This window comes from Nocardia sp. CA-151230 (genome assembly GCF_050942175.1).
Lineage (GTDB): Bacteria > Actinomycetota > Actinomycetes > Mycobacteriales > Mycobacteriaceae > Nocardia.
In genome coordinates, this window is record NZ_CP192061.1 from 3,412,476 (window position 1) to 3,524,550 (window position 112,075).

Annotated in this window: 116 protein-coding genes and 2 pseudogenes (2 of these 118 only partly in view); 70 read left to right on the forward strand and 48 right to left on the reverse strand. The window is 66.5% G+C overall.

Annotated features, from left to right (window positions below; all coding sequences use genetic code 11):
• Window positions 1-495, reverse strand: the 5' portion of a protein-coding gene (locus tag ACQP1O_RS15745) for a DUF1152 domain-containing protein (protein ID WP_433566521.1). It extends 471 nt beyond the left edge of the window; the window shows 495 of its 966 coding nt (coding positions 1-495); it begins with the start codon at window positions 493-495; its stop codon lies off the left edge, out of view.
• Between the two features lie 71 nt (window positions 496-566).
• Entirely contained in the window at window positions 567-1,382 is an 816-nt protein-coding gene (locus ACQP1O_RS15750) for an alpha/beta fold hydrolase (RefSeq protein WP_433566522.1), read from the reverse strand.
• 173 nt (window positions 1,383-1,555) lie between these two features.
• Here ACQP1O_RS15750 and ACQP1O_RS15755 point away from each other — a divergent pair, with 173 nt between their 5' ends.
• Window positions 1,556-2,104 carry a TetR/AcrR family transcriptional regulator gene (locus ACQP1O_RS15755; protein WP_433566523.1) on the forward strand — a complete coding sequence of 183 codons (549 nt, stop codon included), beginning with the start codon at window positions 1,556-1,558 and terminating at the stop codon, window positions 2,102-2,104.
• A gap of 133 nt (window positions 2,105-2,237) precedes the next feature.
• On the opposite strand, the gene ACQP1O_RS15760 is transcribed toward ACQP1O_RS15755, so the two are convergent.
• The 6 genes from ACQP1O_RS15760 to mptB all read right to left on the reverse strand — a co-directional run bounded on the left by ACQP1O_RS15760 (window position 2,238) and on the right by mptB (window position 8,802).
• Window positions 2,238-3,389 (reverse strand): serine hydrolase domain-containing protein, encoded by a 1,152-nt coding sequence (locus tag ACQP1O_RS15760; protein ID WP_433566524.1) that lies wholly within the window; start codon window positions 3,387-3,389, stop codon window positions 2,238-2,240.
• Window positions 3,390-3,608: 219 nt separating this feature from the next.
• Complete coding sequence (locus tag ACQP1O_RS15765; protein ID WP_433566525.1) at window positions 3,609-4,259, reverse strand: class I SAM-dependent methyltransferase; 651 nt, start codon at window positions 4,257-4,259, stop codon at window positions 3,609-3,611.
• A gap of 64 nt (window positions 4,260-4,323) precedes the next feature.
• Complete coding sequence (locus tag ACQP1O_RS15770) at window positions 4,324-5,301, reverse strand: COX15/CtaA family protein (RefSeq protein ID WP_433566526.1); 978 nt, start codon at window positions 5,299-5,301, stop codon at window positions 4,324-4,326.
• A 110-nt stretch (window positions 5,302-5,411) separates the two neighbouring features.
• On the reverse strand, window positions 5,412-6,194 hold the full coding sequence (locus tag ACQP1O_RS15775) for an ABC transporter permease (protein WP_433566527.1): 783 nt from the start codon (window positions 6,192-6,194) through the stop codon (window positions 5,412-5,414).
• Window positions 6,191-7,123 (reverse strand): ABC transporter ATP-binding protein, encoded by a 933-nt coding sequence (locus ACQP1O_RS15780; RefSeq protein WP_354846689.1) that lies wholly within the window; start codon window positions 7,121-7,123, stop codon window positions 6,191-6,193. The genes ACQP1O_RS15775 and ACQP1O_RS15780 overlap by 4 nt, the downstream gene beginning before the upstream one ends.
• Entirely contained in the window at window positions 7,120-8,802 is a 1,683-nt protein-coding gene (gene mptB, locus ACQP1O_RS15785; RefSeq protein ID WP_433566528.1) for a polyprenol phosphomannose-dependent alpha 1,6 mannosyltransferase MptB, read from the reverse strand. Before mptB ends, ACQP1O_RS15780 begins: the two co-directional genes overlap by 4 nt.
• A gap of 164 nt (window positions 8,803-8,966) precedes the next feature.
• Between mptB and ACQP1O_RS15790 the strand changes: the two genes are divergently transcribed.
• The 6 genes from ACQP1O_RS15790 to ACQP1O_RS15815 all read left to right on the forward strand — a co-directional run bounded on the left by ACQP1O_RS15790 (window position 8,967) and on the right by ACQP1O_RS15815 (window position 13,893).
• Window positions 8,967-11,120 carry an MMPL family transporter gene (locus ACQP1O_RS15790; protein WP_433566529.1) on the forward strand — a complete coding sequence of 718 codons (2,154 nt, stop codon included), beginning with the start codon at window positions 8,967-8,969 and terminating at the stop codon, window positions 11,118-11,120.
• A gap of 97 nt (window positions 11,121-11,217) precedes the next feature.
• The gene (locus tag ACQP1O_RS15795; RefSeq protein ID WP_354846695.1) at window positions 11,218-11,487 is read left to right on the forward strand and encodes a metal-sensitive transcriptional regulator; all 270 of its coding nucleotides are present in this window, start codon (window positions 11,218-11,220) and stop codon (window positions 11,485-11,487) included.
• A gap of 61 nt (window positions 11,488-11,548) precedes the next feature.
• Entirely contained in the window at window positions 11,549-11,785 is a 237-nt protein-coding gene (locus tag ACQP1O_RS15800) for a YgaP family membrane protein (RefSeq protein ID WP_433566530.1), read from the forward strand.
• The gene (locus tag ACQP1O_RS15805; protein ID WP_433566531.1) at window positions 11,785-12,180 is read left to right on the forward strand and encodes a DUF302 domain-containing protein; all 396 of its coding nucleotides are present in this window, start codon (window positions 11,785-11,787) and stop codon (window positions 12,178-12,180) included. The genes ACQP1O_RS15800 and ACQP1O_RS15805 overlap by 1 nt, the downstream gene beginning before the upstream one ends.
• A gap of 59 nt (window positions 12,181-12,239) precedes the next feature.
• Window positions 12,240-12,842, forward strand: coding sequence for a TetR/AcrR family transcriptional regulator (locus ACQP1O_RS15810; protein WP_433566532.1), 603 nt, complete (start codon window positions 12,240-12,242; stop codon window positions 12,840-12,842).
• Window positions 12,843-12,873: 31 nt separating this feature from the next.
• Window positions 12,874-13,893, forward strand: a complete 1,020-nt coding sequence (locus ACQP1O_RS15815; RefSeq protein WP_433566533.1) for a zinc-dependent alcohol dehydrogenase — start codon at window positions 12,874-12,876, stop codon at window positions 13,891-13,893.
• Here the strand turns inward: ACQP1O_RS15815 and ACQP1O_RS15820 are convergent.
• Window positions 13,883-14,779, reverse strand: coding sequence for a sigma-70 family RNA polymerase sigma factor (locus tag ACQP1O_RS15820; protein WP_433566534.1), 897 nt, complete (start codon window positions 14,777-14,779; stop codon window positions 13,883-13,885). The genes ACQP1O_RS15815 and ACQP1O_RS15820 overlap by 11 nt on opposite strands.
• Window positions 14,780-14,808: 29 nt before the next feature.
• Between ACQP1O_RS15820 and ACQP1O_RS15825 the strand changes: the two genes are divergently transcribed.
• The 5 genes from ACQP1O_RS15825 to ACQP1O_RS15845 all read left to right on the forward strand — a co-directional run bounded on the left by ACQP1O_RS15825 (window position 14,809) and on the right by ACQP1O_RS15845 (window position 20,738).
• A complete protein-coding gene (locus ACQP1O_RS15825) occupies window positions 14,809-15,240 on the forward strand; it encodes a DoxX family protein (RefSeq protein WP_433566535.1) in 432 nt (143 codons plus the stop codon).
• A 47-nt stretch (window positions 15,241-15,287) separates the two neighbouring features.
• A complete protein-coding gene (locus ACQP1O_RS15830; RefSeq protein WP_433566536.1) occupies window positions 15,288-16,607 on the forward strand; it encodes a cryptochrome/photolyase family protein in 1,320 nt (439 codons plus the stop codon).
• Between the two features lie 116 nt (window positions 16,608-16,723).
• Entirely contained in the window at window positions 16,724-18,466 is a 1,743-nt protein-coding gene (locus ACQP1O_RS15835) for a pyruvate dehydrogenase (protein WP_433566537.1), read from the forward strand.
• A gap of 68 nt (window positions 18,467-18,534) precedes the next feature.
• Complete coding sequence (locus ACQP1O_RS15840; RefSeq protein ID WP_433566538.1) at window positions 18,535-19,104, forward strand: peptide deformylase; 570 nt, start codon at window positions 18,535-18,537, stop codon at window positions 19,102-19,104.
• Between the two features lie 65 nt (window positions 19,105-19,169).
• Window positions 19,170-20,738, forward strand: a complete 1,569-nt coding sequence (locus ACQP1O_RS15845; RefSeq protein WP_433565655.1) for an IS1182 family transposase — start codon at window positions 19,170-19,172, stop codon at window positions 20,736-20,738.
• 311 nt (window positions 20,739-21,049) lie between these two features.
• Here the strand turns inward: ACQP1O_RS15845 and ACQP1O_RS15850 are convergent, their stop codons facing one another.
• The gene (locus ACQP1O_RS15850) at window positions 21,050-22,057 is read right to left on the reverse strand and encodes an LLM class flavin-dependent oxidoreductase (RefSeq protein WP_433566539.1); all 1,008 of its coding nucleotides are present in this window, start codon (window positions 22,055-22,057) and stop codon (window positions 21,050-21,052) included.
• Window positions 22,058-22,186: 129 nt separating this feature from the next.
• Complete coding sequence (locus ACQP1O_RS15855; protein ID WP_433566540.1) at window positions 22,187-23,014, reverse strand: NAD(P)H-binding protein; 828 nt, start codon at window positions 23,012-23,014, stop codon at window positions 22,187-22,189.
• Between the two features lie 146 nt (window positions 23,015-23,160).
• On the opposite strand from ACQP1O_RS15855, the gene ACQP1O_RS15860 reads away from it, so the two are divergent.
• From ACQP1O_RS15860 to ACQP1O_RS15890, 7 genes are all read left to right on the forward strand, one after another.
• Window positions 23,161-24,003, forward strand: coding sequence for a helix-turn-helix transcriptional regulator (locus ACQP1O_RS15860; protein ID WP_433566541.1), 843 nt, complete (start codon window positions 23,161-23,163; stop codon window positions 24,001-24,003).
• A complete protein-coding gene (sufB, locus tag ACQP1O_RS15865; RefSeq protein ID WP_433566542.1) occupies window positions 24,000-25,436 on the forward strand; it encodes a Fe-S cluster assembly protein SufB in 1,437 nt (478 codons plus the stop codon). The genes ACQP1O_RS15860 and sufB overlap by 4 nt, the downstream gene beginning before the upstream one ends.
• Entirely contained in the window at window positions 25,436-26,614 is a 1,179-nt protein-coding gene (gene sufD, locus ACQP1O_RS15870; RefSeq protein WP_433566543.1) for a Fe-S cluster assembly protein SufD, read from the forward strand. Before sufB ends, sufD begins: the two co-directional genes overlap by 1 nt.
• Window positions 26,615-26,676: 62 nt before the next feature.
• A complete protein-coding gene (gene sufC, locus ACQP1O_RS15875; protein ID WP_433566544.1) occupies window positions 26,677-27,450 on the forward strand; it encodes a Fe-S cluster assembly ATPase SufC in 774 nt (257 codons plus the stop codon).
• Window positions 27,451-28,704: a cysteine desulfurase gene (locus ACQP1O_RS15880; RefSeq protein ID WP_433566545.1), complete on the forward strand. Its 1,254-nt coding sequence runs from the start codon at window positions 27,451-27,453 to the stop codon at window positions 28,702-28,704.
• A gap of 3 nt (window positions 28,705-28,707) precedes the next feature.
• The gene (sufU, locus tag ACQP1O_RS15885; RefSeq protein WP_357003409.1) at window positions 28,708-29,181 is read left to right on the forward strand and encodes a Fe-S cluster assembly sulfur transfer protein SufU; all 474 of its coding nucleotides are present in this window, start codon (window positions 28,708-28,710) and stop codon (window positions 29,179-29,181) included.
• Between the two features lie 2 nt (window positions 29,182-29,183).
• A complete protein-coding gene (locus tag ACQP1O_RS15890) occupies window positions 29,184-29,540 on the forward strand; it encodes a metal-sulfur cluster assembly factor (protein ID WP_354846745.1) in 357 nt (118 codons plus the stop codon).
• Window positions 29,541-29,801: 261 nt separating this feature from the next.
• On the opposite strand, the gene ACQP1O_RS15895 is transcribed toward ACQP1O_RS15890, so the two are convergent.
• Entirely contained in the window at window positions 29,802-30,890 is a 1,089-nt protein-coding gene (locus tag ACQP1O_RS15895; protein WP_433566546.1) for an ADP-ribosylglycohydrolase family protein, read from the reverse strand.
• Between the two features lie 153 nt (window positions 30,891-31,043).
• On the opposite strand from ACQP1O_RS15895, the gene ACQP1O_RS15900 reads away from it, so the two are divergent.
• The 4 genes from ACQP1O_RS15900 to ACQP1O_RS15915 all read left to right on the forward strand — a co-directional run bounded on the left by ACQP1O_RS15900 (window position 31,044) and on the right by ACQP1O_RS15915 (window position 33,334).
• A complete protein-coding gene (locus tag ACQP1O_RS15900) occupies window positions 31,044-31,364 on the forward strand; it encodes a cupin domain-containing protein (RefSeq protein WP_433566547.1) in 321 nt (106 codons plus the stop codon).
• Window positions 31,365-31,428: 64 nt separating this feature from the next.
• Window positions 31,429-32,091 (forward strand): transcriptional repressor LexA, encoded by a 663-nt coding sequence (gene lexA, locus ACQP1O_RS15905; protein ID WP_364612887.1) that lies wholly within the window; start codon window positions 31,429-31,431, stop codon window positions 32,089-32,091.
• A gap of 52 nt (window positions 32,092-32,143) precedes the next feature.
• A complete protein-coding gene (locus ACQP1O_RS15910) occupies window positions 32,144-32,599 on the forward strand; it encodes a DUF4189 domain-containing protein (protein ID WP_354846753.1) in 456 nt (151 codons plus the stop codon).
• 111 nt (window positions 32,600-32,710) lie between these two features.
• Complete coding sequence (locus ACQP1O_RS15915) at window positions 32,711-33,334, forward strand: hypothetical protein (RefSeq protein ID WP_433566548.1); 624 nt, start codon at window positions 32,711-32,713, stop codon at window positions 33,332-33,334.
• A gap of 2 nt (window positions 33,335-33,336) precedes the next feature.
• Here the strand turns inward: ACQP1O_RS15915 and ACQP1O_RS15920 are convergent, their stop codons facing one another.
• From ACQP1O_RS15920 to ACQP1O_RS15945, 6 genes are all read right to left on the reverse strand, one after another.
• On the reverse strand, window positions 33,337-34,329 hold the full coding sequence (locus ACQP1O_RS15920) for an SMP-30/gluconolactonase/LRE family protein (RefSeq protein WP_433566549.1): 993 nt from the start codon (window positions 34,327-34,329) through the stop codon (window positions 33,337-33,339).
• Between the two features lie 102 nt (window positions 34,330-34,431).
• Complete coding sequence (locus ACQP1O_RS15925; protein ID WP_433566550.1) at window positions 34,432-34,926, reverse strand: hypothetical protein; 495 nt, start codon at window positions 34,924-34,926, stop codon at window positions 34,432-34,434.
• Between the two features lie 30 nt (window positions 34,927-34,956).
• Window positions 34,957-35,535 (reverse strand): GNAT family N-acetyltransferase, encoded by a 579-nt coding sequence (locus ACQP1O_RS15930; protein ID WP_433566551.1) that lies wholly within the window; start codon window positions 35,533-35,535, stop codon window positions 34,957-34,959.
• Window positions 35,536-35,608: 73 nt separating this feature from the next.
• The gene (locus tag ACQP1O_RS15935) at window positions 35,609-36,517 is read right to left on the reverse strand and encodes a Ku protein (protein ID WP_433566552.1); all 909 of its coding nucleotides are present in this window, start codon (window positions 36,515-36,517) and stop codon (window positions 35,609-35,611) included.
• 47 nt (window positions 36,518-36,564) lie between these two features.
• Complete coding sequence (locus tag ACQP1O_RS15940) at window positions 36,565-37,554, reverse strand: AurF N-oxygenase family protein (protein ID WP_433567696.1); 990 nt, start codon at window positions 37,552-37,554, stop codon at window positions 36,565-36,567.
• Between the two features lie 323 nt (window positions 37,555-37,877).
• Window positions 37,878-38,945: a phosphatidylinositol mannoside acyltransferase gene (locus ACQP1O_RS15945; protein WP_433566553.1), complete on the reverse strand. Its 1,068-nt coding sequence runs from the start codon at window positions 38,943-38,945 to the stop codon at window positions 37,878-37,880.
• A 1,013-nt stretch (window positions 38,946-39,958) separates the two neighbouring features.
• Here ACQP1O_RS15945 and ACQP1O_RS15950 point away from each other — a divergent pair.
• Window positions 39,959-40,690: an SDR family NAD(P)-dependent oxidoreductase gene (locus ACQP1O_RS15950; protein WP_433566554.1), complete on the forward strand. Its 732-nt coding sequence runs from the start codon at window positions 39,959-39,961 to the stop codon at window positions 40,688-40,690.
• A 495-nt stretch (window positions 40,691-41,185) separates the two neighbouring features.
• Here the strand turns inward: ACQP1O_RS15950 and ACQP1O_RS15955 are convergent, their stop codons facing one another.
• Window positions 41,186-41,884: a histidine phosphatase family protein gene (locus ACQP1O_RS15955; protein ID WP_433566555.1), complete on the reverse strand. Its 699-nt coding sequence runs from the start codon at window positions 41,882-41,884 to the stop codon at window positions 41,186-41,188.
• 451 nt (window positions 41,885-42,335) lie between these two features.
• Here ACQP1O_RS15955 and ACQP1O_RS15960 point away from each other — a divergent pair, with 451 nt between their 5' ends.
• A complete protein-coding gene (locus ACQP1O_RS15960; RefSeq protein ID WP_433566556.1) occupies window positions 42,336-42,635 on the forward strand; it encodes a CGNR zinc finger domain-containing protein in 300 nt (99 codons plus the stop codon).
• Here ACQP1O_RS15960 and ACQP1O_RS15965 read toward each other — a convergent pair.
• Entirely contained in the window at window positions 42,604-43,248 is a 645-nt protein-coding gene (locus ACQP1O_RS15965) for a hypothetical protein (RefSeq protein ID WP_433566557.1), read from the reverse strand. The genes ACQP1O_RS15960 and ACQP1O_RS15965 overlap by 32 nt on opposite strands.
• Window positions 43,249-43,493: 245 nt before the next feature.
• Window positions 43,494-43,736, reverse strand: coding sequence for a hypothetical protein (locus ACQP1O_RS15970; RefSeq protein WP_433566558.1), 243 nt, complete (start codon window positions 43,734-43,736; stop codon window positions 43,494-43,496).
• A 266-nt stretch (window positions 43,737-44,002) separates the two neighbouring features.
• Between ACQP1O_RS15970 and ACQP1O_RS15975 the strand changes: the two genes are divergently transcribed.
• The 3 genes from ACQP1O_RS15975 (at window position 44,003) to ACQP1O_RS15985 (ending at window position 46,958) form a co-directional block, all read left to right on the forward strand.
• Window positions 44,003-44,926: a helix-turn-helix domain-containing protein gene (locus ACQP1O_RS15975; protein WP_433566559.1), complete on the forward strand. Its 924-nt coding sequence runs from the start codon at window positions 44,003-44,005 to the stop codon at window positions 44,924-44,926.
• A 1-nt stretch (window position 44,927) separates the two neighbouring features.
• Complete coding sequence (locus ACQP1O_RS15980; protein WP_379470877.1) at window positions 44,928-45,461, forward strand: dihydrofolate reductase family protein; 534 nt, start codon at window positions 44,928-44,930, stop codon at window positions 45,459-45,461.
• A gap of 771 nt (window positions 45,462-46,232) precedes the next feature.
• On the forward strand, window positions 46,233-46,958 hold the full coding sequence (locus ACQP1O_RS15985; RefSeq protein WP_433566560.1) for a tetratricopeptide repeat protein: 726 nt from the start codon (window positions 46,233-46,235) through the stop codon (window positions 46,956-46,958).
• Window positions 46,959-47,279: 321 nt separating this feature from the next.
• Here the strand turns inward: ACQP1O_RS15985 and ACQP1O_RS15990 are convergent, their stop codons facing one another.
• Window positions 47,280-48,218: an alpha/beta fold hydrolase gene (locus ACQP1O_RS15990; protein WP_433566561.1), complete on the reverse strand. Its 939-nt coding sequence runs from the start codon at window positions 48,216-48,218 to the stop codon at window positions 47,280-47,282.
• A gap of 15 nt (window positions 48,219-48,233) precedes the next feature.
• On the opposite strand from ACQP1O_RS15990, the gene sigJ reads away from it, so the two are divergent.
• The 7 genes from sigJ to ACQP1O_RS16025 all read left to right on the forward strand — a co-directional run bounded on the left by sigJ (window position 48,234) and on the right by ACQP1O_RS16025 (window position 54,222).
• Window positions 48,234-49,121 carry an RNA polymerase sigma factor SigJ gene (sigJ, locus tag ACQP1O_RS15995; RefSeq protein WP_433566562.1) on the forward strand — a complete coding sequence of 296 codons (888 nt, stop codon included), beginning with the start codon at window positions 48,234-48,236 and terminating at the stop codon, window positions 49,119-49,121.
• Window positions 49,122-49,310: 189 nt separating this feature from the next.
• On the forward strand, window positions 49,311-49,997 hold the full coding sequence (locus tag ACQP1O_RS16000) for a sensor domain-containing protein (protein ID WP_433566563.1): 687 nt from the start codon (window positions 49,311-49,313) through the stop codon (window positions 49,995-49,997).
• A 482-nt stretch (window positions 49,998-50,479) separates the two neighbouring features.
• Window positions 50,480-50,833, forward strand: a complete 354-nt coding sequence (locus tag ACQP1O_RS16005; protein ID WP_433566564.1) for an SgcJ/EcaC family oxidoreductase — start codon at window positions 50,480-50,482, stop codon at window positions 50,831-50,833.
• Between the two features lie 291 nt (window positions 50,834-51,124).
• Window positions 51,125-51,613 (forward strand): DinB family protein, encoded by a 489-nt coding sequence (locus tag ACQP1O_RS16010; protein WP_433566565.1) that lies wholly within the window; start codon window positions 51,125-51,127, stop codon window positions 51,611-51,613.
• Between the two features lie 336 nt (window positions 51,614-51,949).
• Window positions 51,950-52,756 (forward strand): alpha/beta fold hydrolase, encoded by an 807-nt coding sequence (locus ACQP1O_RS16015; RefSeq protein WP_433566566.1) that lies wholly within the window; start codon window positions 51,950-51,952, stop codon window positions 52,754-52,756.
• Between the two features lie 212 nt (window positions 52,757-52,968).
• Window positions 52,969-53,283 (forward strand): hypothetical protein, encoded by a 315-nt coding sequence (locus ACQP1O_RS16020; protein WP_433566567.1) that lies wholly within the window; start codon window positions 52,969-52,971, stop codon window positions 53,281-53,283.
• Between the two features lie 207 nt (window positions 53,284-53,490).
• Entirely contained in the window at window positions 53,491-54,222 is a 732-nt protein-coding gene (locus ACQP1O_RS16025; RefSeq protein WP_433566568.1) for a hypothetical protein, read from the forward strand.
• A gap of 218 nt (window positions 54,223-54,440) precedes the next feature.
• Here the strand turns inward: ACQP1O_RS16025 and ACQP1O_RS16030 are convergent, their stop codons facing one another.
• Both ACQP1O_RS16030 and ACQP1O_RS16035 read right to left on the reverse strand, forming a co-directional pair.
• Entirely contained in the window at window positions 54,441-55,259 is an 819-nt protein-coding gene (locus ACQP1O_RS16030) for an acyl-CoA thioesterase domain-containing protein (RefSeq protein WP_433566569.1), read from the reverse strand.
• 381 nt (window positions 55,260-55,640) lie between these two features.
• A complete protein-coding gene (locus tag ACQP1O_RS16035; RefSeq protein ID WP_433566570.1) occupies window positions 55,641-56,423 on the reverse strand; it encodes a MerR family transcriptional regulator in 783 nt (260 codons plus the stop codon).
• Window positions 56,424-56,711: 288 nt separating this feature from the next.
• On the opposite strand from ACQP1O_RS16035, the gene ACQP1O_RS16040 reads away from it, so the two are divergent.
• From ACQP1O_RS16040 to ACQP1O_RS16060, 5 genes are all read left to right on the forward strand, one after another.
• On the forward strand, window positions 56,712-57,176 hold the full coding sequence (locus ACQP1O_RS16040; RefSeq protein ID WP_433566571.1) for a hypothetical protein: 465 nt from the start codon (window positions 56,712-56,714) through the stop codon (window positions 57,174-57,176).
• Window positions 57,177-57,374: 198 nt separating this feature from the next.
• On the forward strand, window positions 57,375-58,127 hold the full coding sequence (locus tag ACQP1O_RS16045) for a phosphotransferase family protein (protein ID WP_433566572.1): 753 nt from the start codon (window positions 57,375-57,377) through the stop codon (window positions 58,125-58,127).
• Between the two features lie 306 nt (window positions 58,128-58,433).
• A complete protein-coding gene (locus ACQP1O_RS16050) occupies window positions 58,434-59,438 on the forward strand; it encodes an alpha/beta hydrolase (protein WP_433567697.1) in 1,005 nt (334 codons plus the stop codon).
• Window positions 59,439-59,757: 319 nt separating this feature from the next.
• The gene (locus ACQP1O_RS16055) at window positions 59,758-60,531 is read left to right on the forward strand and encodes a DUF5984 family protein (RefSeq protein WP_433566573.1); all 774 of its coding nucleotides are present in this window, start codon (window positions 59,758-59,760) and stop codon (window positions 60,529-60,531) included.
• A gap of 36 nt (window positions 60,532-60,567) precedes the next feature.
• A complete protein-coding gene (locus tag ACQP1O_RS16060; protein ID WP_433566574.1) occupies window positions 60,568-60,816 on the forward strand; it encodes a hypothetical protein in 249 nt (82 codons plus the stop codon).
• Between the two features lie 20 nt (window positions 60,817-60,836).
• Here the strand turns inward: ACQP1O_RS16060 and ACQP1O_RS16065 are convergent, their stop codons facing one another.
• From ACQP1O_RS16065 to ACQP1O_RS16110, 10 genes are all read right to left on the reverse strand, one after another.
• Window positions 60,837-61,283 carry a PaaI family thioesterase gene (locus ACQP1O_RS16065; protein WP_433566575.1) on the reverse strand — a complete coding sequence of 149 codons (447 nt, stop codon included), beginning with the start codon at window positions 61,281-61,283 and terminating at the stop codon, window positions 60,837-60,839.
• 352 nt (window positions 61,284-61,635) lie between these two features.
• A complete protein-coding gene (locus tag ACQP1O_RS16070; RefSeq protein WP_433566576.1) occupies window positions 61,636-62,397 on the reverse strand; it encodes a hypothetical protein in 762 nt (253 codons plus the stop codon).
• 83 nt (window positions 62,398-62,480) lie between these two features.
• Window positions 62,481-63,113, reverse strand: coding sequence for an RBBP9/YdeN family alpha/beta hydrolase (locus tag ACQP1O_RS16075; protein ID WP_433566577.1), 633 nt, complete (start codon window positions 63,111-63,113; stop codon window positions 62,481-62,483).
• Window positions 63,114-63,129: 16 nt separating this feature from the next.
• Window positions 63,130-64,671: a long-chain-fatty-acid--CoA ligase gene (locus ACQP1O_RS16080; RefSeq protein ID WP_433566578.1), complete on the reverse strand. Its 1,542-nt coding sequence runs from the start codon at window positions 64,669-64,671 to the stop codon at window positions 63,130-63,132.
• 42 nt (window positions 64,672-64,713) lie between these two features.
• Complete coding sequence (locus ACQP1O_RS16085) at window positions 64,714-66,711, reverse strand: acetoacetate--CoA ligase (RefSeq protein WP_433566579.1); 1,998 nt, start codon at window positions 66,709-66,711, stop codon at window positions 64,714-64,716.
• Between the two features lie 30 nt (window positions 66,712-66,741).
• Window positions 66,742-67,320: an RBBP9/YdeN family alpha/beta hydrolase gene (locus tag ACQP1O_RS16090; RefSeq protein WP_433566580.1), complete on the reverse strand. Its 579-nt coding sequence runs from the start codon at window positions 67,318-67,320 to the stop codon at window positions 66,742-66,744.
• 18 nt (window positions 67,321-67,338) lie between these two features.
• A complete protein-coding gene (locus ACQP1O_RS16095) occupies window positions 67,339-68,658 on the reverse strand; it encodes an MFS transporter (protein ID WP_433566581.1) in 1,320 nt (439 codons plus the stop codon).
• Window positions 68,659-68,824: 166 nt separating this feature from the next.
• Window positions 68,825-69,877 (reverse strand): 3-keto-5-aminohexanoate cleavage protein, encoded by a 1,053-nt coding sequence (locus ACQP1O_RS16100; protein ID WP_433566582.1) that lies wholly within the window; start codon window positions 69,875-69,877, stop codon window positions 68,825-68,827.
• Window positions 69,878-69,929: 52 nt separating this feature from the next.
• Complete coding sequence (locus ACQP1O_RS16105) at window positions 69,930-70,841, reverse strand: TauD/TfdA dioxygenase family protein (protein ID WP_433567698.1); 912 nt, start codon at window positions 70,839-70,841, stop codon at window positions 69,930-69,932.
• Window positions 70,842-70,963: 122 nt separating this feature from the next.
• Window positions 70,964-71,938 (reverse strand): quinone oxidoreductase family protein, encoded by a 975-nt coding sequence (locus ACQP1O_RS16110; RefSeq protein WP_433566583.1) that lies wholly within the window; start codon window positions 71,936-71,938, stop codon window positions 70,964-70,966.
• Between the two features lie 320 nt (window positions 71,939-72,258).
• Between ACQP1O_RS16110 and ACQP1O_RS16115 the strand changes: the two genes are divergently transcribed.
• From ACQP1O_RS16115 to ACQP1O_RS16125, 3 genes are all read left to right on the forward strand, one after another.
• Window positions 72,259-73,278 (forward strand): AraC family transcriptional regulator, encoded by a 1,020-nt coding sequence (locus ACQP1O_RS16115; RefSeq protein WP_433566584.1) that lies wholly within the window; start codon window positions 72,259-72,261, stop codon window positions 73,276-73,278.
• A 567-nt stretch (window positions 73,279-73,845) separates the two neighbouring features.
• Window positions 73,846-75,201, forward strand: coding sequence for a TIGR01777 family oxidoreductase (locus ACQP1O_RS16120; RefSeq protein ID WP_433566585.1), 1,356 nt, complete (start codon window positions 73,846-73,848; stop codon window positions 75,199-75,201).
• Window positions 75,202-75,454: 253 nt separating this feature from the next.
• Window positions 75,455-75,892 (forward strand): hypothetical protein, encoded by a 438-nt coding sequence (locus tag ACQP1O_RS16125; protein WP_433566586.1) that lies wholly within the window; start codon window positions 75,455-75,457, stop codon window positions 75,890-75,892.
• Window positions 75,893-75,913: 21 nt separating this feature from the next.
• Here ACQP1O_RS16125 and ACQP1O_RS16130 read toward each other — a convergent pair whose 3' ends face one another.
• Window positions 75,914-77,473: an MFS transporter gene (locus ACQP1O_RS16130; protein ID WP_433566587.1), complete on the reverse strand. Its 1,560-nt coding sequence runs from the start codon at window positions 77,471-77,473 to the stop codon at window positions 75,914-75,916.
• A 90-nt stretch (window positions 77,474-77,563) separates the two neighbouring features.
• On the opposite strand from ACQP1O_RS16130, the gene ACQP1O_RS16135 reads away from it, so the two are divergent.
• The 3 genes from ACQP1O_RS16135 (at window position 77,564) to ACQP1O_RS16145 (ending at window position 80,153) form a co-directional block, all read left to right on the forward strand.
• Window positions 77,564-77,995: a MarR family winged helix-turn-helix transcriptional regulator gene (locus ACQP1O_RS16135; protein ID WP_433566588.1), complete on the forward strand. Its 432-nt coding sequence runs from the start codon at window positions 77,564-77,566 to the stop codon at window positions 77,993-77,995.
• A 149-nt stretch (window positions 77,996-78,144) separates the two neighbouring features.
• Entirely contained in the window at window positions 78,145-79,740 is a 1,596-nt protein-coding gene (locus ACQP1O_RS16140) for an FAD-dependent oxidoreductase (RefSeq protein ID WP_433566589.1), read from the forward strand.
• A complete protein-coding gene (locus ACQP1O_RS16145) occupies window positions 79,737-80,153 on the forward strand; it encodes a 4Fe-4S dicluster domain-containing protein (protein WP_433566590.1) in 417 nt (138 codons plus the stop codon). The genes ACQP1O_RS16140 and ACQP1O_RS16145 overlap by 4 nt, the downstream gene beginning before the upstream one ends.
• Window positions 80,154-80,215: 62 nt before the next feature.
• Here the strand turns inward: ACQP1O_RS16145 and ACQP1O_RS16150 are convergent, their stop codons facing one another.
• A complete protein-coding gene (locus ACQP1O_RS16150; protein WP_433566591.1) occupies window positions 80,216-81,724 on the reverse strand; it encodes a PucR family transcriptional regulator in 1,509 nt (502 codons plus the stop codon).
• A gap of 164 nt (window positions 81,725-81,888) precedes the next feature.
• Between ACQP1O_RS16150 and uraD the strand changes: the two genes are divergently transcribed.
• The 10 genes from uraD (at window position 81,889) to ACQP1O_RS16200 (ending at window position 91,690) form a co-directional block, all read left to right on the forward strand.
• Window positions 81,889-82,404 (forward strand): 2-oxo-4-hydroxy-4-carboxy-5-ureidoimidazoline decarboxylase, encoded by a 516-nt coding sequence (gene uraD / locus ACQP1O_RS16155; protein WP_433566592.1) that lies wholly within the window; start codon window positions 81,889-81,891, stop codon window positions 82,402-82,404.
• Window positions 82,401-82,700 (forward strand): hydroxyisourate hydrolase, encoded by a 300-nt coding sequence (gene uraH / locus ACQP1O_RS16160; RefSeq protein ID WP_433566593.1) that lies wholly within the window; start codon window positions 82,401-82,403, stop codon window positions 82,698-82,700. The genes uraD and uraH overlap by 4 nt, the downstream gene beginning before the upstream one ends.
• A 42-nt stretch (window positions 82,701-82,742) precedes the next feature.
• Window positions 82,743-83,615, forward strand: a complete 873-nt coding sequence (locus tag ACQP1O_RS16165) for an FAD binding domain-containing protein (RefSeq protein WP_433566594.1) — start codon at window positions 82,743-82,745, stop codon at window positions 83,613-83,615.
• Window positions 83,615-84,088 (forward strand): (2Fe-2S)-binding protein, encoded by a 474-nt coding sequence (locus ACQP1O_RS16170; RefSeq protein WP_433566595.1) that lies wholly within the window; start codon window positions 83,615-83,617, stop codon window positions 84,086-84,088. Before ACQP1O_RS16165 ends, ACQP1O_RS16170 begins: the two co-directional genes overlap by 1 nt.
• On the forward strand, window positions 84,085-85,437 hold the full coding sequence (locus ACQP1O_RS16175) for an 8-oxoguanine deaminase (protein WP_433566596.1): 1,353 nt from the start codon (window positions 84,085-84,087) through the stop codon (window positions 85,435-85,437). Before ACQP1O_RS16170 ends, ACQP1O_RS16175 begins: the two co-directional genes overlap by 4 nt.
• Window positions 85,434-87,767: a xanthine dehydrogenase family protein molybdopterin-binding subunit gene (locus ACQP1O_RS16180; RefSeq protein WP_433566597.1), complete on the forward strand. Its 2,334-nt coding sequence runs from the start codon at window positions 85,434-85,436 to the stop codon at window positions 87,765-87,767. The genes ACQP1O_RS16175 and ACQP1O_RS16180 overlap by 4 nt, the downstream gene beginning before the upstream one ends.
• A gap of 135 nt (window positions 87,768-87,902) precedes the next feature.
• The gene (locus tag ACQP1O_RS16185) at window positions 87,903-89,339 is read left to right on the forward strand and encodes an NCS2 family permease (protein ID WP_433566598.1); all 1,437 of its coding nucleotides are present in this window, start codon (window positions 87,903-87,905) and stop codon (window positions 89,337-89,339) included.
• 2 nt (window positions 89,340-89,341) lie between these two features.
• Window positions 89,342-90,481 carry an XdhC family protein gene (locus tag ACQP1O_RS16190; protein WP_433566599.1) on the forward strand — a complete coding sequence of 380 codons (1,140 nt, stop codon included), beginning with the start codon at window positions 89,342-89,344 and terminating at the stop codon, window positions 90,479-90,481.
• A gap of 31 nt (window positions 90,482-90,512) precedes the next feature.
• Window positions 90,513-90,896, forward strand: coding sequence for an allophanate hydrolase-related protein (locus ACQP1O_RS16195; protein WP_433566600.1), 384 nt, complete (start codon window positions 90,513-90,515; stop codon window positions 90,894-90,896).
• Window positions 90,893-91,690, forward strand: a complete 798-nt coding sequence (locus tag ACQP1O_RS16200; RefSeq protein WP_433566601.1) for a hydroxypyruvate isomerase family protein — start codon at window positions 90,893-90,895, stop codon at window positions 91,688-91,690. Before ACQP1O_RS16195 ends, ACQP1O_RS16200 begins: the two co-directional genes overlap by 4 nt.
• Window positions 91,691-91,917: 227 nt before the next feature.
• On the opposite strand, the gene ACQP1O_RS16205 is transcribed toward ACQP1O_RS16200, so the two are convergent.
• Together ACQP1O_RS16205 and ACQP1O_RS16210 are read right to left on the reverse strand one after the other, a co-directional pair.
• A complete protein-coding gene (locus ACQP1O_RS16205) occupies window positions 91,918-92,208 on the reverse strand; it encodes a hypothetical protein (RefSeq protein WP_433566602.1) in 291 nt (96 codons plus the stop codon).
• Window positions 92,209-92,592: 384 nt separating this feature from the next.
• On the reverse strand, window positions 92,593-93,717 hold the full coding sequence (locus ACQP1O_RS16210; protein ID WP_433566603.1) for a lycopene cyclase family protein: 1,125 nt from the start codon (window positions 93,715-93,717) through the stop codon (window positions 92,593-92,595).
• A gap of 88 nt (window positions 93,718-93,805) precedes the next feature.
• Here ACQP1O_RS16210 and ACQP1O_RS16215 point away from each other — a divergent pair, with 88 nt between their 5' ends.
• Window positions 93,806-94,774 (forward strand): proline-rich domain-containing protein, encoded by a 969-nt coding sequence (locus ACQP1O_RS16215; RefSeq protein WP_433566604.1) that lies wholly within the window; start codon window positions 93,806-93,808, stop codon window positions 94,772-94,774.
• Between the two features lie 66 nt (window positions 94,775-94,840).
• Here ACQP1O_RS16215 and ACQP1O_RS16220 read toward each other — a convergent pair whose 3' ends face one another.
• The 3 genes from ACQP1O_RS16220 to ACQP1O_RS16230 form a co-directional block, all read right to left on the reverse strand.
• On the reverse strand, window positions 94,841-95,605 hold the full coding sequence (locus tag ACQP1O_RS16220; RefSeq protein ID WP_433566605.1) for an SDR family oxidoreductase: 765 nt from the start codon (window positions 95,603-95,605) through the stop codon (window positions 94,841-94,843).
• 175 nt (window positions 95,606-95,780) lie between these two features.
• Window positions 95,781-95,993: a hypothetical protein gene (locus ACQP1O_RS16225; RefSeq protein WP_433566606.1), complete on the reverse strand. Its 213-nt coding sequence runs from the start codon at window positions 95,991-95,993 to the stop codon at window positions 95,781-95,783.
• A 251-nt stretch (window positions 95,994-96,244) separates the two neighbouring features.
• The gene (locus ACQP1O_RS16230; RefSeq protein ID WP_433566607.1) at window positions 96,245-96,904 is read right to left on the reverse strand and encodes a TetR/AcrR family transcriptional regulator C-terminal domain-containing protein; all 660 of its coding nucleotides are present in this window, start codon (window positions 96,902-96,904) and stop codon (window positions 96,245-96,247) included.
• A 350-nt stretch (window positions 96,905-97,254) separates the two neighbouring features.
• Between ACQP1O_RS16230 and ACQP1O_RS16235 the strand changes: the two genes are divergently transcribed.
• From ACQP1O_RS16235 to ACQP1O_RS16255, 5 genes and pseudogenes are all read left to right on the forward strand, one after another.
• Window positions 97,255-98,016 (forward strand): N-acyl homoserine lactonase family protein, encoded by a 762-nt coding sequence (locus ACQP1O_RS16235; RefSeq protein ID WP_433566608.1) that lies wholly within the window; start codon window positions 97,255-97,257, stop codon window positions 98,014-98,016.
• 107 nt (window positions 98,017-98,123) lie between these two features.
• Window positions 98,124-98,918 (forward strand): SDR family NAD(P)-dependent oxidoreductase, encoded by a 795-nt coding sequence (locus tag ACQP1O_RS16240; RefSeq protein WP_433566609.1) that lies wholly within the window; start codon window positions 98,124-98,126, stop codon window positions 98,916-98,918.
• Between the two features lie 284 nt (window positions 98,919-99,202).
• Complete coding sequence (locus ACQP1O_RS16245) at window positions 99,203-99,727, forward strand: VOC family protein (protein ID WP_433566610.1); 525 nt, start codon at window positions 99,203-99,205, stop codon at window positions 99,725-99,727.
• Entirely contained in the window at window positions 99,724-100,248 is a 525-nt protein-coding gene (locus tag ACQP1O_RS16250; protein WP_433566611.1) for a carboxymuconolactone decarboxylase family protein, read from the forward strand. Before ACQP1O_RS16245 ends, ACQP1O_RS16250 begins: the two co-directional genes overlap by 4 nt.
• Window positions 100,245-100,370: pseudogene (locus tag ACQP1O_RS16255) on the forward strand (MBL fold metallo-hydrolase); the annotation flags it as partial. The gene ACQP1O_RS16250 and the pseudogene ACQP1O_RS16255, both read left to right, overlap by 4 nt.
• 583 nt (window positions 100,371-100,953) lie before the next feature.
• Here ACQP1O_RS16255 and ACQP1O_RS16260 read toward each other — a convergent pair.
• Window positions 100,954-101,406, reverse strand: a complete 453-nt coding sequence (locus ACQP1O_RS16260; protein WP_433566612.1) for a hypothetical protein — start codon at window positions 101,404-101,406, stop codon at window positions 100,954-100,956.
• A 378-nt stretch (window positions 101,407-101,784) separates the two neighbouring features.
• Between ACQP1O_RS16260 and ACQP1O_RS16265 the strand changes: the two genes are divergently transcribed.
• A complete protein-coding gene (locus tag ACQP1O_RS16265; RefSeq protein ID WP_433566613.1) occupies window positions 101,785-102,285 on the forward strand; it encodes a hypothetical protein in 501 nt (166 codons plus the stop codon).
• A 386-nt stretch (window positions 102,286-102,671) separates the two neighbouring features.
• On the opposite strand, the gene ACQP1O_RS16270 is transcribed toward ACQP1O_RS16265, so the two are convergent.
• On the reverse strand, window positions 102,672-105,068 hold the full coding sequence (locus ACQP1O_RS16270; protein WP_433566614.1) for an MMPL family transporter: 2,397 nt from the start codon (window positions 105,066-105,068) through the stop codon (window positions 102,672-102,674).
• Window positions 105,069-105,228: 160 nt separating this feature from the next.
• Here ACQP1O_RS16270 and ACQP1O_RS16275 point away from each other — a divergent pair, with 160 nt between their 5' ends.
• The gene (locus tag ACQP1O_RS16275) at window positions 105,229-105,807 is read left to right on the forward strand and encodes a TetR/AcrR family transcriptional regulator (protein ID WP_433566615.1); all 579 of its coding nucleotides are present in this window, start codon (window positions 105,229-105,231) and stop codon (window positions 105,805-105,807) included.
• Between the two features lie 312 nt (window positions 105,808-106,119).
• Here ACQP1O_RS16275 and ACQP1O_RS16280 read toward each other — a convergent pair whose 3' ends face one another.
• The gene (locus tag ACQP1O_RS16280; RefSeq protein WP_433566616.1) at window positions 106,120-106,344 is read right to left on the reverse strand and encodes a hypothetical protein; all 225 of its coding nucleotides are present in this window, start codon (window positions 106,342-106,344) and stop codon (window positions 106,120-106,122) included.
• 275 nt (window positions 106,345-106,619) lie between these two features.
• Between ACQP1O_RS16280 and ACQP1O_RS16285 the strand changes: the two genes are divergently transcribed.
• Both ACQP1O_RS16285 and ACQP1O_RS16290 read left to right on the forward strand, forming a co-directional pair.
• Window positions 106,620-106,826 (forward strand): hypothetical protein, encoded by a 207-nt coding sequence (locus ACQP1O_RS16285; RefSeq protein ID WP_433566617.1) that lies wholly within the window; start codon window positions 106,620-106,622, stop codon window positions 106,824-106,826.
• 81 nt (window positions 106,827-106,907) lie between these two features.
• A complete protein-coding gene (locus tag ACQP1O_RS16290) occupies window positions 106,908-107,642 on the forward strand; it encodes a TetR/AcrR family transcriptional regulator (protein ID WP_433566618.1) in 735 nt (244 codons plus the stop codon).
• A 22-nt stretch (window positions 107,643-107,664) separates the two neighbouring features.
• Here ACQP1O_RS16290 and ACQP1O_RS16295 read toward each other — a convergent pair whose 3' ends face one another.
• Window positions 107,665-108,021 carry a hypothetical protein gene (locus tag ACQP1O_RS16295; protein ID WP_433566619.1) on the reverse strand — a complete coding sequence of 119 codons (357 nt, stop codon included), beginning with the start codon at window positions 108,019-108,021 and terminating at the stop codon, window positions 107,665-107,667.
• Window positions 108,022-108,169: 148 nt separating this feature from the next.
• Window positions 108,170-108,508 (reverse strand): histone-like nucleoid-structuring protein Lsr2, encoded by a 339-nt coding sequence (locus ACQP1O_RS16300; protein WP_433566620.1) that lies wholly within the window; start codon window positions 108,506-108,508, stop codon window positions 108,170-108,172.
• Window positions 108,509-108,939: 431 nt separating this feature from the next.
• On the opposite strand from ACQP1O_RS16300, the gene ACQP1O_RS16305 reads away from it, so the two are divergent.
• Both ACQP1O_RS16305 and ACQP1O_RS16310 read left to right on the forward strand, forming a co-directional pair.
• Complete coding sequence (locus ACQP1O_RS16305) at window positions 108,940-109,179, forward strand: transposase (RefSeq protein ID WP_433566621.1); 240 nt, start codon at window positions 108,940-108,942, stop codon at window positions 109,177-109,179.
• Window positions 109,176-109,751 (forward strand): hypothetical protein, encoded by a 576-nt coding sequence (locus tag ACQP1O_RS16310; protein ID WP_433566622.1) that lies wholly within the window; start codon window positions 109,176-109,178, stop codon window positions 109,749-109,751. The genes ACQP1O_RS16305 and ACQP1O_RS16310 overlap by 4 nt, the downstream gene beginning before the upstream one ends.
• Before the next feature lie 525 nt (window positions 109,752-110,276).
• Here ACQP1O_RS16310 and ACQP1O_RS16315 read toward each other — a convergent pair.
• Window positions 110,277-110,618, reverse strand: a pseudogene (locus ACQP1O_RS16315) (helix-turn-helix domain-containing protein); the annotation flags it as partial.
• A gap of 244 nt (window positions 110,619-110,862) precedes the next feature.
• On the opposite strand from ACQP1O_RS16315, the gene ACQP1O_RS16320 reads away from it, so the two are divergent.
• Window positions 110,863-111,108 (forward strand): DUF1330 domain-containing protein, encoded by a 246-nt coding sequence (locus ACQP1O_RS16320; protein WP_433566623.1) that lies wholly within the window; start codon window positions 110,863-110,865, stop codon window positions 111,106-111,108.
• 168 nt (window positions 111,109-111,276) lie between these two features.
• Window positions 111,277-111,423, forward strand: a complete 147-nt coding sequence (locus ACQP1O_RS16325; RefSeq protein ID WP_433566624.1) for a DUF1330 domain-containing protein — start codon at window positions 111,277-111,279, stop codon at window positions 111,421-111,423.
• 146 nt (window positions 111,424-111,569) lie between these two features.
• Here ACQP1O_RS16325 and ACQP1O_RS16330 read toward each other — a convergent pair whose 3' ends face one another.
• Window positions 111,570-112,075: the 3' portion of a protein kinase domain-containing protein gene (locus tag ACQP1O_RS16330; protein WP_433566625.1), read on the reverse strand. 2,779 nt of this gene lie beyond the right edge of the window; the window shows 506 of its 3,285 coding nt (coding positions 2,780-3,285); its start codon lies off the right edge, out of view — the gene reads right to left on this strand; its stop codon occupies window positions 111,570-111,572.

Consider the following 112,075-nt stretch of genomic DNA (forward strand, 5'->3'; position numbering starts at 1 on the left):
GTCGAGCGCCCGCGCCGCCAACAGGCTGGTCACATCCTCGACCGGTGTACCCAATCCGGCTTCATCACCGGTCATCAGGAGATCCGTACCTCCATCGACCAATACCAACCCATCCAGCCGGAGCTCGCGCGCCAACCACGCGTAGGCCGCCCGGACATCGGCGGGCCCGCCTTTGCGAATCAGGAACATCCGATCCGGAAAGCCGTTGTCGCGCAACCACACCGCGAGGTGCTTCTCCGGAAAGTACGCGTCCGCACCCTCGGTCTCCGCGTCGATTTCGAACAGCCCGGGCGCGACCGGCCGGGCCGTGGTCCGCGTGACCGGTGTGAACGTGAGATTCGCCAGCACCACCGACTTGCCCTGCTCCTGCAGCGCGAACGCCACCGGCAATCCACTGAGCACGTCGAACCCGCCCCCGGCACCGGCAACCAGGACCCGCGAGCAATCCCGCAGTCGATGCAGTGCCGGTGTGTCGAACAGCGAGAGCGCACCCATCCGTCGAAGTATTCAGCACTCCCGCCGTCCGTGCCCGATCTCGCGGCCGGATCAGCCGACCGTGCCGCACGTCATTTCGTCGACGGGCCGGCTCCCGGTGTCGCGTACGCGGATTCGATGAATGGGTGGACGATGTCCAGGAACTGTTCGGGGGCGGAAGAGAAGGGCAGGTGGCCGGTGGGGAGGACTTGCAGCTCGGAGCCGGGGATCAGGGCGTGGGCTTTCCTGCCGTAGCGGAGGGAGAGGACGGGGTCGCGGCGGCCCCAGACGATCAGGGTCGGTGCCGCGATTTCGGATGCGCGGCCGGTGAGGTCGTAGCGGGGATCGTTGAAGCTGTGCCACAGGGCGGAGTAGGTGGCGCGGCCGATCTCGGTGCCTGCCACGCGGATCGCGCGCTCCACGACGGCGTCGTCGTGCGGGCTCACGGATTTCATGTAGTTGCGGATGCTGTGCGGCAACCAGCGGCGGGCCATCAGGTTGGAGCCGTAGACGTTGCAGTAGGCCCGGGTCAGCGGCGTCTGCCGGACGAAGCCGCCGGTATTGACGAGGACGAGCCCGGCGACGCGTGCGGGTTGTTCCAGCGCCAGGTGGGCGGCCGCGAATCCGCCGACCGAACTGCCGATGAACACGGCGGGATCCAGCTCCAGTGCCGTGACCACCTCGGCCAGCGTGTCGGCGATCGCGGCGGCGGTGATGGTCGAATTCGGTTCGGACGCACCGTGTCCCGGCCAATCGATGGCGATCACCCGATGCTCCGCGGTCAGCGCCGGGAGGATCGGATCGAAGTCGTGGTGGTCGTGCAGGGTGGCGTGGAGCAGGACCACTGTGGGCCCGGTGCCGATGTCTTCGTAGGCCAGTCGTCCGGCCGACGTGCGCATGATGTGCATACGCAACAACCCTTCATTCGATTGTGGTGACCGGCCGGTCGTTCACTGACCAGTCGGTCGGTCAAGTATGATGCGACCATACAATCGGTCCGAAACACACGCAAGCGGGACGCCGAATCGCCGGTCGCGCAACACAGGGCGAGCCGGCACCGCCCCCGGTGAGGTTGAATCTGATGAATCTGCGGGAGGATTCCGCCGCGCGCACTCGCGCCGCGCTCGTCGACAGCGGCCTGCTGCTGGCCGAGCGGCTGGGACTCGGCGGTGTCAGCGTGAACGTCCTGGTGGCCGAGCTCGGTGTCTCGAAGGGCACGTTCTTCCATCACTTCGGCACCCGCGCCAACTACCTGCTGGCCCTGCATCGCGAATTCCACGAGCGCCTGCAGGCCGTCATCGACTCCGCCACCTCCGGTCTCGCCCCCGGCAGGGACCGTCTCCTGGCGGGATCCACCGCCTACCTCGACGCCTGCCTGCGCGACCGCGGCGTCAAGGCCCTGCTCCTCGAAGCGCGAGCCGAACCCCTGATCGTGGACGAGGTGACGGACCGCAACACCCACAACGCCGCGCTGATCGAAGCCGATTTCCAGGTCCTGGGCTGGCCGCACCCGGAAGCAGGCGCCCGGTTGTGGGTCGGTTTGGTCGCCGAAGCCGCCCTGCTGGAATTGCAGGCCGGCCATGAGCAGGGTTCGGTGCGAAACGCCCTGTGGCAGTTCCTCCCCGCCTGAGACCACCCGGCCCGTCGGTCTCGCCCTCGCCGCGGTGGTCCGCCCTGCGCGCAAAGCCAAACTCTCTGCAATCCTGAGTGCTGGGTTGTCGCGGTGACCCCGGCGTCGATTCCCGCGGCCGATCGACTCGGGCTCAGTCGGCTGCGCAGAGCGCGGTGTCGAATGCCTTCTGAAGGGCAGCGGTGACGGTGGGATCCGAGGGCCGGAGATTGGCGATGAGGGTGACCGCGCGGCCGTCCGGGGTGACGGCGTTGAAGGTTCGGAAGCCGGGGATGGAACCGCCGTGCCCCCACACCTGGATGCCGCACGGCGCGGCGGTGGTGGTCAATCCGAGGCCGTACGAGTAACCCGGGCGGTTGGTCAGCGGTTTCGGATCGGTCCGCATGGCGGCCACCTGCGTCGGAGGCAGCAGGTTCCCGGTGAGGAGCGCACTGAAGAACCGATTCGCATCGGAGCCGGTGGAGATCAGCGCGCCGGCACTGCCCGCCCACGACGGATCGAAACGGGTGACGTCGGTCGGCTTCCCGTCGACCGCCTCGTAACCCTGCGGGTGGGGACTGCGCAGGTCGGTGTCGCCGGCGGCCGGGAAGTAGGTGTCGTGCAGCCCCAGCCGGTCGATGACGCGGTGCGTGACTTCCTCGCCCACCGGGTGCCCGGTCACGCGTTCCACGATCATGCCGACGATGAGGTAATTGGTATTGCTGTATTCGGCTCTCGCGCCCGGCTCGAAGTGCGCGGGCAGGGTCATGGCGCGACGGACCAACTCCGCCGAGTCGAAGTGCATGGTCAGCAGATCGGGCGAATCACCTTGCAACTCGGGCAGTTCCAGATACTCGGGCAGACCGCTGGTGTGCTGCATGAGATTCCGGACCGTGATCCGGTTGCCGTCGATGCCCACACCCTGGACGACGCCGGGCAGGTACCGCTCGACAGGTGCGCCCACATCCACCGCACCCTCCTCGACGAGCTGCATCATGACGGTCGCGACGAACGCCTTGGTATTGCTGCCGACGCGCACGTGCGCGCCCTGCGGAAAGGCCGCGCCGGTAGCGACGTCGCCGACACCCGAGGTCGCACTCCACTCCCGGTCGTGCTCGGTCACGACCACCTGCACCCCGGGAACTCCCGCCGCCACGACCGTGTCCAGGGCGCGCCCGACCTCCGCACGAGCATCGGCCGACAACGGCCCTCCCGGCCCTCGCGCCGCATCGTCACCGCAGGCCCCCGCCGCGCAGACCACTCCGGCGACCGCGGCCGCGGCGGCAATCCGGCGAACGAGCCTCATATGCTCTCCTTCTGGCGTAACGGCCGCGAGCGCTCGACCGGAATGCGCTGCTGTGCAGCAGGATTCGCATCTCGCGGAGGTCAATAACCGGATGGTAGCTCCGAGCAGCGATCCGGGCATCACCCGTAGCGCTCACCCGAGCTCATCCCTGAGGCGTAGCGCTGGTCAGGGAAAACCCGCTGTCCCGTCATGCGGGAGCGAGATTCGATCGGTGCGCCGTCAGAGCCGGTAATGAGAGGCGACGGCGTCCTGGCCGGTGTAGTTCGGACCGGCGTGGGCATCGGCGCCGGCGTAGGTGAATTCCCAGCGGGGGAGGGCCCGGCCGCTGCGGGTGAGGCGGTGACTTCGCGCCGTGTAGGTGAATCCGTTGTGACGCAAGGCGGTTGTCAGACGTCTACCGAGTGGAGCGCCGCCGCTGTCACGGATCGAGGTGGCGTCGAAGTTCGCGGCGAACAGGCCGTCGGGGGTGAGCCAGGAAGACATGCGGGTGAGGGCCGTGAGTTTGTCGCCCACATAGTGCAGGGAGTGGACGCTGGTGATCAGATCCACGGGCTGGTCAGGATGCCAGGCCAATACCGAACCGGTGACGAGGTCGATGCCCGGTCGGGGCGGCCCACCGAAATGGTCCACCAGGTCGAGCCCGATGATCCGGGCGTGACCGGACAGCGTTTCGTCCGCCTCGAACAGGGCGTGGGCGCTGCCGCATCCGACATCCAGCCAGCGCTGGGGTGCGGGACGGGCCGCCAGCCAGACAACCGGGTCGAAGCCGAGTTCGCGACGGTAGGCGGGCAGTCGGCGGTCGCGGTTCATGGCGGAGTTCGCCACTACGGCGGTCTGTTCCAGGTGGGCGTCGTCGAGTAGCGCGGGCACACACGACATCCTGCCGGGTGAGGTCGACGGCGGTGCGGAGCCGCCGACCCCGAGCCGGTCGGATTCAGGCGGCGGCCGTGTCGGCCGGTGCCGGAGCCGAGGTGGGGAGGGGTTCGCGGGTGCGCATGGCGGCCCAGAGGGCGGCCGTGGCGGCGGTGCAGGCGGCAGCCCCGCCGACGTGGACGGCGACCAGGGCGGCGGGCACGTGGGTGAAGTACTGGACGATGCCGACCAGGGCCTGGGAGCACACCAGCGCGATCACCAGGATGAGGCGGTTGCGGATGGTCTTGTTCATGCCGACCGCCGCCAGGCTGCAGGCGAGGCCCACCAGCAGGGCCAGGTAGGCGACCAGGAGTTCGGCGTGCAGGTGGACCAGGGTGACGATCTCGACCTGCAGGCGTTCGACCGGCTTCTCGACGCTCTTGTCACCCGCGTGCGGACCCGCGCCGGTGACCAGGGTTCCCGCGATCAGCGTTCCGGTGAGGGCCAGACCGGACAGCGCGGTCAGCAGCCGCAGGGGCTTGGGAACCTGCACCGTGTCGATGCCCTCGTCGGGTTCGCCGACCTTGGCCCACAGCAGCGTCGCCAGCCACACCATCAGCATGGACGCCAGCAGGTGCACCGCGACCGTCCACCACAGCAGCCCGGTGCGCACGGTGATACCGCCGATCACGGCCTGCAGCACGGTGCCGCCGGGCATCAGCCACGCGTACACCTGGACTTCGCGCCGCCGCCGCGCCCGGGTGACCGCGAGCACGATGGCCGCCGCGGCCAGCGACACCACGAAGGTGAGCATGCGGTTGCTGAATTCGACCACCTGGTGCACCACCGGCACCTCGGCCACCGCGGTCGGCACGAAGCTGCCGGGGAAGCACTGCGGCCAGGTGGGGCAGCCCAGGCCCGAGGCGGTGACGCGGACGACCGCGCCGGTCACCGAGATTCCGGCCTGGGACAGGATGACCAGGAAGGCGAGGAGTCGCTGCACCCGCAGGGAAGGCATCGGGAACAGGTCGGCAAGTCGCTGGAAGGCGCGAGACAGCACGCACCGATGGTAGCGGGGCCGCATTTCGCCCCGTCACCCGCCCTACTACAACGTGTCGTTAAACACCCGGGCGCGGGCGAACTTTCGAGCCGACCGCCGCCCGGACGGCCTCAATCGAACTTGAAGAACCGGGTGGCCAGCCACCCCGCGAGCCCGCCCCAGCCGGCCAGCACCGCGAGCCCGTACCAGTCGATGCTGGTGCGCATCGCCTGCTCCAGGCACTCCGACAGCGCCCCGGACGGAATGATCCGCGCGATCAGGCTCACCGCGTGCGGCAGGTCGTCGGACATGAACACCAGGCTCGCGGTCCCGAGCATGACGAACCACAGAATGTTGGCGAGCGCCAGCACCACCTCGGCCTTGAGCGTCCCGCCCAGCAGCAGCCCCAGCGCCGCGAAGGTCGCGGTCCCGAGCGCGATCACCACCGCGCCCAGCAGCAGCCCGGTCAGCGACGGCCGCCAGCCGAGCGCGAACCCGATGGCCCCCAGCAGGATCGACTGCAGCACCACCACGATCAGCACCGCCGAGCACTTGCCCGCGACAATGCCCCACCGTGGCAGCGGCGTCGCCCCGAGCCGCTTCAATGCCCCGTACCGCCGATCGAACCCGACGGCGATCGCCTGCCCGGTGAACGCGGTCGACATGATCGCCACCATCATCACCGCGGGCACCACCCGGTCCACCCGGTGCTCGCCGAGTCCGGTGACCGGCAGCAGAGTCAGCCCGATCAACAGCGTGATCGGAATGAACATCGTCAGCAGCAGCTGTTCCCCGTTGCGCAGCAACAGGATCAGCTCCATGCGCGTCTGCGCCGCCAGCATCTTGGCGCGCGTGGTCGGCTGCGGCGCGGGGGAGAAGGTGCCCGCCGCGAATCGGTTCACGGTCTCGGTCATCCGCGCAGCTCCCGCCCGGTCAGTTCGAGGAACACGTCTTCCAGCCGGCGCTGGTCGATGCGAATGTCGGTGGGCAGCACGTCGATTCGCGCGCACCACGCGGTCATGGTGGCCAGCACCTGCGGGGTGATGTCACCCTGCAACAGGTACGACCCGGGCGCGGTCTCGCGCGGGGTGAACCCTTCCGGCAGTGCGGCTTCCAGCAGCGACAGGTCCAGTTTGGGCGGCGCGGTGAACGCCAGCCGCCCCTCGGCCCCGTGCGAGGTGACCTCGGCGGGCGTGCCCTGCGCGACGACCTGCCCGTGGTCGATGATCACCAGCTGATCGGCCAGCTGCTCGGCCTCGTCCATCATGTGCGTGGTCAGCAGCACGCTGACCCCGTCGCGGCGCAGCGCGTCGATGAGCTCCCACACCAGATGCCGTGCCTGCGCGTCCAATCCGGCGGTCGGCTCGTCGAGGAACACGATCTCCGGCCGCCCGACCAGCGCGCACGCCAGCGCGAGCCGCTGCTGCTGCCCGCCGGAGAGCCGCCGATACGGCGTCCGCCGAGCGTCTTTCAGCCCGAGCGTGTCCAGCAGCCAGGCCGGGTCCAGGGGATTCGCCGAATAGGAGGCGACGAGATCGAGCATCTCCCCGGCCTTCGACCCCGGATACGCGCCGCCGCCCTGCAGCATCACGCCGATGCGCGGTCGGAGCTGATCGGAGTCGGCGATCGGGTCCAGGCCCAGCACCCGCACGGTCCCGGCGTCGGGAGTCACGAAGCCTTCGCACATCTCGGTGGTGGTGGTCTTGCCGGCGCCATTGGGTCCGAGCAGGGCCAGCACCTGTGCGCGTTCGATATCGAAGCTGATGCCGTCGACCGCGGTGGTCTCGCCGTAGCGTTTCACGACGCCGTCGACGCGTACGGCGGGTCCGGAAGCTGCGGTCACGATGAGACACCGTAAGGCGTGGGCTGCTGTGACCGAGCCGACACCCCCGGCTGATTGCGCCACGGCAGCACATTTCGGGTGAGGAAGATCAGCGACAGGCCCACGATCACGGTGGCGATGGCGGATTCGACGATCTGGAAGACATAGAAGTCCGCGCCGCGCGGCATGACCATCACCGACACCACGACCGACAGCACCACCGCCGGCACCCGGAACGCGGGCCGGTTGGCCCACGCGGCGAGGGGCACGATCGCCCACAGCAGGTACCAGGGTTGCACCACCGGGAACAGCAACACGATCGCACCGAGCGAAACACCCAGCGCGCCGATCGCATTCAAACGCCCGGTCCAGGCGGCGATGAGCATGCGCAGGGTCACGAAGCCCGCGACGAGTTCCGCGATGGGCCGGGTGATGTCGAGCAGGGCGGTGGTGTGGTCGCCGAGTCCGAGCAGCACGCCGCCGAATCCGGTGATGATCCCGACGGCGGTCGGCAGCGAGAGGTAGCTGCGCACGGTGGTGGCGGTGCCGACGGTATTGACCCAGCCGAATCCCAGGCCGCTGGCATAGCTCACCGACAGTGTCGTGACCACGGCGATGACACCGAGCACACCGCCGGCGACGAGTACCGGTTTGAGCCCGCTTCCCCACCGCCGCGCCAGCGCCATGCCCACGAATCCGAGGCTCACCAGGGAGATGATCTTCACCGACGAGGACAGTGTGATCAGCACGGCACCGAAAACCAGCAGCGCCCAAGCCCTTTGATTGAACTGCGGGCAATCGTCGATGGCGCGCAGGCAGAATTCCATTCCCGCCAGCATCAGCCCGAGCATGAGCGCGTCATTGTGCACCCCACCCACCAGGTGGAACAGCACCAGCGGGTTGGCCGCGCCCAGCCACAGCGCGCTCACCCCCGCGATTCCGCAGCGCCGCGACAGCCGCGGCAGCGCCCATACCATCAATGCCACGCCCGCCAATGCCAGCAACCGATGCAGCCACACCCCGAGAATGATGTTGTCGCCGGTGATCTGCGCGATGCCGCGTCCCATCCACAGGAACAGCGGCCCGTAGGGCGCGGAGGTGTCCCGCCAGATGGTGGGGACATTGTTGGTGAGCACATTGTTGAGCCCGAGCCCGGCCACCGGGCCGACCGAATACGGGTCCATGCCCCGGGCCGCGATTTCGCTCTGTGCCAGGTAGGAATAGACGTCGTTGCTGAACATGGGCGGCGCGACGCTGAGCGGAATGATCCACAGCAGCAGCGTCCGATCCATCTGCGAGCGGCTGAGCCGGTGGCGTGGATCCCCGCCCCACCCGCCGACGGCGAAGCGGCCCAGCAGCAGCCACGCCATGATCACCAGGATGGTGCCGATCATGCACATGGCCAGCGTCGAGGTGCCGGCCCGTGCGAAGAACCCGAGCACCCGCATGCCGGAGATCGGATTCTGGTGCACCGGTTGGGCTCCGACACCCAACGCGGACACCGCCATGATCACGGCCCCGGTCGCGCCGAGCAGCCGGATCCGCATCAGTTGCAGGGTTTCGCGCCGGTCCAGGCCGGGCCGGTCGGCGTCGACGCCGTGCAGGACGGCGACGGTGTGATCGGCGGCGGGAACGTCCAGGCCCAGGGCCCGGCGTCCGATATCGATGACTCTGCGCCGCGCGCCTTCCACTACCGCCACAGCTGCGAAGCCTAGTCCGGAGCCGCGGGTCGAACGCCGATCGCATGGCCGTAGCGCGGGTTCGTCCGGTGTGCTCGCAAGTTGCCGATCGGCACCCATACTTGCCTTTGATACCCCGGGGGGTATAGTCGTGACATACCCCAGGGGGTATGGAAGGAAGTCAGATGCGAAGTATCACAGTCGGCGTCGCCGACGCTTCTCCGATCACGACCGCCCCCGGCGGTCTGCTGGGCCGCCTCGGGGCCCGCATGGCCGATCACGCCCGCTGGGTGTTCGGCTTCTGGTTGATCCTGTCGGTCGCCCTCGGTGCGGCCGCGCCCGCGGTGTTCGACTCGCTCGCGGGGGCGGGCTGGCAGGCCAATCAGTCAGAATCCGTGCGCGTCCGCGAACTCGCCCAGGAGCACTTCGGCGGCAATTCGGCCGCGGCGGTGCAGGTGGTGATCCATTCGGACACCGCAACCATGGACAGTCCGCAGGCGCAACGCCTGGTGGGGGATCTCACCGGAATCCTGCAGGCCGACAGTCGATTCGGCGCGATCGTCGCACCGGTGCCGGGGCAGTCGGTCAGCCGCGACGGCCACACCGGCATTCTGCTGGCGGGCGCGAATGCGAACACCGACGAGATGGTTACAGCGGTCACCGACGTCGGCCCGAAACTGCAGGCCCTCTCATCCGACGGCTTCGAGGTCTATCCGACCGGCGCCTCGGCACTGTGGAGCGACTTCAACAAGGCCAATCACGAGGCCATGATGAAGGCCGAGATGTTCTCGTGGCCGGTCACATTGGCGATCATGGTGCTGGCCTTCGGTTCGCTGGTGGCGGCCGGACTGCCGTTGCTGCTGACGCTCACCGGCCTCATCGCCTCGGCGGGCGGGCTGGTGTTGCTGAACCATGTCACGCCGATCTCGGTGTGGGCCATGAACTTCGCCATGATGTTCGCGCTGGCACTGGGTATCGACTACGCGCTGTTCCTGGTCTCCCGCTTCCGCGACGCCATTCGCGGTGACACGCCACCGCGCACCGCCGTCGCCGTCACCATGGCGACCGCCGGAAAGGCGGTGCTGCTCTCGGGCCTGACGGTGCTGGTGAGCCTGTCGGCCGTGCTCGTGGTGCCCGCGCCCGCGGTGCGGACCATGGCGGTCGGCATCATGTTCGCCGTCTCGTTCGTGCTGCTGGCGACGCTGACCCTGCTGCCCGCCGTGCTCGGTGCGCTGGGCCGGCGCGTGAACGCGGGCTCGCTGCCGTACGTGGCCCGGCAGCAGCATCGTTCGCCGGTCTTCGCGAAGTGGGGACGGCTGCTGCACCGCCGTCCGTGGCCGTTCGCCATCGGCTCACTGCTGGTGCTGATCGCGCTCGCGATTCCGGTGACGAGCCTGAAGGTGGCCATGCCGTCCATCCAGGTGGTGCCCGCGGACGCGTCCGTGCGTCAGGGCTACGAGCTGGTCCAGCGCGAATTCGGCCCGGGTGCGCCCGGCATGCTGCAAATCGTGGCCCCCGTCTCCGACGGCGCGGACGTCCAGCGGATCGCGGCCTCGGACAATCGGATTGCGATGGTCACCCCGCCGCAGCCCGCCGCGGACGACAGCGGCCTGGTCATGCTCCAGGCGACCCCGACGGTCGACCCTTCGGATCCGGCCATGGGCGACATCGTCCATTCGCTGCGCGCCGCGCTCCCGTCGGGTGCGCTGGTCGGCGGGGCGGTTGCCGAGAACCTGGACCTGCAGCAGGCCCTGAACGACTACCTGCCCCTGGTGGTCGGCATCATCCTGGCACTCGGGTTCGTGCTCCTGCTGGTCGCCCTGCGCGCCCCGCTGATCGCCCTGCTCGGAGCGGGTGTGAGCCTGCTGTCGACCGCGGCGGCGTTCGGTGTGGCGAAGCTGGTGTTCCAGGACGGCCACGGCGCGGGCCTGCTCGGTTTCACGCCGCAGGGCTTCCTGGACGGCTGGGGTCCGGTGTTCTTCTTCGCCATGATCTTCGCCATCGCCATGGACTACACGGTCTTCCTGCTGGCCACGGCGAAGGAGCACTACGAGCGCTCGGGTGATCCGGAGGTGGCCCACATCGCCGGCATCGCCCACTCGGGCCGGGTGATCGCGGCCGCGGCGGCGGTCATGGTGGCGGTGTTCTTCACCTTCGCCCTGGCCGATCCGCTGCCGCCGAAGGAGATGGGCATCATTCTCGGTGTCGCCGTCCTGCTCGACGCCGTGCTGATCCGCCTGATCCTGCTGCCGGTGTTGCTGCGCCTGACCGGGCACGCCGCCTGGTGGTCGCCGCGCTGGCTGCGCAAGGTGCTGCCGGACATCAGCTTCGCGCACTGACGGGTGGGGTCGTGGGAAAGGGTGAGCCCTCTCTCACGACCCTTCCATACCCCCAGGGGTATACTGGAGTCATCGGACTCAGGGAAGGAACCCTCCAATGATCGGCGACGAAGACAGCATCGCACTGGTCCTCAACCGGCTGCGCCGCGCGCACGGACAGCTTGCGGGCGTCATCTCCATGATCGAGCAGGGCCGCGACTGCAAGGATGTGGTCACCCAGCTCGCCGCGGTCTCCCGCGCTCTCGACCGCGCTGGATTCAAGATCGTCGCCACCGGTCTGCGGGACTGCCTGACCGGGGAGCGGGCCGAGAATTCCGAGCCGATGACAGTCGAGGAACTGGAAAAACTCTTCCTGGCGCTGGCCTGAAGCTCTTCCGGGCGATCCCTGCCGAGCGATCGCCCAGCGCCGGGAGCGAAAGGAACTCAAGATGACCGCGATCCGCCACTGGTCCATCGACCGCATCGTGCCGGGCCTGGCCGGCACGATGGTGCTGCTCAGCCTCGCGCTGGTGCTCGCGTTCTCGCCCTGGTGGCTGCTGCTGACCGCCTTCGTGGCGGCCAATCTGGTGCTCTTCGGGGTCGTCGGCTGGTGTCCGATGACCCTGCTCCTGCAACGGCTGGGCGTGCCCCGAACCGGCAGCCCCGCAACGGAAAGGAATTCGTGATGACCCTCGCCCTGTCGGCCACCCTGCGTACCGATTTCGCCGATGCGGTGCAACGCACCCGGAAGGCCCTGTCCGAGCAGGGCTTCGGTGTGCTCACCGAGATCGACGTGACCGCGACCATGAAGCAGAAGCTGGACGCGGACATGGAGGACTACCTCATCCTGGGCGCATGCAATCCGTCGCTGGCGCACACCGCCCTCGGCGTGGACCGTCGGATCGGCCTGCTGCTGCCGTGCAATGTGGTTGTGCGCGCGGATCGTTCGGACGCCGGCACGGTGATCGTGGAGGCCATGAATCCGGAGGTGATGGTGCAGGTCGCGGGCGATCCGGCGCTGCAAGAGGTCGCCGACTCCGCCACGGAGATGCTGAGCGCGGCCATCGCGGCGCTCGGTTGATCCACTGCCCGAACACGATTCGCGCTGCCCCTGTCGGACCCCGCTCATACTCTGGATGAATGGTGTCCGATTCGAAACGGCGAATCGAGGTGGCTGCGGCCGGGCTGCTCGCCCGGCACGGCTATCACGGATTCGGGCTGAAGAAGTTGAGCGAGGCGGCGGGTCTGCCGTATGGGTCGATCTACCACCACTTCCCGGGTGGCAAGGAGGAGATCGCCGTCTCGGCCATCACCGGCACGGGCGTACTGGTGGGGCGCATGATCCGGCAGGCCCCGGGCGATGTGTTCGGCACCGCGGCAACGCTGTTCGACTTCATGGCCACCAGACTGGCCGAGACCGACTGGGCCGCGGGCTGCCCGGTCGGGACCCCCGCCCTGGACGGCGGCAGCGATGTCGACTCCGTGCGCGCCGCGTGCGTGTCGGCCTTCGAGACGATGACACACGGTTTCGCCGAACTGCTCACCGAGCTGGGCCTGGCACCGAGGGAGGCGCGTGATCTGGCCACCACGGTGGTCGCGGCCTACGAGGGCGCGACCGTGCTGGCCCGGGTGCGCCGCACCGATGAGCCGCTGCACACGGTTTCGGTGGCCATGGCCCGGTTGATCCGGCTGAGTCTCGCGGAAGTCGCTGCTGCCGAGGCGAATTCACCCCAGGGGGGTTGACTGGAAAGAACGTTCTAGCGACGATCGATCCATGAAGCGACTCGTGCTCGACGGCCCGCACGCACTGCGCTGGGAAGACGCCGCCGAACCCACCCTCGATGCCCCTGATCAGGCCCTGGTCCGCCCCATCGCGGTGGCCACCTGCGATATCGACCCCGCGATCCTGCAGGGCCGGTTCCCGCTGGCGGGCCCCTACCCCTTCGGCCACGAGGGGGTGGCGGAGGTGGTGGCCGTCGGCGACGACGTCACCACCGTCCGCAGTGGCGACAAGGTGGTGGTCCCGTTCCAGATCTCCTGTGGCGCCTGCGATTCCTGCCGCCGCGGTCATACCGGCAACTGCACCACCCACCCGTTCATGTCCAGCTACGGCCTCGGCCCGATGGGTGGGCTGAGCTGGGGCGGGCTGTGGTCGGACCTGGTCGCCGTCCCGCATGCCGACGCCATGCTGGTCCCGCTGCCCGCCGGCGTGGATCCGGCGGCGGTCGCCAGTGCCAGCGACAATATCGCCGACGCCTACCGATCGGTCGCCCCGCAACTGGCCGCCCGCCCCGGCGCCGAAGTCCTGGTCCTGAGCGGTCCGGCCGCACCGTCCATCGGCCTGTATGCGGCCGGTCTCGCGGTGGCGCTCGGCTCCGCCCGGGCCGTCTACCTCGACACCGACCCCGAAAGGCTCGCCATCGCAGCCGAACTCGGTGCGGAGCCCGTCGAGGGCAGGCCGACCGACCGGGTCGGCCGATTCCCGGTCACCGTCGAAGCCGCGGGCGGCTCCGAAGCCCTGGTGGCCGCCATCCGTGCCACGGCCAATGACGGCGTCTGCACCAGCGTCAGCGTCCAGACGCAGGATGTCGCCCTGCCCATGCTCGAAATGTATTCGCGCTGCTGCACTTTCCACACCGGCCGGGCGCACGCCCGCCCGTCGATCCCGCACATTCTGGATCTGGTGGCGGCCGGGCGTTTCGATCCGAGTGTGGTGACCACCCGCACCGTGGCCTGGGAGGATTCGATCGACGCCCTGCTCGAGGCACCGGTCAAACTCGTCGCTACGCGCTGAAACCGGATACCGAGAGTGGTAGTCGCGCCAGCGTTTCCGGGTCGGCGAGTACGTCGATCCGGACGATGTGCTCGCCCCCGACGGTGAACGCCATGACCGCCGGCGGCTCGTCGCGGCCGGCGACCAGCGCTCCCGCCCGCCCGTCGACCAGGACCATCGCCGAGAAGTCGGCACGCGCCGCGAACCCGGCCGCGAGCCGCGCCACGATCGGCGCGCCCCGTGCGGTGACCGGCACCGGCCCCGGCGCGGCGGTCCGGTCCGCGGACACCGTCACGTCGGCGGCCAGGACCGCCAGCACCGCGGCGATGTCTCCGGCTCGGACCGCTGCCAGGAACGCCCGCACGACACGGCGTTCCCGCAGCGCGTCCGGCCGCAGCTCGTCGGAGCCGTCGATCACCCGATGCCGGGCGCGGCTGGCCAGCAGCCGGGCCGCGTTCGGGGACCGCTGCAGGATGTCGGCGACCTCGTAGAACGGCACCGCGAACATGTCGTGCAGGACGAAGGCGACCTGTTCGGCCGGTGGCAGCCGCCGCAACAGCACCAGGACCGCCCGTTCCAGTTCGTCGGTGAGTACTGCCTGTTCCTCGGGTTCACCGGCGGTCGCAGCGGAGGGGAGCGGTCCGGGCACGACGTCGCCCAGCGGGCGTTCGGGGTTGGTCCGGCGGGCGCGCAGCCGGTCCAGGCAGATCCGGGACAGCGTGGTGGTCAGCCAGCCGTCCAGATTGCGGATGCCGTCGATGTCGGTGCGGTGCAACCGCATCCATGTCTCCTGGACCGCGTCCTCGGTCTCGCTGGATGCGCCGAGCAGGCGGAATGCCAGCGCGTTCAGTCCGGCGCGCCGCTGTTCGAAACGTTCTACGGGGAATCCCGAGTCGCTGACCGACATGTTTCGCGCTCGCCGAACGTCAGGGTGTCATGACTACACAAACCATCGTCACACGAAAGGCTCTCGACCGCTCGGTGCTCTACTGGACCGCCACCGTGCTGGTCGCGGCGGAACTGGTGGTCGGCGGCTGGTGGGACATCACCCGCTACCCGCAGGCCCGCGACACCATCGTGCACCTGGGCTATCCGGCCTACTTCCTGGTCCTGCTGGGAGTCTGGAAGCTGCTCGGCGCGCTCGCGCTGCTGGTTCCGGGATTTCCCCTGGTCAAGGAGTGGGCCTACGCGGGCGTCGTCTTCGTCGACAGCGGCGGTATCGTCTCGCACCTGACCGTCGGCTATGCCCGCGGCGAGGTGGCCGTGCTCGCGCTGCTGCTCGTGCTCACGATCATCTCGTGGGCGACGCGCCCGGCCGGGCGGAAAGTGCGGGACCAGCTGATAGGTTTCCGGCGGAATCTCCCGTAGAACACCGCGTTTCCATTCGACCCGATCGATCCGAAAGCGAGTGCTCGATGCAGGTGGCGATCGCCCTGTTCACCCGTGACCTGCGGGTGCACGACAATCCGGTGCTGGCGGCGGCCGCGGCGGGCGGGGCGGTGGTGCCGCTGTTCGTGCTGGACCCCGGGATCATCGAGCGAAACCCGGTCGCGCCCAACCGGCTCCGCTTCCTGACGGCGGCGCTCGCGGACCTCGACGCCGAATTACGCGGGCTCGGCGCACCATTGGTGATCCGCCGGGGCCCGGTCGTCGACGAGGTGGCCCGGGTGATCGCCGAAACCGGCGCGACGAGTGTGCAGGTGGCCGCCGATGTCAGCCGGTACAGCCGAAACCGTGAGCGGGAGTTGCGCGTTCGCGCGGGCGAGTCGGGATGCCGGCTGGTGGCGCATCCCGCGTCGGTGACCGTGGTCGACCCGTCGGAGCTGCGTCCGGCCACCGGCCGCGACCATTTCGCGGTCTTCACACCGTATTTCCGCCGCTGGCTCGACACCCCGCTGCGGCCGCAGGCCCCGCGCCCACGACATCTCGCGGGGCCCGACATCGGCGGCGAGCCCGTGCCCGCCTATACGGATCTGTGCGCCGAGCCGACCTCCCCGCACCTGTCCGTGGGTGGCGAGCGCACCGGCCGGAAACTGTTGCGCGACTGGCTCTCCGGGCCCGTGGACCACTACCACACCGACAGCGACATCCTGGCCGGCGCCACCTCCGGCCTCTCGCCCTACCTGCACTTCGGCTGCCTCTCCCCGGTCGAGGTGGTCCGCCGCACCGATCTCGCCACCCCCGGCGGCGAGGCCTTCGCCCGTCAGCTGGCCTGGCGCGATTTCCACCATCAGATCCTCGCGGCCCGGCCGGACCTCGCCCACACCGACTTCCGCCCGCGCCCCACCGCCCCGCGTGACGACCCGCACGCCTTCGCGGCCTGGCGGGACGGACGCACCGGCTACCCGGTCATCGACGCGGCCATGCGGCAACTGCTGGCCGAGGGCTGGATGCCCGGTCGCGCCCGGCTGCTGGCCGCGAGCTTCCTCACCAAGTCGCTGGGCGTGGACTGGCGCCTCGGCGCGGCGCACTTCCTGACCTGGCTGGTCGACGGCGATATCGCCAACAATCAGATGAACTGGCAGTGGGCCGCGGGCACGGGCACCGACACCCGCCCGAACCGGGTCCTCAACCCCATCCGCCAGGCCGAACGTTTCGATCCCGACGGCGAGTACGTCCGTCGCTGGCTCCCCGAGCTCGCGCATCTGCCCGGTGGGCGCATCCACAAGCCTTGGCGCGCAACACCTCCAGTGCCCGGCTATCCGGCTCCGCTGGTGGAGTTCAACGGCATGTGATCGTCGGCCCGACTCGCGATATAGCAACGATGCAGCAATCTGAGCTGTCCGATTTCGGTAGAGTGCGTCGGTGGCCTCCGGTCATGCTCGGTCTCGACACTGCGAACGGAGCGATCATGGGTCGGAATTCGGTCGCCAGTCAGCTGGTCGGCGCCCTCGTCGCCGCCGGGGTCCAACGGGTGTACGGACTGGTGGGGGATAGTTTGAATCCCTTCGTCGACGCGGTGCGCCGGACCGAGGGCATCGACTGGGTGCACTGCCACAACGAGGAGAGCGCGGCCTTCGCCGCCGGCGCGGAATCGGTGCTCACCGGCCGGCTGGCGGTCTGCGCGGCCAGTTGCGGACCCGGCAATACCCACCTGATCCAGGGGCTCTACGACGCGCATCGCAATGGCGCCGCGGTGCTGGCTATCGCCTCGCACATTCCCAGCCGTGAGATCGGCACCGGCTTCTTCCAGGAAACCCATCCCGAGCGACTCTTCGTGGAGTGCAGCCATTTCTGTGAGATGGTCGGCACCCCCGAGCAGATGCCGCGGCTCGCCTACATCGCCATGCAGACCGCACTCGGCCGGCATGGCGTCTCGGTGCTGGTGGTCCCCGGTGACGTGCTCAGCGCGGAGGCCGAGAACCGCGGCTGGCAGTCGGATCTGGTGGCCGAAGCGCCGGCCGTGGTTCCGCCCGCCGCCCAGGTGGACCGCCTCGCGGAGGCCCTCAATGACGCCGACACCGTGGCCCTGTTCGCCGGCGCGGGTGTGCGCGGTGCACACGCCCAGGTCATGAGCCTGGCCGAGCGGCTGCACGCCCCGATCGGCCACGCGCTCGGCGGCAAGGAGTGGATCCAGTTCGACAACCCGTACGACGTCGGCATGAGCGGCCTGCTCGGATACGGCGCCGCCTACGAGGCCACGCACGAAGCCGACCTGCTGCTGTTGCTCGGCACCGACTTCCCCTACGACACCTTCCTGCCGCAGAACGGCCGGATCGCCCAGATCGACCGCGACCCGTCCCGCATCGGCCGCCGCGCCGCCGTCGATATCGCCGTCAACGGTGACGTGGCCACCACCATCGACGCGGTCCTGCCGCTGCTGCACCAGAATCCGAGCCGCGCCTTCCTCGACGACATGCTCCGCCGGCACGCCTCCGCGCTGGAGAACGTGGTGGACGCCTACACCCGCGATATCGACCACCACACGCCCATCCACCCCGAGTACGTCGCCTCGCTCATCGACGAAATCGCCGACGACGACGCGGTTTTCACCGTCGACACCGGTATGTGCAATGTCTGGGCGGCGCGGTACATCAACCCGAACGGCCGCCGCCGCATCATCGGCTCGTGGCGGCACGGCACCATGGCCAATGCTCTCCCGCACGCCATCGGGGCCCAGACGGCCTACCCGGGCCGGCAAGTGATCTCGCTGTCGGGAGACGGCGGTCTGGCCATGCTCATGGGTGAGCTGCTCACCGTCTGGCGGCACCGGCTGCCGGTGAAGATCGTGGTGTTCAACAATTCCACGCTCGGCATGGTGAAGCTGGAGATGCTGGTCGACGGCATGCCCGACTACGGCACCGATCAGGAGCCGGTCAACTACGCCGATATCGCTGCGGCCGTGGGCATTCCGTCGCTGCGGGTGACCGACCCGGCCGGGGTGCGGGCCGCGCTGGCCGAGGCATTCGCCGAGCCCGGGCCGATGCTGGTGGACGTGGTCACCGACCCCAACGCCCTGTCCCTACCGCCACGGATCGATGCCGCGCAGGTCAAGGGCTTCGCCCTGGCCGCGGGCAAAATCGTGCTGGCCGGCGGCGTCGGCCGCATGCTCGACATGGCCCGCAGTAACCTGCGCAATATCCCGCGCCCGTAGCGGGCCGCGAATTCCCGCTGCTGGACCCCGGCGGAAACCGGTCGGCCTGCTTCTGGAAGAAATAGGGCATGGCTGTTCGACCGATCCTCATCGCCGGTGACCCCAGACTGTCCACTCCGGCCGTGCCCGTCACCGAATTCGACGCGGAGCTGGCCGCTTTCGTCGAGGACCTGTTCGAGACGAACACCGCGGCCCGGGGCGCGGGCCTGGCGGCCAATCAGATCGGCGATCCCCGTGCGGTTTTCGTGTACGACCTCATGACCGCCGACGGCCGCCGGCGCGGGCACGTCATCAACCCGATCATCGAGACCTCCGAGATCCCGGAGACCATGCCCCACCCCGACGACGACGCCGAGGGCTGCCTCTCGGTCCCTGGCGAATGGTTCCCGACCGGTCGCGCCGACTGGGCCGAGGTGTCGGGCGTCGACATCCACAACCAGCCGGTCATCGTCTCCGGCACCGGCTACCTGGCCCGCTGCCTGCAGCACGAGACCGATCACCTGCGCGGCCACCTGTACCTGGACCGCCTCATCGGCCGCAATCAGCGCGCCGCCAAGAAGATGATCAAGGCCAATGGCTGGACCGAAGCGGGCCGCTCCTGGCTGCCCGGCCAGGACACCGACCCGTTCCACGACTAGGAGACTGCTGAATAACGTGGCGTGTCGGCCCGGTCCGAAGGACCGGGCCGACACGAATTATTGGGGTGCAGGGTGAGTGTGGGTCGAATCCGGAGTTGATGGACGCGGCGGCGCTGGTGGGGCATCTGGTTCCGGCGGGCAGTGTGTTCGCGTTTCTGGCAGAGCATCGCCGGGAGGTGTTCCCGGCTGCGATGTTCGAGGATCTGTTTCCGAGCAGGACCGGGCGGCCGAGTCTGCCGGGCGAGGTCGCGGCATCGGTGATGGTGTTGCAGGCGTTGCACGATTTGTCGGATCGGGAAACGGTGGCCGCGTTGCGGTGTGACCTGCGGTGGAAGGTGGCGTGCGGGCTGGCGTTGGACGACGCCGGGTTCGATGCGTCGACGCTGACCTATTGGCGTCGGCGGCTGGCGCGATCGCAGAACCCGAACCGGATCTTCGACGCGGTCCGCGCCGTGGTCGCCGAAACTGGTGTGCTGCAAGGTAAAACGCGGCGCGCGTTGGATTCGGTGGTGCTCGACGACGCGGTCGCCACTCAGGACACGGTGACCCAGTTGATCGCCGCGATCCGGCGGGTGCGCCGCGAGGTGCCCGGCGCGGCGGCGGTCATCGCCGCGCAATGCCATGCCCACGACTACGACGATCCCGGTAAACCGGCGATCGCCTGGGACGACACCACCGCGCGGGAAGCACTGGTGTCGGCGTTGGTCAACGATGCGACGGCGGTCGTGAATGCGTTGGCCGGCACCGGATTCGACGACGCAGTGGCCGAGAAGGCGTCGCAGGCGCTGGCGCTGCTGGCGTTGGTCGCCGGGCAGGATGTGGAACCGGCCGAGGGTTCCGACGGCACCGACGGGCGCTGGCGCATCGCGCGCCGCGTCGCCGAGGATCGGGTGATCTCGGTGGTCGATCCCGAGGCCCGCCATGTCCACAAGACTGTGCACAACCGCCAGGACGGCTACAAGGCCCACGTCGCGGTCGAACCCGACACCGGCCTTTTCACCGATGGCAGCCTCACCCGGGGCGCGGGCGGCGACAACCACGAAGCCGTCGTCGGCCTGCGTTTGCTCGCGAGCGAGGATGGCCCTCGAGAAGTGTTGGGCGACAACGCATACGGCACCGGAGACCTGCGCGCCGAATTATCCCAGCGCGGCCATACCGCGATCATCAAACCCGCCCCGCTGCGTCCTGCTGTCGAGGGCGGATTCACTCTCGACGAGTTCACCTTCCACAACGATGCGACCGTGACCTGCCCGAACGGGGTCACCCGCTCGATCACCGCCAAATACAAAGTCGTCTTCGGCATCGCGTGCCGCGACTGCCCGCTGCGAGCGCGATGCACCGCCAGCAAGTCCGGCCGCACCCTGAACCTGCATCGACACCACCGATTGCTGCGCCACGCCCGACGCGACTGGCACGAGCAGCCGGAGTTGGTCGAAACCTACCGGCAGCACCGGCCCATGGTCGAGCGATCGATTTCCTGGCTCGTCGGCCCGAAAGGCCGCTGCCGAAAACTGCGCTACCGCGGCACATCCGCCAACGATCACTGGCTCCATCGGCGCATGGCCGCACTGAACCTGCGACGACTGCTCAACCTCGGCCTCACCAACACCGCCGGAACCTGGGCCATCGCCTGACCCGGCCCACGACCCCGACAGACTCGGCCGGACACCCTCCCGAAGGGCACACCCCAGCCCCCGAGAGCCCCACTCACTCCATCACCAGAAACCAGTGGTGGGTGGCCGCGCTACGCGCGGCCACCCACCAAACCGGGCTTATTCAGCAGTCTCCTAGGTCCCGGTCTCCCTACCGGGTGAATGCATCGGCCTCAACTCCCAGGGTCGATCCTGGACGCTGACAGCGCGAATCCGGCCAGGGCGGTGAGGAATACGCGCGCGCTGCCGAGGGCGTGGGCCGGCCGGCGAGGGTGAACAGGCCAGCGAAGGCTTCAGCGCGTGACGGATTCGCGTGCGTCCATCGCCGCGCCGGTCAGCTCGATCGAGCGCACCCGGTCGTCGATGTTCTGGGCGTGGTGTGCCGTGATGAGTTCGTCGGCCTGGATATCGGCCGCGAAATCCTCCAGGTACGCCACGACATCGGCGGGTGTGCCGACGGCGGTGTACGTGGTCATCCTGGCCAGGTGACGGCCATTGGGCGAGGCCAGGAAGGCGTCGATCTCCTCGTCGGAGAAGTCCATGCCCGCCGCGCCGCGCTTGATGAACGCGCGGGTGCGCGCCCGGTAGGAGATGGTCTTCTGCTCCTCGGCCTGCGCGCGCTCCTCGGCCGCGAACACATTGACTCCGGCCATGACATACGGCTCGGCCAGTTGCTCGGAGGGCCGGAACCGGTCGCGGTATTCGCGGACGGCCTCGTGCAGGGAGTCGGGCGCGAAGTGGGAGGCGAAGGCGTAGGGCAGGCCCAGGTGCGCGGCCAGCTGCGCGCCGAACAGCGACGACCCCAGAATGTAGAGCGGCACAACGCCTTCCGCGCGCGGCACCGCCTGAATGCCCGGAATCCGCGAGTTCCCGGTCAGGTACCCCTGCAATTCCAGCACGTCCTGCGGGAAGGTGTCCGCCGAGGATGGATTACGCCGTAGCGCCCGCATGGTCTCCTGATCGCTGCCCGGCGCGCGGCCCAGCCCGAGGTCGATGCGACCCGGGTACAGCGATTCGAGGGTGCCGAACTGCTCGGCGATCACCAGCGGCGAGTGGTTGGGCAGCATGATTCCGCCCGCACCGAGCCGGATGGTCTCGGTATGCCCGGCCACGTGGCCGATGAGCACGCTGGTCGCGCTGGACGCGATCGAGTTCATATTGTGGTGCTCGGCATACCAGACCCGCTGGTACCCACTGCGTTCCGCCGCCTGCGCCAGCGCGACGCTGTTCCGGAAGCTGTCACGCGCGGTCTGACCGGGCGCGATCACCGCCAGGTCGAGGAGGGACAGTGCGATGGGCATGCTGGCACCGGCTTTCGTGGATGTCGTGGTCTGGACGGCGGGCGCTGTGGCACCCGCACCCAGTGATAATTCGATCGGCATCGAACTTATGCCCGCACCTCCCCGAGCGGCCACCGGGCCACCGGTCGGCTACCGGAATTTCTCCACGTGCTCCGCGGCCCAGTCCCGGACATCCCGCGCCGGCCGGCCGGTGAGGTCGGCCACGGTCGGCGTGACCAGATCCGAGCGTGGCCGGAATTCGGCCATCGACAGCAGTGATTCGATCAGCCGCGCCGGCAGTCCGGCCCCGGTCATCGACTCCCGCGCCGCCTCCAGCGGCAGCGCCTCGAACCGCAGCGAACGACCCAGCACCTCGCCGATCGCCGCGACCTGATCCGCCCGCCCGACCACCCGCGGCCCGGTCACCAGGTATTTCCGCCACGTGTGCGAGTGATCGGTGAGCAGTCGCGCCGCCACGGCCGCGATATCGCCCTCGTGCACCACCGCGCTCGGTGCGACCTCGGTCCCGCGCACCACGTCACCAGCGCGAATCTGCCCCGCCCAGCCCAGCGCGTTGGAGGCGAGGGTGTCCGCGCGCAGCACGGTCCACGGCAGCCCCGAGGCCTCGATGAGCGCCTCCATCTCGGCATGCAACTGCGGAATCAGATCCGATTGCGGCCCTTGGTCGTTCACAGTCGTGGACGACAGATACACGACGCGCTGGGCGTGCCCGGTGAGCACCTTCAGTACCTGCGCCGCGCCCTGCGTCCCGTGGAACGGCCACACCAGGAACACCGAGTCGACCCCGTCCGCGGCCGCGGCCAGGGATTCCGGCTCGGCCAGATCCCCGCCCATCACCTCGACTCCGGGCGGCAGGCCGGCGGTCTCCGGATCGCGAGCCAGCGCTCGTGTCCGCACCCCCGCCGCGACCAGTTGGGCGACTACCTGCCGGCCGACGTTTCCCGTCGCACCCACCACGAGCACACTGTTCACGTTTTCGGAAACCCACCGTGACCGGGCCGAATTTCCGAAATGCCGGGATATCTATGGTGGCCCGAATCACACCCGACCCCATCGCCCCAGGTCGCGAAGATCAGGTCAGGTGACCCTTACTGGAATGAGGGATGGAATTCCGTCACACTGATGTTGTGAAAACCGTGGGTTTGCGGAACGCGGAACAGGCCGGGCACCAACTCGAGGGTGCCCGGTCCGTTGTCGTGCCCGTGCCGGCGGGTGAGGGTCACACTCGGGAAGCCGTCATCAAGCTGCTGCTGGAGGAGGGCCCGATCACCGCGACCGCCATCGGCGAACGCCTGGGCCTGAGCCCGGCGGGCGTGCGCCGGCACCTGGATGCGCTCATCGAATCGGGCGAGGCTCACGCGACGCGGTCGGCGCCGTGGCAGCAGAAGGGCCGTGGTCGTCCCGCCAAGCAGTTCCAGCTGACGGCCACCGGCCGTGGCCGCCTGGGGCACGCCTACGATGACCTCGCCGGAGCCGCCATGCGGCAGCTGCGCGAGATCGGCGGGGACCAGGCCATCACCGAGTTCGCGCGCAAGCGGGTGGCGACCATCGTGTCCGGGGTCGGCGAGCTCGCCGAGCACACCCCGGCCGAGACCGAGGCCAAGGCGGAGGAGATCGCGGACGCGTTCACCGACGCCGGATTCGCGGCCTCGACCCGGAAGGTCGGTGCGGGCGTACAGATCTGCCAGCACCACTGCCCGGTCTCGCATGTCGCCGAGGAGTTCCCCGAGCTGTGCGCGGCCGAGCTCGAAGCCTTCCGGGAGATTCTCGGTACGCACGTGCAGCGCCTGGCGACCATCGCCAATGGCGACTGCGCCTGCACCACGCACGTCCCGCTCGTCGCAGTGCCCCCCATATCGAATACCGCCCAAAAGAATTCCGCATCGACCCCCGTTGCACAGCCCGCAACGACTTCTACAGATGACTCCGGAAGGAGTGCCGAATGACGACGACCACCGACCAGGTGCAGCCGCTGTCCCAGGAAGAGACCATCGCGTCCCTGGGTACCTACGAGTACGGCTGGGCCGACAAGGATGTCGCCGGTGCCAGTGCCAAGCGCGGCCTGTCCGAGGACGTCGTGCGCGACATCTCGGCGAAGAAGAACGAGCCCGAATGGATGCTCGACTTCCGTCTCAAGGCGCTGCGCATCTTCGACAAGAAGCCCATGCCGAGCTGGGGCTCCAACCTCGAGGGCATCGACTTCGACAACATCAAGTACTTCGTGCGCTCGAGCGAGAAGCAGGCCGCGTCCTGGGAGGAACTGCCCGAGGACATCAAGAACACCTACGACAAGCTGGGCATCCCGGAGGCGGAGAAGCAGCGGCTGGTCGCGGGTGTCGCCGCGCAGTACGAGTCCGAGGTCGTCTACCACTCCATCCGAGAGGACCTGGAGAAGCAGGGCGTCATCTTCCTCGACACCGACACCGGTCTCAAGGAGCACCCGGAGATCTTCCAGAAGTACTTCGGCTCGGTCATCCCCTCGGGTGACAACAAGTTCTCCGCGCTGAATTCGGCCGTGTGGTCGGGTGGTTCGTTCATCTATGTGCCGCCGGGCGTGCACGTGGACATCCCGCTGCAGGCGTACTTCCGCATCAACACCGAGAACATGGGTCAGTTCGAGCGGACGCTGATCATCGTCGACGAGGACGCCTACGTCCACTACGTCGAGGGCTGCACCGCGCCGATCTACTCCTCGGATTCGCTGCACTCCGCGGTGGTCGAGATCATCGTGAAGAAGGGCGGCCGCTGCCGCTACACCACCATCCAGAACTGGTCGAACAACGTCTACAACCTGGTGACCAAGCGCGCCAAGGCCGAGGCCGGCGCGACCATGGAGTGGGTCGACGGCAATATCGGCTCCAAGGTCACCATGAAGTACCCGGCCGTGTGGATGACCGGTGAGTATGCCAAGGGCGAGGTGCTCTCCATCGCGTTCGCCGGTGCGGGCCAGCACCAGGACACCGGTGCGAAGATGCTGCACCTGGCGCCGCACACCTCCTCGACCATCATTTCCAAGTCGGTGGCGCGCGGCGGCGGTCGTGCCTCGTACCGCGGTCTGGTGCAGGTCAACAAGGGTGCGAACGGCTCGAAGTCGACCGTGAAGTGTGATGCGCTGCTGGTGGACACCATCTCCCGCTCCGACACCTACCCCTACGTCGACATCCGCGAGGACGACGTGACCATGGGCCACGAGGCCACCGTGTCCAAGGTGTCCGAGGACCAGCTGTTCTACCTGATGAGCCGCGGCCTCACCGAGGACGAGGCGATGGCCATGGTGGTGCGCGGCTTCGTCGAGCCCATCGCCAAGGAGCTCCCCATGGAGTACGCGCTGGAGCTGAACCGCCTGATCGAACTGCAGATGGAAGGAGCCGTCGGCTGATGACGGTCGAGAATGTTGCCGTTGCTGCCGAGGGCCGCGTGCCCGCCGTCAACAAGGGCGAGGTGTTCGCGTCCTTCGACGTGAACGCCTTCGAGGTGCCCTCGGCTCATGACGAGGCGTGGCGATTCACCCCGTTGCGCCGGCTGCGCGGCCTGCACGACGGCACCGCGGTGCGCGACGGGCAGGCTGTCGTCGAGGCGAACACCGCCGCGGGTGTGACGGTCGAGACCGTCGGCCGCGATGACGCCCGTCTCGGTGTCGCCGGCACCCCCACCGATCGCGTTGCCGCGCAGGCGTACTCCGGTTTCGAGCAGGCGACCATCGTGTCCGTCGGCTCGGAAGTCGAAGTGGCCGAGCCGGTTATCGTGACCATCACGGGTCCGGGTGAGGGCAGGACCGCCTACGGGCACACCCAGATCCGCCTCGGCAATTTCGCCGTCGCGAACGTGGTCCTGGATCAGCGCGGCAACGGAACCTATGCGGAGAATGTGGAATTCGTGCTCGGCGACAGCGCCAAGCTGAATGTCACCGTCATCCAGGACTGGGCCGACGATGCCGTGCATGCCACCGCGCATCACGCCAAGCTGGGTCGTGACGCCACCCTGCGGCACACCAATGTCACCCTCGGTGGCGATCTGGTGCGCTTGACCGCGAACGTCCGCTACGACGGCCCGGGCGGCGACGCCGAGCTGCTCGGCGTGTACTTCGCCGATGACGGCCAGCACTTCGAGCAGCGCCTGCTGATCGATCACGGGGTGCCTCACTGCAAGTCGAACGTGCTGTACAAGGGTGCGCTGCAGGGCGATCCGTCCTCCAGCAAGCCGGACGCGCGCACCGTGTGGGTGGGCGATGTGCTCATTCGCGCGGCGGCCGAGGGCACCGACACCTACGAGGCCAACCGCAACCTGGTACTCACCGATGGCGCGCGCGCCGACTCGGTGCCGAACCTGGAGATCGAGACCGGCGAGATCGTCGGCGCCGGACATGCCTCGGCCACCGGCCGTTTCGATGACGAGCAGCTGTTCTACCTGCGCTCGCGCGGTATCAGCGAGGAGGCGGCGCGGCGTCTGGTCGTGCGCGGCTTCTTCTTCGAGATCATTCAGAAGATCACCGTCCCCGAGGTCCGGGAGCGGCTCGAGGCGGCCATCGAGGCCGAGCTCGCCGCTGTCGGCGCTTAGCGGCGAGCCGCTGTCGGATAACAGCCCACTACTTCCCATCCCTGCAAAGGAATTCGAATTCGATGACCACCCTGGAAATCAAGGACCTGCACGTCGAGGTCGCCAACCCGGACGAGAACGCCGAGCCCATCAAGATCCTCAAGGGCGTCAACCTGACTGTGAAGTCCGGTGAGACCCACGCGATCATGGGCCCCAACGGCTCCGGCAAGTCGACCCTGTCCTACGCCATCGCCGGGCACCCCAAGTACACCGTCACCCAGGGCACCATCACCCTCGACGGCGAGAACGTGCTGGAGATGTCGGTCGACGAGCGTGCGCGGGCGGGCCTGTTCCTGGCCATGCAGTACCCCGTCGAGGTCCCGGGCGTCTCGGTCTCGAACTTCCTGCGCACCGCCGCCACCGCCATCCGCGGCGAGGCCCCCAAGCTGCGCACCTGGGTGAAGGAAGTCAAGGAGGGCATGGCCGAGCTGGACATCGATCCGGCCTTCGGCGATCGCTCGGTCAACGAGGGTTTCTCCGGTGGTGAGAAGAAGCGCCAGGAGATCCTGCAGCTGAGCCTGCTCAAGCCGAAGATCGCCATCCTCGACGAGACCGACTCGGGTCTGGACGTGGACGCGCTGCGGATTGTTTCCGAGGGTGTGAACCGTTACAAGGAGCGGGAGACCGGCGGCATCCTGCTGATCACCCACTACACCCGCATCCTGCGCTACATCCAGCCGGACTTCGTTCACGTGTTCGTGGGCGGTCGCATCGTGGCCGAGGGCGGCTCCGAGCTGGCCGAGGAACTCGACGCGAACGGCTACGTGCGCTTCACCTCAGCTTCCGTAGGAGCCTAAATGACCAGCACCGTGGGGACTCTCGACATCGCCAGGATCCGGGCCGACTTCCCGATCCTGAGCCGGACCGTGCGCGACGGAAAACCGTTGGCGTACTTGGATTCCGGTGCGACGTCGCAACGTCCGCTGCAGGTGCTCGACGCCGAGCGGGAATTCCTGCTCGAACACAACGCGGCCGTGCATCGCAGCGCGCACCAGCTCGCCGAGGAGGCCAATGAGGCCTACGAGGCGGCGCGCGCGGCGATCGCGGCGTTCGTCGGCGTCGGCGCGGACGAGATCGTCTACACCAAGAACGCGACCGAGTCGCTGAACGTGGTGGCCTACGCCTTCTCCGACGACCGATTCCCGTACCGCGTCGGGCCCGGCGACGAGATCGTCATCACCGAGCTCGAACATCACGCGAATCTCGTGCCGTGGCAGGAACTCGCGCGCCGGACCGGTGCGACGCTGAAATGGTACGGCGTCACCGACGAGGGTCGCATCGACCTGGACTCGCTGGAGCTGTCGCCCGCCACCAAGGTGGTCGCCTTCACCCACCAGTCGAACGTGACCGGCGCGGTCGCGGATGTCGCCGAATTGGTGCGCCGTGCAAAGGAAGTCGGCGCGATCGTGGTGCTGGACGCCTGCCAGTCGGTGCCGCACATGGCGGTGGACTTCAAGGCGCTGGGCGTCGACTTCGCGGCCTTCTCCGGTCACAAGATGCTGGGCCCCTCGGGCGTCGGCATCCTGTACGGCCGCCGTGAGCTGCTCGAGGACACCCCGCCGTTCATCACCGGTGGTTCCATGATCGAGACCGTGTACATGGATCACTCGACCTTCGCCCCGCCGCCGCTGCGGTTCGAGGCGGGCTCGCAGATGATCTCGCAGGTCGTCGGATTGGGCGCGGCTGTCCGGTATCTGAGCAGTGTCGGCATGGAAGCCGTTGCGGCGCATGAGCACTCGCTCATCGGCGCGGCGCTCGAAGGTCTGGGCGAGATCGAAGGCGTCCGCATCATCGGCCCGACCGAGAACGTGAACCGCGGCGGCGCGGTGTCGTTCCTGGTGGACGGTATTCACGCCCACGACGTCGGCCAGATCCTCGACGACCAGGGTGTCGCCGTCCGTGTGGGTCACCACTGCGCGTGGCCGCTGCACCGGCACTTCGGTATCGCCGCGACCGCGCGGGCCTCGTTCGCGGTGTACAACACCCTCGACGAGGTCGATCAGCTGGTGGCCGCGGTGCGGAAGGCCCAGAGCTTCTTCGGAGTTGCATAGACCATGCGCATGGAGCAGATGTACCAGGAAGTCATCCTGGACCACTACAAGCACCCGCACCACCGAGGGCTGCGCGAGCCCTTCGGCGCCGAGGTGCACCACGTCAACCCCACCTGCGGTGACGAGGTGACGCTGCGCGTGCACATCGACGGCAATGGCGACGTCAAGGACGTGTCCTACGACGGCCAGGGTTGCTCGATCAGCCAGGCGTCCACCTCGGTGCTCACCGACCAGGTCATCGGTCTGCCGGTGCAGCAGGCGCTGAAGGTGGTCGAGGCGTTCGACGAGATGGTCACCGGCCGCGGCACCGTCGAGGGCGACGAAGAGGTGATCGGCGACGGCATCGCGTTCGTCGGCGTCGCCAAGTACCCCGCCCGCGTGAAGTGCGCGCTGCTGGGCTGGATGGCCTTCAAGGACGCCGTGGTGCGGATCGCCTCGGCCGAGGAAGCCAAGAAGACGATGGGCAACGGGGAGTAGAGATGAGCGAAACCGACCAGCAGGCCAAGGAACTCACCCCCGAGGAGATCCAGCACCTCGAGGACATGGAGGAGGCGATGCGCGACGTCGTCGACCCCGAGCTCGGCATCAATGTCGTCGACCTCGGCCTGGTCTATGGCATGACCTTCGAGGACGGCATCGCCAAACTCGACATGACCCTGACCTCTCCGGCCTGTCCGCTGACCGACGTCATCGAAGACCAGTCCCGCAACGCCCTCGTGCGCTCAGGCCTGGCCGAAGACCTCCAGATCAACTGGGTCTGGATGCCCCCGTGGGGCCCCGACAAGATCACCGACGACGGCCGCGAACAGCTGCGCGCCCTCGGCTTCACGGTCTAGCGGGACCGGTAACTCAGCCGACGATGCGGACCGATCCGATTCGGATCGGTCCGCATCGTTGCGTCCGGGTCCTCGACCCATTCGGCTGACTGGAGAGCTTGCGCCGAATCGTCTCGGCGGGAGCAGTCCTCACCGGCCCGGAAGAACTGTCATCGGGGAGGGCGCTGTGTCCTACGGAATCATGCCCTGTGCCGTTGGCCTGGAAGGGATTCGGCGATTCGGTTCGTACGGCCCGGATTTCGTGGACGACACCCTTCCCGATCACTGGTCGAGGCCTCGATCGAGGGGGTAGCGGTCGGCGAGGGCCGTGCGATCGTTGTAGAAGAAGTTGAGGACGAGATCGTCGGCGACCCGGAACAATTCGTCGCGACCCTCGACGGCGGCCACCCATTCCATGGGCAGGGCCTCGAGGCCGTGGATGGCGCCGATGAGGTTACCTGCCACCGCGCCGGTGGAGTCGGAGTCGCCGGAGTGGTTGACCGACAGCAGGAGTCCGGCGCGAATATCGCCGGTGCGGTAGGTGTGCAGTGCGCAGTACACGGCGATGGCCAGACACTCCTCGGCGCACCACCCGGCGCCGATTCGCTCCAGCCGCTCCGGGGTGGGGTCACCCAGGTGCGCGGTGGTGAGGGCGGCGGCGAGGGCGGTGATCGTTTCCGCGCTCGCGGGCATCGGGGCGAGCCGGGAGATGGTGTCCTGCACCGCGATCGGCAGTTCGGTTCCGGACAGGACACTGTCGATCACGATGGCGAGGGCGCCCGCCGCGAGGTAGCCGGTCGGGTGGCCATGGGTGAGCTGGGCGCATCGCATGGCGGCATGGAACGCCCGGTCGGCACCGAATCCTGCCAGTCCGAACGGCGCCGACCGCATCACGGTCCCGCACCCCTTCGATTTCGGATTCACCGGCCCAGGCTCCCCGAACTCCAACGGCGGCACGAACCCTTCGGCCTGCCGCCGCAGCCCGGTCAAGCAGGCATTGCCCGGAGACCGCATGGCATACAGGAATTGATGCCCCGCCAGCCACCCGTCCACATCGGCCGCAGGTTTCTCCTGCTGCTGAGTATCCCGCCACCGCAGGTAGGCGCGTCGCAGCACCGGCGCGGGGTCCGCACCCGGCGGACAGCGCAGCAGCCCCTCGGCGGTGAAAAGCGTCATCTGCGTGTCGTCGGTGATCTGCTGTGGCGCGGCCGGATCCGGGCCGGGCAGCAATCCGGTGACCCCCGCCGGCCCGTACCGCCCCCGGATCTGCTGCAGCGACAGAAACTCGATCGGCCACCCCAGCGCGTCCCCGATCGCCCCGCCCAGCAGCGCCCCGCGCACCCGGTCGAACAGCCTCTCGTGATCTTGCACGCCACCCACCCTATGCGCGTCGCCCGCAGAGCCGTCACGATGCGCCGCATCCGTCGCGGGCAGGACCCGGCAACGGTGGCCCGGCAGCCAGGGGTTCACACCTGGCACGTACCCCGGTGCCGGACAGCCTTTTCGAGTCGGTGGCCCTCGGTCGTGCTGACCGACGATCCGGATCTGTACCGGGTGATTTTCGCGAACGAACGCGTCCGAGTCCTGGAATACCGGGACAAGCCGGGTGACAAGACCTCGCCGCACAACCATCCGGACAGCGTGCTGTATCCGCTGGCGTCCTTCCGCCGCTTCACCGCTGATGGACAGCAGGTGGAGGTCGCGCTGACCGAGGGGCAGGTTCGCTGGCTGTCCGCGCAGGAACACTCGGGCGAGAACATCGGCGATACCGAAACCCACGCCCTGTTCATCGAACTCGAGGAGCCGCCGCACACTCCTTCCGCGCCCGCTCTGGGTCCGGAGTAACCGCCGGGCGAACCAGCGGGTGTGGCAATCGATCTCGATCGGGGTGCCGCCGTAGGATTCTCCGGTGACCTATGACGACTTCGACGGGTTCGAGCATCTCGACACCTCCACATTGCCGGAGCGGCAGCAGCGGATTCTGTGCAGTATTCGCGATTGGGTGCAGCGGCACGGGTATTCGCCGAGCACGCGGGAGATCGGTGATGCGGTCGGGTTGAAGTCGGCTTCGTCTGTTTCGCGACATTTGCGCGAATTGGAGGAGCGGGGGTTTCTCAAGCGCAGTGAATCGGTGACCCGACCCATGGATGTGCGGCTGTTCCTGCGGGCGGCCGGGCCGCAGCGGCAGCAGGACGAGAATTCGGTGCCGGTGCCCGTGGTGGGCGATATCGCGGCCGGTACGCCGATTCTGGCCGAGGAGCACACCGACGACGTGCTGTCCCTGCCGCGCGAGCTGGTGGGCCGCGGCACCGTCTTCGGCCTGCGGGTTCGCGGCGACTCGATGGTCGACGCCGCCATCTGCGACGGCGACATCGTGGTGGTGCGCAAGCAGCAGGAGGCGCACACCGGCGAGATCGTGGCCGCCATGATCGACGGTGAGGCCACGGTCAAGGTGTACCGCCGCGCCAACGGGCATGTGTATCTGGAGCCGCGCAACGCGGCCTACCCGGTGATCGATGGCGACCACGCCCAGGTGCTGGGTAAGGTTGTCTCGGTCATGCGCCGGGTCTGAGCGTCTGGCATGATGACGGCCGTTATTACCTTCCATCCCCGGGGAGAATCGAATGTCGTTGCTGCGCAAGGCCGGTGTAGGCCTCGCCGTTACGTCGATGGCCGCGATCGGCACCGTGGCCGCCGGAACCGCCTCCGCGGCGGACAGTGAACCGGTCTTCGTCGCCACCTCCGGTGACCTGTACGGCGCGCTCGCGCTGTCCAAGAGCACCGGAAACGTCGCCTATGCCGTGAACTACGGCAGCTGGGACAGTGCGGACAGCACCGCAGTGGACAAGTGCGGCGGCGGCGACTGTGCGGTCGTCGTGCACTTCGCCAATGCCTGCGGCGCGGTCGCACAGGGCGCCGACACCCGCTTCGGCTGGGCGTGGGCCCCGTCCAAGGTGGAGGCCGAGTCGGCCGCCATCAACGTGCTCGGCAAGAGCGCCCCGGGTTTCCCGGACACAGGGTCGTCCTCGCCGCGCCAGGCCAAGGTCATCCTGTCGGCGTGCACCGACAACGCGAGCTGACCGATCGCGAATCATCCAGGCGCCACACCGGATTCGTCCGGTGTGGCGCTGTTTTGTTTGCCGGACCCCATTTTCCAGCAATATGCCCAGCCGGACGGAGATGATTTCCCCGTGGACGACATCACCTACGAGGACACCCGGTTCGCAATGCACGCGGCGGCCGAACTGCTGATCGCCGGCCCGCAGTACCGCCGATTCGGCAGTATCCGCATGCGTATCGTGCTGGGCGGCTTCACCGGCGTCAAGTGGCCGGTGTCGGTGACGGGCACCGATCTGGTGTGGCCACAGGGCCGTATCCGCCTGCACGGCACCTACAGCGACCTCGCTTCGACCGCCGGATTCGCGGCCGACGCCCCGCCCGCGGGCCTGTATTCCGATGGCACCCGCATGGATCCGGACGAACCCTTCAGCGTCGATGCCGATGCCGCCACCACGGTGCACGACTGGTTCGCGGTGGGAGACACCGCATTACGGCGCTTCGCCGAGGAACAACCGGTGCTGTGGCCCGAGCACTTCGATCTGTCCGCCGCGGTCGACGAGGTGAATTACGGTGTCTCCCCGGGAGACTGGGACAACCCGCAGCCCTACGCGTATGTCGGTCCGTGGACCCGGCGCGAGGGCGAGTTCTGGAACACGTCCTTCGGGGCGACGCGGCCACGCGCCGAGGTGGCGACGGTCGAGGGCCTGCTGGAATTCTTCCGGGAGGGAAGGGCCCGTGCCGCACAGGACAATTGACCTCAGCGCAGGTGCGCCTTCAGCACATCGCCGCCCTCGGTGCCGAGGATGAAGGTGTAGTCGTCGGACGGGTCGACGGCCACCGAGGTCAGCGGCTGTCCCGACAGCAGCGTGCAGCTGGTGTGGGTGACCGGATCGGCCCGCACGAATTGCCCACTGCCGGTCGCGATGTAGAGCAAACCGTCGGCAGCGATCGCCAGATCGTCGGGGAGCAGCGGCGCGGCGAGCGGCGCGGACGCCAGATCGACGGCGACGCCGGCCCGGGCCGGATCCTCGACGGGCAGCGCGACGATGCGCGCCGTGGGACTCTCCAACAGGGTCACATAGAGGATGTTCCCGGCCGCGGCGATCCCGTCGGCACCGGATCCCTTGGCCGCCAGCGCGTTCCGGGCCCGCTCGGTCCACTCGGAATCGAGCGTTCCGTCCGGCCGGATCCGCTCCACGGTATTGGCGGTGGTGTCGGCGACGAACAGATTCCCGGCCGCATCGAAGGCGGCGCCATTGGCCTGGCCGAGCCCGGAGACGAAGACCTCGGGCTGCGGAACGGCCGCGGCGGGGTCGAATCGGAGCACGCCGCCCTGCCCGGCGAGCCCGGCGAACGGTGAATTGCCGTATGTCACGTACATCAGCCCGTCCGGGCCGAGCCGGACCGCGCCCGGGCTCGACACCGGCACGCTGACCATGAGGTGACCGTCCCGGTCGTACCGCTCCACCGCATTGCGGTAGGTGCGCGCGACCCAGAGGTCCCCGACCGCGTCGAATCCCAGATTCTCCGACCAGTCGCCCACCGGCGTGCGGGCGGGCAGAGCCATCGCCGGTTCGGCGGGGGAGCAGGAAACCGGCGTGGCCGTGCCGGGTACATCGGCGGCGGCCGGACCGGCCATCGCGACGGGTCCGCCCGCGGCGACGACCAGCAGGAGGGCTACGCCCAGTCCGGCGCGGCGTCCCCTGGGATCCGCTTGCGGCGCAGCTACTTCCGATCGCGGCTCCGGCATCGAGGCGTTCCCTTCGCTGGGCGGTGGTCGCGGCCAGCGTATATCGCCCGGTCCAGCCCGGCAATGATCACCGGGCCGACATTTTCGAAGGTCAGGCGGTTGTTACGACGCGGCGGGGTGCGTGGGTAGCTGCTCGGTGGAGCGTTCCGCCAGTGCCGCTTCGACATTCGCGATGCCGGCCCGGACTCCGAGCCCGTAGCCGTCCTCGTCGAGGGCGTCGAGCCGGTCGCGGGCGTCGTCGAGGTGGCGCTGGGCGGTGTCGAACGCGCCCAGGCGGCGATAGTTGTCGGCGAGATTCAGGTGTAGCGACGGATAGAAACCCCGGACACTCAACCCCGCGTGGTGGGCCTGAGCCCGCTCGTCGGTCAGCGCGTCGGCGGCATCGAGGGCCCGGATGTCCCAGGTTAGCGCGTCCGCCGCATGCGCCTGGAGGTCGGCCAGGAAGTGGGCCAGCGAGACCCGGTGCAGCGGGTCGCCGCCCGCGCCGATGCTGTCCCACAGCGCGGTCAGCTGCTTGCGCGCCGTCGCCGTATCACCTTGGCGGCCAAGGGTTACGGCGTCGTTGATGGCGGTCATGGTCTCGTCGACGGCGGTCATGCCCGCGACCGTAGCGCGAGGGTCCGACACCTAGCGGCTGGGCCGCCCGTGCCGCCCGTCCCCGGTGATCCGGCCGCGCCGGATGAGATCGCGCTTGGTACCGGGTCCGAGGGTGACCTGATCGTCGACCCCGGCCACGGCCTCTTCCGGATTGGGCCGCACGAACAGTGTCACCGTGGTGCCCTCGGTGAATCCGTTTCGCCGCATCATGGCCGCCGAGGCGGTGTTGTGGTTCTCCACGTCGGTCACGATGCGGGCCGCGCCGTGGCGGAACAGCAGATCGCAGCACGCGGTCATGAGCCGGGCCGCGACACCGTGCCCCTGCATATCGGGCGCCACCGCGATCCACTCCAGGTACGCCCAGTCCTCGCGCAACTCGAATTCCATGGAGGCCAGCACGAATCCGACGACCCGATCCGAATCCACCGCCACCCAGCAGGACCGGCCCGCACTGTCGAGATGCTCGGCCACCGAGGTCAGCGACCACGAGGTGTAGGGCTTGGCCTGGGTGTCGAACACCTGGTAGCCGAGGTCGATGACCTGACGCAGATGCCCGAGCCCCATGGGCACGACGGCGATATCCGGATGGCTGGATATGTCGGAATCCATGCCCGCCAGTTTGCCAGTGGGTGCTGGCCATCCGGGCGCCCGCCGGGCAGCCAGGTCGCGCGGGGGCGTGCTATCAGGCGCCCTTGCGAGTCTGCTTGGCCGGAGCCTTCTTCGCGGCCTTCTTGGCGGGCTTCTTCTCCGCGGTCGCCTTCGCAGCCTTGGTGGCCTTGGCCGGCGCCGCCGGTGCGGTACCCGCCTTGCGTCCGGAGGCTTCGAGACTGCGCTGCAGAGCCGCGACCAGGTCCACGACCTCGGCATCCATTGCCGGGGCCACCGCCTCGGGCGCCCGGGTGACCTTGCTCGAACCGCTGGCGATCGCCTCGTCGAGCAGCTTCTTCAATTCGAGCTGATATTCGTCCACGTAGAGGCTCGGATCGAAATCGTCGGACAGCGTGTCGACGAGCGTCTCGGCCATCGTCAATTCCTGGGACTTCGGCTCGGTCACGCCCTCGAGCTTGTCGAACGCCACTGCCCGCACCTCGTCCGGCCACAGCAGCGTCTGCAGCACCAGCACCCCGTCACGCACCCGCAGCGCACCCAGCCGGGTCTTCTGGCGCAGCGTGAAATGCACCAGCGCCACCCGGTCCACCTGTTCGAGAGTCTTCGCCAGCAGCACATAGGCTTTCGGCGTGGTCGAATCGGGTTCCAGGTAGTAGCTCTTGTCGAAGAGAATCGGATCGATCTGCTCCGACGGCACGAATTGCAACACTGGGATTTCGTGTTTCTCGGCCGCCGGAAGTTTGGCGAAATCCTCGTCGGTGAGAATCACCCGATCCCCGTCGGGTGATTCGTAGGCCCGGTCGATATCGGAATACTGCACCGGCTGCCCGTCCACCGTGCACAACCGCTCGTAGCGAATGCGCCCGCCATCGGCGGCGTGCACCTGGTGGAACTTGATGTCGTGGTCCTCCGTGGCGGTGTAGACCTTCACGGGGACATTCACCAGTCCGAACGCGATGGAGCCCTTCCATATGGACCGCATTTCCCGATCGTACTTCGGACGGGTGATTCCGGTGGGTATCCCCGGGGTCAGGCGGCCCGGCGTTCGGGCTCGCTGCGGTAGCGGGATTGGTCGCCGTCGATGCGCAGGAGCTTCCACAGCCGGTTGGTGACCGGGTTCATCAGGCCCAGGTCGCCGGCGAGGGAGCGCATGTCGCCGAAGTATCCGGAGAGGATCTTCGACGCGGTGGGGGAGCGCCAGAACGCTTCCTTGATGACCTCGCGGGGGATGTCGAAGGTGCGGGCGAATTCCGGTGGGGGAGCCATGATCTCACCGGCCAGCCACCGCATGGCGAGCGGGAAGGCGATACCACAGACATTGCGATACAGCGGATTGAAACCCGGCACATGCTCTTTCAGGAACTCATTGGCAAAGGAGATGTGCCGGGCCTCCTCGGCGATATGGATCTCCATGCAGCGCACCACCGCGGGCGGCAGATTCGCGCCGTTGCGGATGATCGCCTTCTGATAGTGGTCGATCGGTTCCTCGCCGCCGAGAATGCCGATGAACAGAATCGGCCAGGCATAACCGCCGGCCACGCCGATGAACGGCGACAGCGCCCGGAAGATGGGCCGCATCCCCGGGACGTCCACCCCGATCCGGTTGACCAACTCCTGGAACATCTGGATGTGGTTGCACTCCTCGGTCATCTCGTGGAGGCAGTAGCGGAACTCCGGCGACCCGTTGGGCAGCTTCATGATGTACTGCATCATGCCGCGGATCAGGATGCTCTCGAAGGCCGCGCCGACCTTGATGGCATTGGCGATCCGCCACCGCCCGATCTCGATCTGCCGCTCGAGGGGCAGGTTCTGATACCACCGCGTCGCGCCGAGCGGATCGATGTCCGGTTGCAGCACCCATCGCGGGTCCTGGGGGTCGATCGCGAATTCGGGTGAGTCCCAGGCGATATCGAGATACGGATCGAATCGGCGGTACACCGATCCCTCCGACAGGGTGTGCAGCACGTCCGCGTAGTCTCGTGCCGCCGGAACGGAGCCCGACATCGTTGTCAGAGCCATCATTGCCTCCTCGTCTCTGTGCCGCGCCGCCCGGAAGCCGAAGCCGCTCCTGTGCGGTGCAACACACTCCAAGGTAAGTGCTAACTGGGGTTACAGACAACCCCGAAATGCCCGCGTGTCCCTGAATTCGCCCGGTGCGCCGCCCGTCACCAGCGCTGCCAGTGCAGGACCCGGTCGGGCCGGACGCGGACCGCGGGCTTGAACTCGGTGCTGAGCGTGTAGGCCAGCGGCAGGAACGCGGCGAGCATGACCTCGTCGTAGGGCACGCCCAGGATTGCCGACAGTTCGCGCTCGAGCGGAGCCCGGGCCGTGGGTCCACGCGGTCACGTGGACGCTGGAATCGCACTTCTAACCGGCCATGCCTGGAGCCTCCAGATGCGGTTGCTAACCGCCTCTGCCAACGCCCTGTAATGGCTCCCCTTTATGCCAACATCCGCACCAGAACCGGGTCCCCGGCCGCTGCACCGAAATCTCGAATCCGAATGCGCAGGATCCAGGTCGGCCAGGAAGTACTTCTGCAACATGTGCCAGTCCTCGGGATGGGCAGCGATCCCCTCCGCGTAGGCATCTGCGAGCGCTTGCGTCATCCGGGCGATTTTCTCTTGCAGGGTGCCCTCGGGCGGCACCGGGATCTCAGGATGGACTCTGATTCCCATCCGCCCCGGACTCGGATACCACAGATTTACCGGATACAGCCCGCTGCCGGTCTGTACTGCGAGTGCCGCCGGTCCGGCGGCGATCCGTGTGGTTTCACCGAAGAAGTCCACTGGGACACCGGAGGTGCCGAGGTCGCGATCCGCGACGAGGCAGACGATGCGGCCTTCCCGAAGCCGCCGCGCCAGGGTCTCGAAGACCGATGATCCGCCATCGTGCGGCAGAACTTCCATCCCGAGCTTGCGGCGGTAGTTCCAGAACCGTTCAGCGACCGCTTCGGGCTTGAGATTCTCTGCGACAGTGGTGAACTCGATCGAGTGCGTCGCGATGAGCCACGCTCCGGCATGGTCGTAGTTGCCGGTGTGGCCGAGCGCCAGCACGACGCCGCGGTCTGAGTGGACCGCCTCGGCGACGCGTGCACGGTCTTCGTCCGCGATGTCGACACTGTCCAGGATGCGCTTTCGATCCCACCCGTTCATCCGGAACGCCTCGCTGTAATACCGCAGCGCCGATCGCATGCCTTTGCGGGACATCTCGGTGAGAAGTTCCGGCGTCGTGTCCTTGCCCAGGACCCTGAGCAGATTAGCCTCCAACTGCAGGACCTGCGTCCCGCGCCGCTCCCAGAGACGGTCGGCGATGCGGTCGAACAGGCGGTAGGCCGTTCTCTCCGGTATAACCCTGATCATTGACCAGGCGGCTCCGTAGCCGCACCCGATGACCCAGTCTTTGACGCTCATACGGCCACGGTGTCACGTTCGGCCGGGGTGCGGCGCTCGAATCTCGTTCCAGCGCCGGTTGTCTCGCCCGCGGTCACTAGGAAGCGCGCTCTATTTCCGCATACCGCGTTGACGGAACCGGCCAGCGCGAACCCTCGGAAGATCTACGGGCAGAGCGCCGTACGGCCGGGGTTCCGCAGAATTCGAGGGCACTGGAGTCCAAAAATACGCGAGGACCTGCCGATTCTCTCCAGGCAGCGCTTGAGACCGTGTCTCTAGGGGTGGGCATCCTCGCAGGTCAGGGCCGTTTCGACCTACCGCGCGAACTCGACCGAGCGGTGGCATCCCGTGGCAGGGTCTGGAGAAACGGTACCGGTTCGACTCGTTGTGGCACAATGACTGCCGATCCTTCGACGCTGAATCCAGCTCCGCTGGTTCGGTTTTGAGGGTTGTTCCAGGCGGTGGCAGGCAAGCGTCAGTGCCCTGACCTGCAGCGATGAGGATACCTAGAGACACGGGCATTTCGGACGCGTCCTGGTAAAAGCGCAGGTGAACATAGGTATCGACTCTCTAGCCGGCGCGAATTCTGCGGAACGCGGGTACGGGCCGCCGGCAGTGCGCGCCGATGCCGCATACCGCGCTGACCGAACCGGCCAGACAGATCAACGGGCCGAGATCATCTCAGGCGCTGGGCGCCGGCCGAACGCAGAAATGCCGATTCCCCTGCATCCGCGAGAATGCCGGTCTATCCCAACGCGACTCCGATGACGATCTCGGCGAACTGGATCGGATCGGCCGTTCGGCCCTGTGGCCGCGGTCGGAACGGGGACGTTGCCTGCTCCTGTCCCCGGGCGGACCGAGATGTCGAGAAACGGTGTCGCGCGGTTCCCGTAGCCCCCGATCCGGCCAACGTGTTGACGGCACGATGCGAAGGGCGGAGCGTCAGGTCGGTTTTCCGCCGGTGCCAGGTGGTCCTTGCACGCCATCCTCGGAGGGAAGGTCTTTCGAGACAACACATCCGGAGAGGAACAGGTGTGGCGGACATTGCGGTGGTCACGGGCTCGACTCGTGGTATCGGGTTCGAGACGGCGCTGGCATTGGGATTGTCGGGCTACACGGTCGTCGTGACGGGCCGGTCCGAGGAGGCGGCGGCGGCCGCGGCGCGGCAGCTGGGTGAGCGGGGTATCGACGCGCAGGGGCAGGAGCTCGATGTCGCCTCGTTCGAATCGGTGCAACGCCTTGCCGACGGCATCGCGCGGGACCATGGGCGGTTGGATGTGCTGGTGAACAATGCGGGCATCGCTGCTGAATGGGATGCGCCGAGTCCCAGCCGGTATGCGCATCCGGAGTCGGTGAGGCGGACGCTGGAGACCAATGTGATCGGGGTGTTCCATACGGTGGAGGCCTTGCTGCCGTTGCTTCGGCGCAGTGACTCGGGTCGGATCGTCAATGTGTCATCGTTCATGGGATCGCTGACGCTGCAGGCCCACGCTGACCCGGCCGATTTGGTGGTTCCCGCCTATCAAGCCTCCAAGGCGGCACTCAACAGCCTGACCATCACGTTGTCGAAGGTTCTGGCGGACACGGACATCAGGGTGTTCTCCGTTGATCCGGGATTCGTGCAGACCGACTTCTCACCCATCAACCGCGCGCAGGCGCCGCTCACCGCCGCCCAAGGCGCCGAGCCGGTGGTCGAGGCCGCGATGCTGAAGGTCGACGCCACGTCCGGCTCGTTCATCGGCCCCGACGGCGTGGTGCCCTGGTAACGGCCACCGTGACGGTGGGAAGATCAACAGTCAGAGATCATCCCGGCCCGCCGAACGCCTTAAGAGTGCAGATGACCGAATAGTCCGCCCCCGACCACAACAGCAGCCATCATCGCGACCGCCGACCAGAATGCATTGGCGCAAAGACCTTCTCGATGTTCATTCGAGCCAATACATGCTCGTCGCCGGACTGTCGAGTTTGTCCGGTTATGTCGCACGCCGCGCTGACCGAACCGGCCAGCGCGGAACGGCCGGCGGCCGGAACCTGGTGCGGCGCAGAACGTCCGCTCTTGCCGATTTGCGTGCGATATGGTTTGACGCCCGGCAGGGCGTTTGAGCTGGTCAGTCGGTGAGGCCATACCCGAGGGGCCGTTCAGGTCGTCGCATTACGATGAAGGCTGTTGCCGATATCGCGATGGGGACCCTGGGCTGAGTGACAACTGCGCCCCGGTGCCATCGATTGTGTCGGTGACATCCGGGGCGTGGAAGGGTAAATCAGCCAAGGTCCGGGTGGCCGACCCACTCGACAATCGTCCAGCCCTTCTGCGGGCTGCCCTTGAGGACGACGCGACCGCCGTTGCGCATCGGATCGGTGCCGAGTTTGTTCTTGTCGGCGTTGCCGGCATTCATCATGGACCAGAACATGATGGTGCCGCCGTGCGAGAAGATCACCGGGTTGGTGCAGTGGCGGCGCTGCACATCGAGCAGTGCCTGATCGACGCGGCTGTCGAACTCGTTGCCGTCGATGGAGCCTGGAATTCGTGCGTTCAGGTCGCCGGAGAGCCACTTGATCGGCGCCTGTAGGTACCCGGACATCGCCTCGGCCTCCGGGGAACCCTCGTACTGGCCTGCCTCGATCTCCCGGAAACCGGGCTGAATGTTGAGGCTCAGGTTGTGCTTGGCCACGGTCGGTGCCGCAGTCTGCTCGGTACGCACCATGTTGGACGCGAAGGCGCAGTCGTAATTCTTGTCGGCCAGCTGGATGGCTACGTTGTCTGCCTGTGTCCGGCCGCGTGGGGTCAGGTCGGGTCCGGGCACCTTGGTGTCGATCAGGCCGGAGGTGTTACCGGCGGACTCGGCATGGCGCACCAGGGTGATGACCATTTCGCCGCTGCTGCTGCCGGAGCTTCCGAAGTCGATATCGGCGGACGCGACCCCGGTGGTAGCGGTTGTGGCCGCGACCGCGGTCGCCATCACCGCAATGGATAGTCGAAGAGATCGGATTCGCATGGGTGGGAATGCCTTTCATCGTGGCGAACGCCACTTCAGGTATGCCGAAGAACCGGAATTTGGAGTGTCGCGTCTCACAGAAGCAGCCATTTGCCCGAATCGACTACGAGGCATCCCATTCATCGGGACCCTTCGCGCACCGTGTCGGCCACTCCGTAATCACGACAACAACCTGATTCCGATGTCGCTCACCCGGCGGAGCAATGTCGACGTCTTGTGCTGCCGTGTCCGGCATTGACCGAATTAGCCGCAGTTGCTCCGGCGGAGGATCGACCGACTGGGCCGATCCGTGGTGGGTCGAACGTACTGCCGCATACCGCGCTGACCGAAACGGCCAGCGTCGGGTGCCGGCGGCCGGAACCTGGTGCAGCGCAGAACGTCCGCTATTGCCGAATGTCGAATGGTGTTCAGATAGATGCCCCTCGGAGTCCTGGCCACGAACGTTATCCACATCCTTGCGGGCTCCGACCGCGGCCGCGTCAAGAACTGCGAAGGCCCCGGATGCGCGGGCCTGTTCCTCGACACCACCCGCGGAGCCAACCGACGCTGGTGCTCCACGAACACCTGCGGCGACAAGGTCAAGAAGTCACGGCTCGCCGCCGGCGCACCGGGCAAAGCCCAATCAGGCCCGCCGACAACGTCATTGCCCGCAACGGCTAGGCGCCCAGCGGAGCAGCGAAAGATCAACGGACCGAGCGTTGTCCGGTGCCGGTAGCGTTCCAGCAAGAGTCGAGCCACCACCAACCGCCCGCCAGCTCCACCGTGGGGCAGACAGGTTCGCCGAACCCGTTGTACGGTCCAGGCTCGGGTGTTCCGACGAAATGCCCGTAGCCGAGCGCATCGTCGGGGATCCCGATGTAGTCGGGTACGAACCGCACCGGCTGCCCACCACTGGTGCCGATCACTGCCACTCGGCAGTTCGCCGAAACGAGACACAGGTGCGGAGGCAGCTCGACACCGTAGAAATCGATTTTGCCATCCGGCAGTTCCATCGCTGCGATAGCGGCGAATGCCGGTCGCTCGACCCAAAACCTGGTCCACGCATTAGCGTTCGAGTCGACGAAGAGAAAAACCGACCCGCCGACCCCGATCAGTGCGAGCATCGCGGTTGCCACCAGAGGCCACCGTCGCGTATCGCGGCGAGCCAGCAACAGCACCAGCACGAAGCAGACCACGACAGCCACGAACACTCCCAGCAGCAACGGCAAGGCGAGAATCCAGAACTTCGTGACTATCCAACCGCGATGAAGCGTCACGCCGAGCACAATCATGGCCAACAGCGCGGCAGGCAAGGGAGCATCGGAGGGTCGAAAAGCTTTGAGGAACACAACAGCAACCTACGTCAGCGATGCGGCGATACATGCCCCGAATTGTGAGGATTATGTGAGCGACCGCGTTCGTTCCGTGCCGAACGTCCGCCAACCACGACCGGCCGACCTGTAATGGCATACCGCGCTGACCGAACCGGCCAGCGCGAGGCGCCGGCGGCCGAAACCCGGTGCGGTGCAGAACGTCCGCTACTGCCGATTACCGCGTCCTCTACGGCTGCTGGCCGCACCGTAGCTTCGAAAAGTTATGCCCGGCGCTCACCGCGACAGCGGTAACCACCGTTACGCCGATCAGACCTGACGGCCCATACCAGTGCAGCGCAGAGGCCGCCGAGCATGATGCCTCCAGCCAGCAAGATTCCCACCCCGACAATGGCGGTAGCGAGCGCAGGAGTGCCGAAGCCGAAGTACACGGCGAACGGACTCGACAGCATTGCGCCGATGAAGCCCCCGATCAAGGCCACGACGAGGACGGGTCGGTCTTTCATGAATCCGACTTTAGCCTTCGAGCAGTCATCCACTCCGTCCAAGACACCCAGCAGCATCACAGACATCCGCTTCTATGCCGCTGACCGCACTGATCGAACCGGCCAGTGAGAGGCAGGCGAAGGTCAACTGGCCCTGCTGATCCGTCGCTGGCGGAACGCATCATTTTGCTGTGTGAGTACGGCCTGAACCCGTACGCCGAGGTGGAGTCGGGGGCTGAGCAAGATCGGTCAAGCGGGTTTCGGGGCCGTGTTGGCAGACTCGTCGTGTGGCCAAGACCGGACGAGATCGACTACGCGAACTGCTCGACGTGGTGCTGGACGAGAACAACACCACGCTCGGTGCGATGGCGGCTGATGCCTTCGTTTCGCCGTTCCATTTCACTCGGCAGTTCTCGCGCGGTACCGGCGAGCCGCCGGTGGCGCTGAAGCGGCGGGTGCTGCTGGAGCGGGCGGCGTGGGAGTTGTCGACGGGTGAGTCGGTGACCGAGGTCGCGTTCGCGGCCGGGTACGACTCGGTGGAGGGTTTCAGCCGCGCGTTCAGCGCTGCCTTCGGGCATCCGCCGAGCCTGACTCCCACCGACGAGCGCCGACGGTGGTTGCCCACGAGCAATGGCATCCACTTTCACCCGCCCATGTCGCTGTGGGTGACGAGTGCGCCGAAAGAACAGGCCGTGCTGGATCCCACGACCCTGCTGATCCATCACGATATCGACGACACCCGCGAGCTCCTCGGTATGGCAGCGCAACTCGACGAATCGCGGTACCAGCGGGTGCGATGTCCGGGCCTGGTGGTGGAGTCGTTCCGGGGGCCCGAGGAATCCATTGCCACCGTGCTCGCCCATCTCATCGAGTCGAAGGAGGTGTGGCTGGCCGCGATCGACGGCGAGGACATCCCGACGGCCGCCGACGACGCTCTCCCGGAATTGGTGAAACGCCATGAGCGCGTGGCGGTTCGGTGGCTGGATACCATCCGCGATCTGACCCGGCGTGGCGGGTGGGACGACACTCTGATCGATGCGCTGTGCGAGCCGCCGCAGAGCTTCGTCATCGGCAGCGTGATCGCCCACGTCCTGAGCTACTCCATCCACCGCAGGTATCTCGTACGGCATTGGCTGCGAACCGAGTTATCCATCGCCGGAACCGAAATCGTCGACGGCGATCCCATCGAATGGCTACACCAGAGAGGATGACGTGACCTTCAAGACCGTCTACCACACCGCTACCAGCCTGGACGGCTTCCTGGCGACCCCCGACCACAACCTGGATTGGCTGCTGTCTCGGCAGGTCGACTGGGACGGCCCGCTGGGACTGAACCGGTTCGCGGCTGGTGCGGGCGCGATCGCCATGGGCGCCAGCACCTATCAATGGATCAATGAGAATTCCACCGAGCCCTGGCCTTACAACATGCCGACCTGGGTGTTCACCCATCGCGAGTTCCCGGCTTTCGACGACGGCCGCGACGTCCGATTGACCTCGAAGCCGGTGGAGGTCGTACACAAGGAGATGGCCGCAGCCGCCGACGGCAAAGACCTCTGGCTGATGGGCGGTGGCGAGTTGGTCGGCCAATTCGCCGATCAGGGCCTGCTGGACGAAATCATCGTCTCCATCGCCCCCGTCACGCTGGGCGCGGGCGCACCCCTGCTACCTCGCCGTCTCGAACTGAAGGCCACGGAAGTCGCCCATAACGGCGAATTCGCCTGCGTGCGTTACTCGGTCGTGCGCTGACGCCCCCACCATCCGATTCATCGCGGTAAGGGATTTCGGAATATGGCATACAAATTATCGCGCAACGTGATTCGTGGGGCGTTCAGGAATTCCGGTACCCCGACACGGGTCTCGATCCATCTCCTGGATCCTCGAAGCCGGCATGGTGTTTTGAGCACTGTCAGATCTGGCAGGTGGGGCTGGGGTGGAGCAGCCAGCAGATGATCGATCCGTCACCGGCGGACCCGGTTCCGCTGGACCCGGTATTGCCCGACCCGATCGGGAACGCCGCACCCGGAACCGCTGTCGGCTCGACGCTCACCGCGGCCGCTGAAGCAGAGTCGGCACCGATGGGTCGGACCCGGTCGACTCCCGCTGTCCGCTCACCGGCGCATCCAGCGTCGCCGTGACGCGATACCGCTACCGCGGGAACAAGATTCATTCCCGGAGGGCAACAACACCGGCAGCCGCCTGAGCGGCGGTTGACCACCGGGCAAGACACATGGAGAGCCCGGTGCCTCGAGAGGGGCACGCCGGGTTCGGCGGGCGGTCATGGGAAACGGACCGGGAGCAATCCCGGCACCGCGCCCATGACCGACCCAACAGTCGGGGTGAAGGCTGAGCGTAGGACCGAGAAGGGCATGTCATCTACCGCAATTGTCCTGTGCTGGTGGTGATCTCGGTGTGGCTTGCGCGGCTGTGGTGCGTGAGGTGGACTACTTGGGGCATCGGAATACTCGGCTCGGTGCGGGGGATTGGTACTGAGAACCTCGGTTTAGGGAGAAGGTTCATATGGCATATCGTGTCGCCGATACGTTCCAGCGGTGGGTGCGGGACCCCGAAATCATGACCACGGTCGTCGCGGTGCTGCGGCCATGGGCTTCGGTGCTACCGGGCCTCGGTCCGGACTTCGCCTGCGCACTTCGGTTACGGGCGTTGGCCCTGTCCGTCGAATATCGATACGGCGACGCCCTTATCGATGTCGAGGAGGCACTGCGAATCTGCCGCCGCGCGCCGATCGTTCGGCGCACGACCACCGAGGTTCAAATCGCCAGGGCGTTGAGCCTGCGGGCGTATCTGCTGCGGTGTGTGGGCCGGGAGCGGGAGGCGGTGGACGACGCACGGGAGGCGCTCGCCTTGTGTCGAGAACGATTGTCGCGCGCTCCGCACCGGTTCGGCCCCGGCTTGCTGAGTTCTCTGGACGAATTGGCCCGCTCCCTGGACGGGACCGGTGAGCCTGGGCAAGCGCTGCCTTTCGGTGAGGAACTCGTCGACATTCTGCGCCGTCTTGCCCCACGTCGACCGCGCTACGAGCGGTTCTTGGCCAGTGCCCTGCATCAACTCGGTGGCTACATCTCCGATGCCGGGGATCTCACCGACGCGTTGCGCGTCGCCAATGAATCCCTGCAGCTGTATCGACGTCTCGGTCGCGAGCAGCCGGAAGCCTTTGCGCTCCAAGCGGAGCTGGCGACGCATAATCGGGATCTGTTCCTGGACCGGCTGAACCAACAAGGATAGGCGGTATCGGGTCGCATCACCCTGCTCGCGCTGTGCGCATATCGACGGCGACATGGTGACGGGCGGCAACCGGCTGGCGTCGTCGATGCCCCGGCCGGTTCGGTCGTGGACGGCAAAAATCCAACGAAGTTCACGTAGCGCCTGGGCCAGGCCCTGGCTGAGCCGAACCGCTACGTCTCCCCGGCGTCGACGAGGCTGATGTGGTCTGTGGCCTGACGCCGCGGCTCTTTCGAACCTCCGCACATGCCGAGTGGCGGATGTCGAAGGTGCAGCGGAATCAGAGGGCCGGTAGCCAGCCGGACTCGGCAGTGGGGTCTGGATTCAAAGTTGAGCACGGCCCACATGGCTGCGGTGCCAGCGGTCGATGGCATCGGCCACGAGCTGCGGGTTGTCGGCCATCGGAAAGTGCAGCCCCCAAGGCACGGTGACCCTGGTCAGGCACGGGAACAGACGCCGCCAACGGCGAACGAAGAAGAAGTAGTCGCCGAGTCGGCCGAAAACCGTCATCATCGGTCGGCCGGCCAGCGCGGTGACTGTGCTTTCTGCGCGTGTGGCGGTGGCGTGGTCGCGGGTCGCGTCGCGAAACATTCGGTGCAAGAACCGGCGACGGTCGCGGTCGCGCAGACCACGTCGCCACGCAGTCTTACGGGTGCGGTTCCATCGTCTGCCGACACCGAACCTTGTCGCACTCGCCCAGGCGAGCAACCCAAGCCATGCGTTGACCTCCCGCATCAGCTCCGAGCCGAAGAATCGCAGTGCGAGCCACAGCATGCCGCGGGGCCGCCAGCCGAAGGTGTTCATGGCCACCAGTGCGGCCACGCGGTCGACTCGATCGTGTACAGCAGCGAGTGTGGCCAGGCCCCCGAGGTCGTGTACGACCAGTGTCACGGCGTCGAGGTCGAGATGGTCGATGAATGACGTGATCGTGTGCGCGGCCGATGCCACCGTGGCCTCGCCGGGATCGGAGAGTCCCGTTCCAGGCAGATCGAGGGTCACGCACCGGTACCGGTCCTCGAGGTGGCTGATCAGATCAGCCCACAGCAGCGACCAGAGTCCGGCGTGGACCATGAGCAGGACCGGACGGTCACCGCCGGTATCGGTGTAGACGACGCGGCGCCCGTCGAAATCGAACGCGTACAGCGGGTGGGGCCAATCCTGCGTAGTAAGCCAGTCAGGCCGAGCGGGTTTGGTAGTAAGGGTCATATCTCTAAGGACGTGTCGGCGCGGTCGTGTGTGACGGTCACACTTCACCAGGCTCATTCGTCGGAGGTATGTATGAGCGACATCATCGAGCAGGCTTGGCACCTGCACCGGCGGCGGGTGCTCGACGTCTCCTACCGCATGCTCGGTACCCTCGTCGACGCCGAAGACGCCGTGCAAGAGACCTTCGCCAGACTCACCCGCCACGGCTGCGAGGGCATCGACGATGTCGAGGGCTGGCTGGTCACCGTTGCGGGCCGAGTCTGCCTCGACCGGCTGCGCGCCGACCGCACCAGGGCCCGCTACGTCGGGCCGTGGCTGCCCGAACCGCTCGTCGAGCCGGCCGGCACCGATCTCGACCCAGCAGATCAGGTCACCCTCGACGACAGCGTGCGCCTGGCGCTTTTGGCGGCGCTGCACGCCCTCAGCCCCGCCGAACGCGTCGCGGTCGTGCTCCACGATGTCTTCGGAGTGAGCTTCGAGGAGATCGCTGGGGTGGTCGGCCGCTCACCGGCCGCGGCCCGGAAGCTGGCCAGTCGTGCTCGAGCCGCGCTGCGCGACAACCCTGAGCCGCGGTTCGAGGTCTCACCAGTACAGGCGCGCGCGGTTGCCGAGAGATTTGCACACGCCTGCACCACCGGCGACCTGGCGGCACTGATGGAGGTACTCGCTCACGACGTGGTCGGCGAATTCGACTCCGGCGGGCGAGTCGCCGGCGCCCCCCTCCGACCACTGGTCGGCGCCGAGCTGGTCGGCGTCACGCTCGCCAGAACACTGTTCGGAGCGGGCGCCGACTTCCGGGTCGTGTCGGTGAACGGCGAGCCAGGGGTGGTCGTGTCACTCGTGGGCCAAGTCATGGTCGTGATCGCGTTGGAGTCCCATGACAACCAGGTGGTCGCGATCCGCGCCATCGGCAATCCCGACAAGCTCGCACGCCTCAATGCTCGCTGGAACGAGACATGAGCGCTCTCGAATTCTGCTGACCCTTCCCCGCCTGCCCGGCCCCTCGGGCGCGGTGGAGAACATCCGCACATGCCGCTGGTCGCGCGGTCTCGCGGCGCGTAGTGGCAATTGCGTCCCTCCCTGGGGGTAGCCCGATCCCCTACCAGGGTTGGATGGGGTCTCGCTGGGTGTGGTCCTAGCGTTGTCTGGGTGACGATCATCCGGCGCTTGGGCCTCGACTTCGCATACACGTTCTTGGGATTGCCCCTCGCATTGGTCAGTTTCAGCCTCCTTGTGTCCCTTTTCGCGGCGAGCATCGGCACTGCGGTGATCTTCATCGGGATTCCGCTGCTCGCGCTGACGCTGCTGTTCGCGCGCGGTTTCGCCGACATCGAGCGCGTACGCCTTCTGCAGTTGACGGGCAGGGTGGCACCACGGCCTCGGTACGCCGAGGCACCGGAGGGGGCGGGGTGGTTCCGTCGGATCACCGCGCCGATCGGGCAGGGGCAGAGCTGGCTGGATCTGTTGTACGCCGTCGTCAACCTACCGATCGCGATCATCGCCTTCGTGCTGCCGATCGTGTGGTGGGCAATGACGCTGGGTGGATTGACGTACTGGTTCTGGGGCAGGTTCATTCCCTATGGCGACAGCCACGACATCGTCATAGAGACGATCATGGGCGCGGACACCGCCCACAACCGGACAGTCTTCAACACGATCGTCGGTGTCGTAGCGCTGCTCACTGTGTACACCGTCCAGCGGGGCAGCGCCGCCCTGCAAGCCGCCTTCGCGCAGACCCTGCTCACCCGGCTCGCCGTCATGCAGGGACGCATTCAGGATCCGACCACCAGCCGGGCAGCGGCCGTCTCCGCGGAGTCGACCGGGCCGCGCTCGTAGGCGGTGGTCGTGCCCCGCAGAGCGGTGGCACGGCCAGGCATCGACTCAGCGCAATTGGACAGCCCAGTCATGCGCCGTCGCTGACCACCTGCGCCACCAGGAAGGACTGCCACCGGTCGAGTTCACTGCTCAATGGTGAGTTTGGGGCTGCGCATCAGCGAGGTCCTGCCGCTGCGACGTGACGCATCCAGATGCAGATCGGCGAAAATGCACTACTTTGCCGCATACCGCGCTGACCGAACCGGCCGGCGTGGGGGGCGTGGAAGATCAACGGGCAGGGGTTATCTGAGCCCGCCGGGCCGAACGTCGTCAGTGCACGGTGATGCCGATGGGCACGCGTGGGGTCGCCGGCAAATGAGGTCCGCATCGATGATGGTGGGTAGTCGTATGTTGGAGCGGTGACTGTCGATACACACGGCGTGCGCCCCACGGCTGGGGTCGTCGCAACGGATCAGGACCGCGCTCTGATTGCGATCACAAGGGTGTTCGAACATCTCGAGGCCGCTCTCGCGGCGAAGGATGCCGTTGCGTTCGACAGTGTCTTCACCGATGACGTGGTTTTCATCAATCCGGCGGGTGTGGTCTTTCTGAACTGGGATGAGCTGCACGCTTACCACGTGAGCGCGATGCGGAACGGCCCGGACGCCCGGGCGCATTACGCGATTCTGGCGGTGCGGTTCCTTGCCGGTGGACATGCGATTGTCAATGTCGAGCAGACGTTGCGGACATCGGATTTCTCGGTAACCAACCGCGGGACATGGGTTTTCACGGAACGGGACCACAGCTGGTGGGTCGGTTCGGTGCACAATACGAATGTGGCGGGCACCACCGGATAGTCTTGCGGCGGCCGAACGGACCGATTGCACTTGTGACCGGTGGGCCCCACCGCGAAACGTCCGCACATGCCGCATAGCGCGCTGACCGATCCGGCTACACAGGCCATCGGAAGATCAACTGGCCGTGCCGATCTGAGGTCGGCGGAACGTCCGCTACTGCCGAGTTGCGGATGATTTCGGTGCCGCCATATCCTTCGGCCAGCCGGCTACTCGGACTCCTTGAGAAGGTACCGAGGACAGAATCACAAGTACGACAGGCAGATCCAACCCAACCAAGGAATCGAGTCGGCAATGACCTGGTCGAGACCACGAATCACCATCGGCGATGAACGTCGAATGCTCGAGAACATGCTCGACCGCAATCGGGCCGAATTGGTCAACACGCTGCGCGGCCTGTCCGAAGAAGACGCCCGCCGCCGCCTCGTTGCATCGATGACCACCCCGATCGGACTGCTCAAGCACGCCGCAGTCGCCCAGCGGATCTGGTTCCAGCACATCCTGGCGGGCCTACCCGAGAGCGAATGCGACGGCGGCACTACGCCGGGCGATGCCAGTTTCGTCGTCGACGACAACGAAACCGTGGCTGACGTGATCGCCGAATTCGACCGCGGTAGCGAACGTTCCCGAGCGATCGCCGCCGACTTCGACCTCGACGACGTCCGGACCCACCCCCGCCTCGGCGAGGTGAGCCTGCGATTCATCTACCTGTTCCTGATCGAGGACTTCGCACGTCACGCCGGCCACGGCGATATCCTGCGCGAGCAGATCGAACATCCTTGAGCATTGTGCCGCACGACAATCCAACGACAGTCGGTGCAAGTGATCGCTCATGCCGCATACCGCGCTGACCGAACCGGCGAGCGCGGAGCGCCGGCGGCCGGAACCTGGTGCGGTGCAGAACGTCCGCTACTGCCGAGTTCCGCGCACCGACGTGGAGTCGGTCGCGATCTCAGCCGCGATCGGCGATTGCGAAGAATCCAGGTCAACTACAAGTGGTAGTAGACATCGCGTGGCCTCGTTTGTAGCATCGTCCCCAGTCTTCGCACGGTGGAGTGCCGAGGCACGTCGCGACTGTGAATCGCGTTGGGGAAGAAGGGAAGGGGGCGGAGAGCGCGCATGACCAATGCAGCGAACTCTGTGGCGACACCAGTAGGGCTCAGCAGGAGCGGTTCGGGTGAACCGCTCCTGCTGCTACACGCGTTCACGCAGACATGGCATTGCTGGGGTGGGGTGATCAACGAGTTGTCGAACGAATTCGACATGCTCGCACCGACCCTGCCGTTCCACTGGGGAGGCCCCGTCGGCGATCGGCCACTGACCGTGGCCGCAGGAGCCGATCATCTCGAAGCACTGATGAACGAGACCGGCTGGGAGACAGCGCACATCGCCGGAAATTCTCTGGGCGGGTGGATGGCACTCGAGCTCGCCAGGCGTGGCCGCGCGCGCAGCGTGACTGCCATCGCTTCGGCGGGACTATGGCAGCGCGGCAGCCGCCACGCCGACCGGCTCCGGCGGAAGTTCCAGCTCAGCGCATACCTCGCTCCGCTGTCGCGCGGTTTCGCGAATCCGACACTGGCCGCGATTGGTAAAGCCACCACGATGCGCGTGCTCTGTCACCGGCCAGGGCTCGTCGCGCCCGAGCTGGCTGTGATCGCCCTGCAATCGGCTGGATACTGCACCGCGCGCGACATCAACGCAATCTGGCCGACCGACACCGCGCTGGGGATGCTCGACCAGATCACCACACCGACCACAATCGTCTTCAGCGCGCGTGACCGCGTGGTCCCGCCCTCTCGCTTCGGTGCGCAACTGGTCACGCCTTCAGCCAGCCGTCGGGTGGTCATGCTGCCCGATGTGGGGCACGTACCGATGCTCGAGGCTCCCGGCAGAGTGGCTGCCGAAATCCGCCGCACAGCAACATAACCAGTTGTCGACACCGCCAGATGAGGTCGGCAGCCAGCAGAGTTGCCGACCGAACGCACTATTTTGCCGCTGCTGCGCTGACCGCACCGGCCAGCGCGGGGCGCTGGCACCCGGAACCTGGTGCGGTGCAGAACGTCCGCTGTTGCCAAGTTCCGGATGGGGAGTGGTGCATGAGCTTGTCGCAACCATTGTCGTAAGGAAGAGTCGGTGCGGTGAGCAGATCGCCCGTCCCAGTTGATGAACAACACTCGATCGATATGGCCATTGGCGGCCTCGTCTTACAGCACGTCTACGAGGACGAGATGAACGCTGAACTCTCGATCGCCGTCCAAGCCGGAGAGATTCAATACCAGCTAACCTCAAGTGCCCAACCGATCAACTTCGCCAATGACGCACTCGTGCAAGCCATCTGTGATCTAATCGGCCTTCACGAGAGATACAGTTCAGGGCTTAGTGGGGCGCAGTACCGCTACGACAAGAAGCCCGATGGGACGTGGGGCATGTACGGAAACTTCTCCTACGAGTAGCGAGGCCTCTCGCCCTGCCGAACCGTTCTCGGCGACGCACTATTCTGCCGCTTCCCGCGCTGACCGAACCTGCCAGCACGCGCAGCCGGCAGCGGGATCGACCGCGGCTCAAGAGCATCCGCTACTGCCGAAAATCGAGTGGTGGACGCCGATCAGCTTTGGGATCATCGGGCGTTCGACATCAGTGCTGGTGGAAGGAAATCTCGGATGACCACGGCGCGGCGGTTCTGGATCGAATTCGACCCTCGAGACTGCCCCGACGCCCGGTTCTGGCAGGGCATCGGTGTGACCGGCTTCGACGTGCGGGATTGCTTGTCGATGATTGCCGATCTCTTCCCCGATGGATCCTTGCCACCCGTGCGTCGAATTACCGCCGACCTCTCGCTGGCCGAGCCACTACCGGTGAATCCCCGCGATTTCGGCGTCCCGGTGTGGCGCGGCGTGTGGTATCCACCGGAGAACCTCAAAACCGGGCCGACCCACGATATCGACCGAAGGGGAGCGCCCCGCGACTACCCGACACCCGTCACCGCATCACACCCTCGAGTGCGCGCTAGCGCGACCCTGCCCATGAAAACCACATGGTGGAACGAGATTCCGCATATCGATGGCCTGCTGTGGCCGCTGAGGGACGCGCACCGCGCCGAGCGCGGCGGTGGAATGCAGCGTTACGCCCCGGTGCTGCGCTCCGCCTGCGCCGCGGATCCGACCTACGGAGCTCTGGTGCGCGAAGCCCTCGACTACATGATCGTTTGGGGCCCGACACCGGAGGAATGGTTCGATCCGACCGAAGCCAGGTTCGCCGACCAGCGGGAACTCGACGAGTACCTGCGAGCCTTCCGTGACTACTTGTTCGGAACCCGCCCGGAGCCGATCTACCCTCCTGGTAGCGAACCGTTCACACTCGACGAGCAACTGCGACGAATCGGGATCGAGTGAAATCCGCTGAGGACCAAACCATCCCGCGATCGCACCTGGGCACGAGACCCGAGCGGGGTCGAGCTTGCTGCGGCTTGAACCATTCGGTCATGTCGATGCCGCGCTGACAGAACCGGCTAGCGTCGGGTTGTCAAAGATCGACGGGCCGAGCTGATCTCAGTCTGTCGGTATATCCGCTCATGCCGATGAGCGCGATTCCGACGCATCTCGCGTTGGGTCTAGAAGCGAACCTGCCGGTGGGTGTTGGCCACTGCGGTGACGGAAGAGACCCCGAGGACACCGAATTCGTCATAGAGCGTGGCGGAACCGACTGCGACACCGGCCGCCGCGTGCTGACCGTTCGATTCCAGACCCACACCTTCGGATTCAGGCATCCGGCACAGGTTCACAGTGACATCAGCGTTGATGAAAGGCACGCCGTCCTCGCTCCAGTTGGTGACGAGACTCGTGGCCTCGGCCAGAGTGGCGACGCGGGTGAAGGGGGTTGCTTCTTCGCCTGCGATGGCGGGGATCATCGTCGTGGTCCACATCCGTTTGCGGGCGTTGTTTCGGTGGTCGGCGAAATCGGCCGACCAGTCGTCGGGGTATCCCGCGCTGCTGATCATCGAGGCCGATGTGGTTGGTGTCGCCGGATCGGCAACGATGCCAGGGCGGGAGAAGTCCGGGGCGGGTGTCCAGGCGTTGCCGTCGGCCTGGTCCGCCTTCAACGGGCGCACGAATAGCGCCGATGCTCTGACGACGACGTGATCGGACTGGACCAGGTCCAGATGCAGGAGCGCCAGTCGCGTGCTCGATCGGATGAGTTCGGTCCGGGTCTGGATCGCGTCGAAGGTGGTGGGTCTGATGAAGTCGAGGGTTAGACGGCATCCGGTCGACTCGATCGGGCAGTGTTGTTCCAGTTCCCGAGCCGCGAGCGCGGTCAGGGCTTGGCCGCCGATCGAGTCGGGTCTCCACGGTCCTCGTGCTGCTTCGAGTGCAGCGAACCCACCATCGATGGATTCGAAGAATCCAGTCGCCAACTCAACGGCGTTCGCCATTCCACACGCCCCCTGTCACGTTCTGTATCGCCACGATACGCATGGATACTAGAACACGTTTCAATGCGTCATCTGCGTCGCAGCTTGAACGCCGTGCAGCACAACGAAATCCGGCTGCAGCGGCGCCTCGCCGGATCGACCACGGAGGCGATCCACCCGAAGTCCCCATGCAGCGCTTCGTCGGCGCCGCGTGGGAAACGCACTACTTTGCCGCATACCGCGCTGACCGAACCGGCCAGCGCGGGTGCGTGGAAGATCAACTGCCCGTGCCGATCCGAGGCCGGCAGAGAGTCCGGAACTGCCGAGAACGCGCGCTTCAGCTGAAGCCAACTCGTGGCACCGGGTGACACGAAAGTCCAGGCGAGATCGTCCAATCGCGATCTAGACGACTCGGAAGGTCTGGTTAGCGATCAAGTACGCGTCGTCCGCCGAGGATCTGTGCAGCGTGAATGATGTCTCGAACGGACGAGCATCTGGAGCTCCGTCCAGCATGAGATTTCCAGTCACACGAAGAAGCGCAGAGACGTCGGTGTCTGACTCGACATCAATCGCGTTGGCGTCGTACCCAGCCTGCGGAAATCGGACGAGCTGTTCGAAGATAGCCGTGGTGCCCACGTACGGGGTGTCCCCGACCGTGAGTTGCGCATCCTCGGCATACCAAAGCTCCAGTGCGCGTTGCTGGGTCGTGAGCTGCGCGAAGTAGAGGGTAGCGAAAGCCTTGGCATGCTCTTGGGTGAAGTATTGCTTGGCGGTGTCGTCGATCATGACAGTCCTCCTGATCAATCCCAGGAAGTGATTCGCGGAGAGGTCGGGCCGGTTCTGCGCCGTTGTCGCCAGCGCCGCCACCAGGGCGTGCAGGTCCTGCGTCGCAGCCACCTGAGCAGCCAGATAATCGCGATGCGCGGCCAGCACCTGCGCCATTGGCACGGTGCCCGCGAGCACGTTCGCGATCTGGTCCAGTCCCAGGCCCAGCTGACGTAAGGCCAAAACCTGATACAGACGCTGGACATCGGCTTCGGTGTAGAGCCGGTGACCGGTATTGGTGCGCCCGGCCGGGCGGACCAAGCCGATGCGGTCGTAATGATGCAAGGCCCGAACCGTCAATCCGGCCTCGGTCGCGAGCTCACCGACCTTCCACACCTGCTCGATTCCCGTCTCGTCCATCCGCTTCCATCTCACTTCCACCGACGCACCTCGCGCGGGTACCGCCGACGCTAGGACCTGACGTTACGTCAGGAGCAAGCCGAAACTCCCTCCCGAATCTCGCAACAGCAACGCTACGGAAGACGTGCTGTATTGCCGCATACCGCGCTGACCGAACCAGCGCGGGACATCGGAAGATCAACTGGCCGTGCCGAACCGAGGCCAGCGGAACATCCGCCATTGCCGATGAGCGAGTGGCTGACGCGTCCCGCCGCGGGAGTTGTCGGAGGGTTGTAATACGTTGCGCCCGTGTCAGACATGTTCGAGTTCCTGATCTCTGTTGACCTGCGGGATGAGCTCTCCGCGGCAGATGTGGCGGAGTTGCGCTGGCATCTGGGGTTGGGCGAAGCTCCCGCGGATGGCCTTCGGATCGAAAGCGGGATCCGATTCGCCATCGAAGGCGACGACGGAGAGCCGGTTCTACTGGATCCTGAACCCCTGCTCGGTGCACACGGGCCCGCGTGGAAGATCGGGGGAATGCTCGGTGCCGATCTCGAACGAACCTCGGCTGGATGGCATCTCGAAGCTCGGCAGGAGGTGCACGTCGAAACGCTTCAAGAGATGACCGAGCTGATGCTGTGGCTGTATCGGCGCGTAGATCTCGGAATGGTCGGCCCCGATGGTTCGGTAGAGCTTGCACGTTTGCGCTGGTATGAGGACACAGAATCGACTCCGCTGATGGTCAGGGATACCCACGTCTACTGGCCCCAATAGCTAGACGATGCGATATCCACTCAAGCCGCATCCCGCGCTGACCGAACCGGCCAGCGCGGGCGTCGGCGGCCGGAATCTGGTGCGGTGCAGAACATCCGCTACTGCCGATGACAGGGCATCTGTCGTACGCGGCGAACTTGGACTGATCAGCCGCCCGCGGTAAACCCGGCGGCGAACCTCCCCTAGATAATGACCGGCGTGGAAGATGTCGAGATCGTCGTCACCCATCACGAACGCGCGACCGTGCGCGTCGGTGAGATGTTTCTGAAGATCGACAGCGATCAGGCGCGCATCGATGCCGAGGTCGCAGCGATGGTGTCGGCGCCGATCCCGACACCAAAGATCCTGTGGCGCAAGCCATCCGTGCTTGCCCTCGCCGCTCTACCCGGAACCGCGCTCGGCCGCCTCGGCGAGCCGTCGACCGCATCGCCGGCGGCGTGGGCCGCGGCGGGGGCAGCCCTGCGAATGCTGCACGACGCGCCGTTGCCACCGCGGCCCGGTCGCACTCCAGATCAGCTCGCCGCGGAACTCGATGCCGAATGCGCATGGCTGGTCACGAACGACGTCCTCCCTGCTGACATCATCGCGCGCAACCGCCGGATCGCCGAAGTAGCGCTGCGGCCGTGGACACCGGTGTTCACCCACGGTGACCTACAGCTCGCTCATGTATTCGTCGACGGAGACGCGATCACCGGCGTGATCGATTGGTCCGAGGCGGCTCAGGGGGACGCCATGTACGACCTCGCCACCTTGACACTCGGGCACCCGGAGCGCCTGAGAGATGTGGTATCAGGCTATGGCGCCTGCGTGGACCTCGAAGTGATCCGGGCTTGGTGGTCGTTACGAAGTCTGCGCGGCGTGCGCTGGCTGATCGATCACGGCTTCGATCCCACCTCACCAGGATGCGAAGTCGACGTGCTCAGAGCCCAGGCGAGGCGGGATCAGCCGTGAGGAGCTGTATCCGCTTCTGTCGCATACCGCGCTGACCGAACCGGCCAGCGCGGGGCGCCGGCGGCCGGAATCTGGTGCGGTGCAGAACGTCCGCTTTTGCCGAGTAGCGTGCATGCGACAGCGTTGGTTGCGCCCATGCAACTTCCAGAACGATCCCGGTATCGCTGCACGGCTTTGTTGTGTAACAGTTTTGCCTCGGTGGAAGACACAGCAGGTCGGGGGATGGGTCGGCCCGTGGGGTGGGAACTCACCTCGACGATGTAGCCGTAGCTGATGGGCGACCCAAGGATTGGAACCGACTGTTCGATGAGGCTTTCTGCACTACGTGGCGCGGCCGTTTCCCGGCTCGGCGCTTTCGCGCTCTCCACCGCAGTATCGGTTGCGATGCTCAGCGGCGGCGCATCGGCGGAACCGGAGAAGACTTCGGGCATCACATCTCTCACCAAGGACGGACGCACTTGGCATTTGAAGGTGTACTCGGCGGCCATGGGCAAAGACATCACTGTCGATGTGCAGCGGCCGGTCGACGAATCCCAGCCCGCACCGAATCTCTACATGCTCACTGGCCTGGACGGTGGGCTGGGTACCGCGAACTGGAAGGCGCGCACCAACGCATTGGACTGGCTGGCAGACAAACAGATCAATGTCATCCAGCCGATCGGCGGTTTCGCCAGCTACTACACCGACTGGGACAAGGCGGACCCAGCTCTCGGGGTCAACAAGTGGAAAACCTTCTTCACCGAGGAACTACCCCCGCTGCTCGACCAGACCCTGCAGTCCTCCGGTGTCAACGCCTTGACCGGCCTATCCATGTCCGGCACGTCGGTACTGCAATTGGCCGAGGCCAAGCCCGGCCTGTGGAAGACCGTCGCCGCTTATAGCGGGTGCGCACAGATCGCCGACCCCGCGGGCAGGGAAGGTGTCAAGCTGACCGTCGGCCGTGGCGGCGGCAACACTGAGAACATGTACGGCCCTGACAACAGCCCGGAGTGGGCTGCGAACGACCCCGTCATCAACGCCGAAAAACTCCGCGGCACACAGCTTTACATCTCCAGCGGCAGCGGTATCCCGGCAATGGACGATGTCCAGTACTACTTGAACAACGGCGGACCGCAAACCCTCGCCCTCGCCATGATCATCGAAGCAGGCGCCAACCAGTGCACGCACAACCTGAAGGATCGGCTCGACGGGTTGGGCATCCCGGCGACCTACCAGTTCACCCCGGTCGGCACCCACTACTGGCCGTACTGGGAACAAGCACTGCACGATTCCTGGCCGCTGCTGGCACAAGGAATGGGACTGACGAACTGAGAACAGCGTGGAAGCGTCCGCGAGCGGGGCCCTCGCCGTCTGCGGACAAGCCACACCGATGGTGGATCGGCTCAAACGCGACGCCGAACGCACGCTCTTGCCGCTGACCGCGCTGACCGAACCGGCCAGCGCGAGGCCGCCGGCGGTCGGAACCTGGTGCGGTGCAGAACGTCCGCTATTGGCTCGATTACATCGCGTCGTGTTGGATCTCCACGCAGTGCAAGTGGTCAGTGAACGCCCAGTACGTCCGCAGGGCGATCGACTCGCCGTTCCACAAATGTGGTCGACAGCGCGCGGGGTGATCAGTTGAATCGGGGGCATGATGCGTGTCCGGTTCGAGTTGGCGCCCCTCGAGAAGGTTGTTCCGTGGGGAGAGCATCGCCGTCTGCATTGGTTCGGGCTCACCCAGGGGTGGTACTGCCTGGAGGTTGGTGGTGCCGAGCTGCTGAGATATGCAGAGCGGACGACGAACTCGATCTGCGATGGCAGCGCTGCCGTAACGTCGTGGGTGGACTATTACGTGGTGCGGCTGTGGGAGGACCTGCTCGCCGTTCTGCCCTGGGCACTCGAGCCGGTGCCGGATGATTTGGCGAAGTTCTTCGCCGCTGGCGCCCAGGAGTGGGTCGGCACCGGCGATCCGGATCTCCTCGAAGATCCAGCGATCGAGGCCGCTTCCGAGGCGTACAGCCTGCGCTGGATCGACACCTCGTATCTGCGATTCGGGCCCGCGTTTCGGTGGTGGCGCACGCTCTGCCCCGAGGACACGGTCGCCGTGGCGTGGCGGTTCACACCCGATCCCGACGGTGAGATCACGTTCTCCTCGCCGCTGTCGGGTCTGAGAACGGTCAGCACGGAGGAATTCATCGCTGCTGTAACCGATTTCGACCACCGACTGCTGCAAGCCATGCAGGAGCGTGTGGACCACCTGGCTGTGGCCGGCACCGTCCCGGGGATCGAGCTCGATATCCCTGCGCTGATTCGGGAACAGGCGCAGCGTCGGACGTGGTTGCCGCGGGCGTTGGCGCGGCAGGACGACACCGACTGGGCCGCCGTACGTGCAGGCGCGGCGATCCTGGCTCCGCATCTGGCGTGAACGCACGGAAATGCCGCATACCGCGGTTCGAAGCCGGTGCTCACCGGCGACCGGTTGGTCAGCGATGTCGAGCTCTCCTCGGTGCGCCGGATCGCGGGCAAGGACCTTCTCACCGTCACCAACACCTTCACCGACCAGACCGGTGAGGTCGCGCAGGTCATGCACACCACCTTGGCCGGTATCACCGGTGACGACGTCGGCGGCATCAGCGACATGATCGTGCCGGTTGGCCGGGACTATTGCACTCGGACTGTCCGGTGTTGGGATCGCAAGGGGGCGATGTAGCGGAAGGTTGCGAATGGTTCTCAGCGAGGGTTGAGCCGTTTCCAAGTGGAGCGCATCGAGACTCGCGTTTTGCTGTCGAAGCGTAGTTCGGCGTTGGTGATGGCCTGCTGCTCGGTCAGTTGTTCCATTTGTGCCCAAAGGTCGAGGGCAGGGCCTAGCGGTGTGGGGCGTAGGAAGCTGACGTCGAACCCAGCGGTGACCAAAGGGGCCACCATGTCGTGCTCGCTGAACCACCCGCGATCGATGGCGGCTTGGAACACGACCGCGCCCGAATGGCAGTCCAGCACAGCAGAGATGACCCCACCGTGGACCAATCCGAGCCCGTTGCCGTGGTCCGGACCCGGGGTGAACGATCCCACCACCGTGTCGTCGTCTGCCCGATAGCTGCGAAGATGCGTGCCGGAAGGGTTGGCCGGTCCGCATCCGAAGCATGTGGTGATCGGGAAATGGCGTTCCTGGATGCTCATGTCACTGATCACGGATCCCCCAGATCTGGTCTTGGAGACGCTCGCCTCGATCCTTCACCCTAGCCGGAATCCCGCGCTGCTCAACAGAAGTCATAGATTCGTTGGGCATATCCCCAAGCCGAACAACCTCTGCACACGACCTACTGATCCACCCGCCTGCGCCGTCGGCAACACCATCCCTCTGCTATGAGCAAGGACTCGACCGGTCGAAGTGGGGGTCGGCGCAGGCGGTGGGTGGCCATTATCCTCGATCGGGGTCTCGATGGAGCGGTAGCGGCGACTCGCGACGATGGGGCCCAACCGGCCGGGCAGCCACATCCGGGTGCGGTGCCGGATGTGGCTGTGGTGTGGGCTATTTGGCTTGCGGCGCAGGCTGTGCCGGGTCCTTGCAGTAGGCGAGCTCGGGCGGGCAGGGCGCGAGGATGGTCGAGAAGTACTGGATGGCGGAGAAGAGTGTGATCGGTCCGCCGGCGACGACGAGACCGATCATGGACCCGACCGCGCCGAGGGTGGCGGCACCGAGAACGCAGCCGGCGACGGTGGCTCCAACGAACGGCACGAGCAACGCGATAACCGGGCTGGAGATCGCAGCACCTGCGGCGCCGCCGACCAGGCAGCCGACACCGGCGCCGAGGACCGCGCCGAGGACCGCGCTGATTCCGGCGCCGATGGAGACACGTTGGGCGAATGTGCCGAGGGCTTGGCTGTCGCGCGGGTTGAAGGATTCGGCGATCTGGGTTGCGGCCTGTTCGGTGGTGATGGTCGGGCCAGTTGGCACGTGCGGTGCTGCGACAACGTTTTTCGACGGGGCCAAGGTGGCGGTCTGCCCCTCGATGGCGGCGGTGATCGCGTATGCGGTGTCGTCGATGCGGTAGATGAGCGGGATCGCCGCGGCGGGGCGGTCGTCGCGGTCGGTGAGCACGAGTTGGTCGCCGACGGTTTTCAGTAGCCCGTCGGTCGTGGTCAGGATCGCGGATCCGTCACGGGAAGTGATCTCGTAGTGGACCGGTGTCGGTGGATTGTCGGCGGGTGCGGCGTTGACCGTGGCGGCGGTGACGGTGAGAGCCGAGACCGACAGTGTTGCGGCGATGGCGGTTTTCTTGATCTTGCTCATGCGGATCCTCATCTGCATTGGTGGGATCGTCACAACCCCGGGCGGGCTGTGAGTTCGGGCCTGGTGCGCGAGTCGCGTTCGGGCTAAGAGTTCTTGACGCGTGCAGGGTGTGGGTCGCGGGTTGTGCTGGCGGGGTTGGTCCGGTGCAGCGACTGCATCAGCTCGTCGAGCAGTGTTCTGGCATAGGGCCACATGCGGTATCCGGCGCGGGGGTCGAGGTGGCCGACTGGGCCGAGGTCGACCAGGCGGCTGCCCCAGGTTTCGGCCATGCCGGCGACTCGTCGTCGGCTGGCGAGAACGTCGTTGGTGCTGGTGGCGAGGATGCTCGGGAACGGAAGTCGGCGGCGTGGGATGGGATTCCAGCCGTGGTGGGTGAGCTGATCGGTTGTCGGATAGCCGGTGGGGAGCGGTATTTCGACGTCTGGCGGGGTGACGAGCAGGGCGGCGAGGACATTGCCGGTGGCGTGTCGGGCCCAGTGGACGGTGGTGAGGACACCGGCGCCGTGCGCGACCAATACGACCGGATGAGGGAGTTCACGCACGGCCGAATCCAGTGCGGTGACCCACGCGTGACGGTTCAGGTGCGCGGGCACCGGCGGGTTCGGCACGGTGCGGGTGGCGTTGACTTCGGTGGCGAGCCGCGTCTGCCAGTGGTCGTCGTGGTCATCGGCGAGTCCGGGCACCATGACGATGATGGGTTCAGTGGTGGGGTTCATGGTGGGCTCAAATCCGTTACTGGGCGGTGCGGAGTTCGCGTTTGAGGATCTTGCCGGTGGCGGTCATCGGCAGTGTTTGGACGAACTCGACGTAGCGGGGGTATTTGTAGGCCGCCACCTGTTGCTTCGACCAGGCGATGAGTTCGGCTTCGGTGAGGCAGGTTCCGGGGGTTGGGATGACATAGGCCTTGATTTCCTCGCCGTGGCTGTCATGGGGTATCCCGACCACGGCGGCCAGGGAAACCCCGTCGTGGGTCATGAGGAGCTCTTCGATTTCGCGGGGATAGACGTTGAGACCGCCGCGGACGATCATGTCCTTGGCACGGTCGACGACGTAGTAGAAGCCGTCGGCGTCGCGGTAGGCGAGGTCGCCGCTGCGGAACCATCCCTGCCGTATCGCTTCGGCGGTTGCCTGGGGGCGGTTGTGGTAGCCCTTCATGATGTTGTGCCCGCGGATGGCGATTTCGCCGACGGCGTTCTCGCCGGCCACGGTGTTCCAGTCGTCATCGATCAAGCGAATGTCGATGCCCCACATCGGTTTTCCGATCGATCCGGGGCGCCGGTGTTCGGTGCTGCTGAAGATGGCGAGCGGTGAGGTTTCCGACAGCCCGTATCCTTCCAGGATCGCGACGCCGAAGCGTTCGGTGAATCTGGTGAGGATCTCCACCGGCAGTGCGGCTCCGCCGGAGATCGCCAGGCGCAGGTGAGGTGCGATCTCGGTGGTGTCGTGGAGGGTTTGCAGCAGACCCCAGAACATGGTGGGCACGCCGGCGAAGACGGTGATCTGTTCGGCGCGAATCAGGTCGAGTGCTGTGGCGGCGTCGAAGCGGGGCAGCAGCACGATGGTGGCTGCGGTGGCGAACCCGGCGTTCATGTTCACGGTCTGACCGAACGAATGGAACAGCGGCAGGGTCGCCAGATGGGTGTCGGGTCGGGCTGGGCTGGCGTCGAATTGGCGGTTGGCGGCCAATGCGTTGAGCACCATGTTGGCGTGCGACAGCTCGGCACCTTTGGGGTGTCCGGTAGTGCCGCTGGTGTAGAGGATGACCGCGGTGTCGGTGGCTTCCCGAACCACCGTGTCGAACCGCGACGGCTGGCCCGCCAGCGCTTGTGGCAAGGCGATAAACTCCTCGCCGGCTGCCGGTGGTGTGTCGTCGACGACGAACAGCTGCTCGCAGGTGGGGGTTTGGTCGAAGCCGGCGCGCGCGTACTCGCCGATCGGCAGATCCGGTGTACCCGCATGGCAGATATAGGCTTTGGCTTCGGCGTCGGTGAGATGGTAGGCGATCTCACGGCCCTTGAGCAGGATGTTCAAGGGCACGACGACCGCGCCGGCCTTGAGAATTCCGTAGTACGCGATGGGGAACCACGGCAGGTTCGGACACGATAGGGCGATCTTGTCGCCGGGCTGGATGCCATTGGCCACCAGCAGATTAGCGACCTGATTCGCCAGTTCCTCGGTGCGTGAGTAGGTGTATCGCTGATCGCCGAGGACGAGAGCGGCACGGTCGGGGTGGCGGCGGGCGGTGTCTTCCAGCAGCATCGACAGGTTGAGCATGGTGGATCTTTCGACTAGCGGCGGAATGGCGGGTGGCCGAGCTCAGCGTGATGGGCGAGTCGTGGCGCGGCGTTCGGCGGCGAGTTCGGTGAAGTAGGCCAGCAGTGTGGCGTCATCAACCGCGTCCGGGCTGATGACCTCCTGCACGGGCGCGCCCTGGAGGATCCGTTTGAGGGGCACCTCGAGCTTCTTGCCGGTGCGCGTATGCGGGAGCGCCGGGACCGCATGCACGTCGTCGGGCACGTGCCGTGGCGAGACCTGGTCGCGGATGGTGGCGCGGATGCGGTTTTCGAGTTCTTGATCGAGCCGTTGATCGGGTTCGAGAACCACGAACAGCGGCAACCAGTAGCTGCCGTCGGCTTGTTCGGCGCCGATCACCAGAGCCTCGGCGATTTCGGGCATCGCCTCGACGGCGGCGTAGATGTCGGAGCTGCCCATCCGGATGCCGTTGCGGTTCAGCGTGGCATCGGATCGCCCGTGGATGGCCACGGTGCCGTCGCCGAAGAGCGTGGCCCAGTCGCCTTGCCGCCACACGCCGGGGTAGGTGTCGAAATAGGCGGCGCGGTAGCGGCTTCGGTCCGGGTCGTCCCAGAGCGCGACCGGCATACTCGGCATCGGGCGGGTGACGACGAGTTCGCCGACCTGCTCGCAGACGGCTGTGCCGTGGGAATCCCACACCTGCGCGGCGACACCGAGGCAGCGGCAGGAGATGCGACCGGCCTGCACCGCGCGGGTGGGCAGCGCACCGACCAGTGCGCCTGCGACATCGGTGCCGCCGCTCATCGACCACAATGGCAGCTCGCCGACGGCGTCTCGGGCCCACTGGTACAGGTTGGCGGTCAGAGGGGATCCGGTGCTGCCGAGCGCGCGCAGCCGACCGAGATCGAACAACTCGGCCGGGTGGCAGTCGCTGTTGGCGCAGGCTTGCAGGTATCCGGGGCTGAGTCCGAGGAAGGTGACCTCGAGCGAGGCGGCCAGCTGCCACAGCCGCGAGGTGTCCGGTGTGGTGGGCGAGCCGTCGTAGCAGACGATGCTGCCACCCGCGATCAACGTGGACAGCTGGGTGTTCCACATCATCCAGCTCGGCGAGGTGTACCAGAACACGCGGTCATCGGCGCGCAGATTCCAGTGCAGGCCAACCTGTTTGACCGTTTCGAGGAGGATGCCGCCGTGGCCGTGGACGAGGCCCTTGGGGCGTCCGGTGGTGCCGGAGGAGAACAGCACCCACAGCGGGTGATCGAAGGCCACATCGGTGAATCCGTGCCGCGCCGGGCGGTCGATCGCTCGAGCCCAGGTCGACCAGCGGGCAGTCGGGCCGGTGTCGCTGATGGCGCGTTCCACTCGCGGCACCACGATGACGTCGGTCACGCTCGGCAGCGTGCTCGCGATCTGCCGCACGGCCTCGCTCCGGTCGTGAGTTCTGCCGTTGAACACGTATCCGTCCGCGGTGATCAGCACCTTGGGCCGCAGCTGGGCGAATCGGTCGGTGACCGCCTGCGCGGAATAGTCCTGGCCGACCGAGGCCCAGGTCGCGCCGAGTGCGGCAGTCGCCAGGAACGCGACGACGGCTTCGGCGATGTTGGGCAGGTAGCCGACGACCACGTCGCCCGCGGTGACGCCGGATTCTTCGAGGAAGGTGGCCAGTGACAGAACCTGATCGCGGATCTCGGCCCGGGTCCACCGCTGGATCCGGCCCGATTCATCGGCATCGACGATCGCGATCGAGTCCTGGTCACCGCGGTCGAGCAGCACACGCGCGAAGTTCACCCGAGCTCCGGGAAACCATCGGGTCAGTGGCATCGGATCATCGGTGACCACGCGGTCGTAGCGGCTGTACCGGTCGAGGCCGAAGAACTCCCATACGGCCGACCAGAACCCCTCCAGGTCCGTCACCGACCACTGCCAGAGGCTGTCGTAGTCGTCGAATTCGTGGCCACGTGTCGTACGTAGATAACGGACGAAATCGGTCAGTGTGGCGTCGGTGATCTGTTGATCGGTCGGCTGCCAGAGCAGGGTGTTTTCGGCTGTGGTCGCTGGCATGTGCAGTCCCTTCCGGAGGTCTGTGATCGTCTAGCCGTTTGCGGTGTGTCCGAGGTGGAGCATCGCCGCGACGAGGTCGGCTCCGGCCGGCCATTCGCCGTATCCGGCTGCTGGATTGAGGTGGCCCACTGGGCCGAGATTCACCAGATGGCTGCCCCAGTCGTCGGCGAACTGGGCGACCCGCTCGTACCGTGCCAGCGGATCGTCGGTGCTGGCGGCGACGATGCTGGGGAAGTCCAGCCGGTTGCGGGGGATGGGTATCCACCCGTTGGCTCGCAACTGTTCGGTTCCCGGGTGTCCGTCCGGTAGCGGTGATTCCAGGTCGGGTGGTGTGGCCAGCAGCGCCGCGTGGACTCGGCGGCGATATCGTTGCGCCCAGTGCCCGGTGATGACGACTCCGGCGCTGTGGGCCACGAGTGCGACCGGCCCGTCGACCTCGGCAACCACGCGGTCGAGTGCTTCGATCCGGGCTGCGCAGTCGAGGTCGCCGCGCCCCAGCGGCGGGACGGTTCGCGATCCGGGGATCTGGGCGGCCAGCCGGGTCTGCCAGTGGTCGGCCACATGGTCACGCAGGCCCGGGACGAACACCACGGTAGGTTCGAGGTTCATGGTGATCCACTTCTGTTCTCAGACAGCGAGTTTCGGCACGGCCGAGGTCTGCACGATGTGGCGGTACCGTCCGGCGAGCAGCGCCGCGATCGCCAGGAGATAGGCCAGAGGAGCCAGTTGCAGGGCCTGCCGTAGACCCAGGTGATCGGCCAGGATGCCGACGACGAACGGGCCCAGGGCCATGCCCAGCAGATTGTTGACCACGGTGACGGTGCCGAAGGCCGACGAACGGATCGACGGGTGGGTCAGGTGGGCGACCATCGCGGTCACCGCGCCCGACGATCCGCCGGAGAAGAATGCGCCGATACCGATCAGGATCAGCTGCAATGGGCCGGTCTGGCAGAGGAATCCGGTGGTGAGCGTCACCAGCGAGATGGCGCAGTAGACCACGGCAGTGACCCATTTGCGGTAGATGACCAGTCGACCGGCCCAGTCGGTGAGAATGCCACAGCACACCATGCCGACACCGATCAGCAGAACGAAGCCCGATGCGGCGGCACCGGCTCGGTCGGGGACGAGGTGATAGTCGCGGTTGAAGAAGCTGGGCAGCCACGCCAGAAGTGCTGCGGCAGTGAACATTTGCAGGGCACTGCCCAGGTAGGCGCACAGCACGGCCGGATTGGTCACCAGGCTCGACAGCCGGGCACGCTCGTTACCCCCCGCCGTGGTGCCGCTGGCCGTGTCGTTGGCTGGGTCGGGGTCGATGCGGTGGCGGGCCAGTCGGCGTTCGGTGACCACCACCCGGAACACGGCGACCAGGATCAGACCCAACACCGCCATGCAGGCCAGCGACCAGCGCCAGCTCATATGCGTGGCGATGGCACCGCCGGCGGCGACACCGATCATGGATCCGAAGGTGGTGCCGGCCATGAACGAGCCGCTGAGCGTCGCGTGCACGCGCGGTGCGAACACGCTGAGTACCACCGCGATACCGACGCTGCCGTATGCGGCTTCGCCGACACCGACCAAGAATCGTGCGGCAAGCATCTGCTGGTAGTTGCCGGCCACCGCGCACAGCACGGTCGCCGCGCTCCACACCACGGCCATGACCGCCAGGCTCTTCAGCCGCCCCCACCGGTCGGCCAGCAGCGACAGCGGGAGAGTCAGCAGTCCGACGGTCAGCGCGACAACGCTGCTCAGTGACGCCAGCTGGGAATCGGAGACACCCCAGTCCGACTTCAGGAACGGGAATATGGCGTTGAGAACCTGCCGGGACATGTAGTCCGAGAGCAGCAGTGAGAAAACGAGAGCGAAAACCACCCATGGATAAACCGATCTGCCGGGCTGGGCCACGGTGGCGGCGGAGTGGTCTGGGAGAGAAGTGGTGCGCTGACCCATGAAGGGCTCCTATGACCTGCATGAAGGCGGGTGCCGGAAAGTCGACGGCCCCACAGCGAAGAAAAGAGAAGAAAGAAAGATAAAGAAAGGAGAGGCGAGCCCGAGGCATGACGGACATCGATCGCATGCCTCGGGCTCGGGTGCGCAAGCGCGCGGGAATTATCGATCAGGCGTGGTGTGTGAACCCGACCTGGCCGGGCTTCCGGTTGGGGGCGAAGCCGTTCTTGGCGAGCGTTTCGTCGGCGCCGGCGTAGGTTTCACCGATCCGGTAGATCTCGCGGGCCTCCTTGCCGCTGGCCACCGGCCGCCCGAGCTCACCGGCGATGCGCACCATCTGCTCGATCTGCTCCACGGTCGACTGCTTCTTGTTGTCCGGTCCCCACAGGGTGTCTTCGATGCCGCACCGCACATGCAGGCCCATCGCGATGGCCATGGTGCTGACCGGCAGCACCGACCGCATGAGCGATTCCAGGGTCAGCACCGCGCCGTCGGGCACCCGGCGGATGAATTCCATCATGTTGTAGGGGCTGGGTCCGTCGGATCCGCCGCCGATCGCCACCCACGTCAACACCAGTGGACCGGTGTAGTGGCCCTGGCGGATCAATCGTTCGACGGTCTCGAACTGATGGGTGCCGGCCAGCTGGAACTGCGGCTGAATCCCGTTGGCCTGCAAGCGGCGCAGATGCTCCTTCACCCACCGCGGACCGGCGGGCACGATCATCTCGGTGTAGGCCTCGGCGATCTCAGGCCGCTCGAAGGAGGTGCCGCGGATGTCTTCGGCGGTCATCAATTCCAGCAGGTTCATCTGCTGGGTGTTGATCGCGATCGTCACCTGATCGGGTGTGGGGTCGAGTTCGGCCAGCAGGTGCCGGGTGTCGTCGGACAGCCACTTGGCTTCATCGCCCTCGCCTTCTGGGGAGAACGAGATCGACCCGCCGACCTGCAGAATCATGTCCGGAACGGCTTCCCGCAGTCGCGCGAGCATCTCGTTGAACTTCGACAGGCGCTTGGAGCCCTTCCCGTCGAGCTCCCGGACGTGCAGATGCAGCACTGTCGCACCGGCGTTGTAGCAGTCCACGGCTTTCTGGACCTGCTCGTCCATTGTGATCGGAATATCTTCGACGAAATCGTTCGGCTCCCATTCCGGACCGTAGGGAGCCGCGGTGATGACCAGCTTTTCCTGGTTTTCCGGGAATAGGGCATCGTCAAGGAAATTCACTTCAGAACTCCATTTCAGTGATCAGTGAATGTGCTGTACGGATCGACAGCACTCAGAAAGGTATGTCTCCGGAAATTCCGGCTCGCTCCATCTTGCGGACCGCGGGCCAGTAGTCCTGCACCGCGTAGTGCTGGGTCGAACGGTTGTCCCAGATCGCGAAGCTGTTCTTGGTCCAACGCCACCGCACCTGATAGTCCGGGATCGATGCCTGGCTGATCAGGTAGGTCAGCAGATTGCTCGCCCCGGGGGCGTAATCGATACCGTGCCTGACGTTCTCGGACGTGTGGAAATTGACGAAGTGCGTCGTGAACGCGTTGACGAAAAGGATCTTTTCGCCCGTCTCGGGATGCGTGCGCACCACCGGGTGTTCCGGGTCGGGATAACGGCTCTTGAGCGCCAGACGCTGCTCAGGCGGAAGTTTCGCGCCGAACGTTGCCTCGATACTGTGGCGGGCACGCAGATTCGCGATCTGGCTTTTCACAGGCTCGGGCAGACGCTCGTAGGCCATGGCCATGTTGACCCAGATCGTGTCGCCGCCCGCCGCCGGGCCCTCCACGCATCGCAGGACCGAACCCATGGGCGGGTTCTCCCGCCAGGTGGCATCACAGTGGTAGACGTTCTCGTAGTGCTCGGGCGGGCTGTCGATATCCTTGTAGATCCGGACGAGTCCTGGGTGGTCGGGATGGGTTGGGGCTACCGGATGGTCCTCGAGCGGCCCGAACCGTCGAGCCAAGGCCACATGTTCGGCGCGGCTGATGTCCTGCTCGCGCACGAAGAGCACTTTGTACTGCAGCAGCAGCGTCTTCAACTCGGTGAACAGTTCGTCGCTGCGGGAAACCTCACCGAGGTCCACATCGAACAGCTCAGCGCCGATGCTGCACGTCAGCGGACGAGCCTTGATCGACGGCCGCGGTGTGGTCGTGACCGCGCCTGGTGATGGCACCGATACGGCGGGTGCGTTCATGGTCGTCTCCTTTTCTGGCTGGATTTCCTTTTCTGGCTGGATTTCCGGTGGCGCCGCTGCTGTGGCGGTTGGAGGACCGGGCACGCGGCACCGCGGCGCGAGGGTGTTCGTCCCGGCGTGCATCAGACGGTGAGAACCGAGGAACCGATGCTGCGGCCCGACTCCAGGTCACGGTGGGCTTGCGCGGCCTCTTCCAGCGGGTAGCGCTGGTTGATCTGGATCGTGATCCGGCCCGAGGCGACATGGTCGAACAGCTCACCGGCCAACGCCGCCCGTTCGACGGGATCGGCGATGTAGTCGGCCAGCGCCGGACGGGTGAGGTAGGGCGAACCGCCCGTCGCCAACCGCATCGCGTCGATCGGTGGAATCGGGCCCGATGCGGTACCGAAACACACGATCAATCCGCGCCGTGCCACCGCATTCAGCGAGGTATCGAAGGTGGCGGCACCGATGCTGTCGTAGACCACCGCCACGCCCTTGCCGCCGGTCAGCTCGCGAACCCGTTGGGCCACATCTTCTTTCGAATAGACGATGACCTCGTCGCAGCCATAGCTGCGAGCGACGGCTGCCTTGTGTTCGGTCGACACCGTGCCGATCACTCGAAGGCCCAGCAGCTTGGCCCACTGCAGGAAGATCAACCCGACCCCGCCGGCAGCGGCATGCAGCAACACGGTGTCACCCTTGGCAAGGGGCCAGATACGCCGCAGCAGATACGAGGCGGTCAACCCACGCATCGTCATCGCCGCAGCAGTCTCGAACGGAATCGCGTCGGGAAGGCGGATCAGATGCGCGGCGGGCATCACACGCTCGGTGCTGTAGGCACCCAGCGGACTTCCCGTGTAGGTGACGCGGTCACCGGGGCGATATTCGGTGACGCCGGCCCCGACCGCCTCCACGGTGCCGGCCGCCTCGACGCCCATCCCCGCAGGCAGAGGCGCCGGGTACATGCCGGTACGGAAGTAGATGTCGGCGAAGTTCAACCCCACCGCGCCGTGCTTGATACGCACCTCCCCTGGTCCGGGATCACCCACCTCGACCCCTTCCCACCGCAGAACCTCCGGTCCACCGGTGTCGTAGTAGCGGATAGCCTTCGCCACGTTCGTCTCCTCTCGACGGCAGATGCCCGCAGCCGGGCGCGTCGTACACGCGACAGTCGAAATCCTCGACCGCGCAACGGAATAGGTAGTCGGTCCACCGTTCGTCTCACCCGGCACCCACGGCCGACGGCCGCGACGTACCACGCGACGGAGAGCACACGCTCTCCCCGGGCTGGTGACCGACCAGGAGATGAGGTGATTTGTCTGCCACCGTCATTTCCTCTGCCCTCATGTTGTGATGCAGACGACATTAAGTGGATTCCAGCTTTTCGGCTTATCCTGATGGGCGAATCACTTATCAGATTGGGACAGATCTGCCGATGAAGCCCCTTGCTCGATATGCAGCCCTGAGCGGCTATGTGGAAGCCTGTCGCTCGGCCGAGATAGAACCGGCGCCACTGATGCGAGCGGTGGGTCTCGATCCCGCCAGCCTCGGCCAGCAGGATCGGTGGATCTCCGCCGCCGCGGTGGCCCGGCTACTCGAGCATTCGGCCGCAGCATCGGGATGCGCGGACTTCGGACTCCGACTCGCCGAACACCGCCGGTTCTCCAACCTCGGTCCGCTGAGCCTGGTCCTGCGGGAAGAACCCGACGTCCGCAAAGCGCTGCGCATCCTGCAGCGCTACGAGCACACCTACAACGAAGCGCTCCGAATGCGCATGACCGACGCCAACGGCGTGACGACCATCCGAATCGACGCCGAACTCGGCGAACCGGTCGAGACCAGGCACTTCGTCGAACTCGCCATGGCCGTCCTGCACACGATCCTGCGCCGCTTCCTCGGAACCGGCTGGCGGCCGGTCGCCGTGTGCTTCACCCACAGCGCGCCCACCGGAATCGACACTCACCTCCGCCGATTCGGCCCCGTTATCGAATTCGACCACGACTTCAACGGCATCGTCCTCGAAACCACCGACCTGCAAACACCCAAACGCATGGCCGACCCACACATGCGCTCCTACGCACAGCAAGTGCTCGATACCCTGCCATCACCGCAGGACATCACGATCACCTACCGCGTTCGCCAGACCATCGAACTGCTGCTCCCGACCGGGCGATGCACCTCCGAACACGTGGCACGCAGCCTCGGACTCAGCAGACGCGCACTGCACCGCCAACTCGCCTCATCGGGCGAGACGTTCTCCACACTGCTGACCGCCACACGCGCCGACCTTGCCGGACGAATGGTCATGAACCCCCGCCACTCCCTCACCGACATCGCAGACCTGCTCGGGTTCTCCGCACTCAGCAACTTCTCACGATGGTTCCACGGACACTTCGGCTGCAGCCCCACCCAATGGCGATCCCGACCCCAAACAGAACCCCGACCCGGTCCCTAGAGTCCGAGGGGTAAGGCCAGATCAGATGAGCGAATCCTGGTCAGCCTTCGCCGTGGTGATCGAGCTGTATCGACCGACCGGCCGAACGCAGGCCGGCGACATCGAGCTGTTCGGGCACGTTCGAGAAGGGCGCGATCATGACCGCCGAGGGAAAGTTCAATCGCGATGACGAGCCGTGGCTTCGGGTCGGGTTGATCGGCAACGGAACCGGTCTGACCCTGCACCGAGTTAGGCATCCAAGTCCGGCCGCTGTGGCTCGAATGCACTGTCAGCCGCATACAGCGCTGACCGAACCGGCCAGTCCGGGGCATCGGAAGATCAACGGGCCGAGCGTCGTATGGTCGGCGGCAGTGCTCGCTCATGCTGATGTGAGATGAGTTGTGGTACAGGCCATCCGGAGTGGTACGAGGTATGCCTGAGCTTGGTGAAAGACGCGCTCACTGCGGAGGAACGGGTCCAGCTGACGACCTTGCTCGGGAAGCTCCTCGCTGCCGGAGGGGCGTCCGAATAGCCACGGTCGCGTGTAGGTTCGCCGACTTCTCCAGCGCCCGGGCTAGAGTGCTTCGGATGGGCATCGAGTGGTCGAGTGTCATCACCGCACCGCGAGACGAAGTCTTCGCCTGGTTCCAGCGTCCCGGCGCGTTCACACGCCTGAGTCCCCCGTGGTCGCCCGTCCGGCTCGTCTCGGAAACCACCTCGTTGTCGGATGGCCGGGCGGAACTCGCCCTTCCAGCCGGGCTACGTTGGATCGCGCAGCACCGGGCCGCTGAATACGATCCGCCACGGAGATTCGTCGACGAGGCCGTGGGCGGAAGCCTGTCCGCTGCGCCATCGAAGCTGTTGCCGTGGACCCATACTCATGAATTCGAGGCAGTCGACGAACGGTCCACCCGAGTGCTGGACCGGGTTGACACGCCAGTACCCGCCGCGGCCCTGCGTTCGATATTCGCGTATCGGTCACGACAGTTGTCGGGTGACCTCGCGGCACATCAGGAGGCCCGCGGGCGTGGTCCGTCGACTGTGGCGGTGACCGGAGCCTCCGGTCTGATCGGGTCCGCGCTGAGCGCGTTTCTGAGTGCCGGCGGCATTACGGTCATCCGATTGGTCAGGCGTGCGCCCTCCGGACCCGATGAGCGGCAATGGGATCCGGCTGCGCCCGCGAAAGACCTGCTGACAGGTGTCGATGGTGTCGTTCATCTCGCGGGTGAGTCGATCGCGGGGCGATTCACCTCCGCCCACAAGCGGGATATCCGCGAAAGCCGAATAGAGCCGACGCGCCGACTGGCCGAACTGGCGGCTCGATCGGGTGCGCGAGTTTTCGTCAGCGCCTCCGCGATCGGCTACTACGGCGCCGATCGGGGCGAGAAGATACTGACCGAAAGCAGCTCGCGCGGAAGCGGTTTCCTGGCCGACGTCGTGTCGGACTGGGAGGCAGCCGCGCTGACCGCGGCGGACCGGATCCGAGTGGCCACCATCCGCACCGGCATCGTGCAATCACCCCGAGGCGGCACGCTGCGCCTGCTCCGACCGTTGTTCTCAGCAGGCCTGGGCGGCCGGATCGGTGACGGACGGCAATGGCTGTCCTGGATCGGCATCGACGATCTGCTCGACATCTACCACCGGGCACTGTGGAACGAGACGCTCACCGGTCCCGTCAATGCCGTGGCACCGACCCCGGTGCGAAACGCCGACTTCACCGCAACTCTGGCCCGGGTCGTGCGTCGACCGGCAGTCCTGCCCATCCCCGAATTCGGGCCGCGACTACTGCTGGGTGCCGAGGGTTTCCAGGAGCTGGCGGCTGCCAGTCAGCGCGTGCTCCCGGACCGGCTCACCACGGCCGGACACCGATTCCGCACGCCCGAGCTGGATTTCGCGTTGCGGCACGTGCTCGGCCGAACGCTGGCCCTCGATGTTCACGGCTGACCGGTACGGCGGCCGACCGCCGGACCATTCGGTCAGCCGGATTCGCTCACCGCGATCCGGTGCGTGATCCCGACACGCCACGTCGCGAGCACAACGCCGCCACACGTGAATTCTCCACAATGCCGGGGTACTACCGCGCACCCGCACGGAGAGCCCTCAGGGGCACGAGATCTGTTTGTCGACACATGTTCTCGGACCGCTTCTGACGACCGAGTTGCTAGCACCAGTACTGGCGCGTTCCACCGCGGCTCGGGTGATCATGATGTCGTCGGGCGGCATGTACCTCCAGCCCCTGCGGGTCGACGACATCGAATACCGTTGCGGTGACTACCATGGCGCAGCAGCCTACGCGCGCACCAAGCGCATGCAGGTGGCCCTCACCTCCGTGCTGGCCGATCGTTATGCCGCGCAGAGCATTTCGGTGCATGCAATGCATCCCGGCTGGGTGGGCACACCGGGGATCGCGACCTCCCTGCCGCGCTTTCGCCGGCTGATGGCGCCATTGCTGCGCACCCCGGCCGAAGGGGCGGACACCGCCGTGTGGCTGGCGGCCACGGATGTGCCATCCGGCAGGTTCTGGCACGACCGGCGGGCGCGCCCGGAGCACTACCTGCGTCGAACCCGAGAATCCGACTCCGACCGCGAAGGCCTCTGGCGCTACTGCGCGAGCGCGGCAGGACTCGTCAGCTGAACATCATTTCCGTCGATCGGCTCAGTCGTGACCGGCGGTCGCCAGGCTCGGCTCGGGCTCCGGCGTGGCCGGTGCGGGGCGGGGTCGCAGGGTCAGGGCCAGGACGACGGCTCCCGTGAGCGCGAAGACCATGGTCCACACACCGCCGACGTGCATGGCGTGGATGAAGGCGTCGTCGGCGGCATCGGACAGGTCGGGGCGGTTGATGGCGGCGGCCACATGGCGCGCCTGTTCGGCGGATACCTGGGCGGGCTCCCGAGCGGTGTCGGGCAGGCCGGTGAGCGCGGCCTGGATTCCGGTGCGGTAGGTGATGGCCATGATGGTGCCGCCGAGCGCGATACCCAGGACGCTGCCGGTTTGCCGAACGGTATTGGTGACGGCCGATCCCGCGCCGGCGCGGTCGAGCGGGAGCGTGCTCATCAGGGCGCTGGTGACCGAACCGATCACCATGCCGATCGAGAAGCCCTGTGCCGCAGCCAGTGCCACGTTCCAGACGATGGGTGTGTGCAGTCCGAAGAAGACCGCGCTGCCCATGCAGAGCGCGCCGACGGTGAGGGCGGTCGCGGTCACCGCGCGCAGGGAGAAGCGACGGACCAGGCGGACGCCGAGCGGACCGCCGATGATCACGCCGACGGCGGCGGGGGAGTTGATCAGACCCGCGGCGAGCGGTGAGAAACCGCGTGCGCCCTGGAGGTAGAACGCGCCGTAGAAGCCGGCCGCGGTCATCGCCAGGAACAGCAGGCCCAGGGCCGCGTTGCCGCCGCCGAAGACCCGCTGCGCCAGCAGCCGTGGATCGAAACTCGGCTGCCCGGAACGTAATTCGACGACCACGAACGCGGCGAGCAGGGCCAGCCCGGCGGCGATGGGTGCCCACACCTGCACCGGCGTCCACGCGGCGACCTGGCCCGCCCGGATGAGCCCGTAGGCCAGGGCCGCCAACCCGCTCACCGACAGCGCCAGTCCGCCGAGGTCGAGCGGGCGCGGCGTCGGGCTGCGGAAATTCGGGACCAGCACCGCGATCCCGATCAGCGCGACCGCGACGACGGGCACGTTCACCAGAAACACTGAGCCCCACCAGAAGTGGTCGAGCAGCACCCCGGCCAGCAACGGGCCCGCCGCCAGTCCGACGCCGGCGGAGGTCGAGAACAGCCCGATGGCCGATGCGCGCGCCGGACCGGTGAACGTCCAGGTCACCGTCGCCATGGTGGCGGGCATGATGAGCGCGCTGCCCACGCCCATGACCGCACGGGCGGCGATGAGCCCGGCGGGATCACCGGTGTAGGCCGCCCAGACCGAGGCGGCGGCGAAGACGATCAATCCGGTGACGAGCACGGTCCGGTGCCCGTAGCGGTCGCCGAGCGCCCCGGCGGTGAACATGAGCGCGGCGAACACGAGGGTGTAGGACCCCGAGGCCCATTGCAGCTGAGCGGGATTCGCGCCCAGCCCGCGCACCGGATCGGCGAGGGTCTCGAGCGCGGTGGCGAGGATGGTGTTGTCCAGCCAGATCAGCAGGGAGGACAGCAGGAGAACGGCGAGGATGAGCCGCTGCCGGGATCTCGGCAGCGTCGCGGGCACGGTCATGGATGCCTTCGATAAGATTGGTAGGAACCTGACGATCGCCAGTGTGCGTGATTGTCAGGAACCTGTCAATCTTGGGAAAGGGTTGTCGCGGTGAGCTGTTCCGGATCGCAGGATGGATCCCTGACCTTCATGGTCCGCACGGTGTGGTTGAGCATGCGTTCCGCGATCGGTGAGGAACTCAAGGATTTCGGCCTCACCACCTCGCAGTACGCGACGCTGATGATGACGCAGAAACAGCCCGGGAAGTCGGTCACCGATATCGCCCGCGATGTCGGCAGCACCCGGCAGGCCGCGAACGAGATGCTCGGCGGGCTGGAGAAGGCCGGCCTGATCGAGCGCCGCCCGCACCCGACCGACCGCCGGACCCACCAGATCTACGTGACCGACGCGGGCCGCGCCGTGTACACCGAGGCCCACGCCGCCGTCGGCCGCCGCGAAGCCGAACTGGAAGCCGGATTCACCCCCGGCCAGCGCGCCGCGGTCCGGGAGTGGCTCAGCGGCATTGCCGAAGCCTGCCGCTGACGCGCGCCGATCTCGCCGCGAGACGCAAGCGGCTTTCCACGATATGGGAAATTCCGCCGCCAAAGGATCGTCCTGATTCGAACCCTTCGGCGAATACGACCGGCCGCCTTACCGTTCCGGACACCAACTCTCCCGGGAGGAACGTGCCGATGAGCGAACCATGGCAGATCAGTACCGACGTGCTGGTGATCGGCGGCGGGCCCGCCGCGTGCTGGGCGGCGGTGCACGCCCGGGAAGCGGGCGCGCAGGTGGTGCTGGTGGACAAGGAATACTGCGGAACCAGCGGGGCCACAGCGCCTTCGGGCACCGGGGTCTGGTACGTCGCGCCCGAGGCCACCGCCCGCGCCAATGCCAAGGCCAGCCGCGAGGCGCTGGGCGGGCATCTGGCCGACCACTACTGGATGGACCGCGTCCTCGACCAGACCTACGCGAACATGAACCGGCTCGCGATCGAGGGCCGATACCCGTTCCCGGCCGATCCCGACACCGGCGAGCCGTTGCGCACCGGTGTGCAGGGGCCCGAATACATGCGCCGCATGCGCGCCTGGGTGAAACGGCTCGGCGTGCGGATCCTCGATCATGCCCCGGCGCTGGAACTTCTGGTCGACGCCGACGGTGTGGTGCGCGGGGCCGCCGGATATCGGCGGCAGGCCGAGGAGGACTATCGGGTCGTAGCCGGTGCGGTGGTGCTGGCGACGGGCGGGTGCGCGTTCCTGTCGCGGGCACTGGGCACCAATGTCGACACCGGCGACGGCGCGCTCATGGCGGCCGAGGCCGGGGCGCGGTTCTCGGGCATGGAATTCTCCAACGCCTACGCCATCGTGCCCAAGGGCTCGACCATCACCAAGACCGCCTACTACGGCTACGCCACCTTCTTCCACGCCGACGGCCGGGTGCTGGAGGGCGCGGGCTCCGCCAAGGGGCGATCGGTGATCGCGCGAACCCTGTTGTCGGAGCCCGTCTTCGCGCAGCTCGACCGTGCCGACGCCGAGGTGCAGGCACGAATGCGGTTGGGTCAGCCCAACTTCTTCCTCCAGTTCGACCGGCGCGGGATCAACCCCTTCGCCGACCGTTTCGAAGTGGATCTGCTCGCCGAGGGCACCGTGCGCGGCACCGGTGGTATCGACGTTGTCGACGATGACTGCGCGACAACGGTTCCCGGTCTCTACGCGGCGGGCGACGCCGCGACCCGGGAGCGGATCTGTGGCGGATTCACCGGTGGCGGCAGCCACAACTCGGCCTGGGCCATGTCCTCGGGGAGCTGGGCGGGTCGGGGCGCGGCGCAGTTCGCCCTGCGATCCGGAGAAGTCGATCCGGCTGCGGTCCGTGGTGCCGGACGGGTCGGATTGCGGCCCGAGGCAACGGAATCGGTGTCCCCCGATGAGGTCGTGAGCGCCGCGCAACGCGAACTGATCCCGTTCGAGAAGAACTATCTGCGCCACGGCGATCGCATCCAACCCGCGCTGGCCGAACTCGACGACCTCTGGGAGCGGGCCGCCCGCGGACTCGGCGGCGGTGCCGGCACGGCGCGGGTGCGGGCCCGGCAGGCAGCCGCCATCACCGCCGTCGGACGCCTGATGTACCGATCCACACTGGCACGCAAGGAAACTCGGGGCATGAGCAAGCGTGCGGACCATCCGGATCTGGACCCGGCGCAGCATCATCACATTGTGTCCGGCGGGTTGGACGAGGTGTGGACCGCCACCTCGGCGGCCTCCGACGCGCCGGTGGCGGTGGCGTCGTGATCGAGCTGGTCCGCGCCGCCGACTGCATCGCCTGCGACAAGTGCGTCGACGTCTGCCCGACCGACGTCTTCGACCGCACCGACAGTGGAATACCCGTCATCGCACGACAATCCGACTGCCAGACCTGCTTCATGTGCGAGGCGTACTGCCCGGCCGACGCGCTCTACGTCTCACCGGAGGCGGCCCCGCTCGCCGCCGGAGCAGCGATCGCCGAGACCCACATCGGCCGATACCGCGAGCAGCTCGGCTGGGGGAAGGGCCGCACGCCCGGCAGCCTGGTCGCGATCGGACCGTCGCTCCCACACGGCGCTCCGCCGCCCCGGCTGCGCGAGCCGGGCCCGGTGGTCGGTCGAGGTGCCGCGGCGCACATGCCATGCGCCGCGGGCGCCAGTCACCTGGGAAACCAGCAATGAGGGATGGATCACGCTGTGCGGCAGCGTAATCGGAATCGCAGCACACCGAGAGGGGAGATCGGTCACCGCAGGGCGAGGGCGAGGAAGAAGTCGACGCGGTCCTCGAGCCGGGACAGGTCGCGGTTGGTGAGTTCCTCGATGCGCTGAATCCGGTAGCGCAGCGTATTCACGTGCAGGTGCAGCAGATCCGCGCACTTGGTCCAGGATCCGGACACCTCGAGGAAGGTCTCGAGGGTGTGTACGAGATCGGCGCGATTGTCCTGGTCGTAGACCCGCAGCGGATCCAGCAGCCGCACCCGGAACATGCGCCGGACCTCGTCGGGGACGCTGGCCAGCAGCAGCATATGGGTGGCGAGCTCGTCGTGGCGGACCACACTGGTGGGCTGCTGGCGTTCGGCGGCCATGCGCCGCGCGTAGCGGGCCTCCTCGACCGCGCCGCGCAGTCCCTCGCCGTCGACCGCGCCGCTGATGCCGACCGAGAGCCGGCTCAGTTGCAGCCCGGGTTCGAGGGCTTCGATGGCCCGGTGGATGCGGTCGTCGAGGGCTTTGTCGTCACCGAGAGCGACCAGCAGGATGACCTCGCCGTCCACCACACCGATGGCAGGGCTTCGGCCGTAAAGGATTTCGCGCAGCACGGCGCGCAACTCACCGGGCCGCACGGCCCCGGAGTCCGCGGTCGCGGCGACGGCGAGGTATCGGTCGGACAGTCCCAGCCCGGTCAATTCCAGCCGGGAGATGATGTCGGCGGATTTTGCGTCGGACATGATCAGCTCGATCAGTTCCTGCGCCAGGCGCCCCTCGGCGCTGTGCCGATCGTCGTGCCGGGCTCGTTCGAGGGACACCACCGCGGCCAGTTCCCCGATGAGGGCCCGCCGCTCCTCGGGCCAGTCCTTGTAGTCGCTCTCGAACACCAGGAACCAGTCCGCGATCCGCGAGGTTCCGTCGGCGTCCACCGCGAACAGCGAGTACCGCACCTGATCGTGGGACAGCACATGCGGCAGCCGCCGCGCGCCCAGGAACGCCGACCGCACCTGTTCGGGCAGGTCCCGGGTCGGCCCGGCCACCACGCGGCCGAGCGCGGACACCACCCAGCAGCGGGTGCCCAGCGTGCGATGCACCAGGTCGAGCACCGAATCCAGCCCGCCGCCGGACACCAGCTGCCGGTGCCGGTCCAGGATCGCGCTCAGGTCGGCGGCCCGTCCGGACGACAGTTTCCGGTTGATCTGCTCGGTGACGGTGGCGAAGGCGATCTGCTCCTCGACCCGGAACAGCGGGATTCGGTGTTTCCTACAGGCCGCGACGAGATCGTCGGGCGCTCCGCCGTAGAGCGCGTCACCCGCGGCGAGCGCGGCCACCCGGGCGCGGGCGAGCGCGCTCACGAAGGTCTCGCTGTCCTCGGGAGAATGCCGCCATTGCAGGCCGGTCAGGACGAATTCGCCGCCGGAGAGGTATCGACCGGGATCGAGCATGTCGGTGGTTACCACCCAGCGTACGAAGCGGTCCAGCTCGTCCTCTCCGGTGACGAGCCGCAAGCCCAGATCGTGCATGGTCAGCAGGGAACGTAACCGCATGATGCCTGAGGCTAACAGTCGGTGACGGCCCGGTTACCGAACTTGGATGTAACTACGAACGCGCCCCTGTGAAGCAGGCCACAGGTTCGGAGGTCTCGCCCTTTCGGGCATGACCGCCCGCCGGGTTAAGTGGTTGACACACGCCAATGACGGATGGAGGTCGGATGTCGAGTCGCCTGGAATGGCTCGGTTCGCTGCCCCTGGAAGAGGCCGAGACGCACCTGCTGACCTGCAATGCGTCGCGGACATGGGCACGCAAGATGGTGGCGAACAGACCGTACGCGGACGAGTCGAGTCTGATCGCAGCGGCGGTGACCGGGGTCACCGAGCTGAGTTGGATCGATGTCGAGGAGGCGCTGTCGGCGCACCCCCGCATCGGGGAGCGCACGGCCGCCACCCACCGGTCCGAGCGTGAGGCGAAGTGGTCCGCCGACGAACAGTCCGGAGCCTGCGGCGCCGACGATCAGGTGAAGGCCGACCTGGCCTCCTGGAACGTGACCTACGAGGAACACTTCGGCCACGTCTTCCTGATCCGTGCTGCCGGGCGCAGCGCCACCGAGATGCTCTCGGAGCTCCAGCGTCGTCTCGGCAACTCGGTCGCCGACGAGCAGTCGACGGTCCGCCGCGAGCTCGCCGACATCACCGGTCTGCGGATCCGGAAACTCCTGGAGGACACGTGAGTCTGTCCACCCATGTGCTCGATGCCGCGACCGGACGCCCGGCCGCGGGCATGGCGGTGCGGCTCGAGAGCGCGGCGGGGGAGATCCTCGCCGAGCGCCACACCGATGAAGACGGCCGGGTCGAGGATCTGCCCGCCCCGAGCGCCGGTGCGCACCGCCTGATCTTCGACACCTCCGGTGTCAGCCCCTTCTATCCCACGGTGACCATCGATTTCCTGGTCACCGATCCGGATGAGCACTACCACGTACCCCTGCTGTTGAGCCCCTACTCCTTCTCTACGTACCGGGGCAGCTGAGTGCTGTCGTACCTGCGTCGAACCGATATCTAGAGGATTGCAATGGATTTCCTACAACCGGGAAGCTGGGCCGAAGCGCTCCAGCTGAAAGCCGAACGCTCCGAGGCGGTTCCGATTCAGGGCGGCACCGACGTGATGGTCGAGCTGAACTTCGACCGCCACCGTCCGGCCGCCATTCTGGACCTGAACCCGTGCCGTGAGGTCTTCACCGTGGACGAGCAGCAGGACGGCCGGATCCGGCTGGGCTCCGGCGTCCCGTTCGTGAAGATCATCAACCGGTATCAGGACCGTCTGCCCGGTCTGGCCCAGGCGTCGCGCACTGTGGGTTCTCCGCAGATCCGCAATCGCGGCACCGTCGGCGGCAATCTGGGCGGCGCCTCGCCCGCCGGTGACGCCCACCCGGCCCTGCTGGCCGGCAATGCCGTGGTCGAGGTCGAGTCGGCCGCCCGCGGCACCCGCATGATCGACATCGACGACTTCTACGTCTGGGTCAAGAAGAACGCGCTCGAGCCGGACGAGCTCATTCGTGCCGTGTGGCTGAAGCCCGCCGCCGGCCCGCAGTACTTCTCGAAGGTCGGCACCCGCAACGCCATGGTGATCGCGGTGTGCTCGTTCTCCATTGCGCTGCACGCGGATTCGTGCACCGTCGGCGCGGGCATCGGCTCGGCCGGTCCGACCCCGATCCGTCCGGTGGAGGCGCAGGACTTCCTGGCCGTCAACCTGGACTGGGACAACGGCGGCGCGCTGAACGACGAGCTGGCCCGCGAATTCGGCCGTCTGGTCGGCGCCGCGGCCAAGCCCATCGACGATGTGCGCGGCACCGCCGACTACCGCCGGCACGCGCTGTCGGTGATGGCCCGCCGGACCCTCGGCTGGGCGTGGAACGACTACACCGCGGAGAGGAGGGCGGCCTGATGCGTATCAACGTCACCGTCAACGGATCCCAGGAAACCGCCGACGACGTCTGGGAAGGCGAGAGCCTGCTCTACCTGCTGCGTGAGCGGGTCGGCCTCCCCGGCGCCAAGAACGCCTGCGAGCAGGGCGAATGTGGTTCCTGCACCGTCTATCTGGACGGCACCCCGGTCTGCTCGTGCCTGGTGGCCGCGGGCCAGGTGGAGGGCCGCTCGGTCCGCACCGTCGAGGGCCTGGCCGACGGCGACAGGCTGGACCCCATGCAGCAGGCCTTCGTGGAGGCCGGCGCGGTCCAGTGTGGTTTCTGCACACCGGGTCTGATCGTGCAGGCGCACGACCTGATCGATCGGGTGCCGAACCCCTCGGACGTCGAGATCCGTGAGGCGCTCGCCGGAAACCTGTGCCGCTGTACGGGTTACGAGAAGATTCTGGATGCCGTTCGTCTGGCGGCCGAGCGGAAGGGTGCGGCCCAGTGAGTCGGCTCGTCATCGAAAACGCTTATATCGCACCGGTCGTCGGTGCCGAGATCCCGAATGGCCATCTGATCGTCGGCGACGACGGCCGGATCGAAGCTCTCGGTGCAGGACCTGCGCCGATGGTGGTGGGTGCTGAACGCCTCTCCGGCACCGGCTGCCTGGTGACCCCGGGCCTGGTGAATACCCACCACCACCTCTACCAGTGGGCCACCCAGGGCCTGTTCCAGGACGCCACCCTGTTCGAGTGGCTGACCGGCCTGTACCGCCTGTGGGCCACCATGGACGCCGAGATCGTCTACGGTGCGGCGTCCGCCGGTCTGGGCTGGCTCGCGCTGACCGGCACCACCACCTCCACCGATCACCACTACGTATTCCCCAAGGGCCGTGGCGATCTGTTCGAGGCCGAGGTGCGTGCCGCCCGCGAGCTGGGCATCCGCTTCCACCCGTGCCGCGGGTCCATGGACCGCGGTCAGTCGCACGGTGGCCTGCCGCCGGACGAGGTGGTCGAGAACCGCGAAGAGATCCTCCTCAACACCGAGCAGATCATCCGCACGTACCACGACCCGTCCTTCGACTCCATGCTGCGCGTGGCCGTCGCCCCCTGCTCGCCGTTCTCGGTGTCCGAGGGCCTGATGGTCGATTCGGCGGCGCTGGCCCGTCAGCACGGCGTGCGCCTGCACACCCACCTCGCCGAGACCCTCGACGAGGAAGAGCACTGCATCGAGCAGATGGGTTGCACCCCGGTCGAATACATGGAGAAGCTGGGCTGGCTCGGCGACGACGTGTGGTTCGCCCACGCGGTGCACTTGCACGACAAGGACATCGCGGCGTTCGCGAAGACCGGAACCGGTTCCGCGCACTGCCCGACCTCCAATGCCCGTCTGGGCGCGGGCATCGCGCGAGTGATGGACCTGCTCGCCGCCGGTGCGCCCGTCGGCCTCGGCGTGGACGGCGCGGCCTCCTCCGAGCTCACCTCCATGGCGGGGGAGATGCGGCAGGCCATGCTGTTCCAGCGCGCCGTGCACGGCCCCCGCGCCATGACCGCGCGGCAGGCCCTCGAGGTCGGCACCCTGGGTGGCGCCCGGAACCTGGGCCGGCAGAACGAGATCGGTTCCCTCGAGGTCGGCAAGCTCGCCGATATCGCGGTCTGGAAGGTGGACGGCTTCCGTGCCGCCATCGAGGACCCGGTGTGCTCGCTGGTGTTCGGCCCGCAGCCGCCGCTGGCGCGCCTGCTGGTGGGCGGCAACACCGTCGTGGAGAACGACGAGCTCAAGACCATGCCGCACGACGCGGTCGGCCGGGCCGGCGTCGCCGCGCGCAAGCGAATCATGAAGCAGGAGAACCGATGACCATCACACGCACCACTCGGTTCCCCACGGATGTGGCGGTCCCGGGCAAGGGCGGGATCGGCGAGAGCCCGCTCCGCCCGGACGGCACCCTCAAGGTGAAGGGCGAATTCGCCTACTCCTCCGACCTGTGGATGGACGGCATGCTGTGGGGCGCGACCCTGCGCAGCCCGCACGCCCGCGCCAAACTCCTCAGCGTCGACACCAGCAAGGCCCTCGCCATGACCGGCGTGCACGCCGTGCTCACCCACGAGGACGTGCCGGGCCGCAAGGTCTACGGCCTCGACCACACCTGGGACCAGCCGGTGCTGGCCTTCGACGAGGTGCGCCATCACGGCGAGGCCATCGCCCTGGTCGCCGCCGACCACCCCGAGATCGCCCGGCGCGCCGTCGCCGCCATCGAGGTGGAATACGAAGTGCTGGAACCGATCACGGACCCGATGGATGTGGTCGAGGATCCGGTCGGGCTGGCCGTGCAGTCGCGCGGCGGCATCGCGCGCTACCAGCCGGTGCGCTCCGGTGACATCGAGATCGGCAAGGCCCTCGCCACTGTCGTGGTCTGCGAGGAGTTCGAGGTCGGCATGCAGGACCAGGCCTTCCTGGGCCCGGAGTCCGGCATGGTCATCCCGAACGAGGACGGCTCGCTCGACTTCTATGTCGCGACGCAGTGGCTGCACTGGGACCTCACCCAGATCGGCCCGTGCCTGGGCCTGGACGAGGACCGGATCCGCATGACCATGTCCGGCGTCGGCGGCGCGTTCGGCGGCCGCGAGGACCTGTCCATGCAGATCCACGCCGGCATGCTGGCCATGCGCACCGGCAAGCCGATCAAGATGATGTACAACCGCGAGGAGTCGTTCTTCGGGCACGTGCATCGCCACCCGGCGAAGATGCGCTACGAATTCGGCGCCACCGCGACCGGAAAGATCACCTACGCCAAGGTTCTCATCGTTCTCGACGGCGGCGCGTACACCTCGGCCACCCAGAACGTGATCGGCAACGCCGCCTCGCTGGCGCTGGGTCCCTACGAGGTCCCGCACCTGGAGATCGACGCCTACGGTGTCTACACCAACAACCCGGTCTGCGGCGCCATGCGCGGATTCGGCGTCGTGCAGGCGTGTTTCGCCCACGAGTCCATGATGGACAAGCTCGCCGAGGCCCTCGACATGGATCCGGTCACGGTCCGTCAGGTCAATGCCGTCTCCCAGGGCTCCACGCTGGCCACCGGCCAGGTCGTGCACGCGCCGACCCCGCTGAAGGAGATGCTGGACAGCCTGCGCGACATGGAACTGCCGGAGTCCATGGACACCTCCGACATTCGCAACCTGCCCGGCGGTGCGTCGCAGACCACCCACGGCGAGGGCGTGTATCGCGGTGTCGGCTACGGCGTCGGCATCAAGAACATCTGCTTCTCCGAGGGTTTCGACGACTACTCGACCGCCCGGGTGCGCCTGGAAGTGATCGGCGGCGAGCCGGTCGCGCTGGTGCACACCGCCGGCGCGGAGGTCGGCCAGGGCCTGATCACCCTCGAGGCGCAGATCGCGCGCACCGAGCTCGCCATCGAGCGGGTCGTCAGCCACCCCTCCGACAACAATGTCGGCAGCTCGGGTTCCTCGTCCGCGTCGCGTCAGTCGTACATGACCGGCGGTGCGGTGATGACCGCCTGCCGCGCGGTGGCCGACGAGCTGTTCGTGCTGGCGCGCAAGAAGTTCGACGTGCACGGCTTCATGCGGCTCGAGGGCGGCAAGGTTGTGAAGAACAACGGTGAAGTGGTCGCGACCGTCGAAGATGTGCTCGGCGACGACATCATCGATCTGACCCGTGAATACCACCACCAGCCGACCACCGGTATGGACAAGGTGACCGGTCAGGGCTCCAGCCACACCCAGCTCGCGGTCTGCGTGCACCGGGCCGTGGTGGATGTCGACACCGAACTCGGACTGGTCAAAGTCGTTGCCCTGGACGCCGTTCAGGACGTTGGCAAGATCATGAACCGGCTTTCGCTGGAAGGCCAGATCCACGGCGGCTCCATTCAGGGCCTGGGTCTGGCGGTTATGGAGGAAATTCAGGTCACCAACGGCAAGGTGCGGAACCCGTCCTTCACGGACTATCTGATTCCCACCATTCTCGATACACCCCCGCAGAAGCTGGAGATCCTGGAGAACCCGGACCCGCACGCCCCCTACGGCCTGCGCGGCGCGGGTGAACCGCCCACTCTCTCCTCCACGCCTGCGATCGCCGCAGCGATTCGCGATGCCTGCCGCAAGCGGGGCGGCACCGGAAACATCAACCGCGTGCCCGTGCGTCCGGAAGACATCATCCGGAACAGTTGATCAACAGGGGCAGATCGCGCTTCTCGAAATGGTGGAGCGCGATAGGGACCCCACAACAAAGCATCACCGAATCCGCGGCCCGGGATACCCCAGCACCCCGGGCCGCTGGTCGGCTACGCCCATAGGAGGGCAGCCATGACCCAGACTCAGTCACCGATCACCACCCCGGAAACGCGGGGTTCTGCGCTCGAAAAGTTCTTCAGGCTATCGGAGCGCAAGACCACCATATCGCGTGAAATCCGTGGCGGCATCACCACATTCGTCGCTATGGCGTATGTCATATTGCTGGTCCCGCTAATTCTCGGCGGCGTCACCGACGCGCACGGGGACAAACTCAGTATCGCTCAGCTGACCACCACGACCGCCTTCTCCGCCGGCCTGACCACGATCCTCATGGGCGTGGTCGGCAATGTGCCCCTCGCATTGGCCGCCGGCCTCGGCCTGGTCCCCGTCGTCGCCTATCAGGCCGCACCCCACATGACCTGGCCGCAGGCCATGGGCCTGGTGGTGCTGATGGGCATCGTCATCGTCATCCTGGCCGCCACCGGCCTGCGGACGATGATCATCAACGCCATTCCGCTGGCCATGAAGAACGCCATCGGCGTCGGCATCGGCATGTTCATCGCCATGATCGGCCTGGTCTCCTCCGGGGTCGTGGGCCACGGTGCGCCCGGCGGACCACCGGTAACGCTCGGCGCGGACGGTCACCTGGCCGGGTGGCCCACGGTGATCTTCGCGGTCGGGCTGCTGCTCATGCTCGCCCTGTTCATCCGCAAGGTGCCGGGCGCGATCCTGATCAGCATCGCCATCTCGACCGTGCTCGCGATCATCGTCAACGCCATGGCGACCATCGACCCGAAGGCGTGGGGCACCGTCGTGCCCGAGAAGCCGAAATCGCTGTTCGCCTCACCGGATTTCGGTCTGCTCGGCCACATCGACCTGTTCGGCGGGTTCGCCACCGCGGGTGCGGTGACCGCCACCGTGGTGCTGTTCACCCTGGTGCTGACCGGCTTCTTCGACGCCATGGGAACGGTTTTCGGCGTCTGTGACGAGGCGGGCCTGGTGGACGAGAAGGGTCAGGTGCCCGGCATGGGCAAGATCCTCACCACCGACGGTGTCGCCCAGATCGTCGGCGGCCTGTCCGGCGGCGCGGGATCCACGGTGTACGTCGAGTCGGCGACGGGTGTCGGTGAGGGCGCCCGTACCGGTCTGGCCAGCGTGATCTCCGGCGGATTGTTCTGTGCCGCCATCTTCTTCACCCCGATCGCGGCCGTGGTGCCGATTCAGGCCGCCGCTCCCGCCCTGGTGCTGGTCGGCGCGCTCATGATGACGCAGGCCCGCAAGATCGACTGGAACGATCTCGAGGTCGCCGTGCCGGCCTTCATCACGATCGTGCTCATGCCGTTCACCTACTCGATCACGAACGGTGTCGGTGCGGGTCTGATCGCCTACACGGTGATCAAGCTCGCGCGCGGTAAATACCGCGAAATCCATTGGCTGGTGGCCGTGGTGAGCGTCGTCTTCGTCGCCTATTTCGGTATCAACGGCATCGAATTGGCCCTGGGAGGCTAGTCATGCGCGACATCGCGGCACAACTCTTGGAATGGCATGCGGCGGGCAAGGATTACGCCGTGGCCTCCATTATCGGGATCGGTGGCTCCGCGCCCCGTCCGATCGGCGCGGCCCTGGCCGTGGATGCCGACGGCACTGTCATCGGGAGCATTTCCGGCGGCTGTGTCGAGGGTGCGGTCTACGAGTTGTGTCGCGAGTCGCTGCGCACGGGAGAACCGCTCCGGGAGACCTTCGGCTACAGCGATACCGACGCCTTCGCGGTCGGATTGACCTGTGGCGGAACGATTCAGGTGTTCGTCCAGTCGGTGACCGAGTCCAATCGCGATGCGGTGGAGAAGGTCCTGCGAGCTGAGGGGGAGGCCGTGGCCATGGTCCGCGACCTCGACAGCGGCGCCGTCATGGCGCTGGGCACCTGGTGGACCTCCGGAGCCGAATTCGACGAACGGGTGGTGGCCGAAGCCCGGGCCATGCTCGACGCCGGCACGACCGCGGTGCGCACCATCGGGTGCGGCGACGCCCTGCCCGATGGACAGCCCGCTGCCGAGGTCACGGTCTTCGTGGAATCCCATGTGCCGCCGCCGCGGATGATCGTCTTCGGGGCGATCGACTTCGCGGCCGCGGTCGCCGGAATCGGCAAGTTCCTCGGCTATCACGTCACCGTCTGCGACGCGCGGGAGGTTTTCGCCACCCGCGCCCGCTTCCCCGACGCCGATGAGGTGGTCGTGGAATGGCCGAACAAGTATCTGGCGCGGACCCGGGTGGATGCCCGGACCGTGCTGTGTGTGCTCACTCACGACGCCAAATTCGACGTGCCGCTACTGGAGGTGGCGCTTCGCCTGCCGGTGGCGTTCGTGGGTGCGATGGGATCCCGGCGGACGCACGAGGACCGTCTCCAGCGGCTTCGTGCGGTCGGGATGACGAATGCCGAACTGGCGCGGTTGAAGTCGCCCATCGGACTCGATCTCGGCGGGCGCACTCCGCAGGAGACAGCGGTCTCCATCGCCGCCGAGATCGTGGCGGTCCGCCGTGGGGGCACCGGGATGCCTCTGGGCACCTACGGCGGACCGATCCATCGCGATGCGATCGCGGTGCCGGAGGTGACCGTCCCGGACTCGCCCGACGCCCTGCGGCTCACCGCTTGAGTCCGCTGTCGACCGAAAAGGAGCCACGGCCATGCCTTTGATCTTCCTGAACGGGGGTGCCATGCGCGGCGGACCCCTGAACCACCTGCTCGAGGGCGCGCCCTGCGCCGGGGAGGTCAGGACCGCGCCGCACTACCGGTTCTACTCGGTCGGCGACCGCTTCCCCGGCCTGCATCCGGTGGCCTACGGCGGCGCGCCCATCGCGGGCGAGCTGTTCGAGGTGCCGATGGAGGTGCTGCGCACTCGCCTGCTCCCGGCCGAGCCGCCGGAGCTGGAACTGGGTGTGATTGCCTTGGACGACAACCGCTCGGTGCTGTCCATGCTGTTGCGCCGCCCGATCATTTCCTACCCGCAGCTCATCGACATCACCGATTTCGGTAGCTGGCACACCTACAGGGAGGAAACGACCCGATGAAGTACACCGCCGACGGTGCTCTGCGGAAATTCGACGTGCACTGCTCGATCCTGTTCACCGATCTGCCGCTGCTGGAGCGTCCGGCGGCGGCGAAAGCGGCCGGGTTCGACGCGGTCGAGTTCTGGTGGCCCTTCGGCGAGAACCCGGTGCCCGGGGACAAGGCGGTCGACGCGTTCGTCTCCGCGGTGTCCGACGCCGGGGTGCAGCTGGTCGGGTTGAACTTCATCGACCTGGTGCCCGCTGGGCGGGGACTGGTGTCCGTGCCCGGGCGGGAGGCCGAATTCCGGGACAATATCGACGTCACCGTCGGGATCGCCGAGCGGCTCGGATGCCGGTCGTTGAATGCCCTGTACGGGAACCGGATTCCCGGTGTGGATCCGGCGGTGCAGGACGAGCTGGCGCTGGAGAACCTGCGACTGGCCGCGCGCGCCGCTGCGGGCATCGAGGCGCAGGTGGTGCTCGAGGCACTGAATTCCATTGAGTCGCCGGACTATCCGATCGTTTCGGCTACGCGCGCCGTACAGGTGATCGATGCGGTCGGCGAACCCAATCTCCGGTTCCTCTGCGACCTCTACCATCTCGCGCGCATGGGTGCGGATCTGTTCGGCGTGATCGCCGAGTACACACCCCGGATCGGGCACGTGCAGATCGCGGACGCGCCCGCGCGCAGCCGGCCCGGCACCGGAACCCTCGATTTCGAGGCTCTCTTCGCCGCCCTCGACGCCGCCGGATACGACGGCTGGATCGGGCTGGAATACCAGGACCCCGACCGTGATTGGAGCTGGATCGAGTGAGCGTCGTGCTGAGGGGGCCGGGACCGTGGACACCGCGGGGGCACCGTGCGTCGGCGCTGCCGCCCGGCTGGGTGGTGGAGCGGTTCACCGTGCAGCTACCGGTGAGTCGGACGCGGCCGGGTACGCCGGAGGACACGGTGGAGACCGCGCTGAGCGAGCAGGGCTCGACCGCTCCGCTTCACGGCCCGGGAGCCGCTGACCGATGAGGGGTCGGCGGCTCCCGCGCTTCACTGCGTCAACGCCCGATCGATGACCACGGCGTACATCGCTGTCTCCCAGGGCTCCGGCTCGGCACCCATGAGGATCTCGTCCAGAAGTGGCGCTCGCGCCAGGCTTCCCGCGCCATAGTGGCCGGAGGCGCGCGCACTGGCGATGATCGCGTAGATGACCGTGGCGTACAGCTCGGACCGCTCCGCGAGCACGACACCGTCCTTCGCCTCGAAACGCCGCAGCCGATCCTCGATCGCCTCGATCACATCCCGCAGCGCTCGAATCTCGATGTCACTATGGTCGTCCACGTCCCACCCCTTCGTTCTGCGGTGCAATTCATCGAATAGCAATGTCCTGGCCTGCAATTCGATCGGGCAGATCGGGATCAGGCACTCGGCGTGCGCATCGGAAACAGTCATTCTCGACAGCACACTGTGACTGGATAGTGGAAGGTCGAACATCGTTGGAACCTCCCCATATTCGGGATTGCGACCCCACCAGCAGACCATTAGCGACCGCTGCGGACCGGCAATTCGGGAGAATTGGGGTACATAAATTCCGAACCCGCTACTGATAACCGTTGACGCGCTACGCTACGCGGGATCCTCAGCGGAAACGGGCGCGGCTCCGGAGGCGTCGGGGGTGCTGCGTCAGGCGTCGGGGGTGCTGCGTCAGGCGTCGGGGGTGCTGCGTCAGGCGTCGGGGGTGCCGCGTCGCGGTAGGGCCACTGCGGTGGCGAGTGTGCACCGTAGTCGCCAGGGGACTGCCGCGAACAGCGACATCATGGCGGCGGCGGTGCCGCGCAGGTCGTCGCGGCCGGAGAGGTAGGCGCGCTGGGACTCGAGGGGCAGTGAGAAGAAGGCGTCGAAGAACAGCGGCAGGTCGGCGGGCGGCAGCGCCAGCAGGGCGCGTAATCCGGCCCGGCGCAACAGGTGCACCGCTCGCGCCCGACCCTGCCACAGGGATTCCCCCGCGACGACGGCATCGGCCATCCGCAGGGAGGTCGCGACGCTGTATCCCGTCGCCGGATGCGTGAAAGCGCCCGCGGCGCCGAACGTGCGGGCGTTCGGCCGGCCGCCGTGCACGGGGAACCGGACGCGTTCGACCGGTTCGGTGCCGGTGAGAGTGATTCCCCGGGAACGCAATCGGTGCGTCAGCCGGTCGTGCAACGTCCGCTGATCCAGCGCCGGGAGCCCGGCCAGGCACGTCTCCTCCAGGAGGACCCGCTCATCGTCCAGTGGCACCGCGTACAGAAACGACCGGGGCGCATCGGGTTCCGCGCCGTTGTCCGCACGCCAGTCCATGAAATACGTCTCCGGCTCCGGCAGACGGGCCCGGTCCACGATCACCCCGAATGCCGTCTGCTCGGCCAGTCCGGGGGAGCGGGCCACCCCGCGCGCGTCGATGACGCGACCGGCCGCCAGCACCGAACCCGACGCGAGCCGCACCGACGGCAGATCCAGTCCGTCGTGCCGGTGGCGGGCCGCGGGCACGATCTCGGTCACGCTGTCCTGCAGCAGCCGCGCCCCCGGGAGGTCCAGCGAATCCTGTAGGCGCGCTGTATCAAAGACGACGTAGCGGCGATCCAGCTCGATGCGGTGCTGCGCCCACACGATCGGGCGGTCGACCGTCGCCCCCACCGCCTCCGGGGCGACCCACGGCGGCAGCTCATCGGCCCAGGCCGCATAGGTGGCCGTCCACCGCCGCCGCGGGTGCGGATCGACGATCGTGACCGAGAGTCCGTGCGCGAGCGCGCGGTGGGCGAGGGCTCGCCCCGCCGGGCCCGCACCGCAGATGAGGAGATCGTCGGTCACCACGTGATTGGATCATGCCGGGTCGCCCGCCTACGCTTCGGGAATGATGCCGGGCCGGGGAGGGCTCGGGCAGGCCACGAAAGGTGAGCAGATGACGTATCCACCCGCCGGATTCGGCGGCGACCCCACCGTGCACGGGCAGCCGCCGCAGGATCCGGATCCGGCGTGGTGGGACCACCCCGCTCAGCAGACCGGCAGCCAGCAGCAGGCGCCGCAGCCCGGCTGGCCGGGACAGCAGCCGGCCGATCCGGCGGGCTGGCAGCCGACGCAGACGAATTGGATTGGGCAGCAGGGATATCCGCAGCAACCGGGGTATCCGCAGGACGCGGGCTACGCGCAGCAGCCGGGCTTCCAGCAGAACCCGGGCTTCCCACAGCAGCCGGGCTTCCCGCCGCCCCAGCCGCCGAAGTCGAACACCGGCTTGATCATCGGCGTGGTGCTGGGCGCGATCGTCGCGCTCGCGGTCGCCGTCGGCGCGATCGTCCTGGTCTCCGAGAAGGACGACTCCTCGCAGGCCGACGCCACGACGACGACCACCACATCGTTCGCCACCAGCGCCCCGGCCACCACCCGCAGTGCGCCCACCACCTCCAAGTCCGCGCCCGGCGGCAGCCGCTTCAGCTACACCGAATACGGCAAGGACTGGAACTTCAAACTGGGCGACGTCGCGCTGCAGGCCACCTATGTGTCCGGCCGCGACTACGACTCCTGCGCCCCGATCGAGGAGTCGGGCGCGCTGACCGGCCTCGGGTGCACCCGCGCCTCGGAGATGGCGTGGAAGACCGAGAACGGCGCACTGATGCTGACGCAGCTGGTGCTCACCATGTCCGACGCCGGCAAGGCCTCCAGCGCAGACGGCCAGTTCGACGACAAGGATGTGGTGCTCCCCGACGGCAGCTACATCAAGAACTTCGAAACCGGTAAATGGCAGGACGGCGACCAGGGCAAGTTCCTGGTCATCACCGTCGGCACCGCCACCGCGGCCGTCGACGAGGCCACGGTCGAGAAGTACGTGAAGTACCGCCACAGCGACACCCTGGGTGCGCTGGCCTTCCGCTGAGCACTTCGCAACTCGCGCCCGGCACCCATTCCTGGTGCCGGGCGCGAGTTTTCGGTGCGTCCGAGCTCAGATGCCGCCGGTGGCCAGCAGGCCGCCGTCGACCCGCACGGTCGTGCCGGTGATCCACGACGACTCGTCGGAGGCCAGGAATCCGATCAACGCCGCCACGTCCTCCGGCGACCCCAGCCGCTTCATCGGATAGATGCCCGCCGCGGCCTCCTCGTCGGCCGAGTACAGCGCGTCCGCGAACTTGGTCTTGATCACGCCCGGCGCCACCGCGTTCACCCGGATCTTCGGACCCAGCTGCCACGACAGCTCCTCGGTGAGCCGGATGAGCGCGGCCTTGGACGCCCCGTACGCGGCGATCACGCCGGTGGACCGCAGCCCCGCGACGCTGGCCACATTCACCACCGCGCCCCCGTGCTCACCCATCCACGCCCGGTACGCCTCCTGCACATACCCCAGCGCCGCAACGACATTCACATCGAAGATCTTGCGCACGGCATCCAGATCGGCATCCATCAGCGCCCCGTACACCGGATTGATCCCGGTGTTGTTGATCAGCACATCCAGCGACCCGAACTGCGCCACCGCGGTGGCGACCTGCTCGGCCCGAGCCGCCGCATCGCCCGAATTACCGGCGACCGCGACCACCTTCCCCGGATGCCCCAGCCCGCGCAGCCGCTCCGCCGCCTCCTCCAGCGGCTCCGGCTTCCGAGCCGAAATCACCACATTGGCGCCTCGCCTGAGCAGCTCCGCAGCCACCGCGAACCCGATACCCCGGCTGGCCCCGGTGACCAGCGCGCTCTTACCCGACAAGTCATCACTCATGTGAGGGCACGTTACTTCAGTCCCCTCGTATGAGCGATCTCGCGGTGGTTTAGCGGTCATGCGATCACCGTATGCCGGTGGTGCAGTCACACGGAAGAACCAAGTCGGTGCAGTCACATGGTCGGGGCGGGACCGACAGGCAGGATCGCATCCCGAGATCCACTCGCCGCAACGGTCAGGGCCGTGTCGTCCGGGCCAGGGGATGGGGCATGCCCGTCACCGCGGTCAGCGCCTCGGCGATTTCGGAGAGCGAGGCGCGAACGTAGGTGTAGGTGGCGCCGTCTCCGTAGGTGGGCTCCAAGTGGCCGGCGTAGGCGCGTGAGACGGCGTAGCCGAATTCGCGCTCGACGAACGTGAGCGTGGTGTAACGCAACCAATGCGCGCTCACCTGCAGACGGGTGTGGGAGTCTATACAACCCCTGCGGAACCTGGATGCGCCATGACTTGATCGAATTGTGTTGTGAGAGCGCGTCCCTCGGGGGTGGGAGTGGGTGACTCCTCCGCTGATCGGATCGAGGCATCACCGTCGGGAACGAGTCGGGGCCGTGCGGTCGAGGCTGTCTCTGCGATGCCCGGACCGTATGAGGAAGGGGCGACAGGAGTCGTTGAACACCAATCGTTTTCGACACTCCCGCCGCGTCAGGACGGACGCCGGTCCTTGGCAGGTCTGGAGTGATTCTCCCTGACCAGATCCTCCAAACCGCGGATGATCAGGCCCATCCCGAAATCGAACTCGGCGTTGTGATCACAGACCGCCAATTCGTCGACGGCTTCAGCGGTGTGGGGGAGTCCGGCTGCTTTGAGTTCGGCGCGGCGGTTATGGAGCCCGCCGAGGTTTTGTCCGCTGAAGGTCGGGCCCACTGAAGCCTCACGCAACACGGTCCCGACCAGAAACGCGAAGATGGTGCGGAACCCGCGGACTGCCTGCTCTGCCGACAAACCAGCATCCCGTAGCACGCCTAGTGCGGCATCCTGGGTGGACAGTCCGGCGATCGAGCCCAGTTCCCGAGTCATCAGCAAGGTGACGGTCCGGGGCCGCTGCGCGGCGGCACGACGAAAAGCGTTCGCCTGCGCCAGTATGTCGGCACGTAGGTCGCCACTGGGTTCAACGATGTCCAGTTTCTCCAAGAACTGACGTGCCAGTCCGTTCAGGAGCGCTTCTTTGTTGTCCACGTAGTTGTAGATGCTCATCGGGTCCACGCCGAGTTCTACCGCGATGCGACGCATCGTCAGTTGTTCGGCGCCAACATCTTCCAGTAGCGACGTCGCGACCGAAAGGATGCGCTCCTCGGAAAGCACGGCCTCACCGCGGCGGGGCCTGCCGCGACGTGCGGGGGTATCCGGACGTGGTCCGGTTCCAGAGTGGTGGTCGGTCCCCCGTGCCGCGTGGTGGCTTTCAACGTCCATGCTCCGCATCCTCCCATCTCCGAAAAATTCTACTCCGTAGATATTGATTAAACCTACTACGTAGGTTTAACGTGAGCGCACGGAAGACCGGCGGCAGCCCACGAACCAGCACTATCCGACGGACGCCTTGCACACGGGTGTGGCCGTTGATAGCGCACCGACCCGGATCGCCAGGCGCGCCGCCAGCCGGTGTGCACCCGTCGGCGCCGTTGTTCTGTGGCTGTTATGCATGAGGAGATCTGATGACCGTCAAGCTGTACGCGTTCACCGTTGGACACATGACGTTGCCCACCCTGATGCTTTTGGCCGACCGCCCCGGATACACGCGGGTACCTGTCACGTCGTATCTCATCGACCATCCCCGCGGGCGAGCCGTCTTCGATACTGGCCTCAACATCAAAGCGCAGAACAACCCTGGTGAATATGTCGGTGACCTGCTGGCCTCACTTCACGAGTTTGACTACAGCGCAGGAGAAGATATCGGGTCCCGGTTGGCCGAGGTCGACGTGGATCCGACCTCGATCACTTATATCATCAACTCGCACCTGCATTTCGACCATTGTGGCGGCAACGAACTACTCTCCAACGCGACCGTTGTCGTGCAACGCCCTGAGATCGTCAGCGCCCGAGGCGAAGACAGCCAATACCGAGGCTACTTGAGCACCGACTTCGAGACCGGTCAGACGTTCCAGGTCGTCGACGGCGAACACGACCTGTTCGGCGACGGCAGTGTCGTGCTTATCCCGACCTACGGGCACACACCCGGCCACCAGTCAGTACGCGTGCGAACCGAGCGCGGTGAATTCATCCTGTGCGGTGATGCGTGTTATCTCAAGGAAACCCTCGACACGATGACCCTTCCCGGAGTCATCACCGATCCAGATGGATTCACCCGATCGCTGAGTTTGTTGCGCAGGTTACAGAGCGCTGGCGCGACCATCATGTACGGCCATGATCTCGAATTCTGGGAAACGGTACCGAAAGCCCCCGCGCGGCTCGGCTGAACAGGGCCGTACCCGGCCGTGCGGTGTATGTCTCATGGTGTCGGTGGCACGCAACCGAGCATTGTCAAACTCATTCGGATCCAACCAAAGTAGAAAGGCAGAGAGCAATGACCCGGCAGAGATTGGAAGGCAAGGTGGCGATCGTCACCGGGGCCGGCTCGCTGGAGGACGGCCTGGGCAACGGCAAAGCGGCCGCTCTCCTTTTCGCACGGGAGGGAGCGCGGGTGCTGCTCGTGGACAACCGCCGCGCTGCCGCCGAGGTGACGCTGTCGGCGATCCAGGACGAGGGTGGTCAAGCTGCGGTTTTCGAGGCCGACATCTCCGACGAGGAACAGGTCCGTGCCATGGTGGCTGATGCAGTCACCCGGTGGGGACGATTGGACATTCTCGACAACAACGTCGGCATTGAGGCATGGGGTCACATCACAGACGTGACGAACGAGCAGTGGGACAATGTATTTCGAATCAATGTCACGGGTACCATGTACTCGTGTAGGCATGCGATTCCGGCCATGAAGCACAGTGGCGGCGGCTCTATCATCAACGTTTCCTCGGTCGCGTCACGCAAGGGTGGTGGCCTGGCCACGTATGCCTCCACCAAAGGAGCGGTCGAGGCGCTCACCCGTTCGCTGGCGCTGGACTACGGACGTGACGGTATACGGGTCAACTGTATCCAGCCCGGTGCCGTGTACACCCCGCATGCCTGGGCACAGGGTGTGCGGCCAGACCAGGCTGACGGGCCGATGTCGGAGTGGATGCGCGACGCACGCAAATCGGCTGCACCACTGGGTATCGAAGGAACCGGCTGGGACATTGGCTACGCGGCACTCTTCCTGGCGTCGGATGAGGCACGTTTCATCACGGGAGTCACGATTCCGGTCGACGGGGGAATGTTGATCTGACCTCCGGCGCACGCGATGGGCGCGCCCAACGATACTGATAACCGTCCCGCCATGCTTGCCGCTGACCGAGACTTCCGTGCCGCGATAGAAGAACCGCTGCGAAATGCGTTGTCGCGCGGTGAGATTGCAGCCGACATCGAAACTGTGGCGTTGGCCTCCGTCATCATCGCGATGCTGCGCGGGGTGGCGGTGCAGGCCTTCGGGAAGGCGACCTCGACCTGGCCGCGTGTCGCCGTGAGGTCGAGGCGCTGATCGTTGCAAGACTTCGACAGAAAGGATGAAAGATGAGTCGAATTTTCGGTAAGATCACTCAAATTGGCTACGTGGTAAAGGATATCGACGCAGCCATGCAACACTGGATTGATCTCGGCGTGGGCCCGTGGTACTACGTCGATGACGTCGAAACGGATTACTTCCGTTATCGCGGCGTTGACTCCGAGCTTAAAATGAGTGTCGCACTTGCTAATTCGGGCGACATTCAGCTGGAGTTGATCCAGCCGCGCAACGACGCACCCTCGGCGTACAAGGACTTCCTCGCCTCCGGACGCGAGGGTGCCCAGCACATCGCTTATTGGACAGAGGATTACCAGGGCCTCTACGGCCGTGCGTTGGCTGCTGGGTTCACCGTGCTGCACGAAGGCAGTATCGGCGGTGAACACGGTCGATTCGCTTACTTCGACACCGAGCGCGAGCCGGGCACGGTGATCGAGATCAGCGATGTCAGCGGCTCCAAAGGGCAGCTGTTCGCCTACATCCGCGAGACGGCCGCCACCTGGGACGGCACCGACCCGATTCGAGGCCGCCAATGACCGCGCCGATTCCATACCCCGAATTCGATGCGCTTTCACCAGAATTGCAAGAGGCCATCACCAGCCGAGCGTCGCTGAATGTCTATCGGATGGTCGCCCACAGCCCAGGTCTTGCGCCCGCTTTCTATACAATGGCCAGCGATATCTTCGTGAACAATTCGCTACCGCCTGACTGGCGGGAATTGGCCATCCTCCGCGTGGGCCACGCCTACGCAGCGATCTACGAAACCCACCACCACACCAACATCGGCAAAGCGGTGGGCATGAGTGACGCAGCCTTGATCGCGGCGCAAACGGGTGAACGCACGGGGCTGACCGCCGAGGAAACTGCAGTTGTGGAGATAACCGAGCAACTGCTGAACAACCACACACTTGATGACGCAGGCCGGGCAGCCGCGTTGTCAGTTCTGACAGTCACTCAGCTGGCAGATCTGGTCCTGACGGTGGGCTTCTATCAGCTGGTGTGCAACTTTCTCAACACTTTTCACGTCATGCCGGAAGATGGGCAACCGCAGCCGTGAAAGTGCACCATCTCAACTGCGGGACTGAACGATCGCCCGGTGCGCATCTGGTAAGTCACGTGTTGCCTCTGGAGACAAACGCCGGATTGGTCTTGGTGGACTCTGGTTTCGGCACGCACGAGGTTGTGTCCGTCGGAGTGGTGTAGCAGCTCGCCGATCGATCGGTGAGTGTCGAACCCCGGACATGAGGGTGGTCACCGCGTGATCCTCGAAGGAACTCTCACGCGATGACCGCTTTCGAGCCTGTCGATCCGAACTCCCCGTTGTCCGAGCAATTGGCCGCTGCCAGCCCCGATCTGCTGCGCACGATGCTCGCGGGATCCGCACGGTGGAGGGCCTGCTCGGTCTCTCGCACGACCAACTGCGGGGGTGCGCGGCATCGGGGATGCGGGTGTCGCGGCCATCGAACGCGCCCGCACCCACTACCGCGCGAACGCCTCGCGCAGCCCGACTGATCACGGCCACCCGCGCACGGCGCCCGGGCAGCGCACGCAGATCGGCAGCCAGCGCTCCGGACTGCGCGAAGAACAACGTCAATGGCTGACCAGCGGTGTACTTCTGCTACTCGAGCACGTGCACGACCGCCGGCGTCGTCTCCCGTGCGGCCTGCCGGTGACGCGGCCTCGATGGTGTGCCGGCCGATGGACTGAGAGACCTTGGGAGTAGTCGCCGTCCTTACATGCCCGGTCCCCGGGCCGGTCATGTCTAGGAACTGCCGGAAGGCAAGTGGCACAGTACGGAGGCGGCGCTGCCGGTGACGGCGCAGGGAATGACGGTGACGTTGTAGTCCTGCGACATGGAGCTGGTCACGTTTCCCGCGGAATCCCGCTGTTGCACGACGATATGGTGAGTACCAGGGGTTTTCGGGTGCCAGGCTATTACCGCCGTGTTCTGTGCGGTGGTACTGCAATCCGGGTAGCCGGTTTCCTTCGGGGTGACAGGCTTGTCCGATATCAGCACGCCGTCATCGAGGAACCAGACTGGGTTCGAGCAATCAGTGGTCCGGACCGAGATGTTCCAGTCATTGAGGCGGGGTACCTCGGTGCCACCGCTGACCGACAGCTGCACGATGTCCGCCGACCCGACGGGCGCGCCTGCCGAAGCGGCAGCGATTCCGGCGAAACCCGTCAGGGCCAATAGGATCCGTTTCGATCCCACAGCACCTCCTAGTGAAATAAGTATGCTTCAGTTCATTAGGGGAGTGTAGAGAGGGGTGTGGATGGAAGCGGCGGAGCCGATCCCCCTACTTTCGGGGTCATTACGACCAGCGGCGTGCCCGTCGCTCAGCCGGTGACGGTGTCGGCGCGCAGGTAGTTGTAGGCGGTTTCGCGGCAGATGCCGAATTCCCTGGCCGGCAACGACTTCGACTCACCCGCCGCGGCACGCTCGCGCAGCCTGCCGGCCTGACCGTCGGCACGGTCGGCGATCGTCGATGCCCCTGGAATTCAGGGCAGTCCACTTTTGTGAAATAAGTCGATTTCACTGATTCGGGGATCTAATTTCAATCGACCTGACCGAATACGATTGAGGTTATCGATGAATGTGACAACCAGGACATGGCACCGAACCGGCTGGGCGGCAACAGTTTCCACCCTGGCCGCGGCCTTGACTGTGGTGGCTGTGCCGGCGGTGTCGGCGGAAGTGATCCATCCCGCCGCCGCGTCGACCGGCTCGGCCGACGCGGGCACCTTCAAGATCAGCGGCGCTCCGCAGGCCTATTTCGTGGGGTCGACGTACAACCTCGATGCCGTCATGGGCGCGTGGAATATGTATGAGACCCCGACGATCAGCTTCTACGACAACGGCAAGTGCATCGGCAGCACCCAGCTGGTCGCCACGGGTGGCGAGGCTCCGAGGTTCACGACGATGCCCTGGGTTCCGACCGCCACCGGCACCCACACTCTCCTGGCGAGGACGGGCTTCAACTCCAATCAGCTCGTCGTGACGATCCAAGCCGCCCCCGTGGGAAGCACGCCCGACCCGCAACCGACACACGAGCCCTGCCAAGGCATCGGCTCGGGCAGTGCAGGATTCTGAGCCCCCGCGAACGCTCTACGGTGCGGGCGGTTGATGCGCGGCATGGGATCCTCGCCACGCCCCACGATCAGCTCACCCGCGCCGGACGGCAATGAGATCCTGTGCCGCAGCGGCCCGAATGCCGCGCTGGTGACACGCATCGAGAATGAACAGGAACCCAAGGTCGCAGATGTCTCCGAATCGGTTGCGGGAGAATGTCGGACGCAACCGGCCCGGCCGGGCGGTGAACCTTCACGGGGGTGGAAGTGACCGATCCAATAACCGATCCCATGACCGATCTGATGGCAGGAGGTTCCAGGACCCCGAATGGGGCGGCACTCTTCTCGGGGTCTCTTCTTCCCCTCCTTCCGGTCATAGCGAGATGTACTCGCGGATTTTGCCTCTGATCATCGGGCGTTCGTCGCCGAGGTTGAGCGCGGCCGGCGATCTTCGGGGCGCTGCGACATCACTTCTTCTGCTGTGAGATCGTCTGCGGTGGTCGGCTGAGCGAAGGCGCGGCCCTCGATGTCGATGCTCGGGAGCAGTCGTTCGAGCGGGCGCGGCAGCCACCACACGGCTTCGCCGAATATCGACATCACCGCCGGCACCAAGAGCATGCGGACAACGAACGCATCGACTACGACGCCGATCGCCAGGGCGAAGCCGAACTGCCGGATCATCGGGTCGTCGTTGAAGACGAAGCCGGCGAACACTGCTGTCATGATGATCGCGGCTGCCGCGACGACGCGCACGGCTTGTTCGAACCCGTGGATGATCGCGTCGTTGCCCGGCTGTCCGTGTGTGTGGGCCTCCTTCATCGACGACACGAGGAAGACTTCGTAGTCCATGGCGAGTCCGTACAACAGGCCGGTTGCGACGATGGGCAGCACCGCCAGAACCGGCGTGGTGGCGTGGAACCCGAGTAGCGTCTGGCCCCAGCCTTTTTGGAACACAGCGGTGGTGGCGCCGAACGCGGCGAGGATGCTGAGAATGAAGCCGATCGTCGCCTTGATCGGGATGATGATCGAGCGGAACACTACGGTGAGCAAGACGATGGACAGGACTGCGACGACCGCGAGGTAGCGCGGGAGTGCATCGGCCAGTCGCGCGGATACGTCGATACCGAGAGCCGTGAAGCCGGTGACTCCGATGTCCACGTGCCGATCGGTCGCGAAATCGGCCGCTTGGCTGCGGATCTGGTGGACGAGGTCCTCGGTGGCCGAATCGGTGGGCCCGCTGCTCGGTACGACGGAGAAGACCAGCGTTCGGCCGTCGTCGCTCACACCTGCGAGCGTCACCGCGGAGACGCCGGGCATGTGCCCCAGGTCCCGGTACAACGCGGAGATATCCGACGCAGCGATAGGGTCTGGCCGACTGCCGGCATCGGCGACGACAACGAGTGGCCCGTTGAATCCGGGGCCGAATCGGTCCTTCACCACTTCATAGCTTTCGCGCTGCGCTGTGTCCTGGTTGTAGGCGGCCCCGGAGGGCAGTCCCAAGTTCATTTCTGTGACGGGTAGTGCAAGCAGCCCGGCGATGAGCAGAGCGGCGAGTGTCGCGACGAACCGGTGCTTGGTCACAAGGGTGACCCAGGTGGTCGCGACCTTCCGTGCCCGGTGTGAGGGTGTGCGGATCGCTCGGGTGAAGGCGGCTTTCTGGCGCGCGTTCGGTGTGCAGATTCGTTCGCCGGCGAGGCCGAGCAGGGCAGGCAGTAGTGTCAGCGCGGCCAGTACGGCAATCGCGACTGTGGCCGTGGCGGCCAGGCCCATGGTCGCGATCAGATGGATTCGGACGATCGTCAGAGCTGTCAGTGCGATGGCTACGGTGGTGCCGGCGAAAACGACTGCGGTGCCCGAGGTTCCGAGCGCACGCCCCAATGCCTCTTCGGCAGTGAGCTCATGGTCGAGGATGTATCGGCGTTGCCTGTTGACGATGAACAGTGCGTAATCGATGCCGACGGCCAGGCCGATCATGAGGCCGAGCACGGCGCTGAGCGAGTGCAGCGAGACCAGATGCGATACGAGCAGGGTGCCGCCGACGCCTACGCCGACACCCGTCAGCGCTGTCACCAGCGGTAGTCCGGCGGCGACGATCGATCCCAGGGTGACGAGCAGAACGAGCGCGGCGATCCCCACGCCCACGAACTCCCCGGCGCCGACCAGTTCCGGCACCTGGACCATCGAAGCAGACGGAAGGACTCGGATGCCGTAGCCGGTGACGGCGTCCTTCGCTGCCGTGACCGTGTTGTCGATCGTGTCGGTGGGAAGCTCGAAAGTTTGCTTGTCGAACTGGAATTGAAGTAGGGCCGACGTATGATCCGGGGAGATGAGGACCCCCGGCACCGCCTGCCCGTTGACGTTCAGAGGTGTCGCGCTGGGAACGGCGGGATCGGACGGCGTACCGGACAGCGTGGTTGCGCTGGCCGCTCGAATGGTGGGACTCGCCGTCCCTTTCGCGGCCTCTTGCCGCAACACCGCTCGGGCGTCGATGACGTGATCGCTGGTGAAGACCTTGTCGACCGCGCCGAGGAGCGCTGTCAGATTCTCGCCGGTGTCGATGCGGGAACCGTTCCCGGTGTGGAAGGCGATGATTCCTTGGCCGCCGGACATCGACGGCATTTTCTCGGCCAGATCGTCGATGAGGGTCTGGGCAGGGGTGCCGTCGATGCGCACCTCGCTGCTCAGGTGGGGTGGGTAGCTGGCCATCAGGGCGATGATCGCTGTCAGGACAAGCGCCCAGGGGGCGATGAAATGCCATGGCCGCCGGTAGGCGGTTCGTCCGACCCGGTACAGCAGGGAAGACATTGCATGTTTCCTCTCGGGCGCCACGGTGAGCATCGAAGCGATCACCGGCAAGTAAGTGATAGTTAACTATCAAAACGGTAGTAGACTCTCACTTGAGTGGCAAGGTAGGCTCGATCACAACCTCGGTCCGAGGGGAATCGAGAGAAGGGGCGAAGGCTGCGTGGCAACGAAACCGGTTCGGGCGGATGCGTTTACGAGCATCTCCCGGATCGTCGAGGCTGCACGACGTCTGTTTGCTGTTGAAGGAGCCTCCGCGACGCTCGCTCACATCGCGCGTGAAGCGGGCGTCGGTGTCGCGACGCTCTATCGGCATTTTCCCAACCGCGAAGCGCTGGCCCGCGCCGTATACGAACGCATCCTCACTACCGACGTCCTTCCGCTGCTGGCCGAGCTCGACAACGACGCACTGCCGCGAACGGTCCTGCTCGACGTCGCCGAACGTATGGCCGACATCGTTCAGGGCGAACCCGGATTGGCCGCATCGGTAGGAAACCTGACAGAGGTCACCGCGGAATTCCTGGCCCAGAGCGACCAGATCTTCGGCCATGCGGTCGTGCGGGCACAGACGGCAGGCAACCTACGTCCCGACCTCGAACCACGCGACGTCCCTTACGTCTTCGCCATGGTGATCACGGCACTCAGTGCCGTTGAGCTCGATCGGCCCGCGCGCCGCCGCTATCTGAGCTTTCTGCTGGATGCGCTGAATCCTGCACAGGCGACGTCACTCCCGCCTAGGTAAGCGTGGTCCTCGCGAGACGCGGTGCGGCACAGTACTTGGTCGGTCGGCCGCTCAGGTGCCCTGTGGGCGGGTGGTTTCCAGAGGTGTTGTGATCTCTGGTCGGCCATGCCAACGCCTCGTTGTGCCCGGTTCCACACGGGGCAACGCGGCGACCATGGCAGCATGGTCGACCGCCGTCGTAGACCAGCCGGTGCACCAGGTGGCTTCCCATGCCGTTGCAGCCCTCGATCGCCCACACTCGGTCGGGGAATCGGTGTGCGGTGGTGAGCATTTCGCGGTAGCCGGGCTTGTCGGGGCCGTATCGGCCGGCGGTCAGAATGTGGGCGTTGGTGTCGATGAAGTCGGCTGCTGGGGCGCGCCCTGCTGTCCCGGTCTGTCCAAAACAGTGCTCCGCAACTGGGGAGCGGCGATGAAACCGATCGTGGCGCCGATGGCCGCGCTGCTGCCCCGCATCGGGTCGGGGCATTTCAGTGCCGAATTGCCGTATTTCGATGGTGACCGAGCGTTCTGCGGATCCATGCCGATGATGATTCTCACCGGTTTCCTCTTCGAACGAACGGAACGCGGCTGTCCGTGCGGGAGGGCACCGCTACTTCGAGCTGGGCAGACCCTTTTTCAGCCACACACCGCGCGGCACCCGGTGGGAGGCGGGTCAGAAGAGGCACCCGGAGGGCCACGTCATCGACGACCACCACTTGATCCGCACTCCGGGCGGCTGGGTTCTCCCGACGCACCGCACCGCCCGCGGGTGTGAACGAGATGACCGCGGGCGCAGCCCGCCACCGCGAAGGCAACTATGTGCCGCCGATCTTTTGCTCGAGCCCAGAACGCCATGGGCGGCAACGCTCATCACGCCCGCCGGCCTGGTGTTGTTCTTCAAGGACGGCCCATTCGCATGGAATGGCATTGTCGGCATCTACATCCCGCTCGCTGCTTTTGCGATCTGGATGGGAGCCATCAGTTACGAGGTGCACAAGGCGCTCACCCAGCAGATCGCCGACGGCACCGATCCGCTGTAAGCACCTGTCACCACGGCTACCACAGGAGTCGCAGGCCTGCCGGACGCAAGCGATCGTTTCGCCTGTGCATACTCTGGCAGCATGGACGAAACCACCGCGAGCATAGTGCGCGCAGCCCGGAAGGCCTTCGCGCAGTACGGGCCCGACCGCGCCACGATGACCGACGTGGCACGGTCGGCCGGAGTCGTCCGACAGACCTTGTACTACACGGTGTCCAGCCGCGACCAACTCCTGGAACTGGCGATGGTGCAATGCTGCGAGGAACTGCAGGAGCAGATCGACTCGTGGAAGCTGGACGAGGAGGGCGATCTCGACGAAGCCCTGGTCGAATTTCTGGCCAGAGCCGTCGAACTCACCGGCAGCGACGAGGAGCTGGCGGCACTGTCTGCCAGCCTGCCAGCGGATCGCGTCATAGCGGTGTTCGGTGAGTCACACCCGATCGAGACCCTGATTCGCTCCAGCCTGCGCCCGATCCTCGAACGCGCACAGTCCAACGGCCGGCTCCGCCCCGACATAACGATCGAAGAGGCGAGTCGATGGTTGCAGGGCGTGCTCACCTTCACCCTGCTCCGTGACAACCCCGGTCCAGAGCCACTGCGCAGCGAACTACGCAAAGTTTGCCCTGCCATCGGTGTTTTCCAACGACGTCGAACCCGCTCGCCAACGACGACTCGATCCCTCCTGACATCACCAGCGCCGGGCCCTTCGCCGTCGCCGAGCGCTTCTCCACACACCCGACACAGGCGCAACGCGAGCACCACCGCATACCGTTCCGGATTGATCGCACCCCACACCGGCGAGACGCGCCCACGGTGACGCAACGTCAGATACGGGATGGTCAGGCACGCCCGACACCGCTTCTAGGAAACTTCCAGCCGTCGAACCCAACACGGACAGCCTTGCCTTGCGCGGTCGGGGCGCTGTGCAGGTGGGCGAGAATGGGTGGTCGGACCGAATTCGACGATGACGCACCGGAAAGCACCTTCGGTGCCCCGCTGCGGGCGGTGAGCACCTTCTCCAGCTCGGCCACCAGCCACTTGGCAGTGATCGAGCGCTCGACGAGGTGCAGCAGCGATTTGCGGGTGTGTTCGTCGATCATTGACGCGATCTTCACCGCCCGCCCATCGACGGTGGAGTTGAACTGGAAATCCAACGCCCACACCACCTTCGGTGTGTTCGCATCGACCGCCGGCACCGACGATCATCCGGTCCGGTTGCGCGGGGAATGGGTCGGACTACCGCTCGTCTCCCCCCCCAACCATTGCCCCGGCCCGGCGTATGCGAAGGGGGCCGATCTCGAACCTGCCTGCCGGGCAGTTCATTCGGCAGGCAGTCCGTGATCGCTACTTGCCGGCCTTGTTGTAGGCATCCAGGATCTCGGCCGAGACGCGCCCGCGGCTCGATACCTCGAAGCCGTTCTTGCGGGCCCAGTTGCGAATAGCCTGGGTCTGCTCGCGATCGACTGTGGGACGAGACTTGGTGACGGTCGTGGTCTTTGATGAACGACCCTTTTTGCGGGCGTGTTGGGTCCATTGTTCGAAGGTTCCACGCATGTGAGCGGCGTTCAGCTTCGACAGGTCGATCTCGTAGGCGACGCCCTCGACAGCAAAGTGCACTGTCTCCTCGGCGGTGGACTTGCCGTCATAATCGTCCACCAGCTCGACGACGACCTTGCGTGCCATGAAAGCAGCCTTCCTGGTTGCACCAATGTAGTGATACAACAGCCTAGTGGCATCGAGCCAACTCTGGATCCCCGGCTGGACCTGCGCGGGACATCGGCGCCAGGCCATCTCGCGCGCCGCCGAGTCTTTCCCATCGCGCCACTGGCGATGTGCTTGCTCCTGACATCGAGAGCTCCGCAGCCAGCAGTTTGTGGATGACCCAGAGGCATTGGCGACTGGCGGCGAACTAAGCGTGTTGCTGTCAGTGAATCTGAATGAAAGTCGGGGACTGTCGGTGCTGCAACAGCTTTGAGCGGGTACACAACGAAGAGTAGCCATACGGGCATGTGCGTTTCCGCTCATATCGTGGAGGCCGGACCATAGAGGAAGGGCCAGATGGCGGAGAAGAGCGCAAGTTCGATGCGGGGTTCCGTGGGTGAGCGGTCCGGGGCGTGTGTGGGACCGGGCGGCCGGTCGCGCAGGTTGCTCGTGAGTTGGGGGTGAACTCGGGCACGCTGACCACGTGGGTGGCCCGGGATCGGCAGCAGCGTGAAGGCGGTGCCGGTGATCAGCTCAGCGAGTCCGAGCGGGCCGAGCTGTTGCGGTTGCGGCGGGAGAACGCCGAGCTGGCGATGGAGCGTGATGTGCTCGAGCGATCAGTGGTCGGGTGGGTGAAGGAGGCGACCAAGTGAGCGTGGCCGGGTTCATCGCCTCCCAGAGGACCGAACATGGCGTGCCGCATGCTGTTTCCTGCCGCGCGCTCGAAGTCAGCGGGTCCTGGTTCTACAAATGGAACGCTCGCGAGCCCACCGAGCGCGAGCAGCGTCGTGAACAGTTGACCGCCGCGATCGGCAAGGAGTTCGAGGACTCCGGCCGCACCTACGGCAGCCCCTGCATCGGGCTGGAACTGAGGGAGAAGGGGGCTGGCAATATCCGGCCCGGATCAATGCCGGGTCCCGCGGCCGGCCCGCGTGCCATCCGGCCCGCGCTGTGGAGCTGTGGCTGTAGCGGTGAGGCGTTTGTTTCGCGGCGTGGCGGGGGACCGGTGCATGGTCGCGTACCTACGATGATCGGTGGTCATCCGGCCGTTTGGCCCATGGTCGAGTGCCTGCTGCGGAGATTGTCACCCCCGCCCAGTTCTGCCTTCTGTCCGCAGGGTCACGTCCCGGGGCGCAAAGGGAACCGTCGATGCGCATCGCGCAGTGGCACCGAGACCGACAACGCCCTCATCGCTGAACGCGACCGCGACCCGAACCAGTGCTGACCTCGCCGGGGTACTCCCGCCATGGTGTTCGACGCGGCAGTCCGTCAGGAGCGCCCCTGACGGCAGTGCGCACAATATCGCGGCTGTGACCATGGATTCCGAACGGCCGCGCATGGCAGGTCGGCAAACGACTGGGAGATGTTTGCAGATATGTAACCAATGGTAAACCTGGACGCGACTACCGGATCAAAATCATTGACAATCAAGGATAATGTCTTGATTGCAGATTGTTCGCTGAAGGTGAACGCCGAAGACGCCACTATCTCAGTAGGTGATTCGGTCCGCGCGCGTGCGTACCCGCCGAGCGTCGCGGGCCGCGGGGACGGTGCCGTCAGGAGAGTCAGGACAGCCCCTGACGGCACCGCACATGACAAGGTCAGCGAAGCCGGGGGAGGGGTGTGCTCGCTGACCTACGGCAAGAGTAATACCGGTCATACCTTGCCAGCGCAGTGGGTTACCTTCGACCGCAACGTGATTGGGCCGTCAGAGGTAGGCGTAGGGCAGCGCGATGCTGGTGCCGTCCAGCGCTGTCGATGCTCTGTATTCCAGCCAGTACGAACGGGTCGAGGCGGTGCGACGCAACTCCCGCGAGATCGTCGGCGTACTACGACCGAGCCGACGAGCGATCTGGCGGACCCCCTCACCTCGGGCAGGGAACAGCGCGATGTCCCGCTCACCCGACGACAGACAGCGACCCGAAACGGTCTGGAGCAAACGAGGATTCACGCCGCCGGCATGCCGGAACCACCGGAATCCGACCGGCGAGGACACCTCCGCCTCTGCCGCCGCATCCTCGGTCATCGCCCTGCGCGCGATCGCCGCCCAGAACTGGACCCGACCCTCACGCCACGCCACCGACGGCGGCCCACTCCGACGCGCGCACCGCGGGGCGCAGCGGTCTGTGCGCTCTGCATTGTCGCTTCCACAGCGTGCGAACTCCTTTCGTGGTCCCTCGACCCGCGAGGATGACTCTTTGCCTGAATCTGAAAGACATTCCGAAGCTATTAGCTGAGTAGCTAGATCCTTGCTCATGATCTCAGTGTGGTTCAGGGTGGTTGTCGGAATTTTGAATGCATCGATTCTTAGTGTCGAAGAATCGCGTGGACACTCGATGCGTTCGCCTGAGTCCCGGTTCATGGACGTACTGCGCCGATTCGACGGCCGGTTGCTCGCCGCCGACGAACACCCCCACGTCGAGGAGGGTGAATGGGGCCACGACAAGGTGGTTCTGCTGGAGTTCCCCGACACAGCGGCCTTCCGCCTCTGGGCCGATTCCACCGACTACCAGGACATCGCCATAGATAGGAAGGCCGGGTCGCACGGCCCCGTGCTCCTCGTCCGCGGCGTCGGTAACTGAAGACAGGAAAGCCATGACCGCCTTGCTGATCCTGAACTACGACGTGACCGATCCACAGCGCTTGGACGTCTACCGCGAGGCCGCGGCGCCGGTGCTCCTGGGACCCGACAGGGGTGAGCTCCTGGCCAGCACCGATAAGACAGTCCATCTGGGCGAGGGGGAGGGTCCGTGGGCGGCACTCACACCGTCGTGCTGCGTTTCCGCGACATCGAGCAAGCGCGTGCGGTCTACGACTCAGCTGACTACCAGGACCTGTTGGACGAGCGGCTCGCCGCCACCGTGCCCTTCGCGGCCATGATCGTCCCCGAACTCTGAGTCAGCATCGCCGACGACGGTGGGGACTGCTGCCAGATCAGGTGACGGGTTCGACCCGGACGGGTTCGATCCGCCCCATCGTTGGGGTTCCAGTCGCAGTGGCCAACTAACAGCATGGATGTTGCCGTTCTCGAAGCGTAGTTCGCTTATACGGGCTTGCCGCCGGGGCGCTCGGCAGCCCAGGCTGCGATCTGCGCGCGAGAGGTGAATCCCAGTTTGGCGAGGATGTGCTCAACGTGCCCCGCTGCGGTGCGCTGCGAAATCACCAGCCGGCCAGCGATTGCCTTGTTGGTCAACCCTTCAGCGACGAGGTCGGCTATTTGGCGCTCCCGCTTGGTCAAGCTCGTCGCTCCGCGATCTGCTGGTGTCTCGGCTCGATGATGCTCACCCAGCGCGAAGTCGACGGCCGCCTCGAAACTCATCGTGGCACCATCCTGGTGGGCGGATTCGAATCCTCGCCTGCCGAGTACGTCGCGGCTGCGGCGCTCGCATTCCTCATGGTAGGCAAGCAATTGGGGAGACCGTGAGATGCCGGAGTCGCCGACCGAGTGAAGGAGCCCGTGCGCGGCGCCCAACAGCATGGCCGCGCGCCGGGCATCGTGCTTCTCGGCCGCGATCCAGGCCAGTATCTCTAAACCGTGACCGGTGACGT

What these genes read in the sequence shown, in the direction of transcription:
- ACQP1O_RS15990 (WP_433566561.1), bottom strand. Translation starts at nt 48,218, where the DNA reads ATGAGCCTGGTGAAGTGTGACCGTCACACACGACCGCGCCGACACGTC.
- ACQP1O_RS16105 (WP_433567698.1), bottom strand. Translation starts at nt 70,841, where the DNA reads ATGAACGCACCCGCCGTATCGGTGCCATCACCAGGCGCGGTCACGACC.
- sufD (WP_433566543.1), top strand. Translation starts at nt 25,436, where the DNA reads ATGACGGTCGAGAATGTTGCCGTTGCTGCCGAGGGCCGCGTGCCCGCC.
- ACQP1O_RS15970 (WP_433566558.1), bottom strand. Translation starts at nt 43,736, where the DNA reads ATGAAAGACCGACCCGTCCTCGTCGTGGCCTTGATCGGGGGCTTCATC.
- ACQP1O_RS15800 (WP_433566530.1), top strand. Translation starts at nt 11,549, where the DNA reads ATGACCGCGATCCGCCACTGGTCCATCGACCGCATCGTGCCGGGCCTG.
- ACQP1O_RS16240 (WP_433566609.1), top strand. Translation starts at nt 98,124, where the DNA reads ATGACCCGGCAGAGATTGGAAGGCAAGGTGGCGATCGTCACCGGGGCC.
- ACQP1O_RS16015 (WP_433566566.1), top strand. Translation starts at nt 51,950, where the DNA reads ATGACCAATGCAGCGAACTCTGTGGCGACACCAGTAGGGCTCAGCAGG.
- ACQP1O_RS16030 (WP_433566569.1), bottom strand. Translation starts at nt 55,259, where the DNA reads ATGGCGAACGCCGTTGAGTTGGCGACTGGATTCTTCGAATCCATCGAT.
- ACQP1O_RS16235 (WP_433566608.1), top strand. Translation starts at nt 97,255, where the DNA reads ATGACCGTCAAGCTGTACGCGTTCACCGTTGGACACATGACGTTGCCC.
- ACQP1O_RS15815 (WP_433566533.1), top strand. Translation starts at nt 12,874, where the DNA reads ATGAAGCGACTCGTGCTCGACGGCCCGCACGCACTGCGCTGGGAAGAC.
- ACQP1O_RS16185 (WP_433566598.1), top strand. Translation starts at nt 87,903, where the DNA reads ATGACCCAGACTCAGTCACCGATCACCACCCCGGAAACGCGGGGTTCT.
- ACQP1O_RS16025 (WP_433566568.1), top strand. Translation starts at nt 53,491, where the DNA reads ATGACCACGGCGCGGCGGTTCTGGATCGAATTCGACCCTCGAGACTGC.
- ACQP1O_RS16035 (WP_433566570.1), bottom strand. Translation starts at nt 56,423, where the DNA reads ATGGACGAGACGGGAATCGAGCAGGTGTGGAAGGTCGGTGAGCTCGCG.
- ACQP1O_RS16080 (WP_433566578.1), bottom strand. Translation starts at nt 64,671, where the DNA reads ATGCTCAACCTGTCGATGCTGCTGGAAGACACCGCCCGCCGCCACCCC.
- ACQP1O_RS16170 (WP_433566595.1), top strand. Translation starts at nt 83,615, where the DNA reads ATGCGTATCAACGTCACCGTCAACGGATCCCAGGAAACCGCCGACGAC.
- ACQP1O_RS16065 (WP_433566575.1), bottom strand. Translation starts at nt 61,283, where the DNA reads ATGAGCATCCAGGAACGCCATTTCCCGATCACCACATGCTTCGGATGC.
- sufC (WP_433566544.1), top strand. Translation starts at nt 26,677, where the DNA reads ATGACCACCCTGGAAATCAAGGACCTGCACGTCGAGGTCGCCAACCCG.
- ACQP1O_RS16075 (WP_433566577.1), bottom strand. Translation starts at nt 63,113, where the DNA reads ATGAACCCCACCACTGAACCCATCATCGTCATGGTGCCCGGACTCGCC.
- ACQP1O_RS15860 (WP_433566541.1), top strand. Translation starts at nt 23,161, where the DNA reads ATGGAATTCCGTCACACTGATGTTGTGAAAACCGTGGGTTTGCGGAAC.
- ACQP1O_RS15925 (WP_433566550.1), bottom strand. Translation starts at nt 34,926, where the DNA reads ATGACCGCCGTCGACGAGACCATGACCGCCATCAACGACGCCGTAACC.
- ACQP1O_RS15985 (WP_433566560.1), top strand. Translation starts at nt 46,233, where the DNA reads ATGGCATATCGTGTCGCCGATACGTTCCAGCGGTGGGTGCGGGACCCC.
- ACQP1O_RS15890 (WP_354846745.1), top strand. Translation starts at nt 29,184, where the DNA reads ATGAGCGAAACCGACCAGCAGGCCAAGGAACTCACCCCCGAGGAGATC.
- ACQP1O_RS15955 (WP_433566555.1), bottom strand. Translation starts at nt 41,884, where the DNA reads ATGGCGACCGCGGTCGCGGCCACAACCGCTACCACCGGGGTCGCGTCC.
- ACQP1O_RS15840 (WP_433566538.1), top strand. Translation starts at nt 18,535, where the DNA reads ATGGCTGTTCGACCGATCCTCATCGCCGGTGACCCCAGACTGTCCACT.
- ACQP1O_RS15930 (WP_433566551.1), bottom strand. Translation starts at nt 35,535, where the DNA reads ATGGATTCCGACATATCCAGCCATCCGGATATCGCCGTCGTGCCCATG.
- ACQP1O_RS16085 (WP_433566579.1), bottom strand. Translation starts at nt 66,711, where the DNA reads ATGCCAGCGACCACAGCCGAAAACACCCTGCTCTGGCAGCCGACCGAT.
- ACQP1O_RS15935 (WP_433566552.1), bottom strand. Translation starts at nt 36,517, where the DNA reads ATGCGGTCCATATGGAAGGGCTCCATCGCGTTCGGACTGGTGAATGTC.
- ACQP1O_RS16095 (WP_433566581.1), bottom strand. Translation starts at nt 68,658, where the DNA reads ATGGGTCAGCGCACCACTTCTCTCCCAGACCACTCCGCCGCCACCGTG.
- ACQP1O_RS15910 (WP_354846753.1), top strand. Translation starts at nt 32,144, where the DNA reads ATGTCGTTGCTGCGCAAGGCCGGTGTAGGCCTCGCCGTTACGTCGATG.
- ACQP1O_RS16070 (WP_433566576.1), bottom strand. Translation starts at nt 62,397, where the DNA reads ATGAGCAAGATCAAGAAAACCGCCATCGCCGCAACACTGTCGGTCTCG.
- ACQP1O_RS15790 (WP_433566529.1), top strand. Translation starts at nt 8,967, where the DNA reads ATGCGAAGTATCACAGTCGGCGTCGCCGACGCTTCTCCGATCACGACC.
- ACQP1O_RS16150 (WP_433566591.1), bottom strand. Translation starts at nt 81,724, where the DNA reads ATGCGGTTACGTTCCCTGCTGACCATGCACGATCTGGGCTTGCGGCTC.
- ACQP1O_RS15775 (WP_433566527.1), bottom strand. Translation starts at nt 6,194, where the DNA reads ATGACCGAGACCGTGAACCGATTCGCGGCGGGCACCTTCTCCCCCGCG.
- ACQP1O_RS16055 (WP_433566573.1), top strand. Translation starts at nt 59,758, where the DNA reads ATGATGCGTGTCCGGTTCGAGTTGGCGCCCCTCGAGAAGGTTGTTCCG.
- ACQP1O_RS15835 (WP_433566537.1), top strand. Translation starts at nt 16,724, where the DNA reads ATGGGTCGGAATTCGGTCGCCAGTCAGCTGGTCGGCGCCCTCGTCGCC.
- ACQP1O_RS16290 (WP_433566618.1), top strand. Translation starts at nt 106,908, where the DNA reads ATGGACGAAACCACCGCGAGCATAGTGCGCGCAGCCCGGAAGGCCTTC.
- ACQP1O_RS16250 (WP_433566611.1), top strand. Translation starts at nt 99,724, where the DNA reads ATGACCGCGCCGATTCCATACCCCGAATTCGATGCGCTTTCACCAGAA.
- sufU (WP_357003409.1), top strand. Translation starts at nt 28,708, where the DNA reads ATGCGCATGGAGCAGATGTACCAGGAAGTCATCCTGGACCACTACAAG.
- ACQP1O_RS16140 (WP_433566589.1), top strand. Translation starts at nt 78,145, where the DNA reads ATGAGCGAACCATGGCAGATCAGTACCGACGTGCTGGTGATCGGCGGC.
- ACQP1O_RS16165 (WP_433566594.1), top strand. Translation starts at nt 82,743, where the DNA reads ATGGATTTCCTACAACCGGGAAGCTGGGCCGAAGCGCTCCAGCTGAAA.
- ACQP1O_RS16195 (WP_433566600.1), top strand. Translation starts at nt 90,513, where the DNA reads ATGCCTTTGATCTTCCTGAACGGGGGTGCCATGCGCGGCGGACCCCTG.
- ACQP1O_RS15880 (WP_433566545.1), top strand. Translation starts at nt 27,451, where the DNA reads ATGACCAGCACCGTGGGGACTCTCGACATCGCCAGGATCCGGGCCGAC.
- ACQP1O_RS15960 (WP_433566556.1), top strand. Translation starts at nt 42,336, where the DNA reads ATGCCCCTCGGAGTCCTGGCCACGAACGTTATCCACATCCTTGCGGGC.
- ACQP1O_RS16010 (WP_433566565.1), top strand. Translation starts at nt 51,125, where the DNA reads ATGACCTGGTCGAGACCACGAATCACCATCGGCGATGAACGTCGAATG.
- ACQP1O_RS15945 (WP_433566553.1), bottom strand. Translation starts at nt 38,945, where the DNA reads ATGAGCGTCAAAGACTGGGTCATCGGGTGCGGCTACGGAGCCGCCTGG.
- ACQP1O_RS15795 (WP_354846695.1), top strand. Translation starts at nt 11,218, where the DNA reads ATGATCGGCGACGAAGACAGCATCGCACTGGTCCTCAACCGGCTGCGC.
- ACQP1O_RS16200 (WP_433566601.1), top strand. Translation starts at nt 90,893, where the DNA reads ATGAAGTACACCGCCGACGGTGCTCTGCGGAAATTCGACGTGCACTGC.
- ACQP1O_RS15820 (WP_433566534.1), bottom strand. Translation starts at nt 14,779, where the DNA reads ATGTCGGTCAGCGACTCGGGATTCCCCGTAGAACGTTTCGAACAGCGG.
- sigJ (WP_433566562.1), top strand. Translation starts at nt 48,234, where the DNA reads ATGAGCGACATCATCGAGCAGGCTTGGCACCTGCACCGGCGGCGGGTG.
- uraD (WP_433566592.1), top strand. Translation starts at nt 81,889, where the DNA reads ATGTCGAGTCGCCTGGAATGGCTCGGTTCGCTGCCCCTGGAAGAGGCC.
- ACQP1O_RS15850 (WP_433566539.1), bottom strand. Translation starts at nt 22,057, where the DNA reads ATGCCCATCGCACTGTCCCTCCTCGACCTGGCGGTGATCGCGCCCGGT.
- ACQP1O_RS15750 (WP_433566522.1), bottom strand. Translation starts at nt 1,382, where the DNA reads ATGCACATCATGCGCACGTCGGCCGGACGACTGGCCTACGAAGACATC.
- ACQP1O_RS16320 (WP_433566623.1), top strand. Translation starts at nt 110,863, where the DNA reads ATGCGTTCGCCTGAGTCCCGGTTCATGGACGTACTGCGCCGATTCGAC.
- ACQP1O_RS16300 (WP_433566620.1), bottom strand. Translation starts at nt 108,508, where the DNA reads ATGGCACGCAAGGTCGTCGTCGAGCTGGTGGACGATTATGACGGCAAG.
- ACQP1O_RS16130 (WP_433566587.1), bottom strand. Translation starts at nt 77,473, where the DNA reads ATGACCGTGCCCGCGACGCTGCCGAGATCCCGGCAGCGGCTCATCCTC.
- ACQP1O_RS15805 (WP_433566531.1), top strand. Translation starts at nt 11,785, where the DNA reads ATGACCCTCGCCCTGTCGGCCACCCTGCGTACCGATTTCGCCGATGCG.
- ACQP1O_RS15825 (WP_433566535.1), top strand. Translation starts at nt 14,809, where the DNA reads ATGACTACACAAACCATCGTCACACGAAAGGCTCTCGACCGCTCGGTG.
- ACQP1O_RS16220 (WP_433566605.1), bottom strand. Translation starts at nt 95,605, where the DNA reads ATGAGTGATGACTTGTCGGGTAAGAGCGCGCTGGTCACCGGGGCCAGC.
- ACQP1O_RS16120 (WP_433566585.1), top strand. Translation starts at nt 73,846, where the DNA reads ATGGGCATCGAGTGGTCGAGTGTCATCACCGCACCGCGAGACGAAGTC.
- sufB (WP_433566542.1), top strand. Translation starts at nt 24,000, where the DNA reads ATGACGACGACCACCGACCAGGTGCAGCCGCTGTCCCAGGAAGAGACC.
- ACQP1O_RS15810 (WP_433566532.1), top strand. Translation starts at nt 12,240, where the DNA reads ATGGTGTCCGATTCGAAACGGCGAATCGAGGTGGCTGCGGCCGGGCTG.
- ACQP1O_RS16050 (WP_433567697.1), top strand. Translation starts at nt 58,434, where the DNA reads ATGAGGCTTTCTGCACTACGTGGCGCGGCCGTTTCCCGGCTCGGCGCT.
- ACQP1O_RS15830 (WP_433566536.1), top strand. Translation starts at nt 15,288, where the DNA reads ATGCAGGTGGCGATCGCCCTGTTCACCCGTGACCTGCGGGTGCACGAC.
- ACQP1O_RS16215 (WP_433566604.1), top strand. Translation starts at nt 93,806, where the DNA reads ATGACGTATCCACCCGCCGGATTCGGCGGCGACCCCACCGTGCACGGG.
- ACQP1O_RS16270 (WP_433566614.1), bottom strand. Translation starts at nt 105,068, where the DNA reads ATGTCTTCCCTGCTGTACCGGGTCGGACGAACCGCCTACCGGCGGCCA.
- ACQP1O_RS16090 (WP_433566580.1), bottom strand. Translation starts at nt 67,320, where the DNA reads ATGAACCTCGAACCTACCGTGGTGTTCGTCCCGGGCCTGCGTGACCAT.
- ACQP1O_RS16265 (WP_433566613.1), top strand. Translation starts at nt 101,785, where the DNA reads ATGAATGTGACAACCAGGACATGGCACCGAACCGGCTGGGCGGCAACA.
- ACQP1O_RS15760 (WP_433566524.1), bottom strand. Translation starts at nt 3,389, where the DNA reads ATGAGGCTCGTTCGCCGGATTGCCGCCGCGGCCGCGGTCGCCGGAGTG.
- ACQP1O_RS15920 (WP_433566549.1), bottom strand. Translation starts at nt 34,329, where the DNA reads ATGCCGGAGCCGCGATCGGAAGTAGCTGCGCCGCAAGCGGATCCCAGG.
- ACQP1O_RS16180 (WP_433566597.1), top strand. Translation starts at nt 85,434, where the DNA reads ATGACCATCACACGCACCACTCGGTTCCCCACGGATGTGGCGGTCCCG.
- ACQP1O_RS15940 (WP_433567696.1), bottom strand. Translation starts at nt 37,554, where the DNA reads ATGGCTCTGACAACGATGTCGGGCTCCGTTCCGGCGGCACGAGACTAC.
- ACQP1O_RS15755 (WP_433566523.1), top strand. Translation starts at nt 1,556, where the DNA reads ATGAATCTGCGGGAGGATTCCGCCGCGCGCACTCGCGCCGCGCTCGTC.
- ACQP1O_RS16115 (WP_433566584.1), top strand. Translation starts at nt 72,259, where the DNA reads ATGAAGCCCCTTGCTCGATATGCAGCCCTGAGCGGCTATGTGGAAGCC.
- ACQP1O_RS16190 (WP_433566599.1), top strand. Translation starts at nt 89,342, where the DNA reads ATGCGCGACATCGCGGCACAACTCTTGGAATGGCATGCGGCGGGCAAG.
- ACQP1O_RS16245 (WP_433566610.1), top strand. Translation starts at nt 99,203, where the DNA reads ATGAGTCGAATTTTCGGTAAGATCACTCAAATTGGCTACGTGGTAAAG.